Below are 115,343 nucleotides of genomic sequence, written 5' to 3' on the forward strand. Positions count from 1 at the left end.
AAACACAACCCGCTACGGGGGAGACTTACCCGAAATCTGATTTATTCAACAAAGCCATCCGGCGCATCCGCTATCGCTTTGGCGACCAGCGCGTTGAGCTGGGGGTCGTGATAGTCTTTCCACCATTCGCTTTTGGGCCAGTCGGCATGCGGCAGTTGGGTATTTACAGCCGCGGCAGTGACCTGGGTTTTAACGGGAGACACCGTGGCATGTTCCGGCGCGCAGGCGGCCAGCATAAAAACCAGAGGAACACTCAGAGATAAAGTAAGGGAACGTTTCATTACGCCATGAACTCAAAAAAATAAAGGCGCAACTTACGCTTACTGACGTTGCGTTTTTTAGTAACGCGTGGCAATCCGCATATTGTTATACATTTTCATATCCGGAAATTTATAGCCCGGAACAATGATTTAATTTCATTAATTCATGCCGGTTATGAATTGACTGCTACACTTACTCTCGACAGACATACGCAGGAGAGGCGAATGAAAATATTATTGTGGGTTATTTTGATTATATTTCTGATAGGGCTGCTGGTGGTCACCGGCGTATTTAAGATGATTTTCTGAATCTGTTGCCCGGCTCCGCGTCGGGCAAACGTATTCACGCATTGCTCAGTGCTTCGACTGGATCACCCGGGCAATATCCGCAGAGGTCTGTAGCGTACGGATCTCCTGAAATAATCCCAGCGCGTCGTCGTACTCTTTCCGCAAATAACTTAGCCACTGTTTAATACGCGCAACGTGATACAACCCGGTATCGCCCTGCTTTTCCAGCCGCGTATATTTTTGCAGTAGCTTCACCACGTCCGGCCACGGCATACGCGGCTCATTATATTTCACCACCCGGCTGAGGTTTGGCACGTTCAGCGCACCGCGGCCAATCATCACCGCATTACAGCCGGTTTCTTTGAGGCAGGCCTGTGCGCTCTCGTAATCCCAGATTTCGCCGTTGGCAATCACCGGAATAGTCAGCCGTTTGCGGATCTCGCCAATCGCCTGCCAGTTAATGCGCTCGGCTTTATACCCATCTTCTTTGGTTCGCCCGTGCACCACCAGCTCGGTGGCACCCGCCTGCTGCACCGCGTCAGCAATTTCAAACTGCTTATCGCCGCTGTCCCATCCCAGACGCACTTTGACCGTCACCGGCAGATGCGATGGCACCGCCTCACGCATGGCTTTGGCGCCTCGATAAATCAGCTCCGGATCTTTGAGTAACGTTGCCCCGCCGCCGCTGCCGTTCACCAGCTTTGACGGACAGCCGCAGTTAAGATCGACGCCGTACGAACCAAGCGCTACCGCGCGGGCAGCGTTTTCAGCCAGCCACTCAGGATACTGGCCGAGCAGCTGGACGCGCACCAGCGTACCGGACGGGGTGCGGCTCTGACGATGCAGTTCCGGGCAGAGACGATAAAATGATTTTTCTGGCAGCAACATATCGACCACGCGCAGAAACTCCGTCACGCAGAGATCGTAATCGTTCACCTCGGTCAGCAGCTCGCGCACGAGAGAGTCGAGCACGCCTTCCATCGGGGCCAGTAAAACACGCATTCTGAGTACCTGTGAAAAAAGACGCGCTATAGTAGCTGCTCTCTATGTATGTTGAAAGCCCGGCGTTCCATTCTGGAATGTCTGGTATGCCCAAAATTCATGATGTGATCCGTGGCACATTTTCAGGTTTAATTGTATGATGAATACGTCTCAGCAAGGACTTTCACCATGACCAAATCACTGAATACTATCTGGCAATACCTTCGCGCCTTCGTCCTCATTTATGCCTGCCTGTATGCCGGCATTTTTATCGCTTCGCTGCTGCCTATAACTATCCCCGGTAGCATTATAGGCATGCTGATCCTGTTTGTGCTGCTGGCATTGCAGGTACTGCCCGCGAAATGGGTTAATCCGGGATGCTTCGTTCTCATTCGCTATATGGCCCTGCTTTTTGTGCCCATCGGCGTAGGGGTGATGCAGTATTACGATGTGCTTAAAGCGCAGTTCGGCCCGATTGTGGTCTCCTGCGCCATCAGTACGCTGGTGGTTTTCCTGGTGGTCAGCTGGAGTTCACACATTGTGCATGGCGAACGTAAGGTCGTTGGGGAGAAAACAAAAAAATGATGGCAAATATCTGGTGGTCCCTGCCGTTAACCCTGTTGGTATTCTTTGCTGCGCGTAAGCTTGCGGTTCGTTTCAAAATGCCGTTGCTGAACCCGCTGCTGGTCGCCATGGTGGTCATTATTCCTTTTCTGCTGCTCACCGGCATTCCTTATGAGCGTTACTTCGCCGGGAGCAAGATCCTCAACGATTTGTTGCAGCCTGCCGTGGTGGCGCTGGCCTTTCCTTTATATGAGCAACTGCATCAGATCCGCGCGCGCTGGAAGTCCATCATTACTATCTGCTTTGTGGGTAGCCTTGTTGCGATGATCACCGGCACCTCGGTGGCCTTATTGATGGGCGCATCGCCGCAGATCGCCGCCTCTATCCTGCCTAAATCCGTCACCACGCCGATTGCCATGGCCGTGGGCGGCAGCATCGGGGGTATTCCGGCCATCAGCGCCGTGTGCGTGATTTTCGTCGGGATCCTCGGCGCGGTGTTTGGTCATACGCTGCTGAATATCATGAAAATTCGGACCAAAGCGGCGCGTGGCCTGGCGATGGGTACTGCCTCGCACGCGCTGGGCACCGCACGCTGTGCGGAACTGGATTATCAGGAAGGGGCATTCAGCTCGCTGGCGCTGGTGATCTGCGGGATTATCACTTCCCTGGTCGCGCCGTTTATCTTCCCGGTGATTCTGGCGGTAATGGGCTAAAATTTGCGATGCGTCGCGCAAATTTCATTTTCATTTCATAAGTTGCACACATAATGAGATTTGGATCACATATAAAGGCCGTACGGCTCCGTACACTACCGATCCATTAACCTTGATGAGGCAACGTCATGCATCCACGTTTTCAAGCTGCTTTCTCTCAGCTTGCAGAGAATTTGCAATCAGCCCTGGCTCCGGTTCTGGCGGATGTGCATTTCCCCGCCCTGCTGACGGCAGATCAGGTCACGACGCTTAAGCAGGCAACGGGGCTGGACGAAGACGCGCTGGCTTTCGCCCTGCTGCCACTGGCGGCTGCCTGCGCCCGCGCTGACCTTTCACATTTTAACGTAGGCGCGATTGCGCGCGGCGTGAGTGGGACCTGGTACTTCGGCGGGAACATGGAGTTTCTCGGTGCGACCATGCAGCAAACCGTTCACGCGGAGCAGAGCGCTATCAGTCACGCCTGGCTGCGTGGCGAAAAAGCCCTGCGCGCCATCACCGTCAACTATACCCCTTGTGGCCACTGTCGCCAGTTTATGAATGAGCTGAACAGCGGGCTGGAACTGCGCATCAACCTGCCGGGTCGTGCGCCGCATACGCTGGGTGATTACCTGCCGGATGCTTTCGGCCCGAAAGATCTGGAGATCAAAACCCTGCTGATGGACGAGCAGGATCACGGTTACGCGCTTTCAGGCGATGCGCTCAGCGAAGCGGCCATTGCCGCCGCCAATAAAAGCCACACGCCATACAGCAAATCACCAAGCGGCGTCGCCCTTCAGTGCCGCGACGGCCGCATCTTCACCGGCAGCTATGCAGAGAACGCCGCGTTTAACCCGACGCTGCCTCCGCTACAGGGTGCGCTGAATCTGCTCAGCCTGAACGGGTACGACTACCCGGATATTCAGCGCGCGATCCTGGCAGAAATTGCCGATGCGCCGTTGATCCAGTGGGACGCGACCGCCGCCACGCTGAAAGCGCTGGGCTGTTCAGCCCTCGACCGCGTACTGCTTGCATAATCTGGTCGGCGGGCAGAGATGCCCGCCAGTCTGACGAAAAACCCCTCAGTTGAATCGCTGTTTCTTGCGCTAACCAGGCGGGTACAGTAGCCTGAGGGAAATTTCATCATCGGTACGAGCCATCTCCATGTTAAAGCGCGTGTTTTACAGCCTGTCTGTCCTGGTCGGCATACTGCTGTTGATCGTGCTGGGTCTCGACCGCTGGATGAGCTGGAAAACAGCCCCCTACATTTTTGATGATCTACAGGACCTCCCCTACCGTCAGGTTGGCGTCGTGCTTGGCACCGCCAAGTATTACCGCACCGGCGTCATCAATCAGTATTACCGCTATCGTATTCAGGGTGCGCTGAACGCCTATAACAGCGGCAAGGTGAACTATCTGCTGCTGAGCGGCGATAACGCGCTGCAAAGCTATAACGAGCCGGTGACGATGCGCAAAGATCTGATTGCCGCAGGCGTCGACCCGGCCGATATCGTGCTCGACTACGCCGGATTCCGCACGCTTGACTCCATCGTGCGTACTCGTAAGGTGTTCGACACCAATGATTTCATCATCATTACCCAGCGTTTCCACTGCGAGCGGGCGCTGTTTATCGCCCTGCATATGGGGATCCAGGCCCAGTGCTACGCCGTGCCGTCGCCAAAAGATATGCTGAGCGTGCGCGTACGCGAGTTTGGCGCCCGTTTTGGCGCACTGGCTGACCTGTACTTATTCAAACGTGAACCGCGCTTTTTAGGCCCGCTGGTGCCAATCCCAACGATGCATGAAGTGCCGGAGGATGCGCAGGGTTATCCGGCGGTAACGCCAGAGCAGTTGCTGGAAATGCAGAAGAAGTAATAACTGATGTCGGGTGGCGGCTTCGCCTTACCCGACCTACGATCGCGATTTAGTAGGCCCGGTAAGCGTCGCGCCACCGGGTAAAAAAAGGCCCGCTACGTGAGCGGGCCTTTTTATTCTGAAGACCTTACTTCTTACGCGCGTACTTCAGTGAATCCAGCGCTACCGCGAAGATGATGATGGCGCCCTTGATGATGTACTGCCAGTACGGGTTCACGCCGATGTAGGTCAGGCCGTAGTTGATTACGGTGAAGATAATCACACCGGTCACCACGCCCAGTACGGTACCCACGCCGCCGCTGAAGGAGACGCCGCCGACCACACAGGCCGCAATCGCATCCAGTTCGTACATAAAGCCGAGGTTGTTGGTGGCAGAGCCGATACGGCCCGCTTCCAGCATCCCGCCGAAGGCGTAGAACACACCGGACAGCGCGTAAATCATCAGCAGGTTCAGGGCCACGTTGACCCCGGACACTTTCGCCGCTTCCGGGTTACCGCCGATGGCGAAGATATTTTTACCGAAGCGGGTTTTGTTCCACAGGATCCAGACGAACGCCACCGCAATCAGCGCATAGAAGGTGATATAGGAGAGACGGAAGCTGCCCAGCGCAACAAACCCCTGCGTGAAGGTCGAGAAGCCGCTGTCGAAGCCAGAGATCGGGGACGCGCCGACGAAATCGTAGTACAGGGAGTTGATACCATAAACGATAATCATCGTGCCCAACGTGGTGATGAATGGCGTCACGTTCAGGTAAGCAATGATGATGCCGTTAATCAGGCCGATCACCGCGCCGATGGCGCACACGATTAGGATCACCACGAAAATCGGCATGGTCGCCATCTCCGGGAACACCTTGTTGGCGTTTTCCATCGACTGCAACAGGGTTGCTGCAATGACCGCCGCCAGACCCACCTGGCGCCCTGCCGAAAGGTCAGTCCCCTGGGTCACGATAAGCCCCGCCACGCCAAGCGCGATAATAATACGTACGGAAGACTGGGTCAGAATGTTACTCAAGTTCAGCAAACTTAAGAACGTAGGGTCCTGGAAAATAATAATCGCCAGCAAGACTAAAAGAACAACGTAAATACCGCCTTCTTTCAGATAAGTGAGAAAACTTTTTTTATTTAACGCACTCATGAGGAGCCCCTGATCTTAAAGGTGCAAAGACGCAAGACGCAAAATTTCGTTTTGCGTTGTCGTTTTGGTGTCAACAATACCGGCAACGAGACCATTGCTCATAACCAGAATACGGTCTGTGATCCCTAACAATTCCGGCATTTCGGAAGAAATAATAATGATCCCTTTATCTTTTTTCGCCAGCTCAGCGATCAGCTGGTAAATCTCAAATTTTGCCCCGACGTCGATACCGCGCGTAGGTTCATCCAGCATCAGAATTTCAGGCTGGGTTAATAGCCAGCGACCGATGATGACTTTCTGCTGGTTGCCACCCGAGAGTGAACCAATTTGCGTACGGTGGCCCGGCGTTTTCACGCGCATGGAGTCAATCACCCACTGGGTATCGCTCTTCATGCGGGAGTTATCCAGCAGCCCGACTTTGTTTTTGTAATTGCGAATATTAGAAATTAACGAGTTAAAGTTAATATCCAGATAAGCGTAAATACCGGTGGAACGACGTTCTTCCGTCACCAGCGCAAAACCATTATTAATGGCTTCGTTGGCGTTGTGGTTATTGATTTTCTTACCGTGCAGGGTAATGGTGCCTTCGGCTTTCTCACGAATGCCAAACAGGGTTTCCACGATATCGGTACGCTTAGCGCCTACCAGCCCTGCAATGCCAAGAATCTCGCCCTTGTGCAGATCGAAAGAAACATCGCGAATAGACGGCTGACGCAGCGAAGTCAGGTTACGCACCTCCAGAATCACTTCGCCTGGCTTGTTTTCTTTATCCGGGAAGCGCTGGTTGAGGGAACGGCCAACCATCATGGCGATGATCTTGTCCATATCCAGCCCTTCCAGCGGCTGAGTGGCAATCCACTGGCCGTCGCGCAGGATGGTGATTTCATCGCACAGCTGGAAGATCTCTTCCATTTTATGCGAGATGTAGACAATGCCGCAGCCGCGATCTTTCAGCTTGCGAATAATGGTAAAAAGGTGATTAACCTCTTTTTCCGTTAATGACGAAGTCGGTTCATCCATGATCACGATTTTCGCATCGTAGGAGAACGCTTTGGCAATTTCGATCATCTGCATCTGGGAAACAGATAATGTCCCGACGCGTGCGCGTGGGTCGATATCAATATCCAGCTCATCAAAAATGGCTTTGGTGTCGCGATACATTTTATCCTGATCGACAAAGACACCTTTGGTTGGATAACGACCCAACCACATATTATCCATAACCGAACGTTGCAGAACCAGGTTTAATTCCTGGTGTACCATCGAGATACCGTTTTCCAGTGCTTCTTTCGCTGAATGGAAGTCGATCTCTTTTCCCTGAAAAAGAATGCTGCCAGAATCTTTTTGATAGATCCCAAAAAGGCATTTTAATAATGTTGATTTACCCGCACCGTTTTCACCCATTAATGCATGAATAGAGTGAGGACGCACTTTTAAATTAACATTATCGAGTGCCTTAACACCGGGGAATGACTTGTTGACACCGGTCATTTCCAACAAATATTCACCGGACGACTGAGTAGTTGTGCTGACCATAATTATACCTTGTTGGCCTCGCATATCGCGTTATAAAAGGGCGCAACGAATTGCGCCCAGTGAAGACAATTCAGATAACTTATTTACCGATAAACTCAGCCAGGTTGGACTGGTCTACGCCCACGTATGGAACGCGAACGATTTTATTTTCAATTTTCCAGCTGGTGCCGTCAGCCGCGCCTTTACCGTCGGCCAGGTTTTTCGCCAGATCGAAGGTGGCTTTCGCCTGGTTGTTGGCATCGTTCAGCACGGTACCGGCCATTGCGCCAGATTTCACCAGCGCCAGCGCTTCTGGCAGGGCATCCACACCGAATACAGGAATAGCAGATTTGTTGTGTGCTTTCAGCGCTTCAACGGCACCCATTGCCATCGCATCGTTGTTGGCGATGACCACTTCAATTTTGTTGGCGTTCGGGCCAGAGAGCCACGCATCCATCTTATCTTTCGCCTGAGCGGTGTCCCACATTGCGGTGTCTAACGCCAGCTGCTGGGTTTTCAGGCCCTTGTCGTTCAGCTCTTTGATAACGTACGTGGTACGAGCTTCAGCATCCGGGTGGCCCGGTTCGCCTTTCAGCAGAACGAACTGAATCTGGCCGTCTTTGTTCAGATCCCAGTTCGGGTTCGCCGCCCAGTGTTTGGCAATCAGATCGCCCTGGATAATGCCGGACTCTTTGGAGTCGGTACCTACGTAGTACGCTTTGTCATAGCTATCCAGCGCTTTACGGGAAGGCTCTTTGTTGAAGAAGACGATTGGCACGTTCTGGCCGCGCGCTTTCTCAATCACCGTCCCTGCCGCTGCCGGGTCGACCAGGTTAATAGCCAGCGCTTTCACACCTTTTGCCAGCAGAACGTCAATCTGATCGTTCTGTTTGGACTGGTCATTCTGGGAGTCATTCATCAGCAGCTGCACGTCTGGCGCTGATTTAGCATCTTTTTCAATTGCTTTACGCACAACGGACATGAAGTTGTCGTCGTATTTATAGATAGTCACGCCAATACGGGTATCCGCAGCGTGGGCTGCTGCGCCAAAAAGCATGCTTGCCATGACAGCAGACAGAGTCAACACCTTCTTATTCATGGTATCTCCGGTTTTTTTTATGCAGGGTAGTTCTTGTGAAAAACGGTTGGCGGGCAGATGTTAATAAAACGTTACTGATCGCCGAAGTTCACTTATAAAATGTCCAGCTTCCGTGTTCGGTAACGCTCCAGAAATGCGTTTTATTCGTTGTTTGAGGCAATCTCGTAACGGTAAAAGTGAATAGTCACCGTTACATTGTGTTTCAGCCCCTAAAACGCTGACATCATAGACAGCGGCTTGTTAAGATACTGTGAATTTACTCACAGATTGAAAACGGTTACATCACGTGATGTTATCAGTTAGTGATCGGAGCCACAGTTTGTCGAACAGAGACCGAATGGCGACGTACTAAAGTCGCCATAAAACAATGCGTTGCGTCAGGATCTAACAGCCCTGCCGCCCCCTGTAACGCCAACTCTGTCGCCAGTTTCGCCATCGACGCAATGGGGTAACGCACCGTTGTCAGCTGCGGATCGGTGTAACGGGCAATCGGGATATCATCAAAACCAATCAGCGATAAATGCTGTGGCACCGCAATGCCGTTATCTTTCAGCGCGGTAAGCGCCCCCGCCGCCATGCTGTCGTTATAGGCAAACACGGCCGTCAGCTGAAGATTACGCCCCAGCAGTTCAACCATTGCCGCTTCACCGCCCTGCATGTCCGGCGAACCGGTACCTACCCAGCTCTCCAGCGGCGCGATGCCCTGCTCTTTCAGGGCGTTTTGCCAGCCTTCACGGCGCATCATGTCGTCTTCTATACCGTGGCTGGAGGCCAGATAACCAATGCGCTGATGGCCGTTGCTGATGAGCATCCGCGTCGCCATCATCGCGCCGCTGATGTTATCCAGACCGACGCAGCGGTGCGCGTAACCGGGTACGATACGGTTGATCAGCACCATGCCGGGGATCTGCTCCATAAACCCGGCCAGCTCTTCATCGCTCAGGGCTTTAGAGTGCACAATCAGGGCGTTACAGCGCTGACGGATCAGAACTTCAATGGCATAACGCTCTTTTTCAGCCTCGTGATAGCTGTTGCCAATCAGCACGTATTTCTGGTGCTGCTGGGCAACCACGTCCACCGCTTTCACCAGCGCACCGAAGAAGGCGTCCGACACGTCCATCACCACGACGCCAATGGTATCGCTGACCTGCGTCGCCAGCGCCTGGGCATTGGCGTTTGGCCGGTACCCCAGTTGGGTCACGGCTTTCATTACGGTTTCACGCGTTTCAGGGCTGACCAGCGCGCTGTTGTTCAGCACGCGGGAGACGGTAGCAACAGAAACACCCGCCTGGCGGGCGACGTCACGAATGGTGATCATATTCACCATCCTTTAAAGGATTGCAGCAACTCACAGACACCCCCTGTGTTTAGCAAGGTGGCTATTCTGGCAGCGAGAGAGAGGAGACTACGTGAAGAAGCTCACACAGATGAAAACGCTTACATCCGTTTTGTTAATGATTGTGATCCAGATCGTTATCTGGATGTATTACGCAATGACACGCCCGAAGCACGGGCGGTTAACTGGCGCCATGCCCATTCCAGCGGGCCCTGGCGGAAATAACGCAGCCAGACAACCGAAAACACCACGTTAACAATCCAGACCGGAATAACAAACGCCAGCAGGGTGAGTCGGTCGAATTTCATAAACAGACCGAATCGGTAGAAAAGCGTGGTGCATATCAGCGTTTGCAGGATGTAATTGCTTAGCGCCATCCGCCCCACGCAGGCCACCGCACTGACGATCCACAGGCGAGAAAGCTGGGGCCAGAAGCCATAGATCAGCGCCGCATAGCCAATGGTCTGGAACGGCGCGCTCAGTTCGCGCGGCACCTGCAACAGGAACGCGCACCAGCGGTAATCCCACTGAAGATGCCACTGCACAATCACCGCCGGGAGGTTGATGATCACACCGAGCAGCACCAGCCCTGCTCCCGTGCGACGATAGTGACGCAGGCTAAATTCCCCTTTCAGCCAGCCGGTGCGCATCAGGGCGGCCCCCATCAGCATCATCCCCGCCAGCTGCCAGCCGTATTGCGCCCCCAGCGCCAGCAGGTTATCGCCGAGCATATCGGCCCGGTTGCCGATCGCTTCCATGCCGCCTTTCAGCTTCCAGAACTGCTCATATTGCAGGTTAGCCGCATCCGGGATCCACGAACGGCTGGTAGCGTCACCGGCAATCATGCCGAGCAGCAATAACACGCACAGTCCCATGACATAGAGCATCACGCCGGTGTTAAACAGGCTTTTTACACCGGGCGCGTCGCGGATCAGGCGCCAGCAAATCAGGCCCACCAGACCATACGCGAGCAGAATATCGCCGTCCCAGAAAAGAAGCCCGTGAATAAAACCGAGGATAACCAGCAGCGTTAAACGCGCCTGGATCCAGCGCGTACCGCGTTTGAGGAGAAGCTGAAGTCCCGCGCCAAACAGAAGCGCAAAGAGGGTCAGGAATTTCACCTGTGCGAAGAGATCGAGAATTGCCCACGTCCAGGCGTCGCTGCGCGTGATGTCGCCATACCACGCAGGATTCAGATAGGCGGCCTTCGGCAGACCGAAGGCGCTGATATTCAGCAGCAGGATACCGAGAATGGCGACGCCGCGAACAAAATCGAGCGTGACGTTTCGCTCCATGGTCCCTGCCCTGTCTGATTAGTTGTGGTGACGCACCGCGCGCAGGAACTCCTGACGGGTGTTCTGGCTCGATTTGAACAGTCCGCCCAGCGAGGTGGTGGTGGTCGCGCTGGTTGCATCACGCACGCCGCGCGCTTTCACGCAGTAGTGCACCGCGTCGATAGAGACCGCCACGTTGTTAGTACCCAACAGAGTTTGCAGTGCGGTCAGGATCTGCTGCGTCAGACGCTCCTGCACCTGCGGACGCTGGGCAAAGAACTGCACGATGCGGTTGATCTTGGACAGGCCAATCACCGTATCTTTTGGAATATAGGCCACCGTCGCTTTACCATCGATGGTCACAAAGTGATGCTCGCAGGTGCTGGTCAGCGTGATGTCGCGTACCGTCACCATCTCATCGACCTTCATTTTGTTTTCAATGACGGTGATTTTCGGGAAGTTCGCGTAATCCAGGCCGGAGAAAATTTCGTCGACGTACATTTTCGCGATGCGGTGCGGCGTCTCCATCAGGCTGTCGTCGCTCAGATCGAGATTCAGCAGTTGCATGATCTCCGTCATATGGCCGGCGATCAGACTCTTGCGGGTGACATTGTCCAGCTCCTGCACGGGCGGGCGCAGTGGCGTTTCAAGACCGCGCGCAACCAGCGCTTCATGGACAAGGGCTGCTTCTTTACTGAGTGATGACATTCTTTTCTCCTGCAGGTGTGGCGTCTTTTGCCCTCGTTGTGGCAAAAGTGTGCGCTCATTGTGCGTGAGGCGACGCACATAATCCAGTATTCACGACGATAATTATTGCAATTGCTGTTGCCTTTCAGCCTGACGGTTCCAGACTAACGCCCCGGCAACGAACAGCGCGATCCCCGCCAGCCCCAGCGCAGGCTCCAGCCGGTGCGTGAGCCAGGTTGACAGTGCCGACGTGACCGGCCCCACCAGCTGACCAATGGCATACCCGGTGGTGAGCAGACCCGCCATATAACGCGTGTGGTCTGGCGCCAGCTCGCGTCCGCATAATAGCGAGAGCTGCACCGCGCAGAGGAAGCCGCCGCCCACCAGCAGTCCGCCCGTCAGCAAGCCGCCAATGCCCGGCAGCAGCCAGGCCGCCAGCACGCCAACGCCCTGTAACCACAGAACAATCGCCAGCCTGCGGTTAGCGCTTGATGTATGCCGCAGGGCAATGCTGAGCGCAATCCCCACCACCGAGGCGGCGCCAAATATCGGCCAGACAAACTGGGCAAACAGGCTGCCGGGAAAACGCACCGCGGCCATTTGCGATAAAAAGGTCGCCGGGAGGATATAGCCGAATCCTGCCAGGCTGTAGCTCCAGACCAGACGCTTGAGATCTGCGGTCAGCAGCAGCGGTTCAGGTGCGGTACCGGGGCGATGAAGTTGTCCCGCGCGCGGCAAATAGCGCGCCACCAGCACAATCAGCACCAGCGCCAGTACACCGTAGATTTGCCATGCTGCCCCGGCTGAAAGGGATTTCGCCTGAATATAGACCGCCAGCAGGCCGCTCAGGGCGATTCCGGCTCCGGGTCCGGCAAAGACGGCCGCACTGAGGCCCGGTTTGCCCAGCTGCCCCAGCCGCTCATTGGTCCAGGCGGCAATCAGCACCATCGACCAGCCGCTCATGCAGCCGATCACAAAGCGCAGCAGACCGTGAACGACGGCATTTTCTGCCGCCGCGGAGAGCAGCGTCAGCGCCACCGCACCGGTGATACCAAGCCAGAGACGTGTTTCAACGAAGCGATGGGCGCGCATGGCATCCCATGCCCCTACCAGATAGCCCAGATAGTTCATTGCTGCCACCAGCCCCGCGCTGGTGAGCGTGAGTTGCCCGGCGGCAATCATCAGCGGCACCTGAGGGGTGAAGGCGAAGCGCCCTATTCCCATCGCGACGACCAGAACCACAAATCCGCTGAGCGCGATACGCAGCGCCATGATCGCTCCAATTGTTAAAGAAAAGTAAATTTATGATGCAACATCTCGCCGTGCTGCGAAAGTGAAAGTTGCTCACAGGTCAATGAAAACTCTGTATTATGCGTTTTATGAATCGTTTTTCGTTAAAGGAGCCCTGCATGGAACTGCTCGAAGAGCATCGTTGTTTTGAAGGTCGACAGCAGCGCTGGCGGCACGACTCCACCACGCTGAATTGTGCTATGACGTTCAGCATTTTCCTGCCCCCTGCGGACAATCCCCCGGTGCTGTACTGGCTTTCAGGCCTGACCTGCAACGACGAAAACTTCACCACCAAAGCGGGTGCCCAGCGTATTGCCGCCGAACTGGGCATAGCGCTGGTCATGCCAGACACCAGCCCGCGTGGCGATGACGTGGCCGACGATGCCGGATACGATTTGGGCAAAGGCGCCGGGTTCTATCTCAACGCCACGGAACAGCCCTGGGCCACGCATTACCGCATGTATGACTACATTCGTGATGAACTGCCTGCCCTGGTGCACGCTCAGTTTGCGGTCAGCGAGCGCTGCGCGATAAGCGGTCATTCGATGGGCGGCCACGGCGCGCTGATCATGGCGCTGAAAAACCCGGGGAAATACACCAGCGTGTCCGCGTTTGCACCGATTGTGAACCCAACGCAGGTGCCGTGGGGGCAAAAAGCCTTTACGCATTATCTGGGTGAAGATGCAGAGAAATGGCAGGAATGGGACAGCTGCGCGCTGATGCTGGCGAGCCAGCCAGAAAACGCTATCCCAATGCTGGTGGATCAGGGCGACGCCGATCAGTTCCTCGCCGGGCAGTTACAGCCTGCGTTGCTGGCGGAAGCCGCACGCCAGAAGGACTGGCCGCTGACGCTGCGCATTCAGTCGGGATACGACCACAGCTATTACTTTATGGCGTCCTTTATTGAGGATCATCTCCGCTTCCATGCGGAGCATCTGTTCAGGTAAGTTCCGCCTTTTGCCCGGTAGCGCCTCCTCTCTACCGGGTCTTTCCCCTCCCCCTCTTTACATCCTGCTATCCGCCTGAATCCAGCCTCTTTTCTGCACTCTTTTATCAAACACAAATGATTTCAATTATCATTTGTGTTTACAATTCTACATTCTTTTGTACAATTCCAGGCTCTTCTCCATCGTAAAGAGTTCTTACAAGACAAAAACATACAGTTCTCAGGGTTATCCCGATGGAGTTTTATTCATTTTTATACGGAATGTACAAATGACAATACCACGCATTAAACTCCTGGCCGTCGCCGTTGGCGCTGCCACATGTTCCTCCTTCGTTCACGCAGCCGATCAGGACACCGTTGTCGTCACCGCGACCGGTTTTGAACAAAAGATCCAGAATGCTCCCGCCTCCATCTCTGTGATTTCAAAACAGCAAATTGAAGATAAAGCCTACCGTGATGTTACCGATGCCCTGAGAGACGTCCCGGGCGTGGTCGTCACGGGCGGCGGGAGTAGCAGTGACATCAGTATTCGCGGCATGGCCTCTCAGTACACCCTGTTCCTGGTGAACGGCAAACGCGTCAGTACGCGAAGCACCCGCCCAAACAGCGACAACTCGGGTATTGAACAAGGCTGGCTGCCGCCGCTGGAGTCCATTGAGCGCATCGAGGTCATCCGCGGCCCGATGTCCTCGCTGTACGGCTCCGATGCGATGGGTGGCGTTATCAACGTCATCACCAAAAAAGTCTCGAACACCAAAGCCTGGACCGGTTCGTTGCACGGCGATGCCACCTTCCAGGAAAACCATGATTCCGGCGATATCTTCCAGACCAACGCCTACGCTTCTGGTCCTCTGATTGACGGGCTGCTGGGTGCAAAAGTGACGGGGCTGTTGTCACGCCGCGCAGAAGATAAGATCGTGAACGGCTATAACGAACAGAAGATGCGTAACGGTGGCATTACGCTGAACTTCACGCCGGACGAGAAGAACGATTTCGACCTTGATTTTGCCCGTGAGCTTCAGGACAGAAACAGCACCCCGGGGATGTCAAAAGCGACGGAAACCTGCCGGGGAACGACCTGTACGCCAACCACCAAAAGCGACTCGCGCTATGAGCATACAACCTACTCGTTAACCCACAGCGGTTATTACGATGACTTCAATACCACCAGCTATATCCAGCAGGAAGAGACCAATAATCCAGGTCGCGAAATGCGCTCCTATAACACCACCTTCAACAACCAGAACCAGATTTTCCTCGGCGATCATACTCTGACCCTTGGCGGGCAGTATCGCTATGAGAAACTGCGCGACAACGGTAATCAGCTGGAAGCTGCTGACGGCCTGAACAAACTGACGCGCTGGAGCTGGGCTCTGTTTGCCGAAGATGAATGGGCAATGACGGAAAGCTTTACGTTGACCGGCGGCCTGCGGATGGACAAAGACCAGAACTACGGTACTAACTGGACGCCGCGCGGTTACGGCGTATGGCACCTGGCCGATCAGTGGACGTTGAAAGGCGGGGTTTCTGCTGGCTATCGTGCGCCGGACCTGCGTCAGTCGTCTGCCAGTTGGGGCCAGGTGACCGGTGGCGGCCGTCTTGACGGTATCATCGTCGGCAACCCGGATCTGAAACCAGAGAAGAGCCTCAGCGAAGAACTCGCCCTGCTCTGGGATAACAACGATAACCTGAATGCCGGTGTGACGCTGTTTAATACCGACTTCAAGGACAAGATTACGGAAGTTCGCCGCTGTAACAGCAGCGCCGATCCCGCCTGTACGATTGGCGGTCACAGCTATGATTTCGTGAGCGACCGCGTCAACGTGGACAAAGCCAACATGCGCGGTGTGGAATCCTCCTTCGGCTGGAAAATCACGCGCGATCTGAACTGGACAGCAAACTACACCTATACAGAATCCGAGCAGAAGAGCGGCCAGTTCTCCGGCAAACCTCTGAACAAAATGCCGAAACACATGTTCAACACCACTCTCGACTGGCAGGCGACGCACGATGTCGGTTTCTGGAGCCGCGTGAACCTGCGCGGTAAAACGTCTGAGTACCTGAGCCGCACGTCAATGTCCCAGGGTACGCCGTCCTACACTCAGGTTGACGTCGGTATGCGCTACAACGCCAACAAAAACCTGCTGGTTACCGCCGGTGTGTATAACGTGCTTGATAAGCAGATTGATTACGATACGTATGACACCGTGCTCGACGGGCGTCGCTATACAGTTGGCATGACCTACAGCTTCTGATCTGCCCATAAAAAAGCCCGCTCAACTGAGCGGGCTAAAAGAGAGGAAGTGCGGTTATTGTTTAAATCGTTCCGGGAAATCCATTTCACTGTAGCGAACGAAGCGTGTTCCTTTCGTCAGTTTGTAGCCAAACCAGATGATCAGGAACAGCGGAATGCCAATATAGGTGGCCGTGACGGCGCCCCAGTCAATGGTGTCCGCAAGGAAGGCCTCATAGTTCTGGCCCAGGGTAATGATCAGGCACAGAACGAAGGCGAAAATCGGCCCCAGCGGGAAGAACCCTGAACGGTACGGCAGATTATTCAGATCATGACCCTGCTTGACGTACCCGCGACGGAAACGGTAGTGGCTGATGGCAATACCCAGCCAGGCGATGAAGCCCGTCATACCAGAGGTGTTAAGCAGCCACAGGTAAACCGTCTGGTTGCCGAACATGGAGGTCAGGAAACAGAGGCCCGCAATCACCGTGGTCGCATACAGCGCGTTGCGTGGCACGCCACCGCGAGACAGTTTTGAGAAAATACGCGGCGCTTTGCCGTCGCAGGCCAGGGTGTAGAGCATACGGGTGGAGGCGTACATCCCGGAGTTACCCGCAGACAGTACCGCCGTCAGGATCACCGCGTTCATCACCGCCGCCGCAGAGAGCAGACCCGCGTGCTGGAAGACCAGCGTGAACGGGCTGACGCTGATGTCTTTGACGTCGTTACGCAGCAGGCTTGGGTCGGTATACGGAATGATCAGGCTGATAATCAGGATCGCGAAGACATAGAACAGCAGGATACGCCAGAACACCTGACGCACCGCGCGCGGAATGTTCTTCTCCGGGTTTTCGGATTCACCGGCCGCGATACCAATCAGCTCCGTGCCCTGGAAGGAGAAGCCGACAATCATCGCCACGCCAATCATCGCCGAGAAGCCCCCGGCAAACGGCGCATCGCCTATCGCCCAGTTACTCCAGCCCGCCGGTTCAGCCCCTTTGAAAATACCAACGATCATCGCCACACCGACGACGATAAAGATGATGACGGTTGCCACTTTGATCAAAGAGAACCAGTATTCCGCTTCGCCGAAACCGCGCACGGAGATGTAGTTCAGCAGGAAGATAACCGCCAGGAACAGAGCGCTCCAGATCCAGCCTGGCGTGTCCGGGAACCACCAGGTCATGACCAGCTGTGCGGCGACGAGGTCAACGGCGATGGTCACCGCCCAGTTGTACCAGTAGTTCCAGCCCAGCGCGAAGCCGAAGCCTTCTTCAACGTATTTTTGTCCGTAGGTCGAAAACGAACCAGACACCGGCATGTATGCCGCCAGTTCGCCCAGACTGGTCATCAGGAAGTAAACCATCAGGCCAATCAGAATATAAGAGAATAATGCCCCACCCGGGCCGGCTGCCGAAATCGTTGCGCCAGAGGCAACGAAAAGACCTGTACCGATGGAGCCGCCAATGGCGATCATCGTCAGGTGACGCGCCTTAAGTGCGCGACGTAGCGCGGGCGCTTCTGTGGTTTTAGTTTCTGAAACCATGTGAAAATGCTGTCCATTCAATAAATGAGGCGCGATTGTAGCAGACGATCTGCGTTGCTTCCGGCAGAAATGCTCAGTTATTAGAGAGCTTCATGACTCGGCCAGGATTATAAGTAAAGCATAATTTTTTCCCCTCACCCCAGCCCTCTCCCCAGAGGGGAGAGGGCTGGGGTGAGGGGCGCTTTTACATCTCGCAGTAGCGCAGAAAACGCTGGAGCGCGCTGGAAAGGTGTTTCTGACGATGATGGATGCACCACAGCGTGCGCACCAGCTTCGGCAGTGGAACGGGGATCTCAACCAGTGAGCCGGTCTCCAGCTGTTCGGCAATCACCCGTCGGGAAAGACAGCTGATACCCAGGCCATGACGTACGGCGTGCTTAATGGCCTCGGAATTACCTAACTCCATCCCTAACTGGAACTGCGGCAGATGGGACAGCAGCAGGTAATCGACAATCTCACGCGTGCCGGAACCCTGCTCTCGCAGGATCCACTGCGCCTGCGCCAGACGCGCCAGCGTGACCTCGCCCTGGAGTAAGGAAGAGGCCGGGGAAGCAAACACCACCAGCTCATCCTCAAGCCAGGGTTCCGCAATGATATCGACGTTATGGCACGGCCCTTCGATAAGCCCGATATCCACGCGGAAATCAATGACCGCGTTAATCACGTCCTGGCTGTTGCCGACGCTCATCTCCAGCGGCAGGGTCGGGAAATCCCGGCGGTAGCGGGCGATCACTTCCGGCAGGATGTAGTTGCCGATCGTGCTGCTGGCGTAGACGCGGATCGCGCCGTTGTCTTCGCGGAACAGTTGTTCAATTTCAATCGCCTGCTCCAGCAAGGCCAGCGCGCGCGGGTACAGCAGGCGGCCATGTTCGTTCACCACCAGCCGCTTCCCTACCCTGTCGAAAAGCTGCACGCCCAGTTGCCCTTCAAGATCGGTCAAGGCCGCGCTGACGGCGGACTGCGAGAGCGCCAGCATTTGTGACGCCTGGGTTGTCGAGCCGCTTTTCAGCACTTCGGCAAAAACTTCCAGCTGACGCAATGTAATGTGCATGGTTGCTTACCACTTATAAAGATTGATTATAAATATATAATCAATTTTATTTTTAAGCCAGAGCGCCGTAACCTTTAGCCAGACAAAGGAGAAGGTTATGTCAGAAATCACCTTACAACATCATCGTACAGTGTGGCACTTCGTGCCGGGTCTTGCGCTCAGCGCCGTGGTTACCGGTGTGGCCTTATGGGGCGGCAGTATACCGGCGGTTGCCGGTGCGGGGTTCAGCGCCTTAACGCTGGCCATTCTGCTCGGCATGGTGGTGGGGAATACCGTTTACCCGCACATCTGGAAATCCTGCGACGGCGGCGTGATTTTCGCCAAGCAACATTTATTACGTCTCGGGATTATCCTCTATGGCTTCCGCCTTACCTTTTCGCAGATTGCGGATGTGGGCGTCAGCGGGATTGCCATCGACGTCCTGACCCTTTCGAGCACTTTTTTACTGGCGTGCTTTATTGGCCAGAAGATCTTTGGCCTGGATAAACAGACCAGCTGGCTGATCGGTGCAGGCAGCAGCATCTGCGGTGCGGCCGCGGTGCTGGCGACGGAGCCGGTAGTCAAAGCCGAAGCCAGTAAAGTCACGGTGGCGGTCGCGACGGTGGTTATCTTCGGTACGCTGGCGATCTTCCTGTACCCGGCCATGTATCCGCTGGTGGCGCACTGGTTTAGCCCGGAAACCTACGGCATCTATATTGGCTCGACCATGCACGAAGTGGCACAGGTGGTGGCGGCAGGTCATGCCATTAACCCGGAAGCGGAAAACGCGGCAGTCATCGCAAAAATGCTGCGCGTAATGATGCTGGCGCCGTTCCTGATTTTCCTCGCGGCCCGGGTTAAACAGCTGGCTCCGACTGGCGGCAACGAGAAGAGCAAAATCACCATTCCGTGGTTTGCGATCCTGTTCATCGTGGTCGCCATCTTTAACTCCTTCCACCTGCTGCCGAAAGCGGTAGTGGAGATGCTGGTGACGCTGGATACGGTGCTGCTGGCGATGGCAATGGCGGCGCTGGGTGTGACCACTCACGTCAGCGCGCTGAAAAAAGCCGGTGCGAAACCGCTGCTGATGGCGCTGGTGCTCTTCATCTGGCTGATTGTGGGCGGCGGCGCGATTAACCTTGCGGTACACAGCCTGATGGCATAAACCATCTCGTCCTTCTCCTGTTAACCCGTTATCATAGGCATTTCGGGTTAACAGGAGTCTTTTTATGAAATATGTTGGAGCGCACGTCAGCGCTGCCGGTGGCCTTGCCAATGCCGCCATTCGCGCCGCCGAAATCGAGGCGACCGCTTTCGCCCTGTTCACCAAAAACCAGCGCCAGTGGCGCGCCGCTCCCCTTACCGCAGAAGTGATTGATGACTTCAAGGCCGCCTGCGAAAAATACCGCTACGGGCCTGGCCAGATCCTCCCGCACGACAGCTATCTGATTAATCTTGGGCATCCGGTTCAGGAAGCGCTGGAAAAGTCCCGTGAGGCGTTTCTCGATGAAGTCCAGCGCTGCGAGCAGCTGGGGCTGACGCTGCTGAACTTCCATCCCGGAAGCCATCTGATGCAAATCGACGAAGACGCCTGTCTGGCGCGCATTGCCGAGTCGATTAACATGACGCTGGATAAAACTCAGGGTGTTACCGCGGTGATTGAAAACACCGCCGGTCAGGGCAGCAACCTCGGCTTTAAGTTCGAACATCTGGCGGCGATTATCGACGGCGTGGAGGACAAATCCCGCGTGGGCGTGTGCATTGATACCTGTCACGCGTTTGCTGCCGGTTATGATCTGCGCACAACCGAGGCCACAAAAAACACCTTCGATGAGTTTGAACGCGTGGTGGGCTTTAAGTATCTGCGTGGTATGCACTTAAACGATGCGAAAAGCGCGTTCGGCAGCCGCGTTGACCGTCACCACAGCCTTGGCGAAGGCAATATCGGCCACGATGCATTCCGCTTTATCATGCAGGACGCCCGCTTTGACGGTATTCCGATGGTGCTGGAAACCATCAATCCGGATATCTGGGCAGAAGAAATTGCCTGGCTGAAGGCGCAGCAGACCGCTGAACAGGCGGCATAAAAAAAAGCCGGGTGCGTAATGCGACCCGGCTTTTTTTGTAGGTCGGGTCAGGCGAAGCCGCCACCCGACACCTTTTTACGCTGCTTTAGCAACAACGTCCGCTTCCGGGCGCTTCAGCACCGCGTAAGACAGACCCGCCACCAGCGTACCGACAACAATCGCCAGCAGATAACCCAGCACCGGCGTGATGGCGCCTGGGATCAGCAGAACGAACAGACCGCCGTGTGGTGCCATCAGTTTCGCACCTACCGCCATGGAGATAGCCCCCGTTACCGCGCCGCCGACGATACAGCATGGCAGAACACGCATTGGATCACGCGCCGCAAACGGGATTGCGCCTTCGGTGATGAAGCACAGGCCCAGCACCAGTGCCGCTTTGCCGCCTTCCTGCTGCGCTTTATCGAACTTGCGACGGGCAATGATTGTCGCCAGGCCTAGCGCCAGCGGTGGCACCATACCTGCCGCCATGATCGCCGCCATCGGCGCATAGGTCTGGGTACTCAGCAGGCCAACGCCAAAGGCGTATGCCGCTTTGTTAACCGGACCACCCATGTCAGTACACATCATACCGCCGAGGATTGCGCCCAGCAGCACCGCGTTCGCCGTCCCCATGGTTTGCAGCCAGTGGGTCAGACCTTCCAGAATGCCCGCAACCGGTTTACCAATCAGGTAAATCATCGCCAGGCCGACCACCAGGCTGGAAATCAGCGGGATGATCAGGATAGGTTTCAGCGCTTCCATACTTTGTGGCAGCTTCAGCTTCGAGCTAATCAGCTTCGCCACGTAACCTGCGAGGAAACCGGCGATGATACCGCCGATAAAGCCGGAACCGGTGCTCACGGCCAGCATACCGCCGATAAGACCCGGCGTCAGACCCGGACGGTCAGCAATCGAGAAGGCGATAAAGCCCGCCAGCACCGGCACCATCAGCGCAAACGCGGAGCCGCCGCCAATCTGCATCAACGCCGCCGCCAGGGTGCCCTGCTCTTTAAAGGCTTCGATACCAAAGGCGAAGGAAAGCGCAATACACAGGCCGCCCGCCACCACCATCGGCAGCATGTAGGACACGCCGGTCAGCAGGTGACGATACGCGCCCGCAGACTCTTTCTTGCCTTCGCCAGGCGTTTTAGCCGCACCGGTTGGCTGATAAGGTTTGGCTTCCGCCAGCGCTTTATCAAATTCCTGCGCGGTTTTTTTCAGCGCCAGGCCGGTAGAGGTGCGGTACATCGGCTTGCCGGCAAACTTCGCCAGATCCACTTCGATATCGGCCGCCACAATCACCAGATCGGCTTCTGCCACCTCTTCCGGCGTAATGGCATTGCCCGCGCCCACGGAGCCGCGCGTTTCAACTTTTACCCACCAGCCGCGTTTTTTCGCTTCGGTTTCAATGGCTTCAGCCGCCATAAAGGTATGCGCCACGCCTGTCGGGCAGGCCGTGACCGCAACAATGCGTTTCGGACCCGTGGCAGCAACCGGCGACGCCTCAACAGGCACGCTGTAAACAGTCGCATGGCCTTTTGCTTCGCTCAGAAACAGTTCAGGGTGTGCCACCGCGCGATTAATATCGCCCAGCCACACTTTTTTGCCGTTCAGCGCGCTGTCCGCAGGGATTTTGTCGCCCAGAACAATCGCCATTTCAGCATCACCCGGGTTATCAATGATATCCAGGTGCGCTTTTTGTGCCGCCGCGCCCAGCAGGGTCTTTGCCATATAGGCACGAGCCTGTCCGAGACCGGAGTCAATGATCAGCAGCGTTTTCATTATTCCTCTCCTGCTGTTAGTTAAAAGGTTTTAAGTCAACGCGCGCCATCATCGCGGCCAACTGGGTACGATCGGTAATGCCGACATTGCTCTGGCTCACGGCCAGGGCCGCAACGGCGGTAGCAAGACGTAAGGTATGTTCACTGGATTCACGCATCAGCAGGCCGTAAATCAGGCCGCCAACCATCGAATCCCCTGCGCCAACGGTGCTCACCACTTCCATTGACGGCGGTTTGGCAATCCATTCACCTGAAGCGTTAACCCACAACGCACCTTCTGCGCCCAGCGAAATCACTACGTGAGCAATACCCTGCTCGCGCAGCGCATGGGCAGCGTCAATCACATCCTTTAATTCTGGCAGCTTACGGCCCGCCCAGATCTCCAGCTCACGACGGTTAGGCTTAACCAGCCATGGTGAGGCTTTCAGACCGGCGACCAGCGCGTCGCGGCTGCTGTCGAAAATAATGCACGGGCACTGGCTGCGCAGGCGCGTCATCCAGTCGGTGAATGCTTCCGGGCTGACGCCGGACGGCAGACTGCCGCTGACGCACACCATGTCAAACTGTCCCAGCCAGCTCAGGGAATCGGCAACAAAGCGCTCCCAGTCAGCCGGGGTCACTTCAAAGCCGGAGAAGTTCAGATCGGTCACTTCACCGTCTTTTTCGGTCAGCTTAACGTTGATGCGGGTACGGCCCTGCACAACCTGAAAACGGTTAGCGATGCCCAGTTCACTGAACAACTGCTGAAAACCGTCCTGGTTGTCTTTACCGAGGAAGCCACCAACGGTCACGTCGATGCCGAGATCTTTCAGCACCTTCGCCACGTTAATCCCTTTCCCTGCGGCGTGCAGGCCGGTCGTCCGCACCAGGTTAACTTCGCCACGCTCAATTTCCGGGCAAAAGCCCACCAGATCGTATGCCGGGTTCAGCGTAATGGTCGCAACACGTCTGCTCATTATGCGCCCTCCCCCAGACCAGCTGCGATGGCGTCGCCAATCGCTTTCAGCGCCTGTTCAGCATCCGCACCCTGCGCGGTGAAGCGCAGGCGATGGCCTTTCTTCACGCCCAGCGCGACGACTTTCATCAGGCTACGGCCGTTGGCTGGTTTACCCGAACCGTCCAGATTGGTCACGGTGATCTCACTTTCAAATTGTTTAATGGTATTCACCAGCATGGTGCCCGGACGGGCATGCAGGCCGTGTTCGTTACGCACCACGTACTCTGCACTCAGCAGGTCGTCCGTCAGCGCATCGTCGCTGGTCAGCAGGGCCAGTACGGTCGCCGCATCGGCGTTCAGCAATTTTTCAGCTTTGTTGTTCAGCAGCAGATCGCCCAGACGCTTCAGTACGGAAACCGGCTGATCGTCAGTCATCGCAACCGTTACCAGCATCGCGGCGCGTTCGCCATCTGTCTCAAAGGCAACCGCAGCACGGCTGACCGCGATAGCGCTACGCAGGTTGCCTTCAGCACTGTCGTTCAGCCAGATGCCCTGACCGAGATTCAGTGGCTTATCATTGATGGTGCGTGAAACGAAACCGGCATCTGCCGCGCCCACCTCTTTCAGGCGCGCCGCGTTCAGCGCCTGGAGGGTGACCAGATCGGATGCAACGACGTCCAGCGTCAGGGTTTCATTATCCAGCTTCAGCGCTTCGCTCTGTTTTTCGCCCATCAGCAGGGCGCGCAGCTCTTCAGCAGTGGTGGCGGATTTAAGCTGTTCCGCGACGGCATCATCGCTCAGCACGTGCGTCAGCTGACGCAGCAGGCCCAGGTGTTCGTCACCGCTGGCCGCGATACCAATCGCCACGTAAGCCACCTGGCCCTCGCCCCAGAGCACGCCCTGCGGGAACTGGTAAACCTGCACGCCGGTTTTCAGCACCTGATCGCGGGTGTCCGTGGTGCCGTGCGGAATAGCAATACCGTTACCGAGGAAGGTGGAGGTCTGCTGTTCGCGCGCCAGCATGCCGTTAACATAGCCGTCCGCCACGTTGCCAGCCTGCACGAGCGCAGCGGCGACCTGGCGAATAGCCTCTTCTTTATTCCCGGCCTGTTCGCCCGGGTGGATATCCTGAACAGATAACTGGAACATGGTTCTCCTCTCCTGCTGAAATTGAATCGTTTCAGCTTAACTGAGAAAATAGGCGCTAACTGCTTCAACAGAACATGCAAGATAGCACTGAAACGTTTCAAGAAGTCTTGTCTTTTCCACTAAAGGTTGCAAGAAAAGTTACGTTTCTTGTTGCAGAATTTAGAAGTGCAGCACATTTCTTCTTCAGTCGAGGGGATTTTGCTGACGTTCAGCAAACAGCTTCAGCACGGTTCAGCGTGAAATCAATAAACTGAAATACCATTTTGATTTTTTGTAGCAATCTTGACTTTACCCTCTGTTTATTTAATGACGGGCGGCGTAAACTCCGCCTCTCTCTGTCATTCACAAATACTGAACATGCATAACAATCCCGTTGCCGCCTCACCAAAGCCCTTTGATTTGACGTCAACGGCGTTTTTGATTGTTGCTTTCCTCACCGGTATTGCCGGTGCGTTACAAACACCTACGCTGAGCCTGTTTCTGACCAACGAGGTCCACGCGCGTCCGGCGATGGTCGGCTTCTTCTTTACCGGAAGCGCCATCATTGGCATTTTCGTCAGCCAGTTTCTTGCCAGTCGCTCAGACCGCAAAGGCGATCGCAAAAGCCTGATCGTTTTTTGCTGCCTGCTCGGGGTGTTTGCCTGCCTGCTGTTTGCCTGGAATCGTAACTACTTCATTCTGCTGTTTGTGGGCGTCTTTCTGAGCAGTTTCGGCTCGACCGCCAACCCGCAAATGTTTGCCCTTGCCCGCGAGCATGCCGACCGCACCGGGCGGGAGGCGGTGATGTTCAGCTCAATACTGCGTGCTCAGGTTTCGCTGGCATGGGTGATTGGTCCCCCGCTCGCCTACGCGCTGGCGATGGGTTTTGGCTTTACGGTGATGTACCTCAGCGCAGCGGTGGCTTTCGTGGTGTGCGGCGCGATGGTCTGGTTCTTTCTTCCCTCCATGCGCAAAGAGCCGAAAGTGGCGACCGGTACGCTGGAAGCCCCGCGACGCAACCGCCGCGACGCGCTGCTGTTATTCATTATCTGCACGCTGATGTGGGGAACCAACAGTCTCTATATCATTAATATGCCGCTGTTTATTATTGATGAACTGCATCTGCCGGAGAAGCTGGCCGGGATCATGATGGGTACCGCCGCGGGGCTTGAGATCCCAACCATGCTGATTGCGGGCTATTACGCAAAGCGTTTCGGTAAGCGCTTTTTGATGCGCGTCGCCGCCGTTGCCGGGCTGCTGTTTTACGTCGGTATGCTGACGGTTCATACGCCAGCCCTGCTTCTTGCTTTACAGCTGCTGAACGCCATTTATATCGGCATTCTGGCCGGTATCGGTATGCTCTATTTCCAGGATCTGATGCCGGGTCAGGCAGGTGCCGCCACTACCCTTTATACTAATACCACCCGTGTGGGCTGGATTATTGCAGGCTCACTGGCGGGCGTTGTGGCTGAAATCTGGAACTATCATACGGTGTTCTGGATTGCGCTGGTGATGTGCGTCCTGACGCTAAGCTGCCTGACGCGGATCAAAGACGTTTAAGGCGCGGTGAGCGCTTCCAGCTCAAGCAGATAAGTGATGGCCTGCTGGCGCGTACTGCCGCACATTTCGGCGGTTGGCTGGAGCCCGGAGCACACCTTCGGACGCAGGGGCGAGCCAAAGATCATGCACAGGTTTGAATCCGAAAGCTGAACGCAGCGGGTATTGGCAGGCTTGCCCTCCGGCATGCCTGGAATGGGGCTTGAGATGGACGGTGCGGTACAGCACGCGCCACAGTCGGAACGACAATCCATACATGCTCTCTGTTGGTGGCAGATGCCCGTGCAGTCGGGCATTGCGCGCACAGTAACACCTTTTATGTATTGATAGCAAAAGCCACGAATTCCGCTTGCCTGAAAGGCCGCGCGCGAGTAATTTGGCGCGATATTTTTTACCTCCCGTAAACAGGATTACTGCAATGCCAAGAGCGAACGAAATTAAGAAAGGTATGGTACTGAATTACAACGGCAAACTGCTGATTGTGAAAGATATCGACATTCAGGCACCTAGCGCCCGTGGCGCAGCAACGCTGTACAAAATGCGTTTCTCCGATGTCCGTACCGGCCTGAAAGTGGAAGAACGTTTTAAAGGCGACGACATTGTAGATACCGTGACCCTGACCCGTCGCTACGTTGATTTTTCTTATATCGACGGCAACGAATACGTGTTCATGGATAAAGAGGATTACACCCCGTATATCTTCACCAAAGATCAGATCGAAGAAGAGCTGCTGTTTATTCCTGAAGGTGGGATGCCAGACATGCAGGTGCTGACCTGGGATGGCGTGCTGCTGGCGCTGGAGCTGCCGCAGACCGTTGATCTGGAAATCGTTGAAACGGCACCGGGCATCAAAGGTGCGTCTGCAAGTGCACGTAACAAACCGGCTACCCTGACTACCGGTCTGGTCGTACAGGTGCCGGAATACCTGTCAGCGGGCGAGAAAATCCGCATCCATATCGAAGAAAAACGTTATATGGGTCGTGCTGACTGATTGTGGCTTTTGTCGGGTGGCGGCTTCGCCTTACCCGACCTACAAAAATACAAAAACCGGCTCTCAGGCCGGTTTTTTGTAGGCCCGGTAAGCGCAGCGTCACCGGGCAACAGAGCTTACAGAAGCTCAGGATACTTCGTCATCTTCAGCGCCAGCTCGATACCGCGCACTTCCGCCATCCCTTTCAGACGGCCAATCGCCGAATACCCTGGGTTCGTTTTCTTGCGCAGATCGTCCAGCATCTGGTGCCCGTGATCCGGACGGAACGGAATAGGACGTACATCTCCCGCCTGCTTACGACGGACCTCTTCAGCAAGAATGGCATCCACTACCGCAACCATGTTCACGTCGCCGCCAAGATGGGCAGCTTCATGGAAGGTTTTCGGGTTCTCTTCACGACAGGTTGCACGCAAGTGGGTGAAATGAATGCGATCGCCAAAGGTTTCAATCATCCGCACCAGATCGTTATCCGCCCGCACGCCGTAAGAGCCGGTACACATGGTAAAGCCGTTGTAGATGCTGTCTACCGTCTCTTTCAGCCACTGCATATCTTCAATGGTCGACACGATACGCGGCAGGCCAAGGATAGGGCGCGGTGGATCGTCCGGGTGAACCGCCAGCCGCACGCCAGCCTCTTCTGCCACCGGCACGATAGCGCGCAGGAAGTGCGCCATGTTTTCACGCAGCTGGTTTTTATCGATATCGCCATATTCCGCCAGGCGCGCGCGGAACTGATCGAGGGTATACCCCTCTTCCGCCCCCGGCAGGCCCGCGATGATATTGCGAACCAGCTTCTCAATGTCCGCTTCACTGGCGGCATTGAACCACGCCAGCGCCTGCTGCTGCTCTTCGGCGGTGTAGTCTGCTTCCGCTCCCGGACGCTTCAGAATGTGCAGCTCGAAAGCCGCAAAGGCGATTTGATCGAAGCGCAGCGCTTTCGAACCGTCTGCCATTTCATATTCCAGGTCCGTACGCGTCCAGTCAAGAATTGGCATAAAGTTGTAGCAGACGGTATCAATGCCGCAGGCTGCCAGGTTACGAATGCTCTGCTGATAATTCGCAATCCAGGTGTCACACTCACCGGAGTGGGTTTTGATATCTTCGTGAACCGGGATACTTTCCACAACAGACCAGGTTAACCCTTTTTCAGCCAGCTGTGCCTGACGCTTTTGAATTTCTTCCACCGGCCACACCTGGCCGTTAGGAATATGATGCAGCGCCGTGACCACACCCGTTGCGCCAGCCTGACGCACATCATCAAGAGAAACCGGATCGTTCGGCCCGTACCAACGCCAGGTTTGTTCCATTGCCCCACCCTCTCAAGTTGTTATACCAATATGTGTTACTTCGATGACGACTACCATACATGTTTAATTAAGGCGGTCAATACAGCGCGCGACATTGATTGATCAAACTCACATAACCGGGATATTTACGGCTTACCAATTTAATTTGTTGTCATATAACTTTACACTGGCATTGTTAATTAATGGTTAATCAGGTGTGTACTTCATGAAGACTATTGCCTCCACCGCGCTTCCTGCGCATGTTCAGCTGCCCCGCTACGATCGCGCGCCGTTACGCTCCCGCATCGTCCATTTCGGCTTTGGCGCGTTCCACCGGGCGCACCAGGCGTTGTTAACAAACCGGGTACTGAACGCCAAAGGAGGCGACTGGGGAATTTGTGAGATTAGCCTCTTTAGCGGCGATGTCCTCATGGGCCAGCTCCGGGCGCAAGATCATCTGTTTACCGTGCTGGAGAAAGGTGCCGAAGGCAATCAGCCCATCATTATTGGCGCAGTAAACGAGTGCCTGAACGCAAAACTCGACTCGCTGGCCGCCATTATTGAGAAGTTCTGCGAACCGCAGGTGGCAATTGTCTCCCTCACCATTACCGAAAAAGGCTACTGCATCGATCCGGCGACGGGGAAACTGGATATGCAAAACAGCCGCATCCTTCACGATCTGGAGCATCCGTCTGAGCCGCATTCCGCACCGGGTATTCTGGTCGAAGCGCTTCATCGCCGCCGCGAACGTGGCCTGCCAGCGTTTACCGTGCTCTCCTGCGACAATATTCCCGACAATGGCCACGTGGTGAAAAACGCCGTTCTCGGCATGGCCGGGAAGCGTTCCGCAGAGCTGGCGGGTTGGATTGAGACCCACGTGAGTTTCCCCGGCACCATGGTCGACCGAATTGTACCTGCCGCCACTGACGCCTCACTCGCGGAAATCACCCGGGAACTTGGCGTTGAAGATCCCTGCGCCATCAGCTGTGAACCGTTCATTCAGTGGGTGGTGGAAGATAACTTTGTCGCCGGGCGTCCGGAGTGGGAAGTTGCAGGCGTACAGATGGTTGAGGATGTTCTGCCCTGGGAACAGATGAAGTTGCGGATGCTGAACGGCAGCCACTCCTTCCTCGCTTATCTGGGCTACCTTGCCGACTACGCGCACATTAATGAATGCATGCAGGACGACAGTTTCCGCGAAGCCGCCCGCAGGCTGATGCTGAATGAGCAAGCCCCTACGCTGCGCATCACCAACGTTGATCTGACGGCCTATGCTGACAGCCTGCTTGACCGCTTTGCCAACCCGGCGCTACAGCATCGCACATGGCAAATCGCCATGGACGGCAGCCAGAAGCTGCCTCAACGCATGCTGGATGGCATCCGCATGCATCTTGAGCGTAACACCGCCTGGCCACTGCTGGCGCTGGGGGTGGCGGGCTGGATGCGCTACGTCAGCGGTACGGACGAACAGGGCAACGCCATTGACGTGCGCGATCCTCTGAGCGAAAAGTTTCAGGCCATTGTCGCGACCAGCAGCGACGCGGAACGCGTTAGCGCCCTGCTGACGCTAAATGAAATCTTTGGCGACGACCTGCCGCAAAACCCTGCCTTTGTCGAGGCGATTAGCGAGGCGTATCAGCGCCTCGTCCGCCTCGGCGCGCGCCAGGCGGTTATCGAAACGTTAAAAATTTAGCGATTATTGCGATTAAGGCGAACGGTTTTGCGCTCCGTTCGCCCTCCCTCTTCTCAATGCCCGTTTTTTTCGTCAGGATGATAGATAGTTGTTACTACATCAAAATTATTTATCGGAGCGCACGTGACCAAAACCAACCTGATCACCGGTTTTCTCGGCAGCGGTAAAACTACGTCCATTCTGCATTTGCTGGCCAATAAAGATCCGGCGGAAAAATGGGCCGTGCTGGTAAACGAATTTGGCGAAGTGGGGATCGACGGTGCGTTGCTCGCCGACAGCGGCGCGATGGTGAAAGAGATCCCGGGCGGGTGTATGTGCTGCGTGAATGGCCTGCCGATGCAGGTCGGGCTTAATACGCTGCTGCGTCAGGGCAAGCCGGACCGTCTGCTGATTGAGCCTACCGGGCTGGGTCATCCGAAGCAAATCCTTGATTTACTGACCGCCCCGGTATACGAGCCGTGGCTTGACCTGCGTGCGACGCTTTGCCTGCTCGACCCCCGCCAGCTGCTGGATGAAAAAGCGATCAATAACGACAATTTCCGCGACCAGCTCGCCTCGGCAGATATCATCGTGGCGAATAAATCCGATCGCGCGACGGCTGAGAGTCAGGCCGCGTTCGAGTCCTGGTGGCAGCAGGCTGGCGGTGGACGCCAGTATGTTCAGACGACTCAGGGAAACCTTGATGGCGCCCTGCTCGACCTTCCCCGCCTCAACCAGACGCAACTGCCTGCCAGCGCAGAGCATTCGCATAGCCACGGCGCGAAGCAAGGTCTGGCTGCACTGAGCCTGCCGGAACATCAGCGCTGGCGTCGTAACCTGAACAGCGGCCAGGGGCACCAGGCGTGCGGGTGGATCTTCGATGCCGATACGGTTTTCGACACCATTGGTATACTGGAATGGGCAAGACTGGCGCCGGTTGAGCGGGTGAAAGGGATCATGCGCACTCCGGATGGTCTGGTGCGCATTAACCGTCAGGGCGAAGATTTCTTTATAGAAACCCAGAATGTCGCGCCCCCCGACAGCCGGATAGAGTTAATTAGTGCGGTTAATACCGACTGGAATGCCCTCCAGTCAGGCCTGTTGAAGCTTCGTTTAAGTTTGGGCGGCTAACGTTGCCCCTGATTTCACACATTGCTGAAGACTATGACGACTCGACTTCCTGCTATTTTATTACTCAATGCTGCCGGTCTGGCGCTCTTTTTCTCCTGGTATATCCCGGCGAATCACGGTTTCTGGTTCCCGCTGGATTCCGGGCTTTTCCACTTCTTTAACCAGGCGCTGGCGAAGAGTGAGGCTTTCCTGTGGCTGGTGGCAATCACCAACAACCGCGCGTTTGACGGCTGTTCGCTGCTGGCAATGGGCTGTCTGATGCTCTCCTTCTGGCTGAAAGAAGATAAAACGGGTCGTCGCCGTATTCTGATTATCGGCCTGGTGATGCTGCTGACGGCCGTGATTATTAACCAGCTGGCGCAACATCTGATGCCGGTTAAACGCGCCAGTCCTTCGCTCTCTTTCCCGAATATTAATCGCGTCAGCGAACTGCTGCATATTCCAACCAAAGATGCCTCGAAGGACAGTTTCCCGGGCGACCACGGTATGATGCTGCTGATTTTCGCTGGCTTCATGCTGCGCTATTTCGGTAAAAAAGCGTTCGCCATCGCCCTGATTATTGTGGTGGTATTTGCATTTCCGCGGGTGATGATTGGCGCACACTGGCTTACGGATATCGCCGTAGGCTCACTCACGGCGGTATTGATTGGTTTACCATGGGTGCTGATAACCCCACTGAGCGATCGCTTAACAGGCATTTTTGATCGCTATCTTCCCGGAAAATTTAAACAAGTTGAAAACAAATAAATAACGAAAATTAACACCATTCATCAGGGATCGTTTTCGATCCCTGACGTACTTCTCTCCGGCGTCGTTTAACGCCGTCATCATCCCGTCATACTATTCGTGATAAAAATGAAGCAATTGCAGGGATTACCGGCAGGAATGGCGGCATTTTGAGCAATACCGCGCTGTAACTTTGTGCATCACATTTTCTTATAAAAAAACGGACTTTTTTGCTCGCAATACCCCGTGCAATCGGTTAACCTCGAACTCGTTTTGCCCCACGGAGATAATTATTTTCATGGTGAATAATTTTGTGCGTTGCGCCACATTTTTCACCATAAAGAATTGTCTCATTGTGAACAGATAATTAGTCTCGTCACGGTTGGCATTTTTATAACGATATTTTCGTTAAGGACTTCAAGGGAAAACAAACAAAATGGTCAAATCTCAACCAATTTTGAGATATATCTTGCGGGGGATCCCGGCGATTGCAGTGGCGGTACTGCTTTCGGCATGTAGTACAACGAATACCGCGAAGAATATGCATCCTGAGACGCGTGTTGTGGGAATGGAAGATTCCTCGTCACTGCAAGCCTCTCAGGATGAATTTGAAAATATGGTACGTAATCTGGACGTGAAGTCCCGCATTATGGATCAGTATGCTGACTGGAAAGGCGTGCGTTACCGTCTGGGCGGCAGCACCAAGAAAGGCATCGATTGCTCCGCGTTCGTACAGCGTACCTTCCGTGAGCAGTTTGGGTTAGACCTTCCGCGTTCTACCTATGAACAGCAGGAAATGGGCAAATCCATTTCGCGTACTAAGCTGCGCACGGGCGATTTAGTCCTGTTCAGAGCGGGTTCAACCGGTCGACACGTTGGCATCTATATCGGTAACGATCAGTTTGTCCATGCTTCCACCAGCAGTGGTGTGACGATTTCCAGCATGAACGAACCTTACTGGAAGAAGCGCTATAACGAAGCTCGCCGCGTTCTGAGCCGTAGTTAAATTTGCTGTCGTATCGTTGGTTATCCCTTGGCTGGCGATACGATAAAAAAAGCACTGCTCCGGCAGTGTTTTTTTTTGCCCGTTACACTGATAGACATCCAGCGGCATTTCAGGAATCACGACATCTATGTTTACCCGCTACTTCTCCAGCAACCGCAAGATACTGTTTCTCAGTTTCCTGACGGGGTTATTCACTGCCCTGCTTCTGGGAGCCTTACAGTTTTACTGGAGTTATCACAAGCGAGACGTCAGATTCGATACCCTCATTACCGATTTACGCGTCTACATGGAGAGCTATTTCGATGAGCTTAAAATGTCGATTGATACGCTCCAGCCACTCACGCTGAACAGCTGCGAGGAAGTGAGTGCCGCCCTGACCTCCCGGGCGGCCTTTAGCATAAATGTGCGCGCCTTTTTGCTGGTCAGGGATAAAAATGCCTACTGCTCTTCCGCCACCGGCCCGATGAACGTCCCCATGGAAGCGCTTATCCCTGAGCTGCACATCAGCAAACCGATTGATATGGCGCTCCTGCCGGGCACGCCGATGCTGCCGGATAAGCCTGCCATTGCCATCTGGTATCGCAACCCGCTGGTGAAAGACGGCGGCGTGTTTACCTCCGTTAACATCAACCTGACGCCTTACCTTCTGTATACGTCGCGACAGGATGAGTTTACCGGTATCTCCATCATCATCGGCGATTTCGCGCTATCCACTCAGTCCGGAACGCTGGTACAGGCACGTGATTTACCCGGTATCCCTGTCCGAACCGCTACGCTGAAAAATGTGCCTCTGACGATACACGTCTATGCGGACGCCTGGACGCCGGATGAAGTGCTGTACGCCCTGTTTTTCGGCCTGGTCTGCGGTATCGCGGCGGGCGTGCTGAATTTCTATATTCTCACTATCCGTCTGAATCCCGGGAAAGAGATCCTCACGGCCATCAAGCGCGACCAGTTTTACGTGGTCTATCAACCCGTCGTCGGTGCGCAGTCGCTAAAAATGACCGGGCTGGAAGTCCTGATGCGCTGGAAGCACCCGGTGATGGGCGAAATTCCGCCGGATGCCTTTATCAATTTCGCCGAAGCGCAGAAGCTGATTGTTCCGCTCACGCTGCATCTTTTTGACCTGATTATCCGCGATGCCCCTGTCCTGCAAACCCTGCTCCCGCCGGGTGCCAAGTTTGGGATCAACATCGCGCCCGGTCATCTGCATGCGGAAAGCTTTAAAGAGGATATGCGCGCGTTTGCTGCCGCCCTTCCGCCCGATCACTTCCAGATTGTGCTGGAAATCACCGAGCGTGACATGATCAACCACCGCGAGGCTAACCATCTGTTCGAATGGCTGCACGATGAAGGTTTTGAGATCGCCATCGATGATTTTGGCACCGGCCACAGCGCGCTGATCTATCTGGAACGCTTCACGATGGATTTTCTGAAAATTGACCGTGGATTCGTGAATGCCATCGGGACTGAAACCGTCACCTCGCCAGTGCTTGACGCGGTGCTGACCCTGGCAGATCGCCTGAATATGTTAACCGTTGCCGAGGGCGTCGAAACCCCGGAGCAGGCGGCATGGCTGCGCGAGCATGGCGTGAATTATCTTCAGGGCTACTGGATCGGCCGCCCGATGCCGCTGGAGCAGTTCAGGACGTGGCAACCCGACATCACGCTCGGGGAATAATTTCACAATCACGGCGCTGTCCCTTATTATTCTCCTCAACCGAGCCTGCCTGTGAACAAAGGGATCCGCCGCACTATGATTATGCGCGTTGTGTTGACGCTGTTGGCGCTGGTGAGCCTGTCGAGTCAGGCGCAAACCATCAAAGAGAGCACGGCCTTTGCCGTCATTGGCGAGCCGAAGTACGCGGTTAACTTTAACCATTACGATTACGTCAACCCCGCCGCCCCGAAAGGCGGAAACGTGACGCTTGCCGCCACCGGAACGTTTGACAACTTTAACCGCTTTGCCCTGCGCGGCGTGGCGGCAGCGCGTACCGAATCCCTCTATGACACGTTGTTCGTTACCTCCGACGACGAGCCAGGCAGCTATTATCCTCTGGTTGCCGAGAACGTGCGTTACGCCGATGATTTCAGCTGGGCAGAAATCGTGATCAATCCGCGGGCGCGTTTTCACGACGGTACGTCGGTTAGCGCCCGCGACGTGGCGTTCACCTTTCATAAATTCATGACCGAAGGCGTGCCGCAGTTTCGTCTGGTGTACAAGGGCACCACGGTCAAAGCCATCGCCCCGCTGACCGTGCGAATCGAACTCCCTGAGCCGAACAAAGAGAATATGCTGAGCCTGTTCTCTCTGCCCGTCATGCCCGAATCCTTCTGGAAAAACCATAAGCTGAGCGATCCCCTCTCTACCCCGCCGCTGGCCGGAGGGCCGTATCGCATTACCGACTGGCGCATGGGCCAGTATGTGATCTATTCCCGCGTGAAAGATTACTGGGCAGCCGCGCTGCCGGTAAACCGGGGCCGCTGGAACTTCGACACAATCCGCTACGACTACTATCTCGATGACAACGTGGCCTTCGAGGCGTTTAAGGCAGGCGCGTTTGATTTACGTATCGAGAGCAGCGCCAAAAACTGGGCTACCCGGTATATCGGAAAAAATTTCGCGAAAGGCTATATCGTTAAAGACGAACACAAAAACGAGTCCGCGCAGGACACGCGCTGGCTGGCGTTTAATATTCAGCGCCCGGTTTTTTCCGATCGTCGGGTGCGTGAAGCGATTACCCTGGCGTTTGATTTTGAATGGATGAACAAAGCGCTGTTTTACGGGGCTTACAGCCGGGCCAACAGCTACTTCCAGAATACTGAATATGCCGCCCGTGATTATCCCCACGCAGATGAACTGGTACTGCTGGCCCCGCTGAAAGCGGAGCTGCCGCCGGAAGTCTTTACCCGGGTATTTGAACCGCCCAAATCCGACGGAAACGGGTTCGACCGGGAAAACCTGCTGAAGGCCAGCAAACTGCTGGATGACGCGGGCTGGGTGCTGAAAAATCAGCAACGTGTTAATGCACAAACCGGTAAACCGCTGAGCTTCGAACTGCTGATCGCCTCCGGCGCAAACGATCAGTGGGTGCTGCCGTTCAAGAAGAACCTTGCCCGGCTTGGCGTCACCCTGAATATCCGCCAGGTCGATATGGCCCAGCTGACCAACCGCAAGCGCAGCCGCGATTACGACATGATGCAGACCCTGTGGGCCGCGCAGCCCTGGCCGAGTTCAGATCTGCAAATCGCCTGGGCATCAGGTTATATCGACTCCTCCTACAACGCCCCGGGCGTCAAGAGCCCGGTAATTGATGCGCTGATTGCAAAAATTGTTGCCGCTCAGGGCGATAAGGAAAAGCTTCTGCCGCTTGGCCGCGCGCTCGATCGGGTATTAACCTGGAACTATTACATGCTGCCGATGTGGTATATGGGCGAAGATCGCCTGGCCCGCTGGGACAAATTCTCCCTCCCTGCCGTTCGCCCTGTTTACACCCTCGGCTTTGACACCTGGTGGTATGACGTGAATAAAGCCGCAAAACTGCCCGCAGAGCGGCGTTAAGGAGTGACGATGGGCGCTTATCTTATCCGCCGACTGCTGTTAGTGATCCCGACGCTGTGGGCCATCATTACCATTAACTTTTTTATCGTCCAGATTGCTCCCGGCGGTCCGGTGGACCAGGCAATTGCGGCAATAGAGTTTGGTCATGCGGGCGGCATGCCGGGCGGCGGCGGTGAAGGAATGGGGGCCAGCCATGCCCGGACGGGAGTGGGTAACATCAGCGAAAGCCACTACCGGGGCGGTCGGGGGCTGGATCCGGAGGTGATCGCCGAGATCACCCATCGCTATGGCTTTGATAAACCGATTCATGAGCGCTATTTCAACATGCTGTGGGATTATGTCCGGTTTGATTTTGGCGATAGCCTGTTCCGCAGTGCCTCGGTGTTAACCCTGATCAAACAAAGCCTGCCGGTTTCCATCACGCTCGGGCTGTGGGGAACGCTGATTATCTATCTGGTCTCCATTCCGCTGGGGATCCGAAAAGCGGTCTACAACGGTAGCCGTTTCGATATCTGGAGCAGCACGTTCATTATTATCGGCTACGCTATCCCGGCGTTTCTGTTTGCCGTGCTGCTGATTGTCTTTTTCGCTGGCGGCAGTTATTTCGACCTCTTCCCGCTGCGCGGGCTGGTCTCCGCGGATTTCAGCACGCTGCCGTGGTATCAGAAAATCACCGATTATTTCTGGCACATTACGCTTCCGGTGCTGGCGACGGTGATTGGCGGTTTTGCGGCGCTTACGATGCTAACCAAAAACGCCTTTCTTGATGAGATCCGCAAACAGTATGTCGTCACCGCGCGCGCCAAAGGCGTTGGTGAAAAGCAGATCATGTGGAAGCACGTGTTTCGTAACGCCATGCTGCTGGTGATTGCCGGTTTTCCCGCCACGTTCATCAGTATGTTTTTTACCGGCTCGCTACTGATAGAAGTGATGTTCTCGCTCAACGGCTTAGGACTGCTGGGCTATGAGGCCACCGTCTCCCGTGATTATCCGGTGATGTTTGGCACACTCTATATTTTCACCCTGATCGGCCTGCTGCTGAATATCATCAGCGATATCAGCTATACGCTGGTCGATCCCCGTATCGATTTTGAGGGCCGCTGATGTCGCGTTTAAGCCCCGTCAACCAGGCCCGCTGGGCGCGCTTTCGCCACAACCGTCGCGGCTACTGGTCGCTGTGGATCTTCGCCGTCCTGTTCGCCTTAAGTATGTGTTCGGAACTGATTGCCAACGATAAACCCCTGCTGGTGCATTTCAAAGACCGCTGGTATGTGCCGGTGCTGACCACCTACAGCGAAAGCGATTTTGGCGGCCCGTTTGCGACGCCAGCCGAGTATCAGGACCCCTGGTTACGTGAACAAATAGCGCAGCACGGCTGGGCTATCTGGGCACCGATTCGTTTTGGCGCGAACAGCATTAACTTCGCCACGTCCACCCCTTTCCCTTCGCCGCCTTCCGCGCAAAACTGGCTGGGCACGGACGCTAACGGCGGCGATGTGCTGGCGCGCATCCTCTATGGCACCCGCATCTCGCTCCTGTTTGGGCTAATGCTGACGCTCTTTAGCAGCGTGATGGGCGTTGTGGCGGGCGCCGTGCAGGGCTATTACGGCGGTAAAATAGATTTATGGGGACAGCGCGTGATCGAAGTCTGGTCCGGCATGCCGACGCTGTTTCTGATTATCCTGCTGTCCAGCGTGGTACAGCCTGGCTTCTGGTGGCTGCTCGGGATCACCGTTCTGTTCGGCTGGATGGCGCTGGTCGGCGTGGTGCGCGCGGAGTTTCTGCGTACGCGGAATTACGACTATATTCGCGCCGCGCAAGCGTTAGGCGTGAGCGATCGCGCAATCATCTTCCGCCACATGCTTCCCAATGCGGTGGTGGCGACCCTCACCTTCCTGCCGTTTATTTTGTGCAGCTCCATCACGACCCTGACCTCGCTCGATTTTCTCGGCTTCGGCTTACCGTTGGGTTCACCGTCCCTCGGCGAACTGCTGTTGCAGGGTAAAAATAACCTTCAGGCCCCCTGGCTGGGCATCGCCGCTTTCCTCTCCGTGGCGGTGCTGCTTTCCCTGCTGATTTTTATTGGCGAAGCCGTGCGCGATGCCTTCGATCCCAACAAGGCGGTATGACATGACCAGGCCTCTTCTGAGTATTGAAAATCTGTCGATTGCGTTTTCAACGCAGGGCGAATCACGCACGGTGGTGTCGGATTTATCGTTGCAGATCGCACGCGGCGAGACGCTGGCGCTGGTCGGGGAATCTGGCTCCGGTAAGAGCGTCTCGGCGCTTTCAGTGCTGCGCCTGCTCCCCTCCCCGCCGGTCAGCTATCCGCAGGGGGATATTCTGTTCCATGGACAATCGCTGCTGAACGCTGACGAGCCAACCCTGCGCGGCATTCGTGGCAATAAAATCGCCATGATTTTCCAGGAGCCGATGGTGTCGCTCAACCCCTTGCACACGCTGGAAAAACAGCTCTATGAGGTGCTGTCACTTCATCGGGGAATGCGTAAAGAGGCGGCTCGGGGTGAAATTCTCGACTGCCTTGAACGCACCGGCATTCGTAATGCGGCGAAACGGCTGAACGATTATCCGCATCAGCTCTCCGGCGGCGAGCGCCAGCGCGTGATGATCGCGATGGCCCTGCTGACGCGCCCCGAACTGCTGATTGCCGATGAACCCACCACCGCGCTGGACGTCACGGTGCAGGCGCAAATTCTGCAACTGCTGCGCGAACTGCGCGACGAGCTGAACATGAGCCTGCTGTTTATTACGCACAACCTGAGCATCGTGAGAAAGCTTGCTGACACGGTGGCCGTGATGCAAAACGGCCGCTGTGTGGAACAGAACAGAGCATCCTCCCTGCTGAGCGCGCCTCAGCACCCGTACACACAGCGCCTGCTCGACAGCGAACCCTCTGGCGACCCGGTTCCGCTTAACGCTGACAGCGCGCCGTTGCTGAGGGTTGAGGGACTGTCGGTATCATTCCCGATCCGCAAAGGCATTTTGCGTCGCGTGGTCGATCACAATCATGTACTGAAAGACATGCGCTTCTCTCTGCGTCCGGGCGAATCGCTTGGGCTTGTGGGCGAATCCGGCTCGGGCAAAAGCACCACCGGCCTGGCGCTGCTGCGCCTGATCACCTCCCAGGGAAGCATTGTCTTTGACGGCATGCCGCTGCAAAACCTGAATCGCCGGATGATGCTTCCCGTGCGCCCGCGGATGCAGGTGGTTTTTCAGGATCCGAACTCTTCGCTTAACCCGCGTCTGAGCGTATTGCAGATTATTGAAGAGGGCTTGCGCGTCCACCAGCCAACCATGACGGCGCAACAGCGTGAAACCGAGGTGAAGCGGGTGATGGCGGAAGTGGGTTTAGATCCTGAGACCCGACACCGGTATCCGGCTGAGTTTTCCGGCGGACAGCGCCAGCGTATAGCGATTGCCCGCGCGCTGATCCTGAAACCGGAGCTGATCGTGCTGGACGAGCCAACGTCCTCGCTGGACCGCACCGTGCAGGCGCAAATTCTGGCGTTGCTGAAGGGGTTACAGGAGAAGCATCGGCTGGCCTACATCTTTATCAGCCACGATTTACAGGTGGTGCGTGCGCTTTGCCATCAGGTGGTGGTCTTGCGGCAGGGAGAGGTCGTTGAGCAGGGAGAGTGCCAGCGCGTATTCACCGCGCCGACGCAGGATTACACGCGCCAGCTATTATCCGCTGACTAGCACTCAGAAAGGATATTGACCGGAGAATGGCTCGGCAATCGCCACGCCGAAGTTTTTCAGACGACAGGTGGCGGCAAACTCATCCTGGCTGTTAACAAACAGACACGGCTCACCTTCGCATTCCAGCACAGAGCTGTCCACTTCGATGTCCGTCAGCGCCTGGCTGAGACGCTCCATAACCGGCCACGCATTTTCATCGCTCGGACTGAGCAGCTTAAGCGCCACCAGACAATTATCCTCCCCGGCAACGCTTTGCGGAATCGGTTCAACTTTCGAACCTGCAAAACCCGTCGACCAGCGATAGCTCTGGGGCAAGCGATGGACAATGGAGAGTTGTAATGTATTCACGTTCAGATCCCCGGAAGCAAATTTACTTCACAATTTATTTACATTTATAGTAACACATCATCGCCAACCTGCACTGTTTAGCGGATTTTATAGGCGTTGCAGGCTCGCGTCGGCGCTATATGTACCCGTTTCTGCGATCTAACTCAACCTTTTTAAATACAATGATGTGACTTTTTACATAAATAGATTTTACATAAAAGAAACAAACACAGGGTAAACGAACGGAGGGTTGGTTGATATGGGTCAACAAAAAGGCCCGTCCCGGGCCTTAAGTGTTCACTTTTGCGCCGTCTTTCGCGGTCGGCTGGCGTAAAGATAGAAGAGGATTGAGCAGGTCGCGCAAAGGGCGATCGCCCACAGCATCGGCCAGGCGGTATTGAACGCCGCCATTGAGAGCAGCGCCCCGACAATCGCGCCAATCCCGAAACGGAACGTTCCTGCCAGCGACGAGGCGGTGCCCGCCATATGCGGGAATTCGTCAAGGATCACCGCCATCGCGTTGGACGAGACCATCGACACGCATCCGACAAACGCCGCCACGCCCACCACCAGCGCCCAGAAACCGACGCCCAGCAACGCGCTCAATACCAGCCAGATCGCCATCACGAACTGGATCCACAGCCCGGCGCGGAACATATTTAGCGCCCCAACCCGCCGGACAAAGCGGCTGTTAATAATGGTCATCACAAACAGGAACACAATATTCAGCGCGAAGTAGTAACCAAAGTGCTGAGGTGACACATGGTTCAGTTCGATGTACACAAACGGTCCCGCGCTCAGGAACGAGAACATTCCGGCAAAGCTGAAGCCGCTGGCGAGCATATAGCTCAGTACACGCTTATGGCGAAACAGCGAGGCAAAGTTGCCAAGCGTGGTGCGAACATGGAACTTCTGACGGCGCTCAACGGGCAGCGTTTCATCGATAAAGACGAAAATCATCACCGAGGCCAGCAGTGCGGCAATCGCCAGGATCCAGAAAATCGCATGCCAGCTGAACCACACCAGGACCGCCCCGCCCACCATGGGGGCGACCAGCGGCGCAATTGTCGTGACCAGCATGACGAACGACATCATGCGTGAGAACTCTTCCTTCGGGTAGACGTCGCGCATCAGCGCGTTAATCACCACGCTTGCCGCAGCCGCCGCCAGGCCATGGAAGAAACGCATCACGATCAGCTGATCGATACTCTGCGCCAGCGCGCAGGCCACCGCCGCCGCGGCAAATATCAGTGTGCCGCCCAGAATTACCGGTTTACGCCCCAGGCTGTCGGCCATTGGGCCATAAAAAAGCTGACCGAGGGCAAAACCAAGAATGTAGGTGCTGAGCGTCATCTGTGCGCTGCCTGCCGGTACGCCAAACTGCGCGGAAATTACCGGCAGCGCGGGCAGATACATATCGATAGACAGCGGCATCAGCATGGCCAACAGGCCAAGGATAAACACAATTTTTAACGACGAGTGTGGCCTGGTGGTCACAGGGTTCTCCTGAATTTAACGTGAAGGCAGCCCGACGCTGGCAATCTCTTCTTCCGTCAGCGGGCGATATTCCCCTGGCGCCAGGTCTGGATCGAGTTCAATCGCGCCGATACGTTCACGATGCAGCCCCACAACGTGGTTGCCTACGGCGGCAAACATTCGTTTCACCTGGTGGTAGCGGCCTTCACTGATGGTCAGACGGACATCCGTTGGGGTGAGGATTTCCAGCACCGCCGGTTTGGTCAGATCTTTCTCATTATGCAGTTGAACGCCTTTCGCGAATTGCTCTGCCGTGTCATCCGAGACTGGAGACTCAAGCGTCACCCGATAGGTTTTCTCGCAGTGATGGCGCGGGGAGGTGATGCGGTGCGACCACTGGCCATCATCGGTCATCAGCACCAGGCCGGTGGTATCAATATCCAGTCGCCCTGCCGCATGCAGCTTGTGCGCCACAGGTTCATCAAGAAAATAGAGCACCGTCGGGTGATCCGGATCGTCCGTTGAACAGACGTAACCTTCCGGTTTGTTGAGCATGAAGTAGCGCGGGCCGTTCTGCTGGGTCAGCGGGTTGCCGTCATACTCCACCTGGTGGTCAGGCTGGAGTTTAAAAGCGCTGTCTTTCACAATGTCGCCGTCCACGGTTACGCGGCTGGCGCGAATTTCACGCCCGGCAATAGCGCGGCTTACGCCGAGTTGCTGAGCGATAAACTTATCAAGTCGCATGAAATCTTTTTAGCCTTAATGGTGCTGGAAGTCGGACTACGCGTCCGAAAAAGAAGCAGTCAGAAACAGTTCAGTATAATGGTCTGGTTGCGCCACTCAAGGGAAAAAGTTTCGTGGCATACTATGTGCGAGTTAACTGAATAGAGAAGCCATGACGTTCACATTACGCCCCTATCAGCAGGAAGCCGTTGATGCCACCCTCGCCTGGTTTCGCAAGCATCGGGAACCTGCCGCCATCGTGCTCCCGACCGGAGCCGGTAAAAGCCTGGTGATTGCCGAACTGGCGCGTCTGGCGCGCGGGCGTGTGCTGGTGCTGGCGCACGTCAAAGAGCTGGTGGCGCAAAACCACGCCAAATATTGCGCGCTCGGCCTGGAGGCCGATATTTTTGCCGCCGGGCTGAAGCGCAAAGAGAGCCACGGAAAAGTGGTGTTTGGCAGCGTACAGTCCGTTGCGCGCAACCTGGAACGGTTTCACAGCGAGTTTTCCCTGCTAATTGTCGATGAGTGTCATCGCATCAGCGATGACGACGACAGCCAGTATCAGCAAATCCTCACTCACCTGAAAGAGGTGAATCCTCACTTACGGCTGCTTGGCCTTACCGCCACGCCGTTTCGTCTGGGCAAGGGCTGGATTTATCAGTTCCATTATCACGGCATGGTGCGTGGCGATGAAAAGGCCCTGTTCCGCGACTGTATCTATGAGCTTCCGCTGCGCTACATGATCAAGCACGGCTACCTGACGCCGCCGGAGCGGCTGGATATGCCGGTCGTGCAGTACGATTTCAGCCGCTTACAGGCGCAGAGCAACGGGTTGTTCAGCGAGGCGGATCTTAACCATGAGCTGAAAAAACAGAAGCGGATCACGCCGCATATCATCAGCCAGATTGAAGAGTTCTCGCAAACGCGCAAAGGGGTGATGATTTTTGCTGCCACCGTCGAACACGCGCGCGAAATCACCGGGCTGCTGCCCGCCGACGACGCGGCGCTGATCACCGGCGAAACGCCCGGGCCGGAGCGCGACCGGTTAATCGAGGCGTTTAAAGCGCAGCAGTTCCGCTATCTGGTGAACGTGTCGGTATTAACCACCGGGTTTGACGCCCCGCACGTCGACCTGATTGCGATTCTGCGCCCGACCGAATCCGTCAGCCTGTATCAGCAAATTGTCGGGCGCGGACTGCGCCTGGCACCGGGTAAAACCGACTGCCTGATCCTTGATTACGCCGGTAACCCGCACGATCTCTACTCGCCGGAGGTGGGCGCGCCAAAAGGCAAAAGCGACAACGTGCCGGTACAGGTGTTTTGCCCGGCCTGCGGGTTTGCCAACACTTTCTGGGGCAAAACCACCGCCGACGGCACGCTGATTGAACACTTTGGCCGCCGCTGTCAGGGCTGGTTTGAAGACGATGAAGGCCATCGCGAACAGTGTGACTTCCGTTTCCGCTTTAAAAACTGCCCACAGTGCAACGCCGAGAACGACATTGCCGCCCGCCGCTGTCGGGAGTGCGACACGGTGCTGGTCGACCCGGACGACATGCTGAAAGCGGCGCTGAAGCTGAAAGATGCGCTGGTGCTGCGCTGTTCCGGCATGGCCTTACAGCCCGGCGCGGATGAAAAAGGCGAGTGGCTAAAAATTACCTATTACGACGAGGACGGCGCAGACGTCAGCGAGCGGTTCAGGGTTCAGACACCCGCCCAGCGCACCGCGTTCGAGCAGCTCTTTATCCGCCCGCATACCCGCACGCCAGGCGTGCCGCTGCGCTGGATAACCGTAGCCGATATCGTGCGCCAGCAGGCGTTGCTGCGCCATCCTGATTTTGTTGTCGCCCGTAAAAAAGGTCAGTTCTGGCAGGTGCGGGAGAAGGTCTTTGACTATGAAGGGCGCTTTCGCCGGGCAAACGAATTGCGCGGTTAACGGGACTTTTCGTTGATGCGCGAGTCATTTGAGTATAAAATGCCGCCCGCTTCACATCCGTGAGGCAGAACACTCACCTGCTGCTGGGTCGCCTGTAGTAGGGTTTTAAATACAGAGAGAAATCAATGTTCACTATCGAAGCAGAAGTACGTAACGTGCAGGGTAAGGGTGCGAGCCGCCGCCTGCGTACCGCAAACAAGTTCCCGGCTATCGTTTACGGTGGCGAAGCTGCTCCAGTTGCTATTGAACTGGATCACGACAAAGTATGGAACATGCAGACCAAAGCTGAATTCTACAGCGAAGTTCTGACCATCGTTGTTGGCGGTAAAGAAGAAAAAGTGAAAGTTCAGGCTGTTCAGCGTCACGCGTTCAAGCCAAAACTGACTCACATCGACTTCGTTCGCGCGTAATCGCAAACCTGTCGAGAAAAACCCCGCTTATGCGGGGTTTTTTTATGGCTGTTACTTACCGCCTGAAGTGCGACGCTGAAGCTGATCGCGCAGATTTGGCGGCGTACCTTTAATGGTCAACGTGTCGGTCGCCGGATCCCAGAAGATACGTTCCCCGAGCAGCATGGCATCAAAGTTAATGGTTAACCCACCGCCGCTACCGGCAAATTTCGTCAACTGACGCAGCGTACTGCGATCCGCCGGGAAGCTCTCTTCCAGCTCATAGCCTTTTTCCGCAGTAAAGTCCTGGAAGCTGACTTCGCTCACGCCTGCCAGCTCTTTGGACAGTGACTCCAGCTCAATCTCTTCTCCAGCCTGTAACTGCTCGTTGCAGTAGCTGTAAACCTGCTGACGCACGGTCTGACGCTCAGATTTATCAAGCTGCGCCTCAGCCGTAAAGTCATCCACCGCCTGGAGGAGACCTTTGTTCTGCGCTTTGGCGTTCAGCCCTTCGCTGGCGCCGAGGAAGTCCATAAAGAAATCCGCCACTTTGCGGCCCACGCGGCCTTTGAGGAAGGTCAGGTAGCGCGTCGATTCCGGGTTGGTTTCCCATTCGGTTAAATCGATACGCGCCACAATATCCGCATGGTTGATATCCAGATAGTGCGTTGAGCTGATGTCCAGCTGCTCGTTCACGCGCATGCTGCTTAAGTTATTCAGCACGGTGACCAGCAGATACTCTACCGCCAGATAGCGGTAGTGGCAGAACAGGACGATACCGCCATCGGCGAAGGGATATTTCGCCAGTTCGTCACGCAGACGGCCCGTCGCGGCGCGGCTGAATGCCAGGAAATCCTCTTCACCCTGACGTTGCAGGCGCAGGCTATCCGCCAGTTCGCTCTCTTCGCTGAACAAGCCATAGGCTTTATTTTTCGCGCTGTAGACGCGATGCAACTCCGCCATCATCTCGACAACGGTAGGCGTTGGTTCCAGTAACGAATCGCGCAGCACCACTTCAAGGGTTTGCTCATCACGCTTGATAAGCTGGTGCAAGGCAATCTGGTTGATTTCCAGACTCATGATAAACTCTCCTTTTAGACCGGGCGGTATTCAACCACCACCAACGCATGTGTGCAACAGAAGATAAAAAAGGGGAAAAAAAGCTGTTGCTACGGTAATATGTCGCCCTTCTCTCAACAAACTGATTTTGATTTATGCCACAACATTCCCGCTACAGTGACGAACACGTTGAACAACTGCTCAGTGAGCTGGTCAACGTACTGGAAAAACATAAAACGCCAACCGATCTCTCCCTGATGGTTTTGGGAAATATGGTTACCAACCTGATCAATACCAGCGTTGCTCCGGCTCAGCGTCAGGCGATCGCCAAATCTTTCGCCCAGGCTTTGCAGTCCTCCGTTAGCGACGACCAGGCACACTAAGGGAAACGAACAACAGTTTATGGTGACGAATCGTCAGCGCTACCGTGAAAAAGTCTCCCAGATGGTCAGCTGGGGGCACTGGTTTGCCCTGTTCAACATTTTGTTGGCGATGGTGCTCGGCTGCCGTTATCTGTTTGTGGCGGACTGGCCAACCACGTTAACCGGGCGTGTCTACTCGTGGATGAGCCTTGTTGGTCACTTTAGCTTTCTGGTCTTCGCCACCTATCTGCTGATCCTGTTCCCTCTGACGTTTATCGTCATGTCGCAGCGGCTGATGCGCTTCCTGTCCGCTATCCTTGCGACGGCGGGCATGACGCTGTTGCTTATCGACAGCGAAGTCTTTACCCGTTTCCACCTGCACCTGAATCCTGTCGTCTGGGAGCTGGTGATTAACCCGGATCAAAACGAGACCGCGCGCGACTGGCAGCTGATGTTTATCAGCGTGCCGATTATCCTGCTGATCGAAATGTTGTTCGCCACGTGGAGCTGGCAGAAGCTCCGCAGTCTGACCCGACGCCGCCATTATGCGAAGCCCGTCGCGGCGCTCTTTTTCGCCTCATTTATCGGTTCGCACCTGATGTATATCTGGGCAGATGCGAACTTCTACCGTCCGATTACCATGCAGCGCGCGAACCTGCCGCTCTCCTATCCGATGACGGCGCGTCGTTTCCTTGAGAAACATGGCCTGCTGGATGCGCAGGAGTATCAGCGTCGTCTGGTCGAACAGGGTAATCCGGAAGCGGTCAGCGTGCAGTATCCTCTGAGCGATCTGAAATATCGCGACATGGGCCGCGGTCAGAACGTACTGCTGATTACCGTCGATGGCCTGAACTATTCTCGCTATGAGAAGCAGATGCCAGCGCTGGCGGAATTCGCTGAAAACAATATCGTATTCACTCAGCATATGAGTTCCGGTAATTCGACCGACGCAGGTATTTTCGGCCTGTTCTACGGCATTTCACCGAGCTATATGGACGGCGTGCTGTCGGCCCGTATTCCGGCGGCATTAATTACCGGGCTTAATCAGCAGGGCTACCAGCTGGGGCTGTTTGCCTCTGATGGTTTTAACAGTTCGTTGTACCGCCAGGCGCTGCTGTCTGATTTCTCACTGCCTGCCGCGCAGAGCCAGTCTGACGACCAGACCGCTGATCAGTGGATAAACTGGCTGAAACGCTATGCGCAGGAAGATAACCGCTGGTTCTCCTGGGTTGCGTTTAATGGCACAACGCTTGATGACAGCAATCAAAAAGGCTTCGCGCGCCGCTACAGCCGTGCGGCGGGTGATGTTGATGCGCAGATCGGCCGCGTGCTGACCGCCCTGCGCGACGCAGGCAAGCTGGAGAATACGGTCGTCATTATCACGGCGGGGCACGGCGTGCCGCTGGGAGACGAGACAAAGAGTATGGACTGGTCGCGTCCGAACCTGCATGTCCCGCTGGTGATCCACTGGCCAGGCACTCCCGCGCAGCGCATCAACATGCTCACCGACCATAAAGACGTCATGACCACGTTAATGCAACGGCTGCTGCACGTCAGCACACCGGCAATTGAGTACTCGCAGGGACAAGACCTCTTTAGCGCCACGCGGCGTCATAACTGGGTCACGGCTGCTGGCGGAAACACGCTGGTGGTGACCACGCCGACGTTGTCCCTGGTGCTGAACAGCAACGGCAATTATCAGACGTACAACCTCGAAGGCGAGAAGCTGAAAGACCAGAAACCACAGCTCAGCTTGCTGTTGCAGGTGCTGACAGACGAGAAGCGCTTTATCGCTAACTGATTATTTATGAATCAGTTAGCGTTGCTTCCCTCTTGCAATCAAAAAGGAATCGAGTAGTATTCCTTTTATGCGTCGGCACGTAGCGCAGCCTGGTAGCGCACCGTCATGGGGTGTCGGGGGTCGGAGGTTCAAATCCTCTCGTGCCGACCAAAACTACACAAAAAAACCAGCCGCTTATGGCTGGTTTTTTATTGCCTGTACTTACATCCAGAACGCTTAGTGCTTCTCACGCCCACCGAGAAAGAAAATCCCCAGCGGAATCGCAAGCAGCACGGTGAACACCAGGCTGTAAACAAAGATCATCGCCGATTGCAGGACAAACATACTGGTTGTCCACGCAGAGAGCGGAATGTTGTACTGTTCGATCACACCGACAATGGTTGCTCGCCCCACGCATGCAGCCGCAATCATAAACACAACCAGTAACGCCAGCAGGAACTTGCGGCCTTCAGGTGTCTTCAGTTTTTCCCGTACCATCTCTCCTCCCTTTACAGATGAATAACAATCATTAACGCGTAAAATAACACGATCGCCGCACCGACTCCACAACAGCATTAAACACCAATAAAAGAACATAAAAGCAGTGCATTACTCCATTTAAATTGAAAATGTGAGTAAATTGCGCCAACCATTCACCTACATTATGTTAGTGTTACCGGGATCGTTTTAACATAAAGGAATGACAATGAAAAACGCCCCTAAATTTGCCATTGCACTTCTCGCCGCCGCGTGCGTCAGCACCAGCGCTTTCGCCAGTGATGCCCAAAAAGCACAGCCGCTGGAAAAAGTCGCTCCGTATCCGCAAGCGAAAAAAGGTATGAAGCGTCAGGTGATCCAGCTGCCGGTTCAGCAGGACGAAGCGAATTACAAAGTGGAACTGTTAATTGGCAAAACGCTGGAAGTGGACTGTAACCAGCATCGTCTGGGCGGCCAGCTGGAAAGCAAAACGCTGGAAGGCTGGGGTTATGACTATTATGTCTTCGACAAAGTCACGTCGCCGGTCTCCACCATGATGGCGTGCCCGGACGGCAAGAAAGAGAAGAAATTTGTGACAGCGTATCTGGGTGATAACAGTCTGCTGCGCTACAACAGCAAGTTACCGATCGTGATCTATACGCCGGAAAACGTAGAGGTGAAGTATCGCGTGTGGAAGGCAGAAGAGAACGTCGGACAAGCGGTAGTACGTTAAAAATAAGTCGGGTGGCAGCTTCGCCTTACCCGACCTACAAAACAACACCGAACGTAGGCCGGGTAAGCGTCAGTGCCACCCGGCTTTTTTACACTACAGCGCGATATCCGCAACCGGCTTGCTTTCCGCCTGAGGCTTCAGCTCTGCCTTTGGCGCAGCATCTGCGGCCTGCGGTTTGACGTATTGCAGTTGCAGAACGCGGCTGGTGTATTCCAGCTCCTGTTCCGTGGCTTCAACGTTACCGTTCAGCTTCGTACCGTAGGAGGGAATAATGGTTTTCAGCTTCGCCTGCCATTCCGGGCTGGATACTTTGTCCTTAAACACTTTTTCCATCAGGTGCAGCATGATTGGCGCAGCGGTAGACGCTCCCGGAGATGCCCCCAGCAGCGCGGCAATGGTGCCATCCTTATCGCTTACCACTTCGGTACCCAGACGCAGCACGCCACCCTCTTTCGGATCGCGTTTGATGATCTGCACGCGCTGACCCGCCTGCCACAGACGCCAGTCTTCTTTCTTCGCCTGCGGATAGTACTCTTTCAGCGCCTCGAAGCGTTCTTCATCAGAAAGCATGACCTGGCTAATCAGGTATTTCACCAGATCGAAGTTATCCAGCCCCACGTCCATCATGGGTTTGACGTTCGACGTCGTGGTCGCACTCAGCAGATCCCACAGGGAACCGTTTTTCAGGAATTTGGTGGAGAATGTGGCGAACGGCCCGAACAGCACCACGCGCTTACCGTCCAGCATGCGGGTGTCGATATGCGGAACGGACATCGGTGGTGCGCCCACAGAGGCCTGACCGTACACTTTAGCCAGATGACGGTTAACCACGTCCGGGTTTTCCGACACCAGGAACTGGCCGCCAACCGGGAAGCCCGCGTAGTCGTCCGCTTCCGGAATACCGGACTCCTGCAACAGTTTCAGCGCCGCGCCGCCCGCACCGATAAACACGAACTTCGCCTTAATCACATGCTCGGCTTCGTTGTTTTTCAGATCGGCAACGGTCACGCTCCAGCTGTTATCCGCGTTGCGCTTGAAACCACGCACTTCGGAACTGAGTTGCAGGTTAAAGTTCTCTTTTTTCTTCAGAGAGGCCACCAGCTGACGGGTAATCTCACCGTAGTTAACGTCAGTGCCAATTTCAGTGCGGGTCGCCGCTACTTTCTGGTTCGGATCGCGGCCTTCCATGACCAGCGGTGCCCACTCTTTGATTTGAGCGTGATCTTCAGAATATTTCATCCCGCGGAAAAGCGTGCTCTGTTGCAGGGCAGCGTAGCGCGCGCGCAGGAAGTTGACGTTTTGATCGCCCCACACAAAGCTCATGTGCGGGACGGTGTTGATGAAGGAGTGCGGATTGTGCAACACACCGCTGTTCACCTGGTGAGACCAGAACTGACGTGAGATCTGGAACGCTTCGTTGATCTCTACCGCCTTCTCGATACTAATGGAACCGTCCTTCTTCTGCGGCGTATAGTTCAGTTCCATGAGTGCCGAGTGCCCCGTCCCGGCGTTATTCCAGCCGTTAGAGCTTTCCTGTGCCACGCCATCAAGGCGCTCGACCATGGTCATGGACCAGTTCGGCTCTAATTCCTGAAGATACGTTCCCAGCGTGGCGCTCATGATGCCGCCACCAATTAAAAGGACATCCGTTTCCTGCTCTTTTGGTGCGTCAGCTTTCGCCGCCAGCGAGACGGCGTTCAGCCCCACGGCCAGAGAAAAGAGCACGGCAGTCATTTTTTTCATCATTTATGCCTTAGTTGAATAGTGCTTGATGCGTGGAAATTACAGGTGAAACACGCTGCGGGGGCACGGTAACAACTTTTAAATAGTGTTTAAAGGTTACGAAATTATTGTAATTGTGAAATTTAATGATGGATTGTTTGTATGGTTTTGGCAGACAGGCTGGCACCCGGCGATTTTCCTGGCTATGATGCTGCACTTTGTGATCGCGCGCACGGAAGCTTGCCCCTACTAGCGAATTGTTATGTCATTACCCCACTCGTCTGTACCCCATGAAGGCCATGTCGCCACTGTTTTACGTTCGCCTGAACGTCTGATGCGCGAAACGCTGGCTGGCGTGATTACCGCGCTGGCGCTGATCCCGGAAGTCATTTCTTTCTCCGTAGTCGCGGGCGTAGATCCTAAAGTAAGCCTTATCGCCTCGGTGGTGCTCTGTTTTGCCCTTTCCCTGCTCGGCGGACGTCCGGCGATGGTAACGGCGGCGGCAGGTTCCGTCGCGCTGGTTATCGGCCCGATGGTTCATCAGCACGGCGTGCAGTACATTCTGCCCGCGGTGGTGATGGCCGGGGTGATTCAGATCCTGTTCGGCGCGCTGGGCATGGCGCGGCTGATGCGCTTTATCCCCCAGTCGGTGATGACCGGGTTTGTTAACGCCCTTGGTATTTTGATTTTCTTTGCCCAGGTGCCCCATTTCTGGAGCCGAAGCCCGCTGATTGTCGGCCTGTTCGTGCTGACGCTGCTGATTGTGCTGTGGGTGCCACGCTATATCAAAAGCGTGCCCTCCCCGCTGATTGCCATTGTGCTGCTGACGCTGTTCACCGTCACCAGCGGACAAATCCTGCCAACGGTAGGGGATGAAGGCTCCATGAGCGGCGGTTTGCCTGGATTTACGCAGCTGCTGGTGCCGCTCAATCTGGACACCCTGAGCATCATCTGGCCGTGCGCGCTGAGTATCGCGTTTGTGGGCCTGCTGGAATCGTTGTTGACGGCGAAGCTGGTGGACGAACTGACCGTAACCCCCTCCAGTAAGCGCCGCGAGAGCATCGGGCTGGGCGTGGGAAATATCATGGCCGGGTTCTACGGGGGCATTGCGGGATGCGCGATGATTGGGCAGACCATCGTGAACGTGGAGATGGGGAAAGGCAGAAGCCGTATCTCCACGCTCGCGGCAGGCATTGTGCTGCTGGTGCTGGTCACGGCGCTCAGCGAGGTGATGGCCAAAATCCCGATGGCGGTGCTGGCGGGTATTATGGCCATTGTGGCTATCAAAACCTTTAGCTGGCATAGCGTTCAGCCTGGAACGCTGAAAAACGCGCCGGTGGCTGAAACCGTCGTGATGCTGGTGACGGTGGTGGCAACGGTTTCCACCGGCAACCTGGCGATAGGCGTACTGGGCGGGATTGTGATGATGTTCATTCTCCCGGCCCGTCTTAAGCAAAAGGCGCTGGCTACAGAAGAAAAATCGTCGCCAGTCCAAGAAAAATAAAGAAGCCGCCGGTATCGGTAATGGCGGTGATCATCACGCTCGACCCCACCGCGGGGTCGCGCCCCAGCCGGGTCATCGTCAACGGGATAATCACGCCCATCATCGCCGCCACCAGCAGGTTCAGCACCATCGCCAGCATCATGACCCCACCCAGCGCCATATCGTCGTACAGCCACCAGGTAATGCCGCCCATGATGCCGCCCCAGACCAGGCCGTTAATCAGCGCGACGCCCATCTCCCTGAAAATCAGCCACGAAAAATTACCCGGCTGAATGTTTTCCAGCGCCAGGGCGCGAACGATCATGGTGATCGTCTGGTTACCGGTGTTCCCGCCGATCCCCGCCACAATCGGCATCAGCGACGCCAGGGCCACCAGCTGGGAAATGGTATGTTCGAAGCCGTCGATGACGCGGGACGCCACGAACGCGGTGCACAGGTTGATGGCGAGCCACGCCCAGCGCGTTTTCACCGCCTTGCCAACGGAAGCGTGAACGTCATCTTCGGCGCTGATCCCCCCCAGGGCACGCAGGTCGTTATCGGTCTCTTCATAGACCACGTCAACGATCTCATCGATGGTCAGACGCCCCATCAGCTTGCCCACCGAATCCACCACCGCCGCGCTCACCAGGTCATCACGTTCGAAGGTACGCGCCGCTTTTTCGGCATCGTCTTCCGGCGAGAAGACCATCGGTTCGGTTTCCATGACCTCACTCACCCGCTGCTGGGTGCTGTTCAGCAGGATCGTTTTCAGCTCCAGCTCCCCGAGCAGGGTTTTATCCCGCGAGGTGACAAACAGTTTGTCGGTGTTGTCCGGCATGCTGCCCAGCCGACGAAGATAGCGCTGCACCGTACCCAGGGTGATATCCGGACGGACGGTGATGACGCCAAACTCCATGATCGCGCCGACGCTGTTTTTCTCGTAGTGCATCACCTGACGCACGCGCGCCCGCTCTTCGGCTGGCAGGGAAGCCAGCAGGCGTCCGGTCAGGTTGCGCGGAAGATGTTGTACAAGGTAAATCTGCTCATCAATATCCAGCGTTTGCAGGGCGTCGAGGATGTCCCGGTCGCTCATCTCATCGATAAGGTCATCCCAGACGTTTTCCGAGGCTTCAAGCAGCACCTGGCCGCGCTCGTGATCCTGCACCAGTCGCCACAGGGCGTGGCGCTCCTCGGAAGGCAGTGCCTCAAGGGTATCCGCCAGATCCGGCGGCGGTAAATGTGCAACCAGCGCACCTACCTCAGCAATATCGTCGGCCAACGTGCCGACATCATATTGCTCAGCCAGGGTCAGCTTACCCAATAACGTTGACGTCACCGCTTTATCGGTCGTCAGGAGCCAGATGAGGCGGGCACGCTCCTGGTCACGCTGCCTGGCGCTGTTTTTCTTTAATACCGACATTAATCATAAATCCATGAAATAAGTTGGCTTTAAGCATAGCGCGGAGATATGTAAATAAGAATAAACGGTGGGGCGGGATGGAGAAAAAATCGCCACTACGGCCACGATCTATCCCCTCTCCCTGTGGAAGAGGGTTAGGGTGAGGGCATCAGGCCGTACGCGCCACCGCATCACGCGACGCCGCATCGCGTTCATCGCCGGTCAGCTCGCTCAGCTTGCCGTCGCGCATCTCCAGCAGACGGTCGGCGTGAATGAAGTAGTGATCGTCATGACTGATGGCAAAAATGGTTTTTCCCATCGCCTGCATCAGCGGCAGCAGTACCTGATAAAACTCGCGGCGGAAGTGCGGATCCTGATCGGCGGCCCACTCATCCAGCAGGATGATGTCACGCTCCTCGGCCAGCGCCAGCAGCAGCGCCACACGCTTCTTCTGCCCTTTCGACAGTTTGAGATTCAGGATTTTGCCATCCTGTAGCTCCAGCTTGTGCGACATTTGCAGGTGCGCAAGCCACTTCTCCACCAGCGCCGGATCCGCCTGCTGCCCTTCCGGGCCCAGCAGTCGGTCAAACAGCCAGACGTCGGTAAATACCGCCGAGAAGAGCTTGCGGTAATCTTCCGGTTTCTCCGCGCTCAGCGCCTTGCCGTCCAGCAGAATTTCGCCAGACTGCGGCTGGTAAAGCCCCGTCAGCAGCATCGCCAGCGTGGATTTGCCGCTGCCGTTGCCGCCGATCAGGAATAGCAGTTCGCCGCGGTGGATCGTCAGGTTAATCGGCCCTACGGAGAAGGCATTATCCTGATAGCGGAAGGTAACGTTACGCAGCTCCAGCGTTTGCCAGTTCGGGAAGGCCTGCGGGCGCGGGAACTCAGCCTTAAACGGCGCAAGGTCGAATTTCTTCAGCTTGTTGAAGGCCACCTGAGCGCTCAGCAGCGTCGGCAGTGCGCCAACGGCCGAGAGCAGCGGCGTGCGTAAAAACAGCAGCGTCAGGGAGTAGGTTGCCGCCACGTTGGTATCCGCCCATCCCAGGCTGTTCGCCATCCAGAATACCAGACCAATGGCGCCCAGCATCATGATGTTGGACCAGTTCACGGCGCTCAGGTGGAACGTATCGGCGCGAATAATGTGATGACGATATTCCTGCGCATCCGGGATGTAGAGATGGTTGAAGATATGCTCGGCGCGCTCGCGATTGAGGGTCAGCTCTTTGCGCCCTTCCAGCACCGTCTGGTAATCGTTATAGAGTTTGTCTTCCGTTTCACGCAGCACCGCCATGTGCTTATAGACGCGGGATACCAGCAGAAAGCCGCCCCAGATGGTAATAACAATCCACAGCGCCGTCACCGCCAGCATTTTGCTGGAGAGCCAGGCGAGATAGGCTGCCGAGCCAAAGGTCAGGATGATCCCCTGTACCAGCTCCGGCAGGCGCACAAAGGCGATGGTAATGGCGCGCACATCGCTGGTCAGCCCCGCCAGCAGAGAGGCACTTCCCAGTTGCTCGATGCGTTCCACCTGAGTATCAAGAATACGTTTGATGAACTCACTGCGCAGACGGAAAACGAAATGGTGGCCGAGCGCGGTCAGCGCCAGCTGTGAACCGAGCGTGACCGCCATCAGCAGCAGCAGTAAACCCAGAAACTCCGGCAGAACGGAGAGCGACGTGTCGACCATTTCGATCAAACGCACGTTAATGAAGGCAATCAGGCCGATCCCCAGCGCCGCGCTGGCAAGGCTTAACGCCATCACCGCGATAAAAGGCCAGCGATACTGCCGCCAGACAAGAAGAAGTAGTTGCATGCAGAGCAATCCGGACAAGAAAAATCAGCCAGCAGTGTAAACTGCCTTTCCCACACATCAAGAATAATTCTTATTTTTATTCTCTCTATGCTGCCTGTCGGAACGTGAGGTTGTAGCGAAACGCCCCCGCCACCGGATGATCGCCAGGTTTAAGCGGCTGAATACCGTGGTAAAAAAGCCGTGATTCCCCGCCCCAGACCACCACATCACCATGCTCCAGCATCAGCCGTTTTAGCGGGTCGTTGCGCCGCAGCCCGCCAAACTGAAAGACGGCGGGCAGCCCAAGGGATACCGACACAATCGGGGCGCGCAGGTCCGGCTCGTCCTTATCCTGATGCAAGGAGAGTTTTGCCCCGACGGCATAGCGGTTGATAAGACAGGCGTCGGGACGAAAATCAGGGTAGCCGGCCGCCACGGCGGCATCATGACATAGCGCCTGAAACGCCTCCGGCATCGGCGGCCACGGCCGATCCGTCAGCGGATCGTTCGGGGCATAGATATAGCCCCGCTCATTTGTCGCCCATCCCAGTTCGCCGCAGTTGGTCATCGCCACGGACATGGTATACCCGCCCGGCGTGACCATATGGCGAAACGGCGAACGGGCGGTCACGGCATCAATACCGTCGAACAGCGCCGACGCGCGGGAAAGCGCGAAGCGTCTCAGGATCGTCGCCCCCGGCGCGAGCGGCTCATGCCAGGGTTCAGCATCTGCAAATAAATCGAGCATTATCCCTCCGGGTTGTTCGCCTCACGTTTCAACAATAGCACCTTGCGCGCTGCGCCCCAGCGATAACCCGACAGGGCACCGTCGTTACGCACTACGCGGTGACAGGGGATGACGATCGCCAGTTTGTTGGCTCCGCAGGCCCCGGCCACGGCACGTACGGCATTGGGTTTACCAATGGCCTTCGCCACCTGCTGATAGCTTGCCGTTTCACCGCAGGGGATAGCCCGCAGCGCCTGCCAGACCTGCTGCTGGAAGGCAGTACCACGGATATCCAGCGGCAGCGTCAGCGGCGTCCCGCGGCTGTCGACAGAGACAATCACCTGACGAACACGCCCGGCAAACGCGCCTTCCATCGGGTCGCGGACGGCAAGCGGAAACAGTGACAGCAGCTCAGCCATCAGCGAGGTGTCGTCATCTCCCAGCAGGATCGCGCAGATCCCGCGCTCGCTTTCCGCCACCAGGCAGCGGCCCAGTGAGCAGTCACTGATAGCATAGCGGACCGCAGCATCCCCGTTGCGGTACTGTTTCGCCGTCATGCCCAGCGCGCCGTCGGCTTTCCGGTAGTAGCTGCTGCCGTCCGGGAAGCCAGCGGCCAGTACGGCGTCGGTGATTTTGCCGCCCTGAGCAAGCAGGCTACGCAGGCGTTGTTCACGCGCGGCCTGCTGCCAGGCTTTCGGCGTCATGCCGGTAACGGATTTAAACACACGATGGAGATGAAACGGGCTCATGGCAACCTGCTGCGCCAGTGCCTCAAGATTCAGCGCCGCATCCTGTTCAAGCAGTCGGCAAGCCAGCGCAATGGTGGCCTTTTTCTGCGCCATAGGGTCGCCCTGGTCCGGCCTACAGCGCTTACAGGGGCGGAAACCCGCCTGCGCGGCCTGGTGAGCATCAGGATAGAAGCAGACATTTTTACGCAGCGCGTGGCGGGCGCGGCAGGACGGGCGACAATAAATGCCGGTCGTCTGCACGGCGAAGACAAACTGGTTATCCGCACGAGGATCGCGGCTCTGAACGGCCAGCCAGCGATCCTCATCGGTGAGATAGGTTGTGTTTTTCATCATCGGCTCCTCTTACAAGCATACGCTCAGCTTGCCTGAACGCCACCGGACAAAAACCCGCAACCTTGCTTTTTAATTTTTTTCACTCACCAGGAAGCTGTTGAACTGCGGCGAACTCCAGGTTTTAAACCCGTCAGCCTCTTTGGTGATCATATAGACGGCCAGCCCTTCCTGACGCACCACCTCTTTGGCTTTCTCCGTGCCGAGCACCATCAATCCGGTATCCCAGGCGTCCGCTTCCAGCGCGGTTGGCGCTATCACCGTCACCGATACCAGGTTGTGCGTAATGGGTCGTCCGGTTTGCGGATCAATCACGTGCGAGATACGTTTGCCATCCAGCTCGTAATAGTTGCGGTAGCTTCCGGAGGTGCTGATACCGTGCCCGTTGATGTCGACAATCGCCTGCACCGCGTTCTGCTGGTCGGTTGGTTTTTGAATGGCCACCCGCCACGGCCTGCCGCTGGCGTTCATGCCCCGGCTGACGAGCGCGCCACCGACGGAAACCAGATAACGGGGAATGCCTTCCTGCGCCATCAGGGCTGCGAGATGATCCGCAGCATACCCCTCGCCTACCGTTGAGAGATCCACAAACAGGTCGGGAATATCTTTTTGCAGGTATTGCTGACCGTACTGGGAGATCACCGCCAGATGCTGTAACCCCGTACGTGCGCGGGCATCGTCAATGGCGGCTTGATCGGGTGTAGTCACCGGCTGCTTGTTGGGGCCAAATCCCCACAGGTTCACCAGCGGCCCCACGGTCACATCCATGGCGCCGTTGGTTTTGTAGCCCACGCGCATGGATTCCGTGACGATGTCGGCCATCGCTTCGCTCACCGGCCACAGGGAGGTGCTGCTGGAGCGATTGAAACGCATCAGCGCCGAGTCGTTTTTGTACGAGGAGAGCAGCTGATCGTCGGCATCCAGCTGAGCCTGAATTTTAGCGCGAAGCTCATCAACGCGAGCCTTGTCGAGATCCATCACGCTGACGCGCCAGAAGGTCCCCATGGTTTTCCCTTCCAGCACCGTCGCGGCTGGCGCCTCGATTTTTGCAGGCTGCGTAGAAGAGTCACACGCGGTCAGGAGTAAAACAGTCGCCAGAACGCTGGCGCGTAAAAAAGTCATATCCATTGGTTATAATCCTCATGCCAGGGCGGCAAGAGTACACTAAAACAGCGTATTTGTAAGACCCTAAAAAAGCATGAAAAAAGGGGCCTGTTGGCCCCTTTGTTGCAGTATGAGCAATTAGAACTGGTAAACCAGACCCAGTGCGACGATATCGTCGGTACCGATACCTGTCTGACGGGTGAAGTCATTTTCATCCAGCAGGTTGATTTTGTAATCAACGTAGGTGGACATGTTTTTGTTGAAGTAGTAAGTCGCGCCAACATCAACATACTTCAGGATATCCTGATCGCCATAGTTTTCGATGTCTTTACCTTTAGATTGCAGGTAAGCCACGGATGGACGCAGGCCGAAGTCGAACTGATACTGCGCAACTACTTCGAAGTTCTGTGCTTTGTTAGCCCAGCCCTGATCGCCAACGCGGGTCGCGTTGTAAGTCTGAGTATACTGTGCAGCCAGGTAAATGTTGTTCGCGTCGTATTTCAGACCACCGGTGTAGGTCTCAGCACGATCGCCTTCACCGAAGTAGCCCGGCGCGTTCTGGTCAGCAGTACGTTTAGAGCTGGTGACCGCCGTACCGAGTGCGAAGCCTTCGCCCAGATCGTAGGTCAGAGAGCCGCCGTAGCCATCACCGTTCTGACGCAGCGCGTCACGACCGTTGTTGGTCTGGCCTTCGCCGCTTGGGCTGCCGTTTTTACCCTGGTACTGCAACGCGAAGTTCAGGCCATCAACCAGACCGAAGAAGTCCTGGTTACGGTAGGTCGCGAAGCCGTTACCACGCTGCTGCATGAAGTTGTCAGAACCGTAGGTGTCGCCGCCGAATTCTGGCAGAACGTCAGTCCAGGAAGTCACATCGTAAACAACGCCGTAGTTACGACCGTAGTCGAATGAACCCGCATCAGCGAATTTCAGACCTGCGAACGCCACACGCGTCCAGGAGTTGTTTTCGTTCTCACCAGAGTTACCCTGGATCTGGTATTCCCACTGGCCGTAACCGGTCAGCTGGTCGTTAACCTGAGTTTCGCCTTTGAAGCCCAGACGCATGTAGGTCTGGTCGCCGTCTGCACTGTCGTCATCAGAGAAATAGTGCAGACCATCTACTTTACCGTACAGATCTAATTTGTTGCCGTCTTTGTTATAAATTTCAGCCGCATTTGCTGCGCCTGCCACCAGCAGAGCTGGTACCAGGAGGGACAGTACTTTAACTTTCATTTTATTAACCCTCTGTTATATGCCTTATTATTTACCACTGCTTACTGGTCAACCCTCTTAACCAGTCGGCAAGTTCATTCTCCTCAAAAATGCAGAATAATCCAACAGGAATATGATACGAAAACTTTGAAGATGTTTCACTTTACCATCAACATGTTTCAATTTGTAAATTTGGAGGAACTTTTACAGAGCATTAATAGTTTAAAAATATAGCATGGATAATCAAAACAAAAATATATCTCAATAAATTCAATTCATTGCACCACAAAACTGTACAGCACTGAATGACAAAAAAAATCGCTTCAACACCACTAAAATAACCCTCGCTATCATCATTAACTTTATTTATTACCGTCATTCAGTTTTGAATGTCTGTTTATCCCTAATTGAACCGGATGCTTCGCATTCGGTTTTTTTTTACCTTTCTTTACGTCAGTCGACATTTTATGTGCTACCCCTCAGTAATGATAACGGCTATTAATTAAATCCAGCCTCCGGCTGTCACTGAATTCTTTTCTTGTTATAGAAATTAATTTCTTGTTTATTCGTGCTATTTTCCTGCCGATGCGACAGGGTATTTATACATTTGACGGGGTTTTGTACACCTTTCTCCCGGGAGGCTGAAGCCGGTTGCACAGATAAAAAGTCAATGTCATACCGCTAACGGCGCTGGAAATTCAGTTATTACCCTTTATACTGCCCTATCCCATTACCGCGCGGCCATTACGGGTTAAACACATCAATGAGTCAGACTGAAACTACCGCCCCGAGCAAATTCTCCCTTCTACCGGGCAGCATCACCCGTTTCTTTCTTCTGTTGATCGTTGTGCTGTTAGTCACAATGGGGGTGATGGTTCAGAGCGCCGTTAATACCTGGCTGAAAGATAAAAGCTATCAAATCGTCGATATCACCCATGCGGTGCACAAGCGCATTGATACGTGGCGCTATGCGACCTGGCAAATCTACGACAATATCGCTGCCGCGCCTGCCACCTCGTCAGGCGAAGGATTGCAGGAAACGCGCCTTAAGCAGGATGTGTATTACCTTGAAAAACCGCAGCGTAAGACGGAAGCCCTGATTTTCGGCTCGCACGACAGCGCAACGCTTGAGATGACGCAGCGGATCTCCTCCTATCTGGACACCTTGTGGGGCGCCGAGACCGTGCCGTGGTCTATGTATTATCTGAACGGTCAGGACAACAGCATGATCCTGGTCTCGACCCTGCCGCTGAAGGATCTCTCGTCCGGCTTTAAAGAGACCACCGTTGGCAGTATTGTCGATTCCCGCCGGGCGGAAATGTTGCAACAGGCCAACGCGCTGGACGAGCGCGAAAGTTTCTCGTCATTACGCCGCCTTGCCTGGCAGAATGGCCACTACTTTACGCTGCGAACCACCTTTAACCAGCCGGGCCATCTGGCGACCGTGGTTGCCTTCGACCTGCCGATTAATGACCTGATCCCACCGGATATGCCGCTGGACAGTTTCCGTCTGGAGCCAGACAACAGCACCCAAAACATGCGCACACCGTCGGACAAAGAAGGTGCGGACAGCGTAGCCATCTCCTTTAATGGCTCAAAGATTGAGATTGCCTCATCGCTCAACTCAACCGGTATGCGTCTGGTGTGGCAGGTGCCTTTTGGCACCCTGATGCTTGATACGCTGCAAAACATTCTGCTGCCGCTGCTGCTGAATATCGGCCTGCTGGCGCTGGCGCTGTTTGGTTACAGCACCTTCCGTTTCCAGTCGGGCCGCCAGAGCGACTCGACATCGGTATCAGCCGGGACCAGCAACGAGTTGCGCGTCCTGCGCGCCTTAAACGAAGAGATTATTTCCGTGCTGCCGCTTGGGGTGCTCGTTCACGATCAGGACGCAAACCGCACGGTAATGAGCAATAAAATTGCCGATCACCTTCTGCCGCATCTAAACCTGCAAAATATTACGGCCATGGCGGACCAGCACCAGGGCGTCATTCAGGCCACCATTAATAACGAACTGTATGAGATCCGTCAGTTCCGCAGTCAGGTCGCCTCGCGCACGCAAATCTTCATCATCCGCGATCAGGACCGCGAAGTGCTGGTGAATAAAAAGCTCAAGCAGGCGCAGAGGCTGTATGAGAAAAACCAGCATGGCCGCGCCGCGTTTATGCAAAATATCGGTGATGCCTTCAAACAGCCGCTGAAGTCACTCGCCACGCAGATTGCTGATTTGAGCACGCCGGAAAGCCGACAGCTGAGCAGCCAGGCAGACTCCCTGGTTCGTCTGGTAGACGAAATCCAGCTTGCGAACATGCTGGAGAATGACATCTGGAAAGGCACCCCTACGCTCTTCTCTATCCAGGATCTGATTGATGAAGTGGTGCCGGAAGTGCTGCCAGTGATCAAGCGCAAAGGGCTTCAGCTGCTGATCAACAACCATTTACCGGCCAACGACGAACGACACGGCGATCGCGATGCCCTGCGTCGCATCCTGATGATGCTGATTCAGTATGCCGTCACCACGACGCAGATCGGCAAGATCACCCTTGAAGTGAGCACCGATGAATCCACCGACGATCGTCTGACGTTCCGCATTCTGGATACGGGCGAAGGCGTCACCGTGAGCGAAATTGACAATCTGCACTTCCCGTTCCTGAACGATACCCAGCGCGACCACTACGGTAAGGCAAATGCCCTCACCTTCTGGCTCTGCGATCAGCTGGCGCGTAAGCTGGGCGGTCATCTGAACATTAAGGCCCGCGAATCCCTCGGCACCCGCTACTCCTTACACGTTAAAATGGCGGCGAATCCGCAGGAAGAAGATGAAGAGCGTCTGCTGGACGATGTGGTGGTGATGGTGGATGTCACCTCCAGTGAGATCCGTAATATTGTCGTTCGTCAGTTAGAAAACTGGGGGGCGTCCTGCATTACCCCGGACGAAAGACTCGCGAGTCAAGAATTTGATCTATTTTTAACTGATAATCCGTCTAATCTTACTGCCTCAGGCTTGCTTTTAAGCGATGATGAGCCAGGCGTGCGGAAAATCGGCCCTGGGCAGCTGCGCGTCAACTTTAATATGAGCAATGCAATGCAGGAAGCTGTATTACAACTGATTGAAGAGAATCTGGCGCAGGAAGAGATCCTGGAGTCACCGTTAGGCGGCGATGAAAATGCCGAACTCCATGCCAGCGGATATTATTCGCTCTTCGTTGATACAGTACCAGATGATGTTAAGCGGTTGTATACTGAGTCCGCTGCGCAGGATTTTGCAGCGCTGGCACAGACAGCACACCGGCTTAAAGGGGTGTTTGCCATGCTTAATCTGGTTCCCGGCAAGCAGTTATGTGAAACGCTGGAACATCTAATTCGTGAGAAAGATGCCTCTGGCATTGAAAAATACATCAGCGACATTGACGCTTACGTCAAGAGCTTGCTGTAGCAAGGTAGCCTTATACATGAACAATATGAACGTAATTATTGCCGATGACCATCCGATTGTACTGTTCGGTATTCGCAAATCACTTGAACAGATCGAGTGGGTGAATGTAGTCGGTGAATTTGAAGATTCCACAGCCCTCATTAACAACCTCCCTAAACTTGATGCGCACGTGCTCATTACCGATCTCTCCATGCCTGGAGATAAATACGGTGATGGGATTACGCTCATCAAATATATTAAACGCCACTTCCCGGACATTTCGATCATTGTTCTGACCATGAACAATAACCCGGCGATCCTGAGCGCCGTTCTGGATCTCGATATTGAAGGGATTGTGCTGAAACAAGGCGCACCGACCGATCTGCCAAAAGCGCTGGCGGCGCTACAGAAAGGGAAGAAATTCACGCCTGAGAGCGTTTCTCGCCTGCTCGAAAAAATCAGCGCGGGCGGCTATGGCGACAAACGTCTCTCGCCAAAAGAGAGTGAAGTTCTGCGTCTGTTCGCTGAAGGTTTCCTGGTGACTGAAATCGCCAAGAAGCTGAACCGCAGTATTAAAACCATCAGTAGCCAGAAAAAATCCGCGATGATGAAGCTGGGTGTGGATAACGATATCGCCCTGCTGAACTATCTCTCTTCCGTGACGCTGAGCGCAACGGACAAAGATTAATCTTCGCTGTCTACGCCGGGTGGCGCTTGCGCTTACCCGGCCTACAGACCCCGTCGGCCCGCGCAAGCCCCGCGCCGCCGGACACATAAAAAAGGCCCTTTCGGGCCTTTTTTTATTGTCTCGCTTTTCGTACCCGCTCCGCATACACGGACAGCGTCTGTTTCAGAACATCCAGCGTGACCGGCTTCGACAGGCAGCTGTCCATTCCCGACTCCAGACAGCGCTGCTTCTCCTCCGCCAGCGCGTTGGCTGTCACCCCCACCACCGGCAGCGTCAGCCCTAGCTGTCGAATACGCTGCGTCAGACGGTAGCCGTCCATGTTAGGCATGTTCACATCGCTGAGGACAATATCAATATGGTTCTTACTTAAGACATTCAGGGCATCCACGCCATCATTGGCCGTTTTACACTGATAGCCCAGAGAGCCAAGCTGGTCTGCGAGCAGACGACGGTTAATCGGATGATCGTCGACGACCAGAATCATCATATCGTCGTTCACCGACGCCAGCTCATCAGGGGAAGCCAGCACGGTCGCGCCATCGCTGTCCTCAAGCTGCACGCTGTAAATGCGCGCCAGCAAGCCCAACAGCTCGTGCGGTGTCGCCACGCTGTGCACCCAAATCCCAGGCGAACGCTCAATCGGAATACCGATATGACGGCGGCAGAACATCACCACGCCGCGCCCTGCCCATGCCTGTTCCGGCTCAACGTCGGTGATCAGCATGTCATCCGCGTCCGGCGTCTGGCCTTCATAGCGCGAAACCCGCACGCCGCTGCTGGTCAGCATTGACGTCAGGAAATCATGTAAGGAGGCGTTGTGCACCGCCAGCCAGCAGTGTTTATCGCTCAACCCGTCGACGGTGGTTTTCGCCGGATAGTGCGCCGAATAGAGCGGAATACGAATGGTGAACTGGCTGCCCATGCCTGGCTCAGTATCGACGGAGATATCCCCGTCCATCATGCTGATAAGCTTCTCGCAAATCGCCAGACCTAGCCCGGTCCCCTGGAAATTACGCTGCACGCCGGTTCCCACCTGGAAGAACGGATCGAACAGGCGAACGACCTCTTTCGCCGGAATACCCACCCCCGTGTCGCGCACGCGAATGGTCAGATACTCCCCTGCCCGACAGACGTGCAGCACAATACAGCCGATATCGGTGAATTTGATGGCGTTGCTCAGCAGGTTTGAGATGACCTGTTGCAGACGCATCGGATCGCCATGCAGCGTCAGCGGCACATCCGGCTCGATGAAGCAGTACAGCCCAAGCTGTTTACGCACCACCAGCGGCAGATAGTTGGCGCAGATATGGTTCATCACCTCGCGCGGAGAGAACTCGCGCGGTTCTATTTTCAACTGCTCGGATTCAATTTTAGAGAAGTCGAGAATATCGCTGATAATTTTCAGCAACAGGCTGGAGGAGTTGTTCATGGCCGTCACCAGACGGTCGACCCCTTTCGGCAGCTCTTTGGTCTGGAGCAGATCGAGGTTACCGATAATCCCGTACAGCGGCGTGCGCAGCTCATGGCTGACGGTCGCGAGGAACATCGATTTCGACTGACTGGCCTGCTCCGCCGCCTGCGCCATATCCTGCAATGACTCTTCCATCTTCACGCGCGCAGAGACGTCCACCAGCACGCAAATCGCCACGTTTTCATTGCGGTAGCGCGAATGGACGAAGCTGATTTGCAGGTTGGTGTGGGTGCTGGTCAGCACATCCACAAAGTTTACCTGTTGCCCACAGATGATCTGCGTTAACCGCTGGCGGTCTTCATGCGTAAGCATGTTCAGGTAGTTATGGGCAAGCTCGTTACTGAGGATATTCGTCCCGTCCTGGGTACGCAGGATACAGATCCCCACCGGCGCCGAGGCGACAATCTTACGGTTAAACTGCTCGTGCTCCTCCAGACGCTGAGCATCCGCTTCCGCCGGAATAAAGATCCGCCGCTCATACATTCTCGCCAGCATAAACAGCGCGACGCCTACCGCGATGTTCAGCAAAATGGCGTTAAGGATCAGGATGCGAATGCGCTCCAGCACCTTGTCCACCGGCAGCGAGTAGACGATGCTTAGCGACGATGGCGGTAAACTTTTCTTCAGCACCAGCTCGCGGAACCCGGAGGTATAGCCAAACCATGACCGCTCCTGCATCCAGCTGGGTTCCACCTTCAGGCGGTTTTCAGGCCCGGCCAGGGAGATGAGCGGGTGGCCGTTTTCATCCAGAATGGTCACGCCCATTGGCAGGCTGCCCGGCGTAAAGAAGTTTTCCATGCGGATGGTTTGTTCAATCCCCAGCAGCGCTTGCAGGCGGTTTCCGAGGTAAACCGGAGTCAGGGCATAGAAATAGCCGACGCCCATGCGCGGCCCCTGGCTTATCCAGAAGATGTTGTTCCCGCGCTCTTCCTGCGGCGCATTGCGGTATTTCACGATGCGCTCATGCAGGCTTTTCAGCGCGTCTTCACGTTCGACGGGCATATCCCGCAGGCCGAAATCCGCCATGCAGAGATTTTCATTACCAATCAGGTAGACGCGGTTCAGATCGTAGGCGGCCGAGAAGTTATCGCGCCAGTAGCGCATAAACCATGACAGGGACTCCAGTGAGCCACGCCAGGCTTTGCCCATGGCGGAACAATCGGAGTCCGGGAAGAGTGGTTCGAAATCAGGTACTTCGGTTTTTTCATCCCGACTACGGATGGCAAGAATGCCGTTTTCCGCCGTCAGCCGATTCTCGGCGATATACTTCAGCTCTTTCATCACGTCAGACGTGCGCTGAATATAGCGCTGGGCCTGATCCGAGCTTAAGTTAAACTCCTGGCGGATCTCCGCTTCTTTCTGGTGCAATGCGTTAACGATGTAAAACACCGAGAGCAGTGCCACCAGCAACCATAGCAGTAGCGCAAGCGCCCGAAACAGATAGCGAGAGACTTTTAGCGTGGTACGAAAGGAGACGAGGTATTTCAAAGGGGCGAGGCTCCGCCGTCGGGGTCAAAAAGAATGTGGTTAAGGTAGCGGTAAACGCGGCTTGTCGCAACGTTCACTTGTCTGCTTACGCAAAACAAAAGGGCCGGAAACCGGCCCTTTATGCGTCAGGAGACGTTACTCGTCAGCGTCATCCGCTGCTTCATCATCGGTGTCCGTTTCCGGGGCGATTTCATCATCCCCTTCCGCGACGCTGCCGTCGATAGAGTCGAGTTCTTCGTCATCCACCGGCTCAGCAACGCGTTGCAGACCGACGACGTTTTCATCTTCCGCAGTACGGATGAGGATCACGCCCTGGGTGTTACGACCCACCACGCTGATCTCAGACACGCGGGTACGCACCAGCGTACCGGCATCGGTGATCATCATGATCTGGTCCGCGTCGTCCACCTGCACCGCGCCCACAACGGAACCGTTGCGCTCGGTGACCTTGATGGAGATAACGCCCTGCGTGCCGCGAGATTTGGTCGGGTATTCGCTTTCCGCGGTACGTTTACCGTAACCGTTCTGGGTGACGGTCAGGATTGCGCCTTCGCCACGTGGAACGATCAGGGAAACCACGGTGTCTTCACCCGCCAGCTTGATACCACGTACGCCGGTCGCGGTACGACCCATTGCGCGCACGGCGTTCTCTTTAAAGCGCACCACTTTACCGGCCGCAGAGAACAGCATCACTTCATCGGAACCGGAGGTCAGATCCACACCGATCAGCTCATCGCCTTCATTCAGGTTCACCGCGATGATCCCGGCAGAACGTGGACGGCTGAACTCGGTCAGCGCGGTTTTCTTCACGGTACCGCTCGCGGTTGCCATAAAGACGTTCACGCCCTCTTCGTACTCGCGTACCGGCAGAATGGCGGTGATACGTTCGTTCGCTTCCAGCGGCAGCAGGTTGACGATAGGACGACCACGTGCGCCACGGCTCGCTTCCGGCAGCTGATAGACCTTCATCCAGTACAGACGGCCCCGGCTGGAGAAGCAGAGGATCGTGTCGTGGGTGTTGGCCACCAGCAGACGGTCAATGAAGTCTTCTTCTTTAATACGTGCCGCAGATTTGCCTTTACCGCCACGACGCTGTGCTTCGTAGTCGGTCAACGGCTGATACTTCACATAACCCTGGTGAGACAGCGTCACTACCACGTCTTCGCGGTTGATCAGATCTTCAATGTTGATATCAGAGCTGTTGGCCGTGATTTCGGTGCGGCGCTCATCGCCGAACTGATCGCGAACCAGTTCCAGCTCTTCACGGATCACTTCCATCAGGCGCTCTGCGCTACCGAGGATATGCAGCAGCTCAGCAATTTGCTCCAGCAGCTCTTTGTACTCGTCGAGCAGTTTTTCATGCTCAAGGCCGGTCAGTTTCTGCAAACGCAGATCCAGAATCGCCTGGGCCTGCTGTTCAGTCAGATAGTACTGACCGTCACGCACACCGAATTCCGGTTCCAGCCACTCAGGACGTGCAGCGTCATCGCCCGCACGTTCCAGCATCGCCGCCACGTTGCCCAAATCCCATGGACGCGCAACCAGTGACGCCTTCGCTTCTGCTGGCGTCGGCGCGCGGCGGATCAGCTCGATGATCGGGTCGATGTTCGCCAGCGCAACGGCCAGTGCTTCAAGGATATGGGCACGGTCACGCGCTTTGCGCAGTTCGAAGATGGTACGGCGAGTCACCACTTCACGGCGGTGACGCACGAACGCGCTCAGGATCTCTTTCAGGTTCATGATCTTCGGCTGGCCATGGTGCAGTGCAACCATGTTGATACCGAAGGAGACCTGAAGCTGAGTCTGGGAGTACAGGTTGTTCAGCACAACCTCACCTACCGCGTCGCGCTTGATTTCAATCACGATGCGCATACCGTCTTTATCAGACTCGTCACGCAGCGCGCTGATACCTTCGACGCGTTTTTCTTTTACCAGCTCGGCGATTTTTTCAATCAGACGCGCTTTGTTCACCTGATACGGGATCTCGTGAACAATAATGGTTTCACGGCCGGTTTTAGCGTCCGCTTCCACTTCGGCGCGGGCACGGATGTAAATCTTGCCGCGACCGGTACGGTACGCTTCTTCAATACCGCGACGACCGTTGATGATTGCCGCCGTCGGGAAGTCCGGGCCAGGAATGTGTTCCATCAGCCCTTCAATGCTGATGTCTTCATCGTCAATGTAGGCCAGGCAGCCGTTGATCACTTCCGTGATGTTGTGCGGCGGAATGTTGGTTGCCATACCGACGGCGATACCGGACGAACCGTTCACCAGCAGGTTTGGGATCTTCGTTGGCATAACGTCAGGGATTTTTTCCGTGCCGTCGTAGTTATCAACGAAATCAACCGTCTCTTTTTCCAGGTCAGCCATCAGCTCATGGGCAATCTTCGCCAGACGGATTTCCGTATAACGCATTGCCGCGGCGGAGTCGCCGTCGATAGAACCAAAGTTACCCTGACCATCTACCAGCATGTAACGCAGCGAGAAGGGCTGCGCCATACGGACAATGGTGTCGTACACCGCGGAATCACCATGGGGATGGTATTTACCGATTACGTCACCAACGACACGGGCAGATTTTTTGTAGGCTTTATTCCAGTCATTGCCCAATACGTTCATGGCGTATAGTACGCGACGGTGTACCGGCTTCAGGCCATCGCGGACGTCCGGCAGCGCACGGCCAACAATGACCGACATCGCATAGTCCAGATAGGAGCTTTTCAGCTCTTCCTCGATGTTAACCGGTGTAATTTCTCTCGCAAGGTCGCTCATCTAACCGCTATCCCTCTACTGTATCCCGGATTCAAAGGTCGCAAATTATAACACAGCCGCGGTGATACAGGTAAACCTATACGCTTTATTCACAGGGATTGCCTGATATACTCATTTGTCTTGCTAAATAAGGAGTAAAAGCGCCCATGAATGCCGAAAAATCCCCGGTGGCTCACAACGTTGACCACGAAGAGATTGCCAAATTTGAAGCGGTGGCGTCCCGCTGGTGGGATCTCGAAGGTGAGTTCAAACCTCTGCATCGTATTAACCCGCTGCGTCTGGGCTATATCGCGGAGCGTTCCGGCGGTCTGTTCGGTAAGAAAGTGCTCGACGTCGGCTGCGGCGGCGGCATCCTGGCGGAAAGCATGGCGCGCGAAGGGGCCACCGTCACCGGTCTGGACATGGGCTTTGAGCCTCTACAGGTTGCCCGCCTTCATGCGCTGGAGTCCGGTGTTCAGGTAGAATACGTCCAGGAAACCGTGGAAGAGCACGCGGCAAAACATGCCCACCAGTATGATGTGGTGACCTGCATGGAGATGCTGGAGCACGTTCCCGATCCGCAGTCGGTCGTCAGCGCCTGTGCAAAACTGGTGAAACCGGGTGGACAGGTCTTCTTCTCGACCATCAACCGCAACGGCAAAGCCTGGCTGATGGCCGTGGTGGGCGCAGAATATGTGCTGCGCATGGTGCCGAAAGGCACACACGACGTGAAGAAGTTCATCAAGCCTGCCGAACTGCTGGGCTGGGTTGACCAGACGTGGCTTAAGGAGCAACACATGACGGGCCTGCATTACAACCCACTGACGGATAAATTCAAACTTGCTCCGGGCGTGGATGTTAACTATATGTTGCATACAACCGCCAAAAACGACTAACGTCATCCGTTATTCTTATAATGATTGCGCGACATCATGTTGCGCAATTCTGACCTCCCGTTGAAGAAATCAGCACTCGATCAAATTTTGAATTTTTTTTCTAAATTATTGACATCTCTTCCAGGCCTTACGGTACGAGGACTTACGCTTTTTTACCCTTTCACAACCTCAATTTAACCTCAAAATCAACCCTTGTACTGAAAAGAATCCTTACTAGAATACTCACCATATAGCGTTCTTCTTATCGCAAAACCCCTATATGTAGTATTTATCCACAGAGTTAGTCACAAGACGGTTCTGTGGATAAGCGGGGGATATTTTTTTATTTCACGGACAGGTAAAAACCCACATGAATCAGAGTCTGCTGGTGACAAAGCGCGACGGTACCACCGAGCGTATCAATCTGGACAAAATCCATCGAGTTCTCGACTGGGCAGCAGAAGGACTGAACAACGTATCTATCTCCCAGGTTGAACTGCGTTCTCACATTCAGTTCTACGACGGCATCAAAACGTCTGATATCCACGAAACCATTATCAAAGCAGCGGCAGACCTGATCTCCCGCGACGCACCGGATTATCAGTACCTCGCTGCACGTCTGGCGATTTTCCACCTGCGTAAGAAAGCCTACGGCCAGTTTGAGCCGCCGAAGCTTTACGATCACGTGGTGAAAATGGTCGAGCTGGGCAAATACGACACGCATCTGCTGGAAGACTATACGGAAGAAGAGTTCGAGCAGATGAACGGGTTTATCGATCACTGGCGCGACATGAACTTCTCCTACGCGGCGGTGAAGCAGCTCGAAGGCAAATACCTGGTTCAGAACCGTGTGACCGGTGAGATCTACGAGAGCGCCCAGTTCCTCTATATTCTGGTGGCGGCTTGCCTGTTCTCTAATTATCCGCGTGAAACCCGTCTGGACTACGTGAAGCGTTTCTACGATGCGGTATCCACGTTCAAAATTTCTCTGCCAACGCCAATCATGTCTGGCGTGCGCACCCCTACCCGTCAGTTCAGCTCCTGCGTACTGATCGAGTGCGGTGACAGCCTGGATTCCATCAACGCCACCTCCAGCGCCATCGTGAAATACGTCTCCCAGCGCGCCGGTATCGGCATCAATGCCGGTCGTATTCGTGCGCTGGGCAGCCCGATCCGCGGCGGTGAAGCGTTCCATACCGGCTGTATTCCGTTCTACAAGCACTTCCAGACGGCGGTAAAATCCTGCTCTCAGGGCGGCGTGCGCGGCGGTGCTGCGACCCTGTTCTACCCAATGTGGCACCTGGAAGTAGAAAGCCTGCTGGTCCTGAAGAACAACCGCGGCGTGGAAGGTAACCGCGTGCGTCACATGGACTACGGCGTACAGATCAACAAGCTGATGTACACCCGCCTGCTGAAAGGTGAAGACATCACCCTGTTCAGCCCGTCCGACGTTCCGGGCCTGTACGACGCATTCTTCGCCGATCAGGACGAGTTCGAGCGTCTGTACACCAAATATGAAAAAGACGACAGCATCCGCAAACAGCGCGTGAAGGCGGTAGACCTGTTCTCCCTGATGATGCAGGAACGTGCCTCTACCGGTCGTATCTATATCCAGAACGTTGACCACTGCAACACCCACAGCCCGTTCGACCCGGTGGTGGCGCCAGTGCGCCAGTCCAACCTGTGCCTCGAGATCGCCCTGCCGACCAAACCGCTGGACGATGTAAACGACGAAAACGGCGAAATCGCCCTGTGTACGCTGTCTGCGTTCAACCTGGGTGCGATTAAGAGCCTGGACGAACTGGAAGAGCTGGCCGTGCTGGCGGTTCGTGCGCTGGATGCCCTGCTGGACTACCAGGATTACCCAATCCCGGCCGCTAAACGCGGTGCGATGGGTCGTCGCACTTTAGGTATCGGCGTGATCAACTTCGCCTACTGGCTGGCGAAAAACGGTAAGCGTTACTCCGACGGCAGCGCCAACAACCTGACGCACCAGACGTTCGAAGCAATTCAGTACTACCTGATGAAGGCCTCCAACGAACTGGCGAAAGAACAAGGCGCCTGCCCGTGGTTCAACGAAACCACCTACGCGAAAGGCATTCTGCCGATCGACACCTACAAGAAAGACCTGGATGCGATCGTCAGCGAGCCGCTGCACCTCGACTGGGAAGGCCTGCGCGAGTCCATTAAAACGCACGGCCTGCGTAACTCCACGCTCTCTGCCCTGATGCCGTCCGAGACCTCTTCGCAGATCTCCAACGCCACCAACGGTATTGAGCCACCGCGCGGCCACGTCAGCATCAAAGCGTCGAAAGACGGCGTGCTGCGTCAGGTAGTACCGGATTACGAGACGCTGGGTGACAACTACGAGCTGCTGTGGGAAATGCCAAACAACGACGGCTACCTGCAACTGGTGGGTATCATGCAGAAGTTTATCGACCAGTCGATCTCTGCCAATACCAACTACGACCCGACGCGCTTCCCGTCAGGCAAGGTTCCGATGCAGCAGCTGCTGAAAGACCTGCTCACCGCCTACAAATTTGGCGTGAAAACGCTGTACTATCACAACACCCGTGATGGTGCGGAAGACGCCCAGGACGACCTGGCGCCGTCAATTCAGGACGATGGCTGCGAAAGCGGCGCATGTAAGATCTAATAATACCCCCCTCACCCCGGCCCTCTCCCCACAGGGGCGAGGGTGAAAAAATTGCTCCGAACGGTTCCCTCTCCCCTCAGGGGAGAGGGTTAGGGTGAGGGGAAAATAACACCACAGGACACACTCATGGCATATACCACCTTTTCACAGACGAAAAACGACCAGCTCAAAGAGCCGATGTTCTTCGGCCAGCCGGTCAACGTGGCACGCTACGATCAGCAAAAATATGACATCTTCGAAAAGCTGATTGAAAAGCAACTCTCCTTCTTCTGGCGTCCGGAAGAAGTTGACGTTTCACGCGACCGTATCGATTTCCAGGCACTGCCGGAACACGAAAAGCATATCTTCCTCAGCAACCTGAAGTACCAGACGCTGCTGGACTCTATTCAGGGTCGTAGTCCGAACGTGGCGCTGCTGCCGCTGATCTCCATTCCCGAGCTGGAAACCTGGGTAGAGACCTGGGCGTTCTCCGAGACGATCCACTCCCGCTCTTACACCCACATCATCCGCAACATCGTGAACGATCCGGCGGTGGTGTTTGACGATATCGTCACCAACGAACAGATCCAGAAGCGCGCCGAAGGCATTGCGCACTACTATGACGAGCTGATCGAGATGACCAGCTACTGGCATCTGCTGGGCGAAGGCACACACAACGTGAACGGCAAAACCGTTACCGTAAACCTGCGGACCCTGAAAAAGCAGCTGTACCTGTGCCTGATGAGCGTTAACGCGCTGGAAGCAATCCGCTTCTACGTGAGTTTCGCCTGCTCCTTCGCCTTTGCCGAGCGCAAGCTGATGGAAGGCAACGCCAAAATCATCCGCCTGATCGCCCGTGATGAAGCCCTGCACCTGACCGGCACCCAGCATATGCTGAACCTGTTGCGCAGCGGTACGGACGATCCGGAAATGGCGGAAATCGCCGAAGAGTGCAAACAGGAGTGCTACGACCTGTTCGTGCAGGCCGCCCAGCAGGAGAAAGAGTGGGCAGACTATCTGTTCCGCGACGGCTCCATGATTGGCCTGAACAAAGACATCCTGTGCCAGTACGTTGAGTACATCACTAACATCCGCATGCAGGCTGTGGGTCTCGATCTGCCGTTCCAGACGCGCTCTAACCCAATCCCATGGATCAACACCTGGCTGGTGTCCGATAACGTGCAGGTTGCGCCGCAGGAAGTGGAAGTGAGTTCTTATCTGGTCGGTCAGATTGATTCTGAAGTCAACACCGACGACCTGAGCGACTTCCAGCTCTGATGAGCCGCGTAACGCTGAGTCTTTCTGGCACCGAAGTGCTGTGCCAGGAAGAGCACCCTTCCCTGCTGGTGGCGCTGGAAGCGCATCAGGTGGAGGTAGAGTACCAGTGTCGCGAAGGTTATTGCGGCTCCTGCCGCTGCCGTCTGGTCGCAGGCCAGGTGGACTGGCTGACCGAACCGCTGGCCTTTATCAGTGAAGGGGAAATTTTGCCCTGCTGCTGTCGGGCAAAAGGCGATATTGAGATTGAGATGTGATTATGTCGGGTGGCGCTTCGCTTACCCGACCTACAAAACCGCAGTTCGTAGGCCGGGTAAGGCGCAGCCGCCACCCGGCAATTTCAGCGTTTATCCTTCAAAAAGCTCACCGCTTTATCCGGGAAATCCGTAAACAACCCGTCTACGTCCGCCTGGTTATACAACACCTCGTAAAGCTGATTCACGTCCGTCGCATACTCCGGCAGCTGGTCTGCACGAACGGTATACGGATGCACCTGCATCTTGCTCGCATGCGCCTCTTTCACCATCGTCGTCAGCTTCACGTGGCCTGGCGTTGAGCCTTCCGCCACCAGCATGTGGTAATCCGGCCCGATGCCGTCGGCATACTGCGCAATCTGCTTCATCGCGCCCGGCTTAAACATCCAGTCGTAGTTGTAGTTCACCCACTTCCCGTCCGGCTGCTTCTCCTGGGTTTCGTTCCAGTCGGTATAGGCAATCAGCTGTACCAGATTGAGATCCATCCCCATCTTCGGCTCCAGCTCGGTTTTGATGCGCTTCAGCTCCGCCGCATCAAAACATTGCAGGTAAACTTTGTCCTTCTTGCTGGTGTAGCCGTACTGTTTCAGTACCTCCAGCGTCTTCGCGGCAATGTCTTTCCCTTCCTGATGGTGGAACCACGGCGCTTTGATTTCAGGATAAATACCGATATTTTTCCCGGCCGAGTGGTTCAGCCCCTGAACAAACTCGATCTCCTCCTGGAAGGTGTGAATACGGAAGTCAGATTTGCCCATCGGGAAGCGTCCCGGATAGACCTGCACCTTCTTACCGTTCTCTATCTCGAAGCCCTCGGTAAACTTCAGCGAACGGATCTCCGCCAGCGTGAAGTCGATGGCGTAATAGCGGCCATCTTTACGGGCGCGATCCGGGAAGCGTTCCGCCACGTCCGTGACGCGGTCGAGATAGTGGTCATGCAGGACGACCAGCTGGTCGTCCTTCGTCATCACCAGATCCTGCTCCAGATAATCCGCACCCTGGGCATAGGCCATCGCCTTCGCCGGCAGCGTATGCTCCGGCAGATAGCCGCTGGCGCCGCGGTGGGCGATCACGATTTTATCCGCCGCCAGCGCGGAGCCTGTCATCAGGCCCGCCAGCAGCAGGCCTGTCGCTAACTGATTTAATTTCATCGCAATGCTCCTTACTGACGACGCGCCAGCACTTCGGCGTGGTGACGTTTTTCACCGATCATCACAACAATCAGCAGCAGAACCGCCAGCACGCTTCCGCCGATCATCACCATAAAGCCGCCGTCCCAGCCGAAGAAGTCGACGGTGTAACCGACGATTGCACTCGCCGCCACTGAACCGCCAAGGTAGCCAAACAGACCGGTAAAGCCTGCCGCCGTGCCTGCCGCTTTCTTCGGCGCCAGCTCCAGCGCGTGCAGACCGATCAGCATAACCGGACCATAAATAAGGAAGCCGATAACGATCATACAGGCCATATCCACACCCGGATTGCCCGGCGGGTTGAGCCAGTAAACGACCGTCGCGATGGTCACCAGCGTCATGAAGAACACGCCCGTTGCCCCACGGTTACCCTTAAACACTTTATCCGACATCCAGCCGCAGATCAGCGTGCCCGGAATGCCCGCGTATTCATACAGGAAGTAGGCCCAGGACGATTTATCCAGCGCGAAGTGCTTCACCTCTTTCAGGTAGGTCGGGGACCAGTCGAGGATGCCGTAGCGCAGCAGGTAAACGAACACGTTCGCCACCGCGATGTACCACAGCAGTTTGTTTGGCAGCACGTACTTCATGAAGATCTGCTTTGCCGTCAGCTCTTCTTCGTGCTTCTCGCTGTAATCATCCGGGTAGTCGTTTTTGTACTCTTCGATCGGCGGAAGACCGCAGGATTGCGGGGTGTCGCGCATCAGGGCGAAGGCGATAATCGCCACCAGAATGGCGCCAAAGGCTGGCATATAGAGCGCGGCATGCCAGTCGTTAAACCAGGCCATCCCCAGCAGGAACAGCAGCGGCGGCAGCCCGCCCCCGACGTTATGCGCGCAGTTCCAGACCGATACAATGCCGCCACGCTCTTTCTGTGACCACCAGTGGACCATGGTGCGTCCGCATGGCGGCCACCCCATCCCCTGGAACCAGCCGCAGAGGAACAGCAGCACGAACATAATGGCAATGCTGGAGGTTGCCCACGGCACAAAGCCCATGAACAGCATCACCGCTGCCGCGAGGATCAGACCGGCAGGGAGGAACACGCGCGGATTCGAACGATCCGACACCGACCCCATAATGAACTTCGAAAAACCGTACGCGATGGAGATCCCCGACAGCGCGAACCCCAGATCGCCGCGAGAGAAGCCCTGTTCCACCAGGTACGGCATGGCGAGCGCGAAGTTTTTACGTACCAGATAGTACGCCGCATACCCGAAGAAGATCCCGAGGAAGATTTGCCAACGCAGACGGCGGTAGAGAGGATCAATCTCTGCCTCTGGCAGTCGCGCCCGGTGTGGCGCAGGTTTAAAGATACTGAGCATAACAGCCTCCGTGGCCTTTCAAAAATGGCCGGGCATCTCGCGCCCGGCTACAGAGGCGGCGATGTTAAGAAATCACGGTGAATGTTACTGTGAATCAACGCACAGATTGTTACAGAAATATGACAGAATGCGCAAAAAAGCGCATGAAATCACGTTTCACTTTCGAATTTCGCGCGTTTATGTTCGAAATCAAACAAACCACACGATCAATGTGGCTAAATGCTAAAAAACGAACATAGAGGAAAGGCAATGACAATTCACGATCCACGCTTCAGCGATGTGATTATCATTGGCGGTGGCGCAACGGGTGCCGGCATCGCACGCGACTGCGCCCTGCGGGGATTGAGCGTCACGCTTCTGGAGCGCCACGATATCGCCACCGGCGCAACGGGGCGTAATCACGGCCTGCTGCACAGCGGTGCGCGCTATGCGGTCACTGACGCGGAATCCGCGCGCGAGTGTATCGCTGAAAACCAGATCCTCAGACGCATCGCCCGCCACTGCGTTGAACCCACCAACGGCCTGTTTATTACCCTTCCCGAAGATGACCTCGCCTTTCAGCAAACCTTTATCACCGCCTGTACGGCGGCAGGCATTCAGGCTGAAGCGATCGATCCTGCGCAGGCGCGCCGTCTTGAACCCTCCGTGAACCCGGCGTTACTGGGCGCGGTGAAAGTGCCTGACGGCACCGTTGATCCCTTCCGCCTGACCGCCGCCAATATGCTCGACGCGCGGGAACATGGCGCACAGATCCTGACCGGGCATCACGTCACCGGGCTTATTCGTGAAGGTAATACGGTGCGCGGGGTGCGCGTGTTTGATGCGCAGTACAACGAACACCGCGAGCTGTATGCCGCCGTCGTGGTCAATGCGGCAGGGATCTGGGGCCAGCGCATCGCGGAATATGCCGATTTATCCATCCGCATGTTCCCGGCGAAAGGCTCGCTGCTGATCCTCGATCACCGCATCAATAACCATGTTATCAACCGCTGCCGCAAGCCGTCCGATGCCGACATCCTGGTGCCGGGCGACACCATTTCCCTGATTGGCACCACGTCAATGCACGTTGACTACAGCGATATCGACGTTAACCGGGTCACCGCCGAAGAGGTCGACATTCTGCTGCGCGAAGGGGAAAAGCTGGCCCCGGTGATGGCGCAGACGCGTATTCTGCGTGCCTACGCGGGCGTGCGTCCCCTCGTCGCCAGCGATAACGATCCGAGCGGGCGTAACGTCAGCCGCGGCATCGTGCTGCTCGATCACGCTGAACGTGACGGCATGGACGGATTTATCACCATCACCGGCGGCAAGCTGATGACCTACCGGCTGATGGCCCAGTGGGCCACCGATGCCGTCTGCCGTAAGCTCGGCAACACCATGCCGTGCGTGACGGCGGAACAGGCCCTGCCCGGCTCGCAGCAATCGACAGAAAAAACGCTGCACAAAATCATTTCACTCCCTGCCCCGCTTCGCGGTTCAGCAATTTACCGCCACGGCGACCGCACGCCGACCTGGCTCGGTGAAGGCCGACTCAGCCGCAGCCTGGTGTGCGAATGCGAAGCCGTGACCGCAGGCGAGGTGCAATATGCCGTGGAAAACCTGACGGTGAACAACCTGCTCGATTTACGCCGCCGTACGCGCGTCGGGATGGGCACCTGTCAGGGGGAGCTGTGCGCCTGCCGTGCCGCCGGGCTGCTGCAACGTTTTCACGCCACGACGTCAACCCAGTCGCTTGCCCAGCTCAGCGATTTTTTAAACGAGCGCTGGAAAGGCATACAGCCCGTCGCGTGGGGGGATGCCCTGCGCGAAAGCGAGTTTACCCGCTGGGTCTATCAGGGGCTTTGCGGTCTGGAGAAGGAGCACAACCATGAAATTTGATACCGTGATTGTCGGTGGGGGGCTGGCGGGCCTGCTGTGCGGCCTCAAACTGACGCAGCGGGGTCTGCGCTGCGCCATTGTCACTCGCGGTCAGAGTGCCCTGCACTTCTCCTCCGGCTCGCTGGATTTACTGGGCGCGCTCTCGTTCGCCGATCTGCCGCCTGAACATCCCTACCGCCTGACGGGCGCAGAGAATATGGCCCGCTTTGCCTGTGAAACCGAACACCTGCTCACCGCCTGCGGCGCATGCATGCAGGGTGACGCCGAGCAAAATCATCAGCGCGTCACGCCGCTCGGCACCCTGCGTGCCGCCTGGCTTAGCCCGGAAGAGGTGCCTGTCGCCCCCATCGCTGCCGAGCGCGTGCGGGTGGTGGGGATCAGCGGTTTTCTCGATTTCCAGCCGCATCTGGCCGCCGCGTCTCTCAGACAACAGGGTGTTCAGGTGGATACAGCGGAGATTGATCTCCCCGAACTCGATGTGCTGCGTGAAAACCCCAGCGAGTTTCGTGCGGTGAACATTGCCCGCCTGCTGGATAACGAACGCTACTGGCCGCAGCTGTACGCGGCGCTTCGGCCGCTCGGCGAGGCCTGCGACGCCCTGTTTATGCCCGCCTGTTTTGGCTTAACGGACAACCGTCTCTGGCGCTGGCTCTCGGCGCGCCTGCCCTGTACGCTCGGTTTACTGCCGACGCTTCCCCCTTCCGTGCCCGGCATTCGTCTGCATACCCAGCTTCAGCGCCAGTTTGTGGCGCAGGGTGGCATCTGGATGGCGGGCGACGAGGTCAAAAAAATCACCCTGACAGAAGGCGCGGCAAGCGAAATCTGGACCCGCAACCACGGTGATATCCCGCTTCGTGCACGCTATACGGTGCTGGCAAGCGGCAGTTTCTTCAGCAACGGTCTGCTGAGCAGTCGGGATGGCGTGCGTGAGGCGATCCTCGGGCTGGACGTTCGACAAAGCGCCTCCCGCGCGGACTGGTATCAGAGCGATTTCTTCACCCCACAGCCCTGGCAGCAGTTCGGCGTGATCGTCGACCGCCAGCTACGCCCGCAGCTGAACGGGGTACCGGTTGAAAATCTTTACGCCATCGGCTCGGTTCTGGGCGGATACGATCCCGTGGCGCAGGGCTGCGGTGGCGGCGTCTGCGCCGTTACCGCACTGCATGTCGCGGAGCAGATTATCCAGCGCCGGGAGGGAGCAAAATGAATGACACCCGATTTGAAAGCTGTATCAAATGCACGGTTTGCACCACGGTTTGCCCGGTCAGCGGCGTCGATCCGCGCTATCCCGGCCCGAAACAGGCGGGTCCCGACGGGGAGCGCCTGCGCCTGAAGGACGGCGCGCTCTACGACGAGGCGCTGAAATACTGCATCAACTGCAAACGCTGCGAAGTCGCCTGTCCGTCGGACGTGAAAATTGGCGATATCATCCAGCGCGCCCGCGCCCGCTACAGTTCGCAAAAACCGACGCTGCGTGACGCGATACTGAGCCACACCGATCTGATGGGCAGCCTTTCGACGCCTTTCGCACCGGTCGTCAATGCCGCCACCGCCCTGAAGCCGGTACGCAGGCTGCTGGATGCGACGCTCAAAATCGACCACCACCGCAGTCTGCCGAAATATTCTCACGGCACCTTCCGCCGCTGGTATAAATCCGTGGCGGCAGAACAGGCGCAGTTCGCTGAGCAGGTCGCTTTCTTCCACGGCTGCTACGTGAACTACAACCATCCGCAGTTGGGGAAAGACCTGCTGAAAGTGCTGAACGCTATGGGAACGGGGGTTCAGCTTCTGAGCAAAGAGAAGTGCTGCGGCGTTCCGCTGATTGCCAACGGTTTCACCGACAAAGCGCGCAAGCAGGCGAGAAGCAACGTCACCTCTTTACGCGAGGCGATCGTCGACAAAGGCATACCGGTCCTGGCGACATCGTCAACCTGTACCTTCACGCTGCGCGATGAATATCCCCATCTGCTGGACGTGGATAACACCGGCCTGCGCGAGCACATTGAGCTGGCGACCCGTTTTCTCTGGCGCAAACTGGACAGCGGGCAGACGTTACCGCTGGGCAAATTGCCGCTGAAGGTGGTGTATCACACCCCATGTCATATGGAGAAGATGGGCTGGTCGCTTTATACGCTTGAACTGCTGCGGCTGATCCCGGGGCTGGAGCTGACGGTGCTGGACTCGCGCTGCTGCGGCATCGCAGGCACCTATGGCTTCAAGCGCGAAAATTATCCAACGTCACAGGCCATTGGTGCGCCGTTATTCCGGCAGATTGAAGAGAGCGGTGCGGATATGGTGGTGACGGACTGCGAAACCTGTAAATGGCAGATCGAGATGTCCACCAGCAAACGCTGCGAACATCCCATTACCTTGCTGGCAAAAGCGCTGGCGTAACCGTTGCCGGGGCCGCTGCCCCGGCACGTTCTCACTCCACGAACAGCGATTCCACCACGTTGATCCAGCCGTGCTCGCTGGCGACCTCTTTCCCGTTCAGCCAGCGGCGCAGCATGTTCAGCGCCATCATCGCACATACCTCCTGACGCACGGCCAGGCTGTGGCGGGTAATACTCATCTTCACCCGCAGGGCGTGCGTCCCTTCCGGCGTTGCCAGGGCGAAGTTAAGGTGCTCCTCATCCAGCCCGCCCACAAACAGCGCCAGCCCCGCGAAATGCTTCACTCTGCGCTCGGACGCCCAGCGCGCCGTCTGCGCCAGCGACTCCTGCTGGAACGGCACCACTTCACTGGCCAGCAGCGGCGCACCCGCCCGGGTAAGCTGAAGCGCCAGAAGCCCACCGGTAAACTGCTCGCTTAACGTCACGCTCAGCTGGCGGGACTGCAAATGCGCGGCGATCTGCGCAGGCAACCCTTCCGTGCCTTCGAAAATCAGGCTTTCCCCGGCGACGCGCTGCACTTCCGGCCACAGCGCCAGCATGGCGGCTTTCTCTGACGCCGGTCCGGTCAGCTTCAGTTCAATAATCGGCATGGAGGAGCGATAGCCCATCGACACGCCGGGAGGCAGTTGCAGGTGATCGAGGCTCTGGGCCAGATCGCTTTCCGAGCGGCCAAACGTGGTCAGACGCAGGCACAGGGGCGGTTCAGGCAGCGTGAAGCGCGCACGCAGGCGCGGCAGGATCTGCTGTTCGACCATCACCTTAAATTCCGACGGCACGCCCGGAGTGAAGAACATCAGGCAGCGGTTCAGCTGAACGGCAAACCCGCAGGCGGTGCCGACCGGGTTATCAATCAGTTCCGCGCTGGCGGGAATTTCAGCCTGCTTGCGGTTGCTGGGTGCCATCACGCGGCCACGTTCGGAGAAAAAGCGTTCCATCTGCGCCAGCCACGCCTCGTGCAGGACCAGGCCTTCGCCTTTGGCCGTAGCGGCAGCCAGTGCGCTGAGATCGTCGCTGGTTGGCCCCAGCCCGCCGTTCACAATCAGCACGTCACAGTGTTCGCTGCGCTCGCGCAGAACGTTGACCAGCGACTCAAGATTGTCACCTACGGTGTTGCGGCGCGTTAACGGTAATCCTTGCTCAAAGAAGAGATCGGCGAGCCAGGCGGCATTGGTATCAATGATTTGCCCATGCAGCACTTCGTCGCCAGTGGATAACATTTCCACGTTTATCATTGTGTTCTCCCATTTCAATGGTCAAAACACTATAGCGCAATCGAAGAGCGGGGGAAGAGAGAAACTGGCGCGACTGAACGCCGCGCCGAAAGGATTAGAAACCGGCGCTCACGCCAACGTACGGGCCGTCTGCCAGGGCGTTGTCGCGGTTGCCGTCTTTACCGGCCAGGTTCAGATAGCGATAACCCGCTTCGATGGTGATCGGGCGCATGATGGTCCAGCGCGCGCCAGCATTGGCTTCCTGATAGCTGTCGATACCGCTGGAGAGGGAATCCGGAGAGTAGTAGTACTCACCGAACAGGCCAAAGCTGTCGCCAATTTTCCACTGCAAGCCGCCGCCCACTGCCGCCGCGTAGCCTTCGTCGCCGTCGTTCGGGTTGGTGTAAATGCCTTTACCGCCGATGGTCGCCAGGAAAGGACCAAGCGGTACGTTAAAACCTAGGCCCAGGCTTGCCGCATCACCATCGTCGTCGTTATGCGTCCAGCCGCCGGTCATCGCCAGGCCTGCGCTATCCGTGCCAAGACCAAAGCCCAGGTGAGTATACTCTTCGCCCGCCGAGCCGTTGAAGGAAATAGCGTTGGCTGCTGCCGATACAAACATCAGGCCTAAGCCCATTAATGCCACTTTTTTCATTGTCGTGATCCCGCACAATTTATTCAGAAATGTCCAAAAACCGCGAGATTTTAACCTGACTGTCTGTGGGATCAATGGACTCCACGTGCGGCGGGCAATTAGTTTGTAACGATTTGATAATATCGGCATTTATACCAACCTCAGAAAGCGCATTTTTACGCGCAGCCCACCCAGATTTTCACTGGGCATCAGTTGAAGATGGCTGCGGTGCAGGCGGGCGATATCGTTGGCCAGCGCGAGGCCAATGCCGGACCCGGCGGCGTCGCCCACGTTATCCAGCCGATGAAACGGCAGCATGGCCTGGGAAATCTGGTCTTCAGCAATGCCCGGGCCGCTGTCCTCCACGCTCAGCTCAACGGCATCGTTATCCGTGCGCAGGTACACCGTCACGATCCCCTGCTCCGGCGTGTATTTGATCGCGTTCTCCAGCAGGTTAGCGCACAGTTCGCCCAGCAGCACGTCATCCCCCTCAATAATTACCGGCTGCTGTACGCCGTCATAACCGAGATCGATACCTTTACTTCGCGCCTGCGTGAGCCGGGAAAAGCAGCAGTTTTGCACCACCTGTACCAGATCGACAGGGGAAAACTGTCGCTCCCCCTGCTCTTTCCGCTTCACCGCTGACAGCTGTAACAGCCTCTCGGTCAGCACGATGGTGTTATCCAGCGTGACGTTCATCGCCCGTAAACTCTCCTGCCACAGCGCCGGATCGTTTCGCGTCAGGGCAACGGACACCTGGGTTTTCAGCACCGCCAGCGGCGTTTTGAGCTGGTGTGAGGCATCGGCATTGAAGCGCTCCTGCCGCGAAAGCACGCCGCGTAACCTGTCGATATAGCGGTTAAATGCCACAATCAGCAGCCGCGTTTCCGACCAGGGCAGTAACTCCGGCAGCGGCGCCAGCAGCCCCGGCTCGCGACGTACCATCAGGGACGAGAGCTGTCGCATCGGGCGTAGCACACGGCGCAGCAGCCAGGCGGTTAAGACCAGCGTCAGAAGGACCAGCAACCCCTGCGACACGAGCGAGGAAAACAGCAGCTGAGTGGCCAAATAGCGCCGCGACTGCAACGTTTCGGCGACGTAGATCTCCGCCATCCCGGACACATTGTCTTCGTTAACCGGCTGGAGCAGCTTCGCCACGCGGATCGCCTGCCCACGATACTCGGTATGATAAAACCACGCCAGCGCCGGATAGTGTGTCGTGCGCGACGTGGAGGGAGGCATATTCGGCAGATCGTCGTAGCCGGAAATGACACGTCCGTCCGGGTCAACCACCTTGTAATAGAGGCGATCGTTCATGTTCAGCTCGAAGCTGTCCAGCACCACCCAGGGCACATTTACCTGGAGTTTACCGTTGTGCACCTCCAGCCGCTCTGACACCGTTCGTGCCGAGGATAACAGCGTACGATCATAAGCCTGCGTCGCCGCCTGTAGCGCACTCACGTAGCTGTTGAAGGCCGAAAGCCCCCATAACAACAGCAGCGGCAAACCCAGAAAGAGCAAAAGTTGCAGGTAAAGCGACTGCGGCTTAACCCACTTCATCGCCGCACTCCAGCACGTAGCCTAGCCCACGCAGGGTGGTGATCCGCACGCCGCTGCCGGTCAGCTTCTTACGCAGGCGGTGTATATAGAGATCGATGCTCTCGGGGCTGACGTCGTCGTTCAGGCTGAACACCTGATCGAAAAGCTGTTGCCGGGAGACGGGACGGGTGCGGCGGTGCATCAGCACCTTCAGCAGGGAGAGTTCGCGCGGCGTGAGGGAAAGGGGTTCATCTCGCAGCAGAAAGAAGCCTTCATCATCGTACTCCAGTTCCCCCAGCCGCTGACGCTCCTGGGTTCGCCCTTCACTGCGGCGCAGCAGCGCGCGCAGGCGGGCATCAAGCTCCTCCAGCTCGAACGGCTTCGGAAGGTAGTCATCCGCTCCGGCATTCAGCCCCTTCACCCGGTCTGCCACGTTGCTGCGGGCGGTGAGAAACAGCACCGGCAGCGTCTGTCCGCGCTTTCTCAGACGATGCACTACCTCAAGCCCGTCGAAGCCGGGCATGCCGATATCAAGGATCGCGACGGCATAGTTTTCCCCCTGCAAAAGGTGATCCGCCGCGCGTCCGTCGTTGACGCAATCCACGGCAAATCCGTTTTGTACCAGCGCTTTTTCCAGCCAGTGAGCCAGCTCACGATTATCTTCCGCCAGTAAGAGACGCATATCACATCCTGTAAAGTTGGTGTCGCAATGAAAGGGAAATGAAAGGTTATTGTTTTAACAATCACGCAACGGAACCGCTACAAGGTGGTTCACATAATCAGAAAAAAGACACCCGTACCCGTACTCCCGGTTCTCCGGCGTGAGGATAAACGATGAAAAAACAATTACTTTCTACCCTTGCTGCAAGCGTATTGCTGTTGAGTGCCTCTGTCGTCCAGGCGCAGGACGCACCGTCCCGCACCGAATGTATCGCCCCGGCCAAACCCGGCGGCGGCTTCGACCTGACCTGTAAGCTGATTCAGGTCAGCCTGCTGGAGACGAAGGCCATTGAGAAACCGATGCGCGTCACCTACATGCCCGGCGGCGTGGGCGCGGTAGCCTATAACGCCATTGTCGCCCAGCGCCCTGCCGAAGCAGGCACCGTGGTGGCTTTCTCCGGCGGCTCGCTGCTGAACCTGTCGCAGGGGAAATTTGGTCGTTATGACGTGAATGACGTGCGCTGGCTCGCCACCGTGGGCACCGATTACGGCATGATCGCCGTGCGCGCGGACTCCCCGTGGAAATCCCTGAAAGATCTGCTGACCGCCATGGAAAAAGATCCGAACAGCGTGGTGATTGGCGCGGGCGCCTCAATTGGCAGCCAGGACTGGATGAAGGCCGCGCTGCTGGCGCAGCAGGCCAAGGTGGATCCGCACAAGATGCGCTACGTGGCCTTTGAGGGCGGCGGCGAGCCGGTGACGGCGCTGATGGGCAATCACGTCCAGGCCGTCTCGGGCGATCTCAGCGAAATGGTGCCCTACCTCAGCGGGGATAAAATCCGCGTGCTGGCGGTCTTCTCGGAAAACCGTCTGCCGGGCCAGCTGGCTAACGTCCCCACCGCCAAAGAGCAGGGTTATGACCTGGTCTGGCCGATCATTCGCGGCTTCTTTGTCGGGCCAAAAGTGACCGACGCCGAGTACCAGTGGTGGGTGGATACCTTCGCAAAACTCCAGCAAACCGACGAGTTCAAAAAGCAGCGCGATCTGCGCGGACTGTTTGAGTTCAACCTGAACGGTAAACAGCTGGACGAGTATGTCAAAAAGCAGGTGAATGACTACCGCGAAAAGGCGAAAGCCTTTGGTCTGGCGAAATAAACCGGAGGCGCTATGAGCGATCGCATATTTGCCGGGATATGGCTGCTGCTCTGCATTGGCGGAATGTTCGTCGCCTGGCAGATCCACAGTGAATACAGCTATGAACCCGTAGGGCCACGCCCCTTCCCGATGGGCATTGTCGGCCTGATGCTGCTCTGTTCGGTGGCGCTGCTGCTGCGCCACCCGGATACGGTAGAGTGGCCGCCACGCCGCACGCTGCAACGTCTGCTGGTGATGGTGATTATCCTGCTGATGTACGCGTGGGGCTTTGAGTGGCTCGGCTTCCCGATCGCCACCGCCCTGCTGACGATGGTGATTGGCATACTGTTTAACGCCTCGCTGCCTGCGGCGGGGATCTCCGGGGTCGTACTGGGCATTTTACTCTGGTACGCCTTCGACCGCCTGCTGGACGTGACCCTGCCGCTCGGCGCATGGTTTAACTAACGGAGCACGCTATGGATACCTGGATCTATCTCTCTCAGGGGTTCGCGGTAGCGATGACCCCGGAAAACCTGGTGATCGCCCTGATCGGCTGTTTCGTCGGGACGATCGTCGGGCTGCTGCCGGGCCTTGGGCCTATCAACGGCGTGGCGATTTTACTGCCGCTGGCCTTTGCGCTGCATCTGCCTGCTGAATCGGCTTTGATCCTGCTGGCGACGGTTTATATCGGCTGCGAATACGGGGGGCGTATTTCCTCGATTCTGCTTAACGTGCCCGGCGATGCCGCCGCCATTATGACCGCGCTGGATGGCTACCCGATGGCGCAGCAGGGGCACGGCGGCGTGGCGCTCTCTATTTCTGCCGTCAGCTCGTTCGTCGGCTCCATGATCGCCATTGGCGGCATCATTCTGTTCGCACCGGCGCTGGCCCAGTGGTCGCTGGCCTTTGGCCCAGCCGAGTACTTTGCACTGATGGTGTTCGCCATCGCCTGCCTCGGCAGCATGATGGCGCAGAATCCGCTCAAGTCGTTTTTATCCGCGCTGATTGGCTTAGGGTTAGCCACCGTCGGCGTGGATGCCAACACCGGGGTTTATCGTTTTACCTTCGACAGCGTTCACCTCTCCGACGGCGTGCAGTTTATCGTCGTGGTGATTGGTCTGTTCTCTGTATCGGAAATTTTACTGATGCTGGAACATACCAGCAGCGGGCAGACGCTGGTGCGCAAAACCGGACGTATGCTCTTTAGTGCCAAAGAGGGGGCGCAGTGTGTGGGAGCCACCTTACGTTCGTCGGTGATCGGTTTCTTCGTCGGCATTCTGCCCGGCGCGGGGGCCACTATCGCCAGCGCCATCACCTACATGACCGAGAAGAAGCTGAGCGGTAACAGCGACAGCTTCGGTAAAGGCGATATTCGCGGCGTGGCGGCGCCGGAAGCAGCGAATAACGCTTCGGCCTGCGGCTCGTTTATCCCGATGCTGACCCTTGGCGTGCCGGGTTCCGGCACCACGGCGGTGATGATGGGCGCGCTGACGCTCTATAACATCACTCCGGGTCCGGCGATGTTTACCGAACAGCCCGATATCGTCTGGGGTTTGATTGCCGCCCTGCTGATCGCCAACGTGATGCTGCTGGTGATGAACATCCCGCTGATTGGCCTGTTCACCCGTATGCTGACCATTCCTCTGTGGTTCCTGGTCCCGGCGATTGCCGCCGTCTCTGCGGTTGGGGTGTACGCGGTGCACAGCACCACCTTTGACCTGGTCTTAATGGTGCTGCTTGGGGTGCTGGGCTACATTCTGCGCAAGATGCACTTCCCGATGTCGCCGCTGATTTTAGGGTTTGTGTTAGGGGAAATGCTGGAGCAGAACCTGCGCCGCGCGCTCTCCATCAGCAACGGCAACATGGGGATCCTGTGGGAGAGCAGCGTGACGAAGATCCTGCTGGCCATGGCGATTATGGTGATTGTTGTACCACCGGTGCTGCGCTGGGTCCGCCGACGCCAGCACAAACCGCAGCCGGATATCGGCTGATTAACCCCTCAACAGAGCATTGACCCACTGCTTTAACGCCTGGCGGGAGATTTTAATCCCGCCATTTTTCAGTTCTGACGGCAGCGCCAGCCAGTGTACCGGCTGCTCGAAGCGCGCCAGCCTGCCCTGAACCCACTCCGGCAACAATGTGATATCCGTGCCCGGCTCACATTCCACTACCGCCACCGGACGTTGCCCGTACTCGGCATCCTCCAGCGGCACGACAAACGCCTGGCTGACCTGCGGATGGGTGACGATAACGCGCTCCAGCGCTTCCGGCTGGATCCCTTCTCCGCCGCTGAAAAAGAGATTGTCCATTCGGCCCAGAATGGACAGGCGTCCGTTATGCCACGCGCCGCGATCGCGGGTGGCGAACCAGCCCTGCTCATTGACCAGCGGCAATAATGCGCCGTCTCGCCAGTATCCCGCCGCCATGCTTTCCGCCCGGATCCAGACTTCACCGTTCACCACCTGAACGTCTCTGCCCGGCAGCGCGCTGCCCACGTCCGGCGCGCCGTCCGCCTCTTTGGCGCAGACGGTGGAGGCGAACTCGGTCAGGCCGTAGCCGCAGAACGTGCGGATCCCCTGTTCGCGCGCCTGTTCGGTTAGCGCAACGGGGATTTCCGCCCCGCCGAGCAGCACGGCTTTCAGCGCGACGGGATGGTGCGAATTAAGCAGCCGCCACAGCTGCGTCGGCACCAGCGAGGCGTGGGTACAGCCCTGTAGCGCCTGCTCCAGAGGCTGTTTTTCACGCACGGTGAGACGGCCCCCGCCCTGCAACCAGCGCCACAAAATCCCCTGACCGGAGACGTGAAACAGCGGCAGAGACAGAAGCCAGTCGTCGCCATCGCCGTAAGGCATCAGCGCCAGCACGCCTTTTGCGCTGGCAAGGTGGGCGGCACAGGTGTGCACCGCCGCTTTTGGCAAGCCGGTCGAACCGGAGGTGAGCGTCATCGAGGCCAGCCGGTCTGCCCGCCACGTCACGCCGTCCTGCCCCTCGCGCTCTCTTAACGCCAGCGCGGGCAGACCGTCATACTCACCGTTAAGCACCAGCGCAAAGCGCAGGGTCATCTGCGGCAGGAGGACGTCCAGCAGCGGACGCGGAAGCTGAGGGTTTACCGGCAAAATGCGGGCGCCGCACTGAAGCAGCGCCAGCCAGGCCAGCAGCGTCCGGGGATGGTTGTGCGCAAGCAGCATCACGCCGTCACCGTCCGTAACGCCCTGAGACTGAAAACCGGCGGCCAGACGATCGATACGCTCGCACAGTTGCGACCAGCTGAGCGTGACATCGTCTAAACGCAGCGCGGATTTATTGGCACACCGGGCACGCCAGTGCCGCCACGGCCAGTCGGTAAAACTCATCGCAGTGGCTCCAGCGCCCCAACGTCAAGGCACGGCAAGGTGCTGCCCGGCCACTGGCGAATCAGCTGGGCCTGCATCAGGTTTAGCGTATCGAGACCGGGGACGGTGTCCGGCGTTAACCATGCCGCGATGCGCGCCAGCTGCGTTAGCCCGAGGCTGGATTCGATGGAAGAACTGATCACCGCCGTCAGCCCTGAGGCATGAGCCGCCGCAACCTGCTCGCGTACTTTGTCGAGGCCGCCGGTCAGCGTCGGCTTAATGACCACAGCACTGACGCCCGGCTCGGTGGCAAACGTAAACCCGTCTTCGCGCAGGCTTTCATCCCAGGCGATAGCAATGCCCGTTTCCCGGGCGAAGGCGCGAGAATCGTCGCGAGTTTTGCACGGCTCTTCGAGAAACGCGATGCGGCTGCGGTATGCCGGGTTGACGTACTTCGCAAACTGCTGTGCCCTGAGCGGTGTCCAGGCGCGGTTGGCGTCCAGGCGCAGATGCAGATCGGGAATGGCTTCCAGTAACAGGTTTACCACCATTCCGTCGCGCACCGCTTCGTACAGGCCGACCTTAATTTTCGCCACTTTCTCGCCGGGCATCCCGGAGAGCAGGGCGAACAGTTCATCCGGATCGCCGGTACAGAGCGGCGCGGCGCGATAGTTCGCCGCATCCGGTAAACTGCCGTCCAGCTCTGCCAGCGCACAACTGATGCCGAACGCGGCGGAAGGAACGTCCGGCAGCACCGGATCAGCCCCCTCACGCCATTCGTGCGTCCAGGCCATCAGCGCCGCCTGGGCCTCGTCCAGCGTTTCCAGGCTGAAGCCCGGAAGGGGAGCAATCTCGCCCCATCCTTCCCGCTCGCCCTGCCGGAGATGCACGAAAAGGCCGTCACGGGTTTTTAACCGCCGTTCACGCAGCACCACGCCCGCGTCCATGGGTATCTGCCAGCGGTAAACCTGCGCGCGAAGCATTACGGGTTCCGTTTGTATTTGCTGAAATCTGGCTGGCGTTTTTCGTTGAACGCGTTGCGCCCTTCCTGACCTTCTTCGGTCATATAGAACAGCATGGTGGCATTACCCGCCAGCTCCTGAAGGCCCGCCTGACCGTCACAGTCGGCGTTGAGGGCCGCTTTCAGGCAGCGCAGCGCCATTGGGCTGTTTTGCAGCATTTCGCGACACCAGCGCACGGTCTCTTTTTCCAGATCGGCGATCGGCACCACGGTGTTAACCAGCCCCATGTCCAGCGCTTCCTGGGCGTTGTACTGACGGCACAGGAACCAGATTTCGCGGGCTTTTTTCTGGCCGACAATGCGCGCCATGTAGGATGCGCCCCAGCCGCCGTCGAAGGAGCCGACTTTCGGGCCAGTCTGACCGAAGATGGCGTTTTCCGCCGCGATCGTCAGGTCACACATCATGTGCAGCACATGGCCGCCACCGATGGAATAACCGGCCACCATCGCGACCACCGGTTTTGGGCAGGTACGGATCTGGCGCTGGAAATCCAGCACGTTCAGGTGGTGGGTACCCGCATCATCCTGGTATCCGCCGTAGTCACCGCGCACTTTCTGATCGCCGCCGGAGCAGAAGGCTTTCTCGCCTTCGCCGGTCAGGACGATGACGCCAATATTGTCGTCGTAGCGGGCATCCGCCAGCGCCTGGATCATCTCTTTTACGGTCAGCGGACGAAACGCGTTGCGCACCTGTGGACGGTTGATGGTGATTTTGGCGATACCATCGGCGGATTTATGGTAACGAATGTCGGTATAGCCTTCGGAGCAGTCCTGCCATTCAACCGGCGCGTAAAGCATGTGTTCATCAGGATAGATCATAGCGTGTCCTTTGTTCGATGACGCAGTATCTGAGCCAGACTCGCGGCAACCGCATCCGGGTTGTCCCGGTGGGCGTTGTGTCCGGCGTGAGGGATAGCATGACGCGTGGCGTTAAGTTCAGCGGCGATGGCTGCAAACTTCCCGTCACGTTCGCCATAAAGATAATCAAAAGAAAAATCACGCGCGGTTAGCGCGGGACGTAAATCAGGCTGAACGGCAAGCGAGGTGGCTTCCAGCATTTCTGCCAGCTTCGGGCCGTTGTTCCGGCTGCGCAGCGCGATCAGCGCGTTGCGCTGTTCATCCGTGAGGGAGGCAAAGACCGGCTGTTGATACCAGTCGGCAAAGACGGCTTCCAGCGGCTCAATGCGAAAACGTGACGCCCAGCGGCGGTCAGAGTTCAGCCGCGCCTGGCGCGCATCGGTATCTTGCAGGCCCGGGTGCCCACCTTCCACAATCACCCCTTCTAACCCCGCAGGATGCTGGCAGGCATGAAACATCGCAATGCGGCCGCCGAGGGAGTACCCCACCAGCCAGTAGCTTAGTATGTTGTAACTAATAAGGGTGCGATTAAGCAAACCGCTCACCTCTGCAAACCCCGTCACGCCCGTATCCGCTGACCCACCGTGCCCGGGCAGGTCAAGGTAGAGCCGGGGATAGTCATGCAGCGACGTCCCGACAGCCTGCCATTCGCGACTGTCGCCGGAAAAACCGTGCAGGAAAACCAGCCAGGGGTAGCCTGATTTTCCGGGCCGGGAGACGCCTGCGAGGATCACAGGTGGCTCACCTGCGCCAGCAGATGTTGCAGCTTCTGCGCGCCGTCAGAATCGTTTACCACCAGCTCTATCAGCGTCGCGCCAGGCTGCCGCCAGGCGGTGTTCAATGCCGTTTCCAGCGCCTCCCAGTTTTCCGGGCGATGGTACTTCAGGCTGAACATGGCGGCGGCGTGTTCGAACTGCACGTTTTGCGGCATCAGATAGAAGCGCTCACGTTCGCTTTGCGGCGTCGGCAGCAGGGAGAAAATCTGCCCGCCGTTATTGTTAACGACAATCAGCACGAACGGGGCCGACGCCTGACGCAGGAGCGCCAGCGCGTTGAGATCGTAGAGGGCGGAGAGATCCCCCACAATCGCCAGCGTAGATTTTGCGCTGGCCCGCTGTACGCCAGCCGCGGTGGAGATCAGGCCGTCAATGCCGCTCGCGCCCCGGTTGCTGTACACCGGATAACCCGCTGGCAGCTTCGAGAAGGCGTCAATCAGGCGCACCACCAGGCTGTTTCCAACAAAAAGTTGTCCCTGCGCGGGAAGATAGTTACGGATACGGTGCGCCAGCCCGGCTTCACTGAATGCCTCGCACTGTGCTGTGGTCAGTTCCCACGCCTGACGTGCCAGCGCCGGGATCGCCACCGCCCAGGGCTGGCGTTTTTCCGCCGGATGCAATTCCAGCCAGCTGTCAATGTCGCTCACCAGGCGGCGGCCGCGATGGTGCGCCGGGTCAAGGCGTCCTTCGAGCGGATCCACCAGCCAGTACTCTTCTGGCGTACAGGTGGCCTGCCACTGGAGCAGACGCTTACCCGTCAGGTTCGATCCCAGCTGGACGACGATTTGCGCCTGCGCCAGCTCGGTGACCGCTTTCGCGTTCCCCAGCCAGAGGTCGGCGCAGGGCAACGGCTGGCCCGTCTGGGAAAGCACATCACCAATCAGCGGCCAGCCAAGCGTTTGTGCCCACTCCGCCGCCAGCTTGCCTTCCGCCGCACTCATCCGCCCGGCAATCACCACCCCGCGCTTCTGGCGCCAGAAGAACCAGTCGCGCTGTTTAGCGCTTTCCAGATGCGTCTGCTCGCGCAGCCAGGGTTTTTCGCTCTCCCACCAGTCGCCCAGCTGCTGTTGCCAGGCGAGACCGGTCTCGTTCATTTCGCCGTACAATGGCTCGGCAAACGGGCAGTTAATGTGAAGCCCGCCGCTGCGCAGAGCGTTCATGGCGTGATCGAGGGTGGAGACCAGCCAGCTGGCGGGAATATCCTGGGTGGGGCGCGGCAACGAGACCGTCTGTGCAGGGTGCGAGGCAAAAATGCCAGGCTGACGAATCGCCTGGTTTGCACCGCAGTCAATAAGTTCCGGGGGACGATCGGCGGTGAGTAAGATCAGCTTTTCGCCGGTTAATCCCGCTTCAATCAGCGCCGGATAGAGGTTCGCCACCGCCGTGCCGGAGGTGACTATCACCGCCACGGGCGCTTTGCTGACTTTCGCCAGCCCGAGCGCCAGATGGCCCAGACCACGCTCATCAAAATGGGTGTGATGAATAAAAGCCCGGTTTTCCGCCGCCGCAAGGGTGAGCGGCGTGGAGCGAGAGCCTGGGGCAATACACACATGCCTGACACCATGACGGGTCAGGGCTTCAAGGATCACCGTCGCCCAGCGTCGGTTAAAAGAACTTACTGACATGAGATTGTCCAGTATCAAGAATGCGACACAGTATAAATAATAGAAAAAGTCAGAATTTTGATATGAATCGGGATTGCACGAATCAGTATTAATCCCTCAGGAGAAGGGAACGCAGCCCGGCGGCTTTGTTTTCAATCTCCTGCCACTCCTGCTCCGGATCGGAGCCACTGACGATGCCCGCCCCGGCATAAAGACGCAGCGCGTCATCGCGAACACGGGCGGAGCGTAATGCCACGCAGAATTCACTTTGATCGGGCGATAAATAACCCGCCGATCCGGCGTACCACTCCCGGTCAAACGGCTCCACGTTCGCAATAAATTCTCGCGCAGCCTGACGTGGCAGCCCGGCCACCGCTGCCGTCGGTTGCAGAATATGCAAACACTGCTCGTCGTCAGGCTGTATAAGTTCGGTCCAGATACAGCGCCGTAAATGCTGCACCTTGCGCAGACGCAGCACCTGCGCAGGCAGGACTTCCAGCGTCCGGGTATAGTGCTGAAGACGCTGGCAGATATCTTCCACCACCAGCATATTTTCACGCTGATTTTTGTCGTCGTTCATCAGCCAGTCGCCCAGACGCTGGGCCTGCTTATCGTCAGAATGGCTGGCGACGGTGCCAGCCAGCGCTTCCGTGCGCAGCAGCGTGCCGCGTCGCCGCCACAGCCGCTCGGGCGTCGAGCCGAGGAACGCGTTGCTGGCGTCAAAGACCATACAAAAATGATAGCAGTTAAGGTTCAGCGCGCGGCTGGCGGCCATCAGCGCGATGGCATTCACGGGCTGCTGACACTGCACATCAGTGGCACGTGCGAGCACCACTTTCTCAAACTCGCCGCGGGCAAGGGTTTCTGTCGCCTGACGGATCAACGCCAGCCATTCCGGTTTTTCCGGATGATGGGTTTCCTGCACAATCTGCACGGACAACGGGCGGATTGGCGCGGCGTCGCGTAGGTTGTCGATAAAATTCAGGGCTTCACGGGCATCTTCACGCAGCGACGTTTCGCTCCACAGTTGCAGACGCAGCGTGGCGACCCCGGCAGACCGTCGCCAGAGAAGGCGCGGTAAAAACAGCACTCCCTGCGCCGGGTTGAAGGCGTTCAGGCCGCAGATACGGGTGTCATGTGCCACGTCATGGGTATGCAAAAACCGTGAGGCCGAGGCCAGAGAATCAAACTGGGTGAGGCTTCCGAGCGCGGCAAGTTCTTCATCGCCGCTGCGCTGTTGCCAGTAAAACTGGGGATAGCACCGCTGCACACCCAGCCAGGCCAGGGGATCGAAGGCGTCGTTTAACGGGAAAGAGACATCGAAATGGCGTAAACCGGGTGTAGCAGGCAACCCTTGCGCAAGATGAGTGCGCAGGCTTTGCAGCGCGAGGAAAATCGAGTGCACGCGGACCTCTCCCTGTTAAAGCCTTATATTATACGGGGTACTGACGATAAATAGCAGTACCCACGTGTAGGGAGTGGTTTACCGGCTTAACGACGGGCTAACAGCAGACCCAGCACCAGCCCTACGGCCGCACCGACCCCAATGCCCTGCCACGGTTTTTCATGCACATAATCATCGGCACGATAAACCGCCTGTTTTGCGCGGTAGTAGTAATTGTCGGAGGCATTACTGACGCGGTTTTTCACGTCATGCAGCGCCTGCTCGGCGCGGGCTTTCAGCTCAATGTACTTCTGATCGGCGGGATCGCCTGAAGATCGCAGCACTTCTTCCAGCGTTTCGCTTAGCAGCGTCAGGTCGTCGTCGACTCGGGTATCCCAGGATTGAAATGACATATTTTTCTCCATGTTAGTACACCAGTCCGGTAACTATAGACAACGTCTTGCTATTGCGCCTGTTTCGCTTCGCGCGCCATGCCGATGTGTGGGATCCCGTCTTCGTCGTAAATGTCCGTGACCGGGGTAAAACCAAAATGGCCATAGAATGATTGCAAATGCGCCTGCGCCCCCAGGTATAACGCCTTGTCCGGCCACTGTTTCTGACATGCGTCCAGCGTTTTTTCCATCAGCTGATAGCCCAGCTTTTCACCGCGCGCGCGGCCGCTGATAATGACGCGGCCAATAACGACCGGGGCAAAATCGTCTTCGCTTTTCAGAATCCTCGCATACGCCACCAGCTCGTTATCACGCCAGCCGAGGATGTGCCGGTTCTCGCCGACCAGGTCATCGCCGTCGATATCCTGATACGGGCAGGTTTGCTCAACCACAAAAACTTCGCAGCGCAGTTTGAGCAAAGCGTAGAGCGACTGAATGGTCAGCTCGCTGTGGTGCAGATCTTGCCACTGGATCATGTGTTTCTCCTTCCTGGGGTTCATCACGTTATACTAAACCCCTTCCCATTCGGCAAAGGGCTGATTGCGTTATGGAACTGATTTTTCTGGGTACGTCCGCTGGCGTGCCAACCCGCTCACGAAACGTGACGGCAATTCTGCTGGATCTTAAGCACCCCACCCGCGGCGGGCTGTGGCTTTTTGACTGCGGTGAAGGCACGCAGCATCAGCTGCTGCATACCGCGTATCACCCCGGCAAGCTGGACAAAATCTTTATCACCCATCTGCATGGCGATCACCTGTTTGGCCTGCCGGGCCTGCTGTGTAGCCGTTCGATGGCTGGTAACGCTAACCCGCTGACCATTTATGGCCCTGTGGGTATTCAGGAATTCGTTGAAACCACGCTGCGCCTGAGCGGCTCATGGACCGATTATCCGCTGGAGGTGGTGGAGATCGGCGAAGGTCTGGTGTTCGACGACGGGGATTATCAGGTGCGCGCTTACCCGCTTAACCATCCGGTGGAATGCTACGGCTATCGTGTCCAGGAGCATGATAAGCCCGGCGCGCTGAACGCCGCTGCGTTACAGGCCGATGGGGTGAAGCCTGGCCCGTGGTTCCAGCGTCTGAAGCAGGGTGAGACCGTCACGCTGGAAGACGGGCGCGTTATCAACGGTCAGGAGTATCTCGCACCGCCGCAACCGGGCAAAAAACTGGCTATCTTTGGGGATACCGCCCCCTGCCCTTCAGCGCTCAGGCTTGCTGAGGGCGTGGATGTGATGGTGCATGAGACGACGCTGGAAGCGGCGATGGAAGAGAAAGCCAACAGCCGGGGGCACTGCTCAACGCGTCAGGCGGCACAGCTGGCGCGCGAGGCTGGCGTTGGGAAACTGATTGTCACGCACGTCAGTTCACGCTATGACGTCCGCGGCTGCGAAAGCCTGCTGGCAGAGTGCCGGGAGGTGTTCCCCGCATGCGAGCTGGCGGAAGATTTCGCTCAGGTCAGCGTTTAGTCCTTCATTTTTCCCTCAGCGTGCCGATAACGATTAAAAGGCCAGCATTTCACTTGAGGGTAGAATGGATAATTTCCAGAAAGATATTGATGACAGGGCGAACCTGACCCTGTCCAACCGTTTTGAACTGTTGCTGTTCCGTCTTGGCACCTCTCTGAACGAAAATAAATCCGAGCTGTTCGGCATCAACGTGTTCAAACTGCGCGAAATTGTGCCGATGCCGACCTTCACCAAACCGGCGGGAATGAAGTCTCCGCTGATGGGGATGGTGAACATTCGCGACCAGGTGATCCCGGTGATCGACCTGGCCGCTGTCGCTGGCTGCAAGCCAGCCACCGGGCTGAACATCCTGCTGATCACCGAATATGCCCGCAGCGTGCAGGCGTTTGCCGTGGAATCGGTGGAAAACATCATGCGTCTGGACTGGAAGCAGGTGCACGCCGCGGAAACCGCCGTCAGCGGTCGCTACATCACCAGCATTGCCTGCCTGGATGAGAAGACCGATACCAACGATCTGGCGATGGTGCTGGACGTGGAGCAGATCCTGTATGACATCACCCCGGCGAATCACGATCTGCACGCTACCCATCTGGAAACCACCAAATTCAACATCAAGCCAGGCTCTGTCGCGATTGTTGCAGAAGACTCGAAAGTGGCGCGATCAATGCTGGAGAAGGGATTGCAGGCGATGGAGATCCCGGCTCAGCTGCATATCACCGGCAAAGACGCGTGGGAGAAAATCACTCAGCTGGCCGCGCAGGCTCAGGCTGAGGGCGTTCCCGTTACCGATAAGATTGCCCTGGTATTAACCGACCTCGAAATGCCGGAGATGGATGGCTTTACGCTGACGCGCAAAATCAAAACCGACCCGGTACTGAAAGATATTCCGGTGGTGATCCACTCGTCTCTTTCCGGCAATGCGAATGAAGATCATATTCGCAAAGTGAAGGCGGACGGCTATGTGGCGAAGTTTGAGCTGAACGAGCTGTCGTCGGTAATTGAAGAGGTGCTGGACCGCTCGATGAAGAAGATTGAGGGGCCGCTTATAAGCAGGAAGCAGTTGGCTTAGTCGCCGGTTGCTTTGCCCGGCGGCGCTACGCTTGCACGGGCCTACGGTCCTGTAGGCCGGGTAAGCGCAGCGCCACCCGGCAATAAAAAACCCGCCGAGGCGGGTTTTTTGCTTTCACCTTACATCAGCGGCATCGCGCGCTGCACAATCTCAATCAGCGGCTGCGGATAGACACCGAAGATCAGCACCAGCAGCGCGGAGATCAGCACCACGATACCCCCGGCGCTGTACTGCCAGTTGGTTGGTGCATCACGGTTGAGCTGCTGCGGCGCGCTCAGGTACAGGCTCACCGCGACGCGCAGATAGTAGTAGAGACCAATCGCGGAGCCGATAACGACACCGGCAGTCAGCCACCACAGACCCGCCTGCACACCGACGGCCAGCACGTAGAACTTACCGATAAAGCCCAGCGTCATCGGGATACCCGCCAGCGAGAGCATCATCACGGTCATTACCGCAGAGAGGATTGGACGGTGCCAGAACAGACCACGGTAGGAGAACAGGGAATCTGCATCCGGGCCACGGTACGGGCTGGACATCAGGCTCACCACGCCGAACGCGCCGAGGCTGCTGAACAGGTAACCGGCCAGATACACACCCACGGTTTCCATCGACATCTCACCGCTTTGCAGCGCAATCAGCGCCACCAGCAGGTAGCCCAGATGAGAGATAGAGGAGTAGCCCAGCAGACGCTTGATGTTGGTCTGGCTCAGCGCCATCAGGTTACCGAAGATGATGGAGACGAACGCGATGATGCCCAGCACCACGCGAACCGCTTCACTGTCACCCACCGGTGCGCACAGGAACAGACGCATGACCACCCCGAAGATAGCGATTTTGCTCGCCGTCGCCAGGAAGGTAGAGACCGGTGCAGGCGCACCCTGGTATACGTCTGGCGTCCACAGGTGGAACGGCACCAGAGAGAGTTTAAAGCCAAGGCCAACAATCATCATGCCCAGACCCGCCAGCAGCAGCGGCTCATGCATCATGCCATCGCCAAGGCTCTTGCCGAGCGCCATGAAGGAAAGGTTACCCGTCTGTGCGTACAGCAGCGCGATACCGAACAGCAGGAACGACGACGCGGCCGCAGACAGAATCGTGTACTTGATTGCCGCTTCCAGAGAGCGCTTCTGACGGAAGGCATAACCAATCAGGCCGAACAGCGGCAGTGAGATCAGCTCAATACCGAGGAACAGCGCGGCCAGGTGGTTCGCGTTCGCCAGCAGAATGCCACCCAGTGCGGCAATCAGTACCAGCAGGTAAAACTCTTCTTTGTTGTCGTTGTACCCTTCAAGCCACGGGTACGCAAAGGTACAGGTTGCCAGGCTCGCCAGTAGCACCAGACCGGTGTAGAGCATGGCGTAGCCGTCAACGCGCATCAGCGGCGTGACGTCCATCGCTCCCGCCTGGCCAACAAACCAGAGGGAGACTAACGCAGCGTTCAGACCCAGAACGGACAGGGTCGCATTCAGGAAGTGATTGCGTCGCCACGCAATGGAGAGCATCACAACCACCACCGTCAATCCGACGATCAGCAGCGGTAGCAGCGCGATCAGTTGTTGTGGAGTTATTGTCATGGCGAATTACGGCCTTGTAGTAGAAGCAGAATTAACAAACCACTGCTGGATGTTGCCCATCGCGGAGTGCGAGGTATCCAGAATCGGCTGCGGATAGAAGCCCAACAGCACCAGCAGTACGACCAGCAGCAGGATGATGAACAGCTCACGCAGCGACATCCCCGGCAGTTCTTGTGCAGCAATTTCACTCTTCGCTTTACCGAAGTAAGCGCGGTGCAGCATCGCCAGTGAGTACACGGAAGCGAACACCAGACCAAAGGTGGAAATGACGGTGATCGTCGGTACCACGTTGAAGCTGCCGAACAGGATCATAAACTCGCCGACGAAGTTACCGGTACCCGGCATCCCCAGGGTCGCCACCGCGAAGAACATGGAGAGCGCTGGCAGCCATTTCATTTTGCCCCACAGGCCGCCCATCATACGCATGTCGCGGGTGTGCAGACGTTCATACAGCTGACCACACAGGATGAAGAGACCAGCCGCGGACAGGCCGTGCGCAATCATCTGGATCACCGCCCCCTGGTACGCCAGCTGGCTGCCGGTGTAGATGGCAATCAGCACGAAGCCCATGTGGGAAACGGAGGTGTAAGCAATCAGACGTTTGATGTCGTACTGCGTGAAGGCCATCCACGCACCGTAGAAGATACCGATCACACCCAGCCACATGGCAATCGGCGCGAACTCAGCGGAGGCGTTCGGGAACAGCGGCAGGGAGAAACGCAGCAGACCGTAGGCCGCCGTTTTCAGCAAGATACCCGCCAGGTCAACGGAACCCGCCGTAGGTGCCTGTGAGTGCGCGTCTGGCAGCCAGCCGTGCAGCGGTACGACCGGCATTTTCACCGCGAAGGCGATGAAGAAGCCCAGCATCAGCAGGTATTCCACGCCGTGGGACATCGGGGTCTTCAGCAGATCTTCATAGTTGAAGGTCCAGACGCCGGTGGCGTTGTAATGCACAAACACCAGCGCCAGGATGGCAATCAACATCACCAGACCACTCGCCTGGGTGTAGATGAAGAACTTGGTGGCCGCCGTGATACGCGTTTTACCGTCGGAGGCCTTGTGGCCCCACAGCGCGATCAGGAAGTACATCGGCACCAGCATCATCTCCCAGAAGAAGAAGAACAGGAACATATCGATGGCAAGGAACACGCCGATTACGCCGCCCAGGATCCACATCAGGTTCAGGTGGAAGAAGCCCTGGTATTTTTCGATTTCTCGCCAGGAACAGAGTACCGCCAGAACGCCGAGCAGACCGGTCAGCACCACCATCAGCAGCGACAGACCGTCAATCGCCAGGTGGATCGTAATGCCAAAACGCGGGATCCACGGCAGGATAAACTCAGACTGCCACTGCGGAAGGCCCGCAGACTGGGTCAGTGAGTAGCCACCCTGCAACCACAGTTGCAGGCCAAGCGCGAGCGTCAATCCCATGGTGATCAGCGCGATCCAGCGCGGCATCTTCACGCCGAAGCGTTCAGTCTGCCAGCACAGGAAGCCGCCGATGAAGGGAATTAATATTAGCCAGGGTAATAACATGGCGATTTTTATTCCTTGTTAAAGTCCCTAAGGGACCGATTTTCAACGAATTCGACTACATTCACGTTTGAGTGCGGGGCCTTTTTGCCCGGTGGCGCTTCGCTTACCGGGCCTACAGTCCGTAGGTCGGGTAAGCGCTAGCGCCACCCGACAACCACACAGCTCAAATCAACGCAACACCATCAGCAGCGCCAGTACGACAACCGCACCGATGCTCATGGACGCCACATACCAGCGCAGATAACCGTTCTCGCTGAACAGCAGACCTTTACCTGCAAAGCGAGAGAGGATCGCCGGGATGTTCATCAGGCTGTTCAGTGGGTCGCGCTTCAGCAGCCACGCGATGCCCAGGAACGGCTTGACGAAGATCATGTCGTACAGCCAGTCGAAGCCCCATGCGTTGTACCACCAGGTGCTCAGCAGACGGCCCGGCGCACTGTTGGCAACGGCGGTCACCAGCGTACGTTTGCCCAGCCACAGCCATGCGGCGATCAGGATGCCCGCGATAGCCACAACGCCAGAGGTGATTTCAAGCGTCAGAACGCGACCGTGCTCAAGCTCGGTTGTCGCCGGCAGCACGCCCTGCAACGGTGGCACAATCATCGCGCCAACGAAGGTGGAGAGGACCAGCAGCACAATCAGCGGCAGGTGGTGGGTAATCCCCTTCCCTGCGTGAGCGTGAATTTGTTCTTTACCGTGGAATACGATGAAAATCATACGGAAGGTATACAGGGAGGTCATGAACGCACCGACCAGACCCGCAACCATCAGATTGATATGACCATTCGCCATGGCGCCCGCAAGGATTTCGTCCTTACTGAAGAAGCCCGCGGTGATCAGCGGCAGTGCCGCCAGCGCCGCGCCGCCCACCAGGAAGCAGACATAGACCAGCGGGATGGACTTACGCAGTCCGCCCATCTTGAAGATATTCTGCTCGTGGTGGCAGGCCAGAATGACGGAACCGGATGAGAGGAACAGCAGCGCTTTAAAGAACGCGTGCGTCATCAGGTGGAAAATGGCTGCGTCCCACGCCTGAACGCCCAGCGCCAGGAACATGTAACCAATCTGGCTCATGGTGGAGTACGCGAGAACGCGTTTGATGTCGGTCTGCACCAGCGCGGCAAAGCCTGCCAGCACCAGCGTGACCGCACCAACGATACCCACCAGATGCAGAATTTCCGGAGTCATCAGGAACAGGCCATGAGTACGCGCAATCAGGTAAACACCGGCGGTGACCATGGTCGCGGCGTGGATCAGCGCGGAGACAGGGGTTGGACCCGCCATCGCGTCGGCCAGCCACGTCTGCAACGGCAGCTGTGCGGATTTACCCACAGCGCCACCCAGCAGCATCAGCGTTGCCCACCACAGCATGTTGTTGCCTGCTTCGAAGTGCGCCGGCGCCAGTTCCACCATTTCGCGGAAGTTCAGCGTGCCCAGTTCGTTGTAGAGAATGAACAGCGCGAAAGCGAGGAACACGTCACCCACACGGGTCACGACGAACGCTTTCATGGCCGCTGCGCCATTCTTCGGATCGGTGTAGTAGAAACCGATCAGCAGGTAAGAGCACAGACCCACGCCTTCCCAGCCCAGATACATCAGCAGCAGGTTATCGGCCAGCACCAGAACAACCATGCTGGCGATAAACAGGTTGGTGTAGGCGAAGAAGCGGGAGTAACCCTCTTCACCGCGCATATACCAGGAGGCGAACATGTGGATCAGGAAGCCCACGCCGGTGACGACGGAGAGCATGGTCAGAGACAGACCATCCAGCACCAGGTTGAAACCGATGTTGAAGTTACCGACCGACATCCAGTTCCACAGCGGTACGCTGTAGGCCTGACGTCCATTGTTAAAGAAGTCGATACCCGCATACGCTGTCACCAGCGCAGCCAGGCCGACAGATCCCATGCCAACGGTGGCAGACAGATTCTCAGACCAGCGGCCGCGAGAAAACGCCAGCAGCACGAAGCCAATCAGCGGAAAAATAATGGTTAAGGCAAGCATGTTCATCCACGCAACTCACTTACTGAATCGATGTTCAGGTTCTGGCGGCGACGATGGAGCTGTAGCAACAGCGCCAGGCCAATACTCGCTTCAGCAGCCGCGAGGCTGATGGCGAGAATGTACATCACCTGACCATCGGTCTGGCCCCAGTAGCTACCGGCGACCACGAAGGCCAGCGCGGAAGCGTTAATCATGATTTCCAGACCGATCAGCATAAACAGCAGATTGCGGCGGATAACCAGACCGGTTAAGCCCAGAACGAATAAAATCGCAGCGAGGATCAGTCCATGTGTTAAGGGGATCATGCGTGTTCCTCCGTTTTTCTTTTCGCGCGGTCGTCAGTGCGGTTGCTCAGCACCTCGCCAGCACGCTCTTCGCGGCCAACGTGGAAGGCCACAACCAGACCCGCCAGCAGCAGCATTGAGGCCAGCTCAACCGCCAGAACGTACGGACCAAACAGGGTGATACCCACGGCTTTCGCGCTGATTGGCGTCCCGTCGATACCCTGGTCGTTGACGCCCAGAATGGCGTAAACAATCACCGCCAGCATGATGGCCGACAAAATGGCCGGACCAATCCACACCTGCGGTTTTAACCACTGACGTTCCTGCTCAATTTCAGAGCCGCCCAGGTTCAGCATCATCACCACGAACACGAACAGCACCATGATGGCCCCGGCGTAGACGATGATTTCCAGCGCACCAGCGAAGTGCGCGCCCAGCGCAAAGAACACCCCGGAAATAGCCAGCAGCGAAATGATTAAATACAGCAGCGCATGCACCGGGTTGGTGTGCGTAATCACTCGCAGCGTAGCCAGGATGGCGATAAGGCCACAGATATAAAAAGCGAATTCCATTGCCCTCTCCTTACGGTAACAGGCTCTTGACGTCGATAGGCTTAGCTTCGTTCTCTGCTTCGCCTTTATCTTTGCCGTCGATTGCCATACCCGCCATCCGGTAGAAATTATATTCCGGGTATTTGCCCGGACCGGAAATCAGCAGATCCTCTTTCTCGTACACCAGATCCTGACGCTTGTACTCACCCAGCTCGAAGTCTGGAGTCAGCTGAATCGCCGTGGTTGGGCACGCTTCTTCACACAGACCGCAGAAAATGCAGCGTGAGAAGTTAATGCGGAAAAACTCAGGATACCAGCGACCGTCTACCGTCTCGGCTTTTTGCAGAGAGATACAGCCCACCGGACACGCTACCGCACACAGGTTACAGGCAACGCAGCGCTCGGAACCGTCCGGGTCGCGCGTCAGCACGATACGGCCACGGTAGCGCGGCGGCAGATATACCGGCTCTTCCGGATACATCCGGGTTTCGCGTTTGGCAAACGCGTGCAGGCCGATCATCCAGATACTGCGTACCTGGGTGCCGAAACCTACCAATAATTCTTTTAAGGTCATGATCTCAAAGCCCCTTATGGCTGCTGCCAGAGAATGACAGCTGCCGTTACCAACAAGTTGACGAGCGTCAGCGGCAGGCACACTTTCCAGCCGAAGGACATTACCTGGTCATAACGCGGACGCGGTAACGCTGCGCGAATCAAAATGAACATCATCATGAAGAACGCGGTTTTCAGCGCGAACCAGATGAACGGCGGTAAGAACGGGCCATGCCAGCCACCAAAGAACAGCGTTACCATCAACGCGGAAATGGTGACGATACCGATGTACTCGCCCACGAAGAACAGACCGAACTTCATACCGGAATATTCAATGTGGTAACCGTCGGCCAGTTCCTGTTCGGCTTCTGGCTGGTCAAACGGATGACGGTGACACACCGCCACGCCCGCGATAGCAAAGGTAATAAACCCAAAGAACTGCGGGATTACGTTCCAGATGTCGGCCTGGTTGTTGACGATGTCGGTCATGTTAAATGAACCGGCCTGCGCCACCACGCCCATCAGGGAGAGACCCAGGAACACTTCGTAGCTCAGCGTCTGCGCGGAAGCACGCATCGCACCCAGCAGGGAGTATTTGTTGTTACTGGACCAGCCTGCGAACAGCACCGCGTAAACCGCGAGGCCTGCCATCATCAGGAAGAACAGAATGCCGATGTTCAGGTCAGCGACCACCCAGGTCGGGCTGACGGGAACGATAGCAAACGCCAGCAGCAGCGAGGTGAAGGCGATCATCGGGGCCAGCGTAAAGATCACGCGGTCCGAGAAGCGCGGAACCCAGTCCTCTTTAAAGAACATCTTGATCATGTCCGCCACCAGCTGGAGTGAACCACCCCAGCCCACGCGGTTCGGTCCGTAACGGTTCTGGAACAGACCGAGCAGACGGCGTTCACCAAAGCTCATGAACGCGCCGCAGGTGACGACCACCAGCAGAATCACAACCGCTTTCAGAATGCTCAGCAGGATGTCGATAAGATCCGGCGTTAACCAACTCATGCTTTTGCCTCCTGAAGGTTATCAAGATGCGCACCCGCCAGAACCGGCGCGATGCCAGGCATACCCATCGGCAGACCCACCTGCCCTGCTGACAGATGTTCAGAAATAATCAGCGGCAGGCTGATGGTCTGGCCGTCGTAGCTAAAGGCAATGTTCGCACCCGCGTTAACGCCAAGCTTCGCGGCGTCTGCCGGGTTGAGCTTGATGTACGGCTGCGGCATACGGGTCTGGAAGACCGGTGAACGCTGGGACAGCTCGTCGCTACCGAACAGATGGTAGTACGGCGCAATACGCCAGTGACCTTCCTGCGCCTGGAAGCTCGCCGGAACGGTGGTGAAGAAGTCCAGACCGCTGTCGGAGGCTTCAATCAGACGTACGCCCGGATCGCCGTGGCGCAGGGAGCCGCCCACTTCAGCCTGGAACTTGTTCCATGCCTGCGGGGAGTTCCAGCCCGGCGCCCATGCGAACGGGATTTGCGAACGCGGCGCAGACGGCTGGTTGTTCCCTTCCATGGAGAAGGCGAACATGGTGTCTTTATCCTGCGGCTGACGCGGTTCGTGCACGCTGATGTTGGCGCGCATCGCGGTACGGCCACTGTAACGGTGCGGTTCACGCGCCAGTTTTTGACCGCGAATGCGGAAGCTGGCTTCAGGCGCCGCATCTTTGATGCCCGCCAGATGAGGCAGTTTTTCCACTACCGCGTCGATAACGTGGTCGAGCTGCGTCCAGTCCACTTCACGGCTCTGCACGGTACTGTGCAGGGAGTGCAGCCAGCGCCAGCTTTCCAGCATCACGGTGTTGTTGTCGTAGTACGCCGGGTCGTAAACCTGGAAGAAACGCTGTGCGCGGCCTTCGTTGTTGATCACCGTCCCGTCGCTTTCTGCAAAACTTGCCGCAGAGAGCACCAGGTGCGCTTTGTCCATGATGGCGGTGCGCTGATGGTCAATCACCATGACCAGCGGCGCTTTGGAGAGCGCAGCGTCAACGCGCGCGGCAGAAGCATGGCGATGCAGGTCGTTTTCCAGCACCACAACGGCGTCAGCGGCACCGGATTCCAGTTCGCTTAACGCTTCTTCCAGCGAGCCACCACCAATCATACCCAGACCGATGCTGTTCACCGCACGGGCAATCATGGTCACACCGACGTCGGCGCCGCGGCCTTTCAGGGCTTTCGCAACGTTCGCTGCGGCCTGAATGATCTCAGCGCTTCCGGCGTTGGTACCGGAAATAATCAGTGGTTTTTTCGCACCCGCCAGGGCCTGAACAATCACGTCGACCTTGTTTTGCAGGTCGCGATCCAGCTCAACGGCCGGAGAGTTGTTGTCCAGCGCGTGGGCAATCGCAAAGCCGAGGCGCGCCTGATCTTCAACCGGCGCGCAGTAGGTCCACGCGGCGATGTCGTCCAGACGGGTATTGTCGACGTTTGTCACAAACAGAGGATGCTTCGCGCGCTGACCGATGTTGAGAATGGCCGCAATCTGCCAGTCAGCCACTTTCTGCGCCGCTGCCATTTCACGTGCTTTACCTTTCACCGCCTGACGTACCGCCAGAGCCGCGCGTGCGCCGGTCTGCGTGAGGTCTTCACCCAGCACCAGAACCGCATCATAGGATTCGATTTCGCGCAGCGCAGGCGTGTGGACACCGCCTTCACGCAGCACTTTCAGCACCAACTGGAGACGTTCCTGCTCGCCCTGAGCGATACCGGTGTAGAAGTTTTCCGCCCCAACCAACTCGCGCAGCGCGAAGTTGCTTTCGATGCTGGCGCGCGGGGAGCCGATGCCGATCACTTTCTTCGACTGACGCAGAATATCTGCCGCGCCCTGCATCGCCTGTTCAGCGTTCAGGGTAATGAAGTCATCGCCACGGCGCTGAACCGGCTGACGCGGACGGTCTTTCAGGTTTACATAGCCATAGCCGAAACGACCGCGGTCGCAGAGGAAGTAGTGGTTAACGGTACCGTTGTAACGGTTTTCGATACGACGCAGTTCGCCGTAACGTTCACCCGGGCTGGTGTTACAGCCGAGGGAGCACTGCTGGCAGATGCTTGGTGCAAACTGCATGTCCCATTTACGGTTGTAGCGCTCGGAGTGGGTTTTATCCGTGAATACGCCGGTCGGGCAGATCTCTACCAGGTTACCGGAGAATTCGCTTTCAAGCGTACCGTCTTCCGGACGACCAAAGTAGACGTTGTCATGCGCGCCGTATACGCCCAGATCCTGACCGTCTGCATAATCTTTGTAGTAACGCACGCAGCGGTAGCAGGCGATGCAGCGGTTCATTTCGTGAGAGATGAACGGCCCCAGGTCCTGGTTACGGTGGGTACGCTTGGTAAAGCGATAGCGACGGAAGCTGTGACCGGTCATCACGGTCATGTCCTGAAGGTGGCAGTTACCGCCCTCTTCACAGACCGGACAGTCGTGCGGGTGGTTGGTCATCAACCACTCCACCACGCTTTCACGGAACTGTTTGGCTTCTTCGTCATCAATCGAAATAAAGGTGCCTTCGGCGGCTGGCGTCATACAGGACATCACCAGGCGACCACGCGTGTCTTCCGCGTTTTGATATTGCTTCACCGCACACTGGCGGCAAGCACCGACGCTGCCCAGCGCCGGATGCCAGCAAAAGTACGGAATATCGAGGCCAAGAGACAGACAAGCTTCCAGCAGGTTGTCCGCCCCGTTGACTTCGTATTCTTTGCCGTCTACATGAATCGTAGCCATTAGCATGCTTCCAGTTGTCTCGGTCGAAACCGAGCGTTAATCAAAATTCTGTTTTTACCAGCGCGCTTTCAGCAGGTTCGGCTGAATACCATTGATTGAATGAGTATTGCTGAACGGCTGCTTGATGCCTGCTTCGAATTCGTCGCGGAAATATTTAATCGCGCTTTGCAGTGGCTCGACGGCACCCGGTGCGTGGGCACAGAAGGTTTTGCCTGGCCCTAAGAATCGACACAGTTGCTCAAGTGTCTCGATATCGCCAGGCTGGCCTTCGCCACGCTCGATAGCACGCAGGATCTTCACGCTCCACGGCAGACCATCACGGCACGGTGTACACCAGCCGCAGGACTCGCGGGCGAAGAACTCTTCCAGGTTACGCACCAGGGATACCATGCCGATCTCGTGGTCGACGGCCATCGCCAGCGCCGTACCCAGACGGCTGCCTGCTTTACCAATGCTTTCGAACTCCATCGGCAGGTCAAGGTGGGCTTCGGTCAGGAAGTCCGTCCCTGCCCCACCCGGCTGCCAGGCTTTGAATTTCAGGCCATCGCGCATGCCGCCCGCGTAGTCTTCAAGAATTTCACGTGCGGTGGTACCAAACGGCAGTTCCCAGACGCCAGGGTTCTTCACGCGACCGGAGAAGCCCATCAGCTTGGTACCGGCATCTTTGCTTGAGGAGATGCCCTGATACCACTCCACGCCGTTCGCGAGGATCGCCGGGACGTTACACAGGGTTTCGACGTTGTTGACGCAGGTCGGTTTCCCCCACACGCCGGAGCTTGCCGGGAACGGTGGCTTAGAACGCGGGTTCGCGCGGCGGCCTTCCAGGGAGTTAATCAGCGCGGTTTCTTCACCGCAGATGTAACGCCCGGCCCCGGTGTGCACGAACAGTTCGAAGTCAAACCCGGTGCCCAGGATGTTTTTGCCCAGCAGACCCGCTTCTGTCGCTTCCGCAATCGCGCGACGCAGGTTTTCCGCCGCTTCGATGTACTCACCGCGCAGGAAGATGTAGCCACGGTACGCTTTCAGCGCAAACGCGGAGATCAGCATGCCTTCCACCAGCAGGTGCGGCAGCTGTTCCATTAGCAGGCGGTCTTTATAGGTGCCCGGCTCCATTTCATCGGCGTTACACAGCAGGTAACGGATGTTCATGGATTCGTCTTTCGGCATCAGGCTCCACTTCAGACCGGTGGAGAAGCCCGCACCGCCGCGGCCTTTCAGGCCGGAGTCTTTCACCGCATTCACGATGTCATCCGGCGCCATGCCGCCGAGGGCTTTACGCGCCCCGGCATAGCCGTTTTTGCTCTGGTATTCGTCGAGCCAGACGGGCTGTTTGTCATCGCGCAGACGCCAGGTCAGCGGATGCGTCTCAGCAGTACGAATTACAGTTTTCATTTGTACTGCTCCAGCAGGTCAGGAATCGCTTCCGGCGTCAGATGGCTGTGAGTGTCCTCATCAATCATCATGGTCGGCCCCTTGTCGCAGTTACCCAGGCAGCAGGTTGGCAGCAGAGTAAAGCGTCCGTCGAACGTGGTCTGGCCCGGCTTGATATTGAGTTTCTTCTCTATCGCAGCCTGAATGCCCTGATAACCGGTAATGTGGCAGACCACGCTGTCACAGTAGCGGATCACATGGCGGCCAACCGGCTGACGGAAGATCTGGCTGTAGAACGTGGCTACGCCTTCTACGTCACTTGCCGGAATGCCCAGCACTTTTGCGATCTCATAGATCGCCCCATCCGGCACCCAACCACGCTGTTTCTGTACGATTTTCAGCGCTTCAATGGACGCCGCACGCGGGTCTTCGTAGTGGTGCATCTCGTGCTCAATGGCGGCACGCTCTGCTTCACTCAGCTCAAAAGCCTCGGTTTGTGGTTGTTGATTCTCGTGCATAATTAGCGGTCCACATCTGACATAACAAAATCGATACTACCCAGATACACAATCAGGTCGGAGACCAGACTGCCGCGAATGGCGGCCGGGATCTGCTGCAAGTGCGCGAAGCTTGGCGTACGCACGCGGGTGCGGTAGCTCATGGTGCTGCCGTCGCTGGTGAGGTAGTAGCTGTTGATACCCTTGGTCGCTTCAATCATCTGGAAGGATTCTTGTGCCGGCATGACCGGACCCCAGGAAACTTGCAGGAAGTGGGTGATCAGGGTTTCGATATGTTGCAGCGTGCGCTCTTTCGGTGGCGGCGTCGTCAGCGGGTGATCCGCCTTGAACGGGCCTTCCGGCATGTTGTTGAGGCACTGCTCAAGGATGCGCAGGCTCTGGCGCAGCTCTTCCACTTTCAGCATCACGCGGGTGTAGCAGTCGGACACGCCGCCGCCAAGCGGGACTTCAAAGTCGAAGTTCTCATAGCCAGAGTAAGGACGGGCTTTACGCACGTCGAAATCAATCCCGGTCGCACGCAGGCCAGCACCGGTGGTTCCCCACTCCAGCGCTTCTTTCGCGCCGTAGGCTGCAACGCCCTGGGAACGGCCTTTCAGGATGGAGTTACGCAGCGCGGCTTTCTCGTAAGACGCCAGACGTTTCGGCATCCAGTCGAGGAATTCACGCAGCAGACGGTCCCAGCCGCGCGGCAGGTCGTGTGCCACGCCGCCGATGCGGAACCAGGCCGGGTGCATACGGAAACCGGTAATCGCTTCCACCAGATCGTAGATTTTCTGACGGTCGGTAAAGGCGAAGAACACTGGCGTCATCGCGCCGACGTCCTGAATGAACGTGGAGATGTACAGCAGGTGGCTGTTGATACGGAACAGCTCTGACAGCATCACGCGAATCACGTTGACGCGATCCGGGACGGTGATACCTGCCAGTTTCTCAACGGCCAGCACGTATGGCATTTCGTTTACGCAGCCGCCGAGGTATTCGATACGGTCGGTATACGGAATGTAGCTGTGCCAGGACTGACGCTCGCCCATCTTCTCCGCACCACGGTGGTGGTAGCCGATGTCAGGTACGCAGTCGACAATCTCTTCGCCGTCAAGCTGAAGAATAATACGGAATGCACCGTGCGCAGACGGGTGGTTTGGACCGAGGTTGAGGAACATGAAGTCCTCGTTTTCGGTACCGCGCTTCATGCCCCAGTCTTCCGGCTTGAAGGTCAGCGCTTCCATCTCCAGATCCTGCTTGGCTTTGGTCAGCTCAAACGGATCGAATTCGGTGGCACGTGCCGGGTAGTCTTTACGCAGCGGGTGGCCGGTCCAGGTCTGCGGCATCATGATGCGCGTCAGATGCGGGTGGCCGTCAAAGGTCATGCCGAACATTTCCCAGGTTTCGCGCTCGTACCAGTTGGCGTTCGGGAAAAGTTTGGTGATCGTCGGCAGATGCATGTCGTTTTCAGACAATGCCACCTTGAGCATGATATCCGTGTTGCGGTCTATTGAGATCAGATGGTAGAAAACGGAAAAATCCGCAGCAGGGAGACCCTGGCGGTGCGTTCTCAGACGTTCGTCCATGCCGTGTAAGTCAAACAGCATGACGTAAGGTTTTGGCAATTTCTTGAGGAAATCGACAACTTCCAGTAATTGCTCACGCTTCACCCAAACAACGGGTACCCCGGTGCGGGTGGCCTGAACAGTAAAGGCATCCGGCCCAAAACGGTTGCGCAGTTCGCCAATGACGGGGTCATCGAGATGATCCCGGGTCTGCCAGGCGGCTTCTTGCGCGGTTAAGTCGGTCATATTGTTCACCATTGCAAATGGTCCGTGGTGACTGTTAAGCCTGGCTTCGCGCTATTTGAGTAGTGATATGCGAAGGTGTTCTCCAGGCCCACAGGCGCAAATTAAATTTCGTCAGGCGTACGCAGGTTGGTGACGGCAATACGTTCACCACGTTTACGCTCGCGCTCAGACTGCATGTTCGCGCGATAGACACCCTGATCGCCAACAACCCAGGAGAGTGGGCGGCATTCTTTACCAATTGACTCCTGAAGCAGCATCAGCGCCTGCATATAGGCCTCTGGACGCGGCGGGCAGCCCGGGATGTACACATCCACCGGAATGAACTTATCAACGCCCTGCACAACGGAATAAATGTCGTACATACCGCCGGAGTTTGCACATGCGCCCATGGAGATAACCCATTTTGGCTCCAGCATCTGGTCATAAAGACGCTGAATAACCGGTGCCATTTTGGTAAAGCAGGTCCCGGCCACCACCATCAGGTCAGCCTGACGTGGAGAAGCACGCAGTACCTCGGCCCCAAAACGCGCAACGTCATGCACCGCAGTGAATGACGTCACCATTTCAACGTAGCAGCAAGAAAGGCCAAAGTTGTATGGCCAGATGGAGTTCTTACGACCCCAGTTGACCATATCGTGCATGGCATGTTCGAGCTTGCCCATGTACACGCTTTTGTTGACTTCTTGCTCCAGGGGGTCGGTTACGATCTCCTGTTTTTGCAGGGGGTAACGGTCATTCTCACCGTTAGGATCTATGCGGGTGAGCGTATAATCCATCTTATTGCCTCGCTGTTACTGCTGACGATTAGAGATACTGTTTTCCGGGTTGATGTGTTCACGGCGTGAACGCACAGGTGTCCAGTCCAGCGCGCCAATACGCACCAGATAAACCAGACCGGCCAGTAACACTAAAATGAAAATTGCGGCCTCGACAAAGCCCACCCAACCACTTTCGCGAATGGAGGTAGACCACGCGAAGAGGTAAAGCGCTTCCACGTCGAAAATGACGAAGAACATGGCCACCAGGTAGAACTTGGCAGACAGGCGTAAGCGAGCGGTACCTACTGAATCAATACCTGATTCGAAAGGTGTGTTTTTGTGCCTTGCGCGGGCGCGACCGCCCAGGAACCAGCCGCCGACTAACATCAGGCAGCACAGGCCAATGGCTACAATAAGAAAGATTGCGAATGCCCAGTGATGAGCGATGACTTCTGTGGATGTTGACATACTCATTGCTTACTCATCAAAAGTGATACCAACGACACTGCTCTTGCTGGCAGATGGGCATCACATCGATTCATGGGGAGGAACAAAATAACCTTACACTAACTGTCAGAAATGAGACATAGACAGCAAAATGATGGGGTTTTTTACTCCTTTCTATAACCTTTTGTCAACTTTAACAAAGGTTTCTTCACATTAAATTACAACGTGCGATTCTCATTAACATTTGGTGCCCTTTAACCCTGGTGGGTACATGACTTTCCGTCAAATGCATCTTGTTGAATCGTGTCCGTTTTGGAAGTAAAAAAAATAACCCTCCTATTTTGACAGGATTTGCCAACGATTCCTCCCCCCAAATAGGAGTATTTTCTTGATCTGAGACACGCTTTTGTTAATTCAATCAAAAAAACAGCAACATATTTCCTCTTTTTTTAACATCGGCGGGGGATGAGGGAAGTTAGAACAGCTATTGTTTACATCTTAACCATAAACATTTTCCACGTTGATAAATAAGCAGTATTTGCTTTATCCCTTCTCAACTCGCGGTTATGAATAGCAAAAAAAACCACTCGCAGGAAAAAATCATGCGAGTGGCTCTTTTTTGCACTTACATTTTGTTACGAGAATTTTGAGGGAGTGATCACTCAAAATCCCCTTCCACGATCAGGGAGTCATCCCCTCCTTCGGGAGTAACAGGCGCGTACTGCCATGGATTGTGGTAGTTTTCCATTGCCTCGAATACCACTTTCGCCAGCTCGTTATTGCTGGCGGCGTTGTGGCACAGCAGGTACTCCGTATCCGGCAACGACGGGAGTCCCTCAGAGTGACCCAGCACACGCAGGTCGGGGCTCATCATCTCCACCGGACGGGCCGTTACGCCAAGCCCGGCCTTCACTGCCGCTCGTACCGCGGGTAACGTTGACGCCACATACGCCAGACGCCATGGGATACTGGCTTCGTTGAGCGCAGCCAGCACCATATCGCGGAACGGACTGGGATCGTCCAGCAGGACCAGGGGTATTGGCTCACCTTTTTGCAATACATACTCCGCGGCACAGTACCAGTGCGTAGGAGAGGTACGCAGCGTCAGGCAGTCAAACTGGCCGGGTCGATGCGTGGTGACCACCAGGTCAACCTCGTTTTCTTTCAGCATCTCAACCATGAAGGCATTGCGTTTAACGCTAACGTCCAGGGCAAGCTTCGGATAAACCGAGCTAATTCGGTTGAGAAGGAAGGGTAAAATAGTATCTGCTGATTCATCTGACGCCCCTAATGTTAACACCCCCTGAAGGTTGCTAAACATTAATGACATACAGGCTTCATCATTAAAGCGCAGTA

General features: G+C 56.5%; 97 protein-coding genes and 1 tRNA gene (1 of these 98 running past the window's edge). 40 read left to right on the plus strand and 58 right to left on the minus strand.

Annotated elements, in window-relative coordinates; translation table 11 throughout:
* Positions 1-41: 41 nt before the first annotated feature.
* Both ACOTX7_RS00005 and dusC read right to left on the minus strand, forming a co-directional pair.
* Complete coding sequence (locus ACOTX7_RS00005; protein ID WP_421626037.1) at positions 42-281, minus strand: hypothetical protein; 240 nt, start codon at positions 279-281, stop codon at positions 42-44.
* Positions 282-614: 333 nt separating this feature from the next.
* Entirely contained in the window at positions 615-1,550 is a 936-nt protein-coding gene (gene dusC / locus ACOTX7_RS00010) for a tRNA dihydrouridine(16) synthase DusC (protein ID WP_006811296.1), read from the minus strand.
* 168 nt (positions 1,551-1,718) lie between these two features.
* Here dusC and ACOTX7_RS00015 point away from each other — a divergent pair, with 168 nt between their 5' ends.
* The 4 genes from ACOTX7_RS00015 to sanA all read left to right on the plus strand — a co-directional run bounded on the left by ACOTX7_RS00015 (position 1,719) and on the right by sanA (position 4,657).
* Positions 1,719-2,114 carry a CidA/LrgA family protein gene (locus ACOTX7_RS00015; RefSeq protein WP_221256238.1) on the plus strand — a complete coding sequence of 132 codons (396 nt, stop codon included), beginning with the start codon at positions 1,719-1,721 and terminating at the stop codon, positions 2,112-2,114.
* Positions 2,111-2,806 (plus strand): CidB/LrgB family autolysis modulator, encoded by a 696-nt coding sequence (locus ACOTX7_RS00020; protein ID WP_006811297.1) that lies wholly within the window; start codon positions 2,111-2,113, stop codon positions 2,804-2,806. The genes ACOTX7_RS00015 and ACOTX7_RS00020 overlap by 4 nt, the downstream gene beginning before the upstream one ends.
* A gap of 128 nt (positions 2,807-2,934) precedes the next feature.
* Entirely contained in the window at positions 2,935-3,819 is an 885-nt protein-coding gene (gene cdd / locus ACOTX7_RS00025; RefSeq protein ID WP_221256239.1) for a cytidine deaminase, read from the plus strand.
* Between the two features lie 127 nt (positions 3,820-3,946).
* The gene (gene sanA / locus ACOTX7_RS00030; protein WP_039274159.1) at positions 3,947-4,657 is read left to right on the plus strand and encodes an outer membrane permeability protein SanA; all 711 of its coding nucleotides are present in this window, start codon (positions 3,947-3,949) and stop codon (positions 4,655-4,657) included.
* 127 nt (positions 4,658-4,784) lie between these two features.
* On the opposite strand, the gene mglC is transcribed toward sanA, so the two are convergent.
* The 7 genes from mglC to ACOTX7_RS00065 form a co-directional block, all read right to left on the minus strand.
* Positions 4,785-5,795 (minus strand): galactose/methyl galactoside ABC transporter permease MglC, encoded by a 1,011-nt coding sequence (mglC, locus tag ACOTX7_RS00035; RefSeq protein ID WP_003859318.1) that lies wholly within the window; start codon positions 5,793-5,795, stop codon positions 4,785-4,787.
* 15 nt (positions 5,796-5,810) lie between these two features.
* Entirely contained in the window at positions 5,811-7,331 is a 1,521-nt protein-coding gene (gene mglA / locus ACOTX7_RS00040) for a galactose/methyl galactoside ABC transporter ATP-binding protein MglA (RefSeq protein ID WP_032673961.1), read from the minus strand.
* A gap of 79 nt (positions 7,332-7,410) precedes the next feature.
* Positions 7,411-8,409, minus strand: a complete 999-nt coding sequence (mglB, locus tag ACOTX7_RS00045; RefSeq protein ID WP_006811301.1) for a galactose/glucose ABC transporter substrate-binding protein MglB — start codon at positions 8,407-8,409, stop codon at positions 7,411-7,413.
* 295 nt (positions 8,410-8,704) lie between these two features.
* Positions 8,705-9,727, minus strand: coding sequence for an HTH-type transcriptional regulator GalS (galS, locus tag ACOTX7_RS00050; protein WP_221256240.1), 1,023 nt, complete (start codon positions 9,725-9,727; stop codon positions 8,705-8,707).
* Between the two features lie 155 nt (positions 9,728-9,882).
* Positions 9,883-11,040 carry a DUF418 domain-containing protein YeiB gene (gene yeiB, locus ACOTX7_RS00055; protein ID WP_205922630.1) on the minus strand — a complete coding sequence of 386 codons (1,158 nt, stop codon included), beginning with the start codon at positions 11,038-11,040 and terminating at the stop codon, positions 9,883-9,885.
* Positions 11,041-11,058: 18 nt separating this feature from the next.
* Positions 11,059-11,727 (minus strand): GTP cyclohydrolase I FolE, encoded by a 669-nt coding sequence (gene folE / locus ACOTX7_RS00060; protein WP_017383384.1) that lies wholly within the window; start codon positions 11,725-11,727, stop codon positions 11,059-11,061.
* Between the two features lie 102 nt (positions 11,728-11,829).
* Positions 11,830-12,978 (minus strand): YbfB/YjiJ family MFS transporter, encoded by a 1,149-nt coding sequence (locus ACOTX7_RS00065; protein WP_006811305.1) that lies wholly within the window; start codon positions 12,976-12,978, stop codon positions 11,830-11,832.
* Positions 12,979-13,115: 137 nt separating this feature from the next.
* On the opposite strand from ACOTX7_RS00065, the gene fghA reads away from it, so the two are divergent.
* Complete coding sequence (gene fghA, locus ACOTX7_RS00070) at positions 13,116-13,943, plus strand: S-formylglutathione hydrolase (protein WP_221256241.1); 828 nt, start codon at positions 13,116-13,118, stop codon at positions 13,941-13,943.
* A 268-nt stretch (positions 13,944-14,211) separates the two neighbouring features.
* Positions 14,212-16,197 carry a ligand-gated channel protein gene (locus ACOTX7_RS00075; RefSeq protein ID WP_221256242.1) on the plus strand — a complete coding sequence of 662 codons (1,986 nt, stop codon included), beginning with the start codon at positions 14,212-14,214 and terminating at the stop codon, positions 16,195-16,197.
* A gap of 54 nt (positions 16,198-16,251) precedes the next feature.
* Here the strand turns inward: ACOTX7_RS00075 and ACOTX7_RS00080 are convergent, their stop codons facing one another.
* Together ACOTX7_RS00080 and yieE are read right to left on the minus strand one after the other, a co-directional pair.
* The gene (locus ACOTX7_RS00080; RefSeq protein ID WP_221256243.1) at positions 16,252-17,721 is read right to left on the minus strand and encodes an amino acid permease; all 1,470 of its coding nucleotides are present in this window, start codon (positions 17,719-17,721) and stop codon (positions 16,252-16,254) included.
* Between the two features lie 184 nt (positions 17,722-17,905).
* Complete coding sequence (yieE, locus tag ACOTX7_RS00085; protein WP_047353471.1) at positions 17,906-18,772, minus strand: DNA-binding transcriptional regulator YeiE; 867 nt, start codon at positions 18,770-18,772, stop codon at positions 17,906-17,908.
* Between the two features lie 97 nt (positions 18,773-18,869).
* Between yieE and ACOTX7_RS00090 the strand changes: the two genes are divergently transcribed.
* Positions 18,870-19,916, plus strand: a complete 1,047-nt coding sequence (locus ACOTX7_RS00090) for a YeiH family protein (protein ID WP_221256245.1) — start codon at positions 18,870-18,872, stop codon at positions 19,914-19,916.
* A 64-nt stretch (positions 19,917-19,980) separates the two neighbouring features.
* Positions 19,981-20,838, plus strand: coding sequence for a deoxyribonuclease IV (gene nfo / locus ACOTX7_RS00095; RefSeq protein ID WP_205923561.1), 858 nt, complete (start codon positions 19,981-19,983; stop codon positions 20,836-20,838).
* A 75-nt stretch (positions 20,839-20,913) separates the two neighbouring features.
* On the opposite strand, the gene fruA is transcribed toward nfo, so the two are convergent.
* The 3 genes from fruA to fruB are packed head-to-tail and all read right to left on the minus strand — an operon-like array spanning position 20,914 to position 24,684.
* Positions 20,914-22,599: a PTS fructose transporter subunit IIBC gene (gene fruA, locus ACOTX7_RS00100; protein ID WP_221256246.1), complete on the minus strand. Its 1,686-nt coding sequence runs from the start codon at positions 22,597-22,599 to the stop codon at positions 20,914-20,916.
* Positions 22,600-22,615: 16 nt separating this feature from the next.
* Positions 22,616-23,554: a 1-phosphofructokinase gene (gene fruK / locus ACOTX7_RS00105; protein WP_006811313.1), complete on the minus strand. Its 939-nt coding sequence runs from the start codon at positions 23,552-23,554 to the stop codon at positions 22,616-22,618.
* On the minus strand, positions 23,554-24,684 hold the full coding sequence (gene fruB / locus ACOTX7_RS00110; protein WP_221256247.1) for a fused PTS fructose transporter subunit IIA/HPr protein: 1,131 nt from the start codon (positions 24,682-24,684) through the stop codon (positions 23,554-23,556). The genes fruK and fruB overlap by 1 nt, the downstream gene beginning before the upstream one ends.
* A 357-nt stretch (positions 24,685-25,041) precedes the next feature.
* Between fruB and setB the strand changes: the two genes are divergently transcribed.
* Positions 25,042-26,223, plus strand: coding sequence for a sugar efflux transporter SetB (setB, locus tag ACOTX7_RS00115; RefSeq protein ID WP_221256248.1), 1,182 nt, complete (start codon positions 25,042-25,044; stop codon positions 26,221-26,223).
* Here the strand turns inward: setB and ACOTX7_RS00120 are convergent.
* Positions 26,220-26,474, minus strand: coding sequence for a zinc/iron-chelating domain-containing protein (locus ACOTX7_RS00120; RefSeq protein WP_039274169.1), 255 nt, complete (start codon positions 26,472-26,474; stop codon positions 26,220-26,222). The genes setB and ACOTX7_RS00120 overlap by 4 nt on opposite strands.
* Positions 26,475-26,638: 164 nt before the next feature.
* Here ACOTX7_RS00120 and yeiP point away from each other — a divergent pair, with 164 nt between their 5' ends.
* Entirely contained in the window at positions 26,639-27,211 is a 573-nt protein-coding gene (yeiP, locus tag ACOTX7_RS00125) for an elongation factor P-like protein YeiP (RefSeq protein WP_003859355.1), read from the plus strand.
* 116 nt (positions 27,212-27,327) lie between these two features.
* On the opposite strand, the gene uxuA is transcribed toward yeiP, so the two are convergent.
* Complete coding sequence (uxuA, locus tag ACOTX7_RS00130) at positions 27,328-28,518, minus strand: mannonate dehydratase (RefSeq protein WP_214591825.1); 1,191 nt, start codon at positions 28,516-28,518, stop codon at positions 27,328-27,330.
* 205 nt (positions 28,519-28,723) lie between these two features.
* Between uxuA and ACOTX7_RS00135 the strand changes: the two genes are divergently transcribed.
* The 9 genes from ACOTX7_RS00135 to yejF all read left to right on the plus strand — a co-directional run bounded on the left by ACOTX7_RS00135 (position 28,724) and on the right by yejF (position 40,314).
* On the plus strand, positions 28,724-30,190 hold the full coding sequence (locus ACOTX7_RS00135; RefSeq protein ID WP_221256249.1) for a mannitol dehydrogenase family protein: 1,467 nt from the start codon (positions 28,724-28,726) through the stop codon (positions 30,188-30,190).
* A 123-nt stretch (positions 30,191-30,313) separates the two neighbouring features.
* On the plus strand, positions 30,314-31,300 hold the full coding sequence (locus ACOTX7_RS00140; protein WP_047353463.1) for a CobW family GTP-binding protein: 987 nt from the start codon (positions 30,314-30,316) through the stop codon (positions 31,298-31,300).
* 33 nt (positions 31,301-31,333) lie between these two features.
* Complete coding sequence (locus tag ACOTX7_RS00145; RefSeq protein WP_221256250.1) at positions 31,334-32,047, plus strand: phosphatase PAP2 family protein; 714 nt, start codon at positions 31,334-31,336, stop codon at positions 32,045-32,047.
* Positions 32,048-32,462: 415 nt separating this feature from the next.
* Entirely contained in the window at positions 32,463-33,032 is a 570-nt protein-coding gene (mepS, locus tag ACOTX7_RS00150) for a bifunctional murein DD-endopeptidase/murein LD-carboxypeptidase (RefSeq protein WP_003859364.1), read from the plus strand.
* Positions 33,033-33,159: 127 nt separating this feature from the next.
* The gene (locus ACOTX7_RS00155; protein WP_006811322.1) at positions 33,160-34,713 is read left to right on the plus strand and encodes a cyclic di-GMP phosphodiesterase; all 1,554 of its coding nucleotides are present in this window, start codon (positions 33,160-33,162) and stop codon (positions 34,711-34,713) included.
* 75 nt (positions 34,714-34,788) lie between these two features.
* Positions 34,789-36,594 carry an extracellular solute-binding protein gene (locus ACOTX7_RS00160; protein ID WP_221256251.1) on the plus strand — a complete coding sequence of 602 codons (1,806 nt, stop codon included), beginning with the start codon at positions 34,789-34,791 and terminating at the stop codon, positions 36,592-36,594.
* A 9-nt stretch (positions 36,595-36,603) separates the two neighbouring features.
* The gene (locus tag ACOTX7_RS00165; protein WP_006811324.1) at positions 36,604-37,698 is read left to right on the plus strand and encodes a microcin C ABC transporter permease YejB; all 1,095 of its coding nucleotides are present in this window, start codon (positions 36,604-36,606) and stop codon (positions 37,696-37,698) included.
* On the plus strand, positions 37,698-38,723 hold the full coding sequence (locus tag ACOTX7_RS00170; protein WP_006811325.1) for an ABC transporter permease: 1,026 nt from the start codon (positions 37,698-37,700) through the stop codon (positions 38,721-38,723). Before ACOTX7_RS00165 ends, ACOTX7_RS00170 begins: the two co-directional genes overlap by 1 nt.
* A 1-nt stretch (position 38,724) precedes the next feature.
* Positions 38,725-40,314: a microcin C ABC transporter ATP-binding protein YejF gene (gene yejF, locus ACOTX7_RS00175; protein WP_221256252.1), complete on the plus strand. Its 1,590-nt coding sequence runs from the start codon at positions 38,725-38,727 to the stop codon at positions 40,312-40,314.
* A gap of 3 nt (positions 40,315-40,317) precedes the next feature.
* Here the strand turns inward: yejF and ACOTX7_RS00180 are convergent, their stop codons facing one another.
* The 3 genes from ACOTX7_RS00180 to rsuA all read right to left on the minus strand — a co-directional run bounded on the left by ACOTX7_RS00180 (position 40,318) and on the right by rsuA (position 42,861).
* Positions 40,318-40,662: a YejG family protein gene (locus ACOTX7_RS00180; protein ID WP_003859372.1), complete on the minus strand. Its 345-nt coding sequence runs from the start codon at positions 40,660-40,662 to the stop codon at positions 40,318-40,320.
* A gap of 276 nt (positions 40,663-40,938) precedes the next feature.
* Complete coding sequence (locus ACOTX7_RS00185; RefSeq protein WP_221256253.1) at positions 40,939-42,138, minus strand: Bcr/CflA family multidrug efflux MFS transporter; 1,200 nt, start codon at positions 42,136-42,138, stop codon at positions 40,939-40,941.
* A 15-nt stretch (positions 42,139-42,153) separates the two neighbouring features.
* Positions 42,154-42,861 (minus strand): 16S rRNA pseudouridine(516) synthase RsuA, encoded by a 708-nt coding sequence (gene rsuA, locus ACOTX7_RS00190; RefSeq protein ID WP_006811328.1) that lies wholly within the window; start codon positions 42,859-42,861, stop codon positions 42,154-42,156.
* Positions 42,862-43,012: 151 nt separating this feature from the next.
* On the opposite strand from rsuA, the gene ACOTX7_RS00195 reads away from it, so the two are divergent.
* Positions 43,013-44,773 (plus strand): DEAD/DEAH box helicase, encoded by a 1,761-nt coding sequence (locus tag ACOTX7_RS00195; RefSeq protein ID WP_221256254.1) that lies wholly within the window; start codon positions 43,013-43,015, stop codon positions 44,771-44,773.
* A 125-nt stretch (positions 44,774-44,898) separates the two neighbouring features.
* Entirely contained in the window at positions 44,899-45,183 is a 285-nt protein-coding gene (gene rplY / locus ACOTX7_RS00200) for a 50S ribosomal protein L25 (protein WP_003859376.1), read from the plus strand.
* A gap of 51 nt (positions 45,184-45,234) precedes the next feature.
* Here rplY and yejK read toward each other — a convergent pair whose 3' ends face one another.
* Positions 45,235-46,242 carry a nucleoid-associated protein YejK gene (gene yejK / locus ACOTX7_RS00205; RefSeq protein WP_221256255.1) on the minus strand — a complete coding sequence of 336 codons (1,008 nt, stop codon included), beginning with the start codon at positions 46,240-46,242 and terminating at the stop codon, positions 45,235-45,237.
* Positions 46,243-46,376: 134 nt separating this feature from the next.
* On the opposite strand from yejK, the gene ACOTX7_RS00210 reads away from it, so the two are divergent.
* The 3 genes from ACOTX7_RS00210 (at position 46,377) to ACOTX7_RS00220 (ending at position 48,534) form a co-directional block, all read left to right on the plus strand.
* Positions 46,377-46,604 carry a YejL family protein gene (locus ACOTX7_RS00210; RefSeq protein ID WP_001135586.1) on the plus strand — a complete coding sequence of 76 codons (228 nt, stop codon included), beginning with the start codon at positions 46,377-46,379 and terminating at the stop codon, positions 46,602-46,604.
* Between the two features lie 19 nt (positions 46,605-46,623).
* Complete coding sequence (yejM, locus tag ACOTX7_RS00215; protein WP_039274180.1) at positions 46,624-48,384, plus strand: LPS biosynthesis-modulating metalloenzyme YejM; 1,761 nt, start codon at positions 46,624-46,626, stop codon at positions 48,382-48,384.
* A 73-nt stretch (positions 48,385-48,457) separates the two neighbouring features.
* Positions 48,458-48,534 (plus strand) — tRNA-Pro (locus ACOTX7_RS00220).
* Between the two features lie 66 nt (positions 48,535-48,600).
* On the opposite strand, the gene ACOTX7_RS00225 is transcribed toward ACOTX7_RS00220, so the two are convergent.
* Positions 48,601-48,861 carry a DUF2534 family protein gene (locus tag ACOTX7_RS00225; protein WP_006811332.1) on the minus strand — a complete coding sequence of 87 codons (261 nt, stop codon included), beginning with the start codon at positions 48,859-48,861 and terminating at the stop codon, positions 48,601-48,603.
* Positions 48,862-49,069: 208 nt separating this feature from the next.
* Here ACOTX7_RS00225 and eco point away from each other — a divergent pair, with 208 nt between their 5' ends.
* Positions 49,070-49,573, plus strand: coding sequence for a serine protease inhibitor ecotin (gene eco, locus ACOTX7_RS00230; protein ID WP_221812902.1), 504 nt, complete (start codon positions 49,070-49,072; stop codon positions 49,571-49,573).
* A gap of 93 nt (positions 49,574-49,666) precedes the next feature.
* Here the strand turns inward: eco and mqo are convergent, their stop codons facing one another.
* A complete protein-coding gene (gene mqo / locus ACOTX7_RS00235) occupies positions 49,667-51,316 on the minus strand; it encodes a malate dehydrogenase (quinone) (protein ID WP_213827723.1) in 1,650 nt (549 codons plus the stop codon).
* A gap of 241 nt (positions 51,317-51,557) precedes the next feature.
* Here mqo and ACOTX7_RS00240 point away from each other — a divergent pair, with 241 nt between their 5' ends.
* A complete protein-coding gene (locus ACOTX7_RS00240) occupies positions 51,558-52,799 on the plus strand; it encodes a SulP family inorganic anion transporter (protein WP_205922618.1) in 1,242 nt (413 codons plus the stop codon).
* Here ACOTX7_RS00240 and mgtE read toward each other — a convergent pair.
* From mgtE to ACOTX7_RS00270, 6 genes are all read right to left on the minus strand, one after another.
* The gene (gene mgtE, locus ACOTX7_RS00245; protein WP_221256256.1) at positions 52,762-54,198 is read right to left on the minus strand and encodes a magnesium transporter; all 1,437 of its coding nucleotides are present in this window, start codon (positions 54,196-54,198) and stop codon (positions 52,762-52,764) included. The two genes, ACOTX7_RS00240 and mgtE, sit on opposite strands and share 38 nt — an antisense overlap.
* Before the next feature lie 148 nt (positions 54,199-54,346).
* Positions 54,347-55,990, minus strand: coding sequence for a multidrug ABC transporter permease/ATP-binding protein (locus tag ACOTX7_RS00250; RefSeq protein WP_221256257.1), 1,644 nt, complete (start codon positions 55,988-55,990; stop codon positions 54,347-54,349).
* A gap of 85 nt (positions 55,991-56,075) precedes the next feature.
* Entirely contained in the window at positions 56,076-56,717 is a 642-nt protein-coding gene (gene alkB, locus ACOTX7_RS00255; protein ID WP_221256258.1) for a DNA oxidative demethylase AlkB, read from the minus strand.
* Positions 56,717-57,775 carry a bifunctional DNA-binding transcriptional regulator/O6-methylguanine-DNA methyltransferase Ada gene (gene ada / locus ACOTX7_RS00260; protein WP_221812938.1) on the minus strand — a complete coding sequence of 353 codons (1,059 nt, stop codon included), beginning with the start codon at positions 57,773-57,775 and terminating at the stop codon, positions 56,717-56,719. The genes alkB and ada overlap by 1 nt, the downstream gene beginning before the upstream one ends.
* 72 nt (positions 57,776-57,847) lie before the next feature.
* Positions 57,848-58,903, minus strand: coding sequence for an FAD:protein FMN transferase ApbE (gene apbE / locus ACOTX7_RS00265; protein ID WP_221256259.1), 1,056 nt, complete (start codon positions 58,901-58,903; stop codon positions 57,848-57,850).
* Positions 58,904-59,017: 114 nt separating this feature from the next.
* Entirely contained in the window at positions 59,018-60,109 is a 1,092-nt protein-coding gene (locus ACOTX7_RS00270) for a porin OmpC (RefSeq protein ID WP_006811342.1), read from the minus strand.
* 742 nt (positions 60,110-60,851) lie between these two features.
* Between ACOTX7_RS00270 and rcsD the strand changes: the two genes are divergently transcribed.
* Both rcsD and rcsB read left to right on the plus strand, forming a co-directional pair.
* Positions 60,852-63,524: a phosphotransferase RcsD gene (rcsD, locus tag ACOTX7_RS00275; protein WP_006811343.1), complete on the plus strand. Its 2,673-nt coding sequence runs from the start codon at positions 60,852-60,854 to the stop codon at positions 63,522-63,524.
* A gap of 16 nt (positions 63,525-63,540) precedes the next feature.
* A complete protein-coding gene (rcsB, locus tag ACOTX7_RS00280; protein WP_003859405.1) occupies positions 63,541-64,191 on the plus strand; it encodes a response regulator transcription factor RcsB in 651 nt (216 codons plus the stop codon).
* Between the two features lie 112 nt (positions 64,192-64,303).
* On the opposite strand, the gene rcsC is transcribed toward rcsB, so the two are convergent.
* Together rcsC and gyrA are read right to left on the minus strand one after the other, a co-directional pair.
* Positions 64,304-67,150 (minus strand): two-component system sensor histidine kinase RcsC, encoded by a 2,847-nt coding sequence (gene rcsC, locus ACOTX7_RS00285; RefSeq protein WP_221256261.1) that lies wholly within the window; start codon positions 67,148-67,150, stop codon positions 64,304-64,306.
* A gap of 135 nt (positions 67,151-67,285) precedes the next feature.
* Complete coding sequence (gyrA, locus tag ACOTX7_RS00290) at positions 67,286-69,922, minus strand: DNA topoisomerase (ATP-hydrolyzing) subunit A (RefSeq protein ID WP_126514584.1); 2,637 nt, start codon at positions 69,920-69,922, stop codon at positions 67,286-67,288.
* Between the two features lie 146 nt (positions 69,923-70,068).
* Here gyrA and ubiG point away from each other — a divergent pair, with 146 nt between their 5' ends.
* From ubiG to yfaE, 4 genes are all read left to right on the plus strand, one after another.
* A complete protein-coding gene (gene ubiG / locus ACOTX7_RS00295) occupies positions 70,069-70,797 on the plus strand; it encodes a bifunctional 2-polyprenyl-6-hydroxyphenol methylase/3-demethylubiquinol 3-O-methyltransferase UbiG (RefSeq protein ID WP_006811346.1) in 729 nt (242 codons plus the stop codon).
* A 349-nt stretch (positions 70,798-71,146) separates the two neighbouring features.
* Complete coding sequence (gene nrdA, locus ACOTX7_RS00300; protein WP_003859415.1) at positions 71,147-73,432, plus strand: class 1a ribonucleoside-diphosphate reductase subunit alpha; 2,286 nt, start codon at positions 71,147-71,149, stop codon at positions 73,430-73,432.
* Positions 73,433-73,558: 126 nt separating this feature from the next.
* Positions 73,559-74,689, plus strand: a complete 1,131-nt coding sequence (nrdB, locus tag ACOTX7_RS00305) for a class Ia ribonucleoside-diphosphate reductase subunit beta (protein WP_006811347.1) — start codon at positions 73,559-73,561, stop codon at positions 74,687-74,689.
* Entirely contained in the window at positions 74,689-74,943 is a 255-nt protein-coding gene (gene yfaE / locus ACOTX7_RS00310) for a class I ribonucleotide reductase maintenance protein YfaE (protein ID WP_003859419.1), read from the plus strand. Before nrdB ends, yfaE begins: the two co-directional genes overlap by 1 nt.
* 83 nt (positions 74,944-75,026) lie before the next feature.
* Here the strand turns inward: yfaE and glpQ are convergent, their stop codons facing one another.
* Complete coding sequence (glpQ, locus tag ACOTX7_RS00315) at positions 75,027-76,088, minus strand: glycerophosphodiester phosphodiesterase (RefSeq protein ID WP_221256262.1); 1,062 nt, start codon at positions 76,086-76,088, stop codon at positions 75,027-75,029.
* A gap of 11 nt (positions 76,089-76,099) precedes the next feature.
* A complete protein-coding gene (gene glpT / locus ACOTX7_RS00320; RefSeq protein ID WP_039274182.1) occupies positions 76,100-77,452 on the minus strand; it encodes a glycerol-3-phosphate transporter in 1,353 nt (450 codons plus the stop codon).
* Positions 77,453-77,701: 249 nt separating this feature from the next.
* On the opposite strand from glpT, the gene glpA reads away from it, so the two are divergent.
* From glpA to glpC, 3 genes are read left to right on the plus strand one after another with little or no spacing between them, the layout of a single operon-like run.
* Entirely contained in the window at positions 77,702-79,330 is a 1,629-nt protein-coding gene (gene glpA / locus ACOTX7_RS00325) for an anaerobic glycerol-3-phosphate dehydrogenase subunit A (RefSeq protein ID WP_205922615.1), read from the plus strand.
* Positions 79,320-80,537 carry a glycerol-3-phosphate dehydrogenase subunit GlpB gene (glpB, locus tag ACOTX7_RS00330; protein ID WP_221256264.1) on the plus strand — a complete coding sequence of 406 codons (1,218 nt, stop codon included), beginning with the start codon at positions 79,320-79,322 and terminating at the stop codon, positions 80,535-80,537. The genes glpA and glpB overlap by 11 nt, the downstream gene beginning before the upstream one ends.
* Positions 80,534-81,724: an anaerobic glycerol-3-phosphate dehydrogenase subunit GlpC gene (gene glpC, locus ACOTX7_RS00335; RefSeq protein ID WP_047353448.1), complete on the plus strand. Its 1,191-nt coding sequence runs from the start codon at positions 80,534-80,536 to the stop codon at positions 81,722-81,724. The genes glpB and glpC overlap by 4 nt, the downstream gene beginning before the upstream one ends.
* 31 nt (positions 81,725-81,755) lie before the next feature.
* On the opposite strand, the gene ACOTX7_RS00340 is transcribed toward glpC, so the two are convergent.
* The 4 genes from ACOTX7_RS00340 to tctD all read right to left on the minus strand — a co-directional run bounded on the left by ACOTX7_RS00340 (position 81,756) and on the right by tctD (position 85,789).
* On the minus strand, positions 81,756-82,955 hold the full coding sequence (locus ACOTX7_RS00340) for a nicotinamide mononucleotide deamidase-related protein YfaY (protein ID WP_213827697.1): 1,200 nt from the start codon (positions 82,953-82,955) through the stop codon (positions 81,756-81,758).
* 94 nt (positions 82,956-83,049) lie between these two features.
* Positions 83,050-83,589: a YfaZ family outer membrane protein gene (locus ACOTX7_RS00345; protein ID WP_221812901.1), complete on the minus strand. Its 540-nt coding sequence runs from the start codon at positions 83,587-83,589 to the stop codon at positions 83,050-83,052.
* A 129-nt stretch (positions 83,590-83,718) separates the two neighbouring features.
* The gene (locus ACOTX7_RS00350) at positions 83,719-85,128 is read right to left on the minus strand and encodes a sensor histidine kinase (protein WP_221812900.1); all 1,410 of its coding nucleotides are present in this window, start codon (positions 85,126-85,128) and stop codon (positions 83,719-83,721) included.
* Positions 85,115-85,789, minus strand: coding sequence for a transcriptional regulator TctD (tctD, locus tag ACOTX7_RS00355; protein ID WP_017693014.1), 675 nt, complete (start codon positions 85,787-85,789; stop codon positions 85,115-85,117). The genes ACOTX7_RS00350 and tctD overlap by 14 nt, the downstream gene beginning before the upstream one ends.
* A 152-nt stretch (positions 85,790-85,941) precedes the next feature.
* Between tctD and ACOTX7_RS00360 the strand changes: the two genes are divergently transcribed.
* The 3 genes from ACOTX7_RS00360 to ACOTX7_RS00370 are packed head-to-tail and all read left to right on the plus strand — an operon-like array spanning position 85,942 to position 88,892.
* A complete protein-coding gene (locus ACOTX7_RS00360; RefSeq protein ID WP_221256267.1) occupies positions 85,942-86,922 on the plus strand; it encodes a Bug family tripartite tricarboxylate transporter substrate binding protein in 981 nt (326 codons plus the stop codon).
* A 12-nt stretch (positions 86,923-86,934) separates the two neighbouring features.
* Positions 86,935-87,366, plus strand: coding sequence for a tripartite tricarboxylate transporter TctB family protein (locus ACOTX7_RS00365; protein WP_001283760.1), 432 nt, complete (start codon positions 86,935-86,937; stop codon positions 87,364-87,366).
* 11 nt (positions 87,367-87,377) lie between these two features.
* The gene (locus ACOTX7_RS00370; RefSeq protein WP_421626038.1) at positions 87,378-88,892 is read left to right on the plus strand and encodes a tripartite tricarboxylate transporter permease; all 1,515 of its coding nucleotides are present in this window, start codon (positions 87,378-87,380) and stop codon (positions 88,890-88,892) included.
* Here ACOTX7_RS00370 and menE read toward each other — a convergent pair whose 3' ends face one another.
* The 8 genes from menE to ACOTX7_RS00410 all read right to left on the minus strand — a co-directional run bounded on the left by menE (position 88,893) and on the right by ACOTX7_RS00410 (position 96,804).
* Positions 88,893-90,254, minus strand: a complete 1,362-nt coding sequence (gene menE / locus ACOTX7_RS00375; protein ID WP_213827689.1) for an o-succinylbenzoate--CoA ligase — start codon at positions 90,252-90,254, stop codon at positions 88,893-88,895.
* Positions 90,251-91,216 carry an o-succinylbenzoate synthase gene (menC, locus tag ACOTX7_RS00380; protein ID WP_221256268.1) on the minus strand — a complete coding sequence of 322 codons (966 nt, stop codon included), beginning with the start codon at positions 91,214-91,216 and terminating at the stop codon, positions 90,251-90,253. The genes menE and menC overlap by 4 nt, the downstream gene beginning before the upstream one ends.
* On the minus strand, positions 91,216-92,073 hold the full coding sequence (gene menB / locus ACOTX7_RS00385; protein WP_047353442.1) for a 1,4-dihydroxy-2-naphthoyl-CoA synthase: 858 nt from the start codon (positions 92,071-92,073) through the stop codon (positions 91,216-91,218). The genes menC and menB overlap by 1 nt, the downstream gene beginning before the upstream one ends.
* Entirely contained in the window at positions 92,070-92,846 is a 777-nt protein-coding gene (gene menH, locus ACOTX7_RS00390; protein WP_221812898.1) for a 2-succinyl-6-hydroxy-2,4-cyclohexadiene-1-carboxylate synthase, read from the minus strand. Before menH ends, menB begins: the two co-directional genes overlap by 4 nt.
* Positions 92,843-94,513, minus strand: a complete 1,671-nt coding sequence (gene menD, locus ACOTX7_RS00395; RefSeq protein ID WP_221256270.1) for a 2-succinyl-5-enolpyruvyl-6-hydroxy-3-cyclohexene-1-carboxylic-acid synthase — start codon at positions 94,511-94,513, stop codon at positions 92,843-92,845. Before menD ends, menH begins: the two co-directional genes overlap by 4 nt.
* Positions 94,514-94,601: 88 nt before the next feature.
* The gene (gene menF, locus ACOTX7_RS00400; RefSeq protein ID WP_221256271.1) at positions 94,602-95,897 is read right to left on the minus strand and encodes an isochorismate synthase MenF; all 1,296 of its coding nucleotides are present in this window, start codon (positions 95,895-95,897) and stop codon (positions 94,602-94,604) included.
* A gap of 86 nt (positions 95,898-95,983) precedes the next feature.
* Positions 95,984-96,289: a stress response protein ElaB gene (elaB, locus tag ACOTX7_RS00405; RefSeq protein WP_017693006.1), complete on the minus strand. Its 306-nt coding sequence runs from the start codon at positions 96,287-96,289 to the stop codon at positions 95,984-95,986.
* A 50-nt stretch (positions 96,290-96,339) separates the two neighbouring features.
* Positions 96,340-96,804, minus strand: a complete 465-nt coding sequence (locus ACOTX7_RS00410) for a GNAT family N-acetyltransferase (protein ID WP_032673971.1) — start codon at positions 96,802-96,804, stop codon at positions 96,340-96,342.
* A 71-nt stretch (positions 96,805-96,875) separates the two neighbouring features.
* Between ACOTX7_RS00410 and rbn the strand changes: the two genes are divergently transcribed.
* Complete coding sequence (gene rbn / locus ACOTX7_RS00415) at positions 96,876-97,793, plus strand: ribonuclease BN (RefSeq protein ID WP_221256272.1); 918 nt, start codon at positions 96,876-96,878, stop codon at positions 97,791-97,793.
* Positions 97,794-97,857: 64 nt separating this feature from the next.
* Complete coding sequence (locus tag ACOTX7_RS00420; RefSeq protein WP_003859465.1) at positions 97,858-98,862, plus strand: chemotaxis protein; 1,005 nt, start codon at positions 97,858-97,860, stop codon at positions 98,860-98,862.
* 119 nt (positions 98,863-98,981) lie between these two features.
* Here ACOTX7_RS00420 and nuoN read toward each other — a convergent pair whose 3' ends face one another.
* The 14 genes from nuoN to lrhA form a co-directional block, all read right to left on the minus strand.
* Entirely contained in the window at positions 98,982-100,439 is a 1,458-nt protein-coding gene (nuoN, locus tag ACOTX7_RS00425; protein ID WP_221256273.1) for an NADH-quinone oxidoreductase subunit NuoN, read from the minus strand.
* A gap of 6 nt (positions 100,440-100,445) precedes the next feature.
* Positions 100,446-101,975, minus strand: a complete 1,530-nt coding sequence (gene nuoM, locus ACOTX7_RS00430) for an NADH-quinone oxidoreductase subunit M (RefSeq protein ID WP_003861498.1) — start codon at positions 101,973-101,975, stop codon at positions 100,446-100,448.
* Between the two features lie 168 nt (positions 101,976-102,143).
* Positions 102,144-103,985, minus strand: a complete 1,842-nt coding sequence (gene nuoL, locus ACOTX7_RS00435; RefSeq protein ID WP_047353435.1) for an NADH-quinone oxidoreductase subunit L — start codon at positions 103,983-103,985, stop codon at positions 102,144-102,146.
* Entirely contained in the window at positions 103,982-104,284 is a 303-nt protein-coding gene (nuoK, locus tag ACOTX7_RS00440; protein WP_003861496.1) for an NADH-quinone oxidoreductase subunit NuoK, read from the minus strand. Before nuoK ends, nuoL begins: the two co-directional genes overlap by 4 nt.
* On the minus strand, positions 104,281-104,835 hold the full coding sequence (nuoJ, locus tag ACOTX7_RS00445; RefSeq protein ID WP_063132532.1) for an NADH-quinone oxidoreductase subunit J: 555 nt from the start codon (positions 104,833-104,835) through the stop codon (positions 104,281-104,283). The genes nuoK and nuoJ overlap by 4 nt, the downstream gene beginning before the upstream one ends.
* Positions 104,836-104,845: 10 nt before the next feature.
* Positions 104,846-105,388, minus strand: a complete 543-nt coding sequence (gene nuoI / locus ACOTX7_RS00450) for an NADH-quinone oxidoreductase subunit NuoI (RefSeq protein ID WP_003861491.1) — start codon at positions 105,386-105,388, stop codon at positions 104,846-104,848.
* Positions 105,389-105,402: 14 nt separating this feature from the next.
* On the minus strand, positions 105,403-106,380 hold the full coding sequence (gene nuoH / locus ACOTX7_RS00455; RefSeq protein ID WP_003861490.1) for an NADH-quinone oxidoreductase subunit NuoH: 978 nt from the start codon (positions 106,378-106,380) through the stop codon (positions 105,403-105,405).
* Positions 106,377-109,100, minus strand: a complete 2,724-nt coding sequence (gene nuoG, locus ACOTX7_RS00460; protein WP_221256274.1) for an NADH-quinone oxidoreductase subunit NuoG — start codon at positions 109,098-109,100, stop codon at positions 106,377-106,379. Before nuoG ends, nuoH begins: the two co-directional genes overlap by 4 nt.
* A gap of 54 nt (positions 109,101-109,154) precedes the next feature.
* A complete protein-coding gene (gene nuoF / locus ACOTX7_RS00465; protein ID WP_006811381.1) occupies positions 109,155-110,492 on the minus strand; it encodes an NADH-quinone oxidoreductase subunit NuoF in 1,338 nt (445 codons plus the stop codon).
* Positions 110,489-110,989: an NADH-quinone oxidoreductase subunit NuoE gene (nuoE, locus tag ACOTX7_RS00470; RefSeq protein WP_006176513.1), complete on the minus strand. Its 501-nt coding sequence runs from the start codon at positions 110,987-110,989 to the stop codon at positions 110,489-110,491. Before nuoE ends, nuoF begins: the two co-directional genes overlap by 4 nt.
* A gap of 2 nt (positions 110,990-110,991) precedes the next feature.
* Positions 110,992-112,794, minus strand: coding sequence for an NADH-quinone oxidoreductase subunit C/D (gene nuoC / locus ACOTX7_RS00475; protein ID WP_125357726.1), 1,803 nt, complete (start codon positions 112,792-112,794; stop codon positions 110,992-110,994).
* Positions 112,795-112,883: 89 nt separating this feature from the next.
* Positions 112,884-113,558 carry a NuoB/complex I 20 kDa subunit family protein gene (nuoB, locus tag ACOTX7_RS00480; protein WP_221256275.1) on the minus strand — a complete coding sequence of 225 codons (675 nt, stop codon included), beginning with the start codon at positions 113,556-113,558 and terminating at the stop codon, positions 112,884-112,886.
* A gap of 15 nt (positions 113,559-113,573) precedes the next feature.
* Positions 113,574-114,014 (minus strand): NADH-quinone oxidoreductase subunit NuoA, encoded by a 441-nt coding sequence (nuoA, locus tag ACOTX7_RS00485; RefSeq protein WP_003861475.1) that lies wholly within the window; start codon positions 114,012-114,014, stop codon positions 113,574-113,576.
* A gap of 631 nt (positions 114,015-114,645) precedes the next feature.
* Positions 114,646-115,343: the 3' portion of a transcriptional regulator LrhA gene (gene lrhA, locus ACOTX7_RS00490; RefSeq protein WP_213827673.1), read on the minus strand. The gene runs 241 nt beyond the window's last position; only the last 698 of its 939 coding nucleotides appear in the window; the start codon falls outside the window, past its right edge; its stop codon occupies positions 114,646-114,648.

This window comes from Enterobacter cloacae complex sp. IR5418 (genome assembly GCF_049238105.1).
Lineage (GTDB): Bacteria > Pseudomonadota > Gammaproteobacteria > Enterobacterales > Enterobacteriaceae > Enterobacter > Enterobacter hormaechei.

What these genes read in the sequence shown, in the direction of transcription:
- ACOTX7_RS00005 (WP_421626037.1), bottom strand. Translation starts at nt 281, where the DNA reads ATGAAACGTTCCCTTACTTTATCTCTGAGTGTTCCTCTGGTTTTTATG.
- dusC (WP_006811296.1), bottom strand. Translation starts at nt 1,550, where the DNA reads ATGCGTGTTTTACTGGCCCCGATGGAAGGCGTGCTCGACTCTCTCGTG.
- ACOTX7_RS00015 (WP_221256238.1), top strand. Translation starts at nt 1,719, where the DNA reads ATGACCAAATCACTGAATACTATCTGGCAATACCTTCGCGCCTTCGTC.
- ACOTX7_RS00020 (WP_006811297.1), top strand. Translation starts at nt 2,111, where the DNA reads ATGATGGCAAATATCTGGTGGTCCCTGCCGTTAACCCTGTTGGTATTC.
- cdd (WP_221256239.1), top strand. Translation starts at nt 2,935, where the DNA reads ATGCATCCACGTTTTCAAGCTGCTTTCTCTCAGCTTGCAGAGAATTTG.
- sanA (WP_039274159.1), top strand. Translation starts at nt 3,947, where the DNA reads ATGTTAAAGCGCGTGTTTTACAGCCTGTCTGTCCTGGTCGGCATACTG.
- mglC (WP_003859318.1), bottom strand. Translation starts at nt 5,795, where the DNA reads ATGAGTGCGTTAAATAAAAAAAGTTTTCTCACTTATCTGAAAGAAGGC.
- mglA (WP_032673961.1), bottom strand. Translation starts at nt 7,331, where the DNA reads ATGGTCAGCACAACTACTCAGTCGTCCGGTGAATATTTGTTGGAAATG.
- mglB (WP_006811301.1), bottom strand. Translation starts at nt 8,409, where the DNA reads ATGAATAAGAAGGTGTTGACTCTGTCTGCTGTCATGGCAAGCATGCTT.
- galS (WP_221256240.1), bottom strand. Translation starts at nt 9,727, where the DNA reads ATGATCACCATTCGTGACGTCGCCCGCCAGGCGGGTGTTTCTGTTGCT.
- yeiB (WP_205922630.1), bottom strand. Translation starts at nt 11,040, where the DNA reads ATGGAGCGAAACGTCACGCTCGATTTTGTTCGCGGCGTCGCCATTCTC.
- folE (WP_017383384.1), bottom strand. Translation starts at nt 11,727, where the DNA reads ATGTCATCACTCAGTAAAGAAGCAGCCCTTGTCCATGAAGCGCTGGTT.
- ACOTX7_RS00065 (WP_006811305.1), bottom strand. Translation starts at nt 12,978, where the DNA reads ATGGCGCTGCGTATCGCGCTCAGCGGATTTGTGGTTCTGGTCGTCGCG.
- fghA (WP_221256241.1), top strand. Translation starts at nt 13,116, where the DNA reads ATGGAACTGCTCGAAGAGCATCGTTGTTTTGAAGGTCGACAGCAGCGC.
- ACOTX7_RS00075 (WP_221256242.1), top strand. Translation starts at nt 14,212, where the DNA reads ATGACAATACCACGCATTAAACTCCTGGCCGTCGCCGTTGGCGCTGCC.
- ACOTX7_RS00080 (WP_221256243.1), bottom strand. Translation starts at nt 17,721, where the DNA reads ATGGTTTCAGAAACTAAAACCACAGAAGCGCCCGCGCTACGTCGCGCA.
- yieE (WP_047353471.1), bottom strand. Translation starts at nt 18,772, where the DNA reads ATGCACATTACATTGCGTCAGCTGGAAGTTTTTGCCGAAGTGCTGAAA.
- ACOTX7_RS00090 (WP_221256245.1), top strand. Translation starts at nt 18,870, where the DNA reads ATGTCAGAAATCACCTTACAACATCATCGTACAGTGTGGCACTTCGTG.
- nfo (WP_205923561.1), top strand. Translation starts at nt 19,981, where the DNA reads ATGAAATATGTTGGAGCGCACGTCAGCGCTGCCGGTGGCCTTGCCAAT.
- fruA (WP_221256246.1), bottom strand. Translation starts at nt 22,599, where the DNA reads ATGAAAACGCTGCTGATCATTGACTCCGGTCTCGGACAGGCTCGTGCC.
- fruK (WP_006811313.1), bottom strand. Translation starts at nt 23,554, where the DNA reads ATGAGCAGACGTGTTGCGACCATTACGCTGAACCCGGCATACGATCTG.
- fruB (WP_221256247.1), bottom strand. Translation starts at nt 24,684, where the DNA reads ATGTTCCAGTTATCTGTTCAGGATATCCACCCGGGCGAACAGGCCGGG.
- setB (WP_221256248.1), top strand. Translation starts at nt 25,042, where the DNA reads ATGCATAACAATCCCGTTGCCGCCTCACCAAAGCCCTTTGATTTGACG.
- ACOTX7_RS00120 (WP_039274169.1), bottom strand. Translation starts at nt 26,474, where the DNA reads ATGGATTGTCGTTCCGACTGTGGCGCGTGCTGTACCGCACCGTCCATC.
- yeiP (WP_003859355.1), top strand. Translation starts at nt 26,639, where the DNA reads ATGCCAAGAGCGAACGAAATTAAGAAAGGTATGGTACTGAATTACAAC.
- uxuA (WP_214591825.1), bottom strand. Translation starts at nt 28,518, where the DNA reads ATGGAACAAACCTGGCGTTGGTACGGGCCGAACGATCCGGTTTCTCTT.
- ACOTX7_RS00135 (WP_221256249.1), top strand. Translation starts at nt 28,724, where the DNA reads ATGAAGACTATTGCCTCCACCGCGCTTCCTGCGCATGTTCAGCTGCCC.
- ACOTX7_RS00145 (WP_221256250.1), top strand. Translation starts at nt 31,334, where the DNA reads ATGACGACTCGACTTCCTGCTATTTTATTACTCAATGCTGCCGGTCTG.
- mepS (WP_003859364.1), top strand. Translation starts at nt 32,463, where the DNA reads ATGGTCAAATCTCAACCAATTTTGAGATATATCTTGCGGGGGATCCCG.
- ACOTX7_RS00155 (WP_006811322.1), top strand. Translation starts at nt 33,160, where the DNA reads ATGTTTACCCGCTACTTCTCCAGCAACCGCAAGATACTGTTTCTCAGT.
- ACOTX7_RS00160 (WP_221256251.1), top strand. Translation starts at nt 34,789, where the DNA reads ATGATTATGCGCGTTGTGTTGACGCTGTTGGCGCTGGTGAGCCTGTCG.
- ACOTX7_RS00165 (WP_006811324.1), top strand. Translation starts at nt 36,604, where the DNA reads ATGGGCGCTTATCTTATCCGCCGACTGCTGTTAGTGATCCCGACGCTG.
- ACOTX7_RS00170 (WP_006811325.1), top strand. Translation starts at nt 37,698, where the DNA reads ATGTCGCGTTTAAGCCCCGTCAACCAGGCCCGCTGGGCGCGCTTTCGC.
- yejF (WP_221256252.1), top strand. Translation starts at nt 38,725, where the DNA reads ATGACCAGGCCTCTTCTGAGTATTGAAAATCTGTCGATTGCGTTTTCA.
- rsuA (WP_006811328.1), bottom strand. Translation starts at nt 42,861, where the DNA reads ATGCGACTTGATAAGTTTATCGCTCAGCAACTCGGCGTAAGCCGCGCT.
- ACOTX7_RS00195 (WP_221256254.1), top strand. Translation starts at nt 43,013, where the DNA reads ATGACGTTCACATTACGCCCCTATCAGCAGGAAGCCGTTGATGCCACC.
- rplY (WP_003859376.1), top strand. Translation starts at nt 44,899, where the DNA reads ATGTTCACTATCGAAGCAGAAGTACGTAACGTGCAGGGTAAGGGTGCG.
- yejK (WP_221256255.1), bottom strand. Translation starts at nt 46,242, where the DNA reads ATGAGTCTGGAAATCAACCAGATTGCCTTGCACCAGCTTATCAAGCGT.
- ACOTX7_RS00210 (WP_001135586.1), top strand. Translation starts at nt 46,377, where the DNA reads ATGCCACAACATTCCCGCTACAGTGACGAACACGTTGAACAACTGCTC.
- yejM (WP_039274180.1), top strand. Translation starts at nt 46,624, where the DNA reads ATGGTGACGAATCGTCAGCGCTACCGTGAAAAAGTCTCCCAGATGGTC.
- ACOTX7_RS00225 (WP_006811332.1), bottom strand. Translation starts at nt 48,861, where the DNA reads ATGGTACGGGAAAAACTGAAGACACCTGAAGGCCGCAAGTTCCTGCTG.
- eco (WP_221812902.1), top strand. Translation starts at nt 49,070, where the DNA reads ATGAAAAACGCCCCTAAATTTGCCATTGCACTTCTCGCCGCCGCGTGC.
- mqo (WP_213827723.1), bottom strand. Translation starts at nt 51,316, where the DNA reads ATGAAAAAAATGACTGCCGTGCTCTTTTCTCTGGCCGTGGGGCTGAAC.
- ACOTX7_RS00240 (WP_205922618.1), top strand. Translation starts at nt 51,558, where the DNA reads ATGTCATTACCCCACTCGTCTGTACCCCATGAAGGCCATGTCGCCACT.
- mgtE (WP_221256256.1), bottom strand. Translation starts at nt 54,198, where the DNA reads ATGTCGGTATTAAAGAAAAACAGCGCCAGGCAGCGTGACCAGGAGCGT.
- ACOTX7_RS00250 (WP_221256257.1), bottom strand. Translation starts at nt 55,990, where the DNA reads ATGCAACTACTTCTTCTTGTCTGGCGGCAGTATCGCTGGCCTTTTATC.
- alkB (WP_221256258.1), bottom strand. Translation starts at nt 56,717, where the DNA reads ATGCTCGATTTATTTGCAGATGCTGAACCCTGGCATGAGCCGCTCGCG.
- ada (WP_221812938.1), bottom strand. Translation starts at nt 57,775, where the DNA reads ATGAAAAACACAACCTATCTCACCGATGAGGATCGCTGGCTGGCCGTT.
- apbE (WP_221256259.1), bottom strand. Translation starts at nt 58,903, where the DNA reads ATGGATATGACTTTTTTACGCGCCAGCGTTCTGGCGACTGTTTTACTC.
- ACOTX7_RS00270 (WP_006811342.1), bottom strand. Translation starts at nt 60,109, where the DNA reads ATGAAAGTTAAAGTACTGTCCCTCCTGGTACCAGCTCTGCTGGTGGCA.
- rcsD (WP_006811343.1), top strand. Translation starts at nt 60,852, where the DNA reads ATGAGTCAGACTGAAACTACCGCCCCGAGCAAATTCTCCCTTCTACCG.
- rcsB (WP_003859405.1), top strand. Translation starts at nt 63,541, where the DNA reads ATGAACAATATGAACGTAATTATTGCCGATGACCATCCGATTGTACTG.
- gyrA (WP_126514584.1), bottom strand. Translation starts at nt 69,922, where the DNA reads ATGAGCGACCTTGCGAGAGAAATTACACCGGTTAACATCGAGGAAGAG.
- ubiG (WP_006811346.1), top strand. Translation starts at nt 70,069, where the DNA reads ATGAATGCCGAAAAATCCCCGGTGGCTCACAACGTTGACCACGAAGAG.
- nrdA (WP_003859415.1), top strand. Translation starts at nt 71,147, where the DNA reads ATGAATCAGAGTCTGCTGGTGACAAAGCGCGACGGTACCACCGAGCGT.
- nrdB (WP_006811347.1), top strand. Translation starts at nt 73,559, where the DNA reads ATGGCATATACCACCTTTTCACAGACGAAAAACGACCAGCTCAAAGAG.
- yfaE (WP_003859419.1), top strand. Translation starts at nt 74,689, where the DNA reads ATGAGCCGCGTAACGCTGAGTCTTTCTGGCACCGAAGTGCTGTGCCAG.
- glpQ (WP_221256262.1), bottom strand. Translation starts at nt 76,088, where the DNA reads ATGAAATTAAATCAGTTAGCGACAGGCCTGCTGCTGGCGGGCCTGATG.
- glpT (WP_039274182.1), bottom strand. Translation starts at nt 77,452, where the DNA reads ATGCTCAGTATCTTTAAACCTGCGCCACACCGGGCGCGACTGCCAGAG.
- glpA (WP_205922615.1), top strand. Translation starts at nt 77,702, where the DNA reads ATGACAATTCACGATCCACGCTTCAGCGATGTGATTATCATTGGCGGT.
- glpB (WP_221256264.1), top strand. Translation starts at nt 79,320, where the DNA reads ATGAAATTTGATACCGTGATTGTCGGTGGGGGGCTGGCGGGCCTGCTG.
- glpC (WP_047353448.1), top strand. Translation starts at nt 80,534, where the DNA reads ATGAATGACACCCGATTTGAAAGCTGTATCAAATGCACGGTTTGCACC.
- ACOTX7_RS00340 (WP_213827697.1), bottom strand. Translation starts at nt 82,955, where the DNA reads ATGATAAACGTGGAAATGTTATCCACTGGCGACGAAGTGCTGCATGGG.
- ACOTX7_RS00345 (WP_221812901.1), bottom strand. Translation starts at nt 83,589, where the DNA reads ATGAAAAAAGTGGCATTAATGGGCTTAGGCCTGATGTTTGTATCGGCA.
- ACOTX7_RS00350 (WP_221812900.1), bottom strand. Translation starts at nt 85,128, where the DNA reads ATGAAGTGGGTTAAGCCGCAGTCGCTTTACCTGCAACTTTTGCTCTTT.
- tctD (WP_017693014.1), bottom strand. Translation starts at nt 85,789, where the DNA reads ATGCGTCTCTTACTGGCGGAAGATAATCGTGAGCTGGCTCACTGGCTG.
- ACOTX7_RS00360 (WP_221256267.1), top strand. Translation starts at nt 85,942, where the DNA reads ATGAAAAAACAATTACTTTCTACCCTTGCTGCAAGCGTATTGCTGTTG.
- ACOTX7_RS00365 (WP_001283760.1), top strand. Translation starts at nt 86,935, where the DNA reads ATGAGCGATCGCATATTTGCCGGGATATGGCTGCTGCTCTGCATTGGC.
- ACOTX7_RS00370 (WP_421626038.1), top strand. Translation starts at nt 87,378, where the DNA reads ATGGATACCTGGATCTATCTCTCTCAGGGGTTCGCGGTAGCGATGACC.
- menE (WP_213827689.1), bottom strand. Translation starts at nt 90,254, where the DNA reads ATGAGTTTTACCGACTGGCCGTGGCGGCACTGGCGTGCCCGGTGTGCC.
- menC (WP_221256268.1), bottom strand. Translation starts at nt 91,216, where the DNA reads ATGCTTCGCGCGCAGGTTTACCGCTGGCAGATACCCATGGACGCGGGC.
- menB (WP_047353442.1), bottom strand. Translation starts at nt 92,073, where the DNA reads ATGATCTATCCTGATGAACACATGCTTTACGCGCCGGTTGAATGGCAG.
- menD (WP_221256270.1), bottom strand. Translation starts at nt 94,513, where the DNA reads ATGTCAGTAAGTTCTTTTAACCGACGCTGGGCGACGGTGATCCTTGAA.
- elaB (WP_017693006.1), bottom strand. Translation starts at nt 96,289, where the DNA reads ATGTCATTTCAATCCTGGGATACCCGAGTCGACGACGACCTGACGCTG.
- ACOTX7_RS00410 (WP_032673971.1), bottom strand. Translation starts at nt 96,804, where the DNA reads ATGATCCAGTGGCAAGATCTGCACCACAGCGAGCTGACCATTCAGTCG.
- rbn (WP_221256272.1), top strand. Translation starts at nt 96,876, where the DNA reads ATGGAACTGATTTTTCTGGGTACGTCCGCTGGCGTGCCAACCCGCTCA.
- ACOTX7_RS00420 (WP_003859465.1), top strand. Translation starts at nt 97,858, where the DNA reads ATGGATAATTTCCAGAAAGATATTGATGACAGGGCGAACCTGACCCTG.
- nuoN (WP_221256273.1), bottom strand. Translation starts at nt 100,439, where the DNA reads ATGACAATAACTCCACAACAACTGATCGCGCTGCTACCGCTGCTGATC.
- nuoM (WP_003861498.1), bottom strand. Translation starts at nt 101,975, where the DNA reads ATGTTATTACCCTGGCTAATATTAATTCCCTTCATCGGCGGCTTCCTG.
- nuoL (WP_047353435.1), bottom strand. Translation starts at nt 103,985, where the DNA reads ATGAACATGCTTGCCTTAACCATTATTTTTCCGCTGATTGGCTTCGTG.
- nuoK (WP_003861496.1), bottom strand. Translation starts at nt 104,284, where the DNA reads ATGATCCCCTTAACACATGGACTGATCCTCGCTGCGATTTTATTCGTT.
- nuoJ (WP_063132532.1), bottom strand. Translation starts at nt 104,835, where the DNA reads ATGGAATTCGCTTTTTATATCTGTGGCCTTATCGCCATCCTGGCTACG.
- nuoI (WP_003861491.1), bottom strand. Translation starts at nt 105,388, where the DNA reads ATGACCTTAAAAGAATTATTGGTAGGTTTCGGCACCCAGGTACGCAGT.
- nuoH (WP_003861490.1), bottom strand. Translation starts at nt 106,380, where the DNA reads ATGAGTTGGTTAACGCCGGATCTTATCGACATCCTGCTGAGCATTCTG.
- nuoG (WP_221256274.1), bottom strand. Translation starts at nt 109,100, where the DNA reads ATGGCTACGATTCATGTAGACGGCAAAGAATACGAAGTCAACGGGGCG.
- nuoF (WP_006811381.1), bottom strand. Translation starts at nt 110,492, where the DNA reads ATGAAAACTGTAATTCGTACTGCTGAGACGCATCCGCTGACCTGGCGT.
- nuoE (WP_006176513.1), bottom strand. Translation starts at nt 110,989, where the DNA reads ATGCACGAGAATCAACAACCACAAACCGAGGCTTTTGAGCTGAGTGAA.
- nuoC (WP_125357726.1), bottom strand. Translation starts at nt 112,794, where the DNA reads ATGGTGAACAATATGACCGACTTAACCGCGCAAGAAGCCGCCTGGCAG.
- nuoB (WP_221256275.1), bottom strand. Translation starts at nt 113,558, where the DNA reads ATGGATTATACGCTCACCCGCATAGATCCTAACGGTGAGAATGACCGT.
- nuoA (WP_003861475.1), bottom strand. Translation starts at nt 114,014, where the DNA reads ATGAGTATGTCAACATCCACAGAAGTCATCGCTCATCACTGGGCATTC.